Source organism: Streptomyces sp. NPDC001678 (assembly GCF_042892945.1).
GTDB lineage: Bacteria > Actinomycetota > Actinomycetes > Streptomycetales > Streptomycetaceae > Streptomyces.
The window spans coordinates 1-113572 of sequence record NZ_JBIAUP010000015.1; the positions used below are offsets into that span (position 1 = coordinate 1).

The following is a 113572-nucleotide window of genomic DNA, read 5'->3' on the forward strand; positions in this document are numbered from 1 at the left end:
CATCGTGATGACGGACGGGGTGTCAACATATCTGGCGTTGACTTTTGGCACGCTGTTGAGTTCTCAAGGAACGGACGCTTCCTTTGTACTCACCCTTTCGGGCTTTCCTCCGGGCTTCCCTTCGGTGTTTCCAACCTTACCAGATCCGTTTTCCGTTCCGTTCCCGGTTCGGATTCCTTTTCCGGCCCCCTGTTGGAGCGGGGTTTCTCGCTTTCGGCCTTTCGGCCTCCGGCGTGATCACTACTTTAGCGGATTTCCCCCGCGGCGCCTAATCGGCGCCCGTTCCGAATTTCGGCAGGCCGAAATTCTTCCCGTTCAGGGAGTCATGCAAGTAGTGGAGGTTGTCGCCCCGTCGTCCTCGCGGACCCCGTGGCAACTCGGAGAACTCTACACGACGTTCAGGGGTGCTTGCGCCGCCCCTTGGACGCCCGCCCCTTGGGTGCCCGGCCCGCCGGGTTGCCCGTGCGGGTCGTGCGGAGGCGCTCGTGGCGGACGCGGGCCCGGTCGTACTCGGCGCGGTGGAGCTTCTCGCCCGGGGCCTCCACGAGGGTGCGGCAGAAGTAGGCGAACAGGGTGCCCAGGAAGCCGATCATCATGATGCTCTGCATCGAGCGTTCGGCCGCCGCGTCCACCGGGGCCTCCGGGCGGCGGACGAACCGCTCCCATGTACGGCGGAAGGCGAGGGCGCTGCAGACGGCGAAGGCCACGACGACCATCGCGTTGATCAGGCCGCCCACCTTGGCGATGGCCAGGCCCTCGTATCCCAGGCGCAGGACGAAAGCGCCCGCTACTGCCGCCGCCAGGGAGCCCACGGCGACCCCGGCCCGGCGCAGTGCGTAGCCGCCGTCGTGCTCGACCCAGGTCGTACCGAAGAACCGGATCGGTTCGGGCTGGGGTCCGGTCGCCGTCTCGTGCTCACCGCTCATACGTCGATTATGGGCACGCCGTATGAACAGAGGACCGAACAGAGGACCCCGAACAGAGGACGGAGCCGTGTCCTCAGCCCGAGCAGGCGACCGCCACGTACCCGCTGCTACCCGTCTTCACGTACGCGTCGGACACGTACTGGCCCGGGGCGATGCAGTCCCAGACGTCCGTGGTGCCGCACGGGCCGGAGACGGTCTCGCCGCGGGTCTGGCAGCGGATGGAGACGCTGGAGCCCTGCGGGAGGGTCTTGACCAGTTCGCTGTCGGTGCTGGGGCCCCGGCGGACGTTGACCTGATGGCCAGGAGCGATCGGGTAGTACGCCATGCTGCTCTCCCCCGTGAGGTGAATGACATGCGCAGGCTAGCAACGCACGGCTGCGCCTCCCCGGTAGCCCCTGCGCCATCGATTAGGCTCCGCAAGCCGCCGAAAGCGGTCGAATCACACGGGTGACACGGGGGTGGGGCATGCCGCCGCTGCGCGGTACGGGGAGCGGTCCGGAAGCGGACGATCCGCAATACGCGGGTCGGTACCGGCTGGAAGGACGCCTCGGCTCGGGCGGCATGGGCGTGGTGCACCTGGCGCGCTCGCCGTCGGGGCTGCGCATCGCCGTCAAGGTGGTGCACGCCGAATACGCGGTGGACCCCGAGTTCAGGGCGCGGTTCCGGCAGGAGGTCGCGGCGGCGCGACGGGTGAGCGGTGCGTTCACCGCGTCCGTCGTGGACGCCGATCCCGGGGGTGAACGGCCCTGGATGGCCACCCTCTACATCCCCGGGCCCACACTGTCCGAGCAGGTGAAGCGGAACGGGCCGCTGAGCCCCGACGAGGTGCGGCGGCTGGCGGCCGGGCTCGCGGAGGCGCTGCGCGACATCCACCGGGCGGGCGTGGTGCACCGGGATCTCAAGCCCAGCAATGTGCTGCTCGCCGAGGACGGTCCGAAGGTGATCGACTTCGGGATCTCGCGCCCGTATGACAGCGAGCTGCGCACCGAGACCGGAAAGCTGATCGGTACGCCGCCCTTCATGGCTCCGGAGCAGTTCCAGCGGCCGCGTGAGGTGGGGCCGGCGGCGGATGTGTTCGCGTTGGCGTCGTTGCTGGTGCACGCGGCGACGGGGCGGGGGCCGTTCGAGTCGGAGAGTCCGTACATCGTCGCGTACCAGGTCGTGCACGACGAGCCCGATCTGACGGGCGTGCCGGACGATCTCGTACCGCTGATCCGGGCCTGTCTCGCGAAGGAGCCGGCGGACCGGCCGACGCCCGACGCGATCATGGCCATGCTGCCGACGCCTGAGCCCGGGCCGGTGACGACGTCGCCGGTGCCCGCGCGCGTACCCGGGCCCGTCCCGGGGGCCGGTTCCCTCCCCGTTTCACCTACCGCTTCACCCGTTTCCTCTCCTGACGGCGGCTCCCGCCCCCGGTCCCGTCGGCTGCTGTCGCTCCGCCGGGCCGCCGCTGCCGTCGTGGCCGCCGTCACGCTGATAGCGGGCGGTGCCTGGGTGATGGAGGAGGTGGAGGATCTCGGCAAGCAGCCGGCGCACAGCCGGCCCACTCCGGCGGGTTCCTCCTGGCGGCCGTGGGAGACGTCCGTACTGGCGGATCCCGCCGGGAACGGTGAGGTGCGGGCCGGGTTCTGTACGTTCGCGGACGGTGCCCTGTACTGCGCGGGGCGGGGCGTGCACGCGGCCCGTATAGACGCCGCGTCCGGCAAGGTCGCGTGGCGGCGGACGGCCCCGGGCGGCGACCGGTCCGGCCCCGGTGTGAGCGGGGCGCGTGCGCCGCGGGTGTCCGGTGGGCTGGTGCACGCGCTGTCGCCGGACAAGCGGGAGCTGTCCGCGCTCGACCCGGCCACGGGTGAGCCGCGCTGGACGCGCGATGTGTCCTCCTACGGCGGACGCGTTTATTACGCGGGCGACACCGTACTGCTGGTCGCCGGGGACGGTGTGATCACGGCGGTCGACGGGGCGACGAACCGGGAGCGGTGGCGGCATGCGCTGCCCGGTGGGATCAAGCCCGTCTTCTCCTCCTACGGGCGTGACGCCATCGGTGTCGCTCTCGCGCCCGACGGGCGGCACACGCAGGTCGTCGGCGTCGACCCGGTGCGCGGTACGACGCTGTGGCGGTGGACGGCGGACGGTGCGCTGACGGCCGTCGGCGGCGGGCCGAACGGAAGCGTTTATTTCAGCGAGGCCAACGAACGGACGCAGGTTTCCACCGTCGTCCGGTACGCCCCGGGGATCGGGCGGGAGCGGCGGATTCCGCTCCGTACGCCCCTGGACGCGACGAGCGTCATCGCCAAGGGCGACGTGGTGTACGTCCTGTCCTCGGACGGCGGGCTGACGGCGGTCGGCACGGCGGAGCTGCCCGGGCGGCCCGCGGGTGAGCTGTGGCGGATGGAGACGTCCGTCGCCAACGCGTCGGCGCTGGTCGCCGATGGGGACGGGCGCCGGCTGTACCTCTCCGCCGCCGACGGGCGGCTGCTGGCCGTGGACACCGGGCAGGGAACGCTGCTCGGGCAGACGTCGCCCCGGTTGGCGCGGGCGGGGCGCGGGGTTCTGGAGTTGCTTCCGGAGCCGGTGGTGGCGGACGGGAAGGTGTTCGGCGCGGCGCCGGACGGGACGGTGTTCGCGGTGAGCGAGCGGAACCCGGCGGGGTGGCGGTAAGGCGCCACCCCTTGCCCCTCTCCTGGCCCAGTCCCCCAGTCCTATCCCAGCTTGCTGACGTCCCGCACCGCGCCCTTGTCCGCGCTCGTCGCCATCGCCGCGTAGGCGCGCAGGGCCGCCGAGACCTTGCGTTCGCGGTTCTTCGGCGCGTACGTGCCGCCGAGGGCCTCGCGGCGGGCCGCCAGTTCGTCCTCCGGCACGAGGAGTTCGATCGAGCGGGACGGGATGTCGATGCGGATGCGGTCGCCGTCGTGGACGAGGGCGATCGTGCCGCCCGAGGCGGCCTCGGGCGAGGCGTGACCGATCGACAGCCCCGACGTACCGCCGGAGAAGCGGCCGTCCGTCACCAGGGCGCAGGCCTTGCCGAGGCCGCGGCCCTTGAGGAAGGACGTCGGGTAGAGCATCTCCTGCATGCCGGGGCCGCCGCGCGGGCCCTCGTAGCGGATGACGACGACGTCGCCCTCCTTCACCACCTTGGAGAGGATCTTGTCGACGGCCTCCTCCTGCGACTCGCAGACGACGGCCGGGCCCTCGAACGTCCAGACCGACTCGTCGACACCGGCGGTCTTCACCACGCAGCCGTCGACGGCCAGGTTGCCCCGGAGGACGGCCAGTCCGCCGTCCTTGGAGTACGCGTGCTCGACGGAGCGGATGCAGCCGCCGGCCGCGTCCACGTCGAGGGACTCCCAGCGCTCGGACTGCGAGAAGGCGGTCGCGGAGCGGACGCAGCCGGGGGCCGCGTGCCACATCTCGACGGCTTCGGCGGAGGGGGAGCCGCCGCGCACGTCCCAGGTCTTGAGCCAGTCGGCCAGCGACGCCGAGTGCACGGAGTGGACGTCCTCGTTGAGGAGGCCGCCGCGGTAGAGCTCGCCGAGGATGGCGGGAATGCCGCCGGCGCGGTGGACGTCCTCCATGTAGTACGTGCCGCCGGGGGCGACGTTCGGGGCGACCTTGGCCAGGCAGGGGACGCGGCGCGAGACGGCGTCGATGTCCTTGAGGTCGTAGTCGAGCCCGGCCTCCTGGGCGGCGGCGAGGAGGTGGAGGATCGTGTTGGTGGAGCCGCCCATGGCGATGTCGAGGGCCATGGCGTTCTCGAAGGCGGCGCGGGTGGCGATGTTGCGCGGCAGGACGGACTCGTCGCCCTGGCCGTAGTAGCGCTCGGTGATCTCCACGACCGTACGGCCGGCGTTCTCGTAGAGCGCCTTGCGGGCGGTGTGGGTGGCGAGCACGGAGCCGTTGCCCGGGAGGGAGAGGCCGATGGCCTCGGTGAGGCAGTTCATCGAGTTGGCGGTGAACATGCCGGAACACGAGCCGCAGGTCGGGCAGGCGTTCTCCTCGATGCGTAGGACGTCCTCGTCGGAGACGTTCTCGTTGACCGAGTCGACGATGGCGTTGATCAGGTCGAGCTTGCGGACCGTGCCGTCGACGAGCGTGGCCTGGCCGGCCTCCATGGGGCCGCCGGAGACGAAGACGACGGGGATGTTCAGGCGCAGCGCGGCCATGAGCATGCCCGGGGTGATCTTGTCGCAGTTGGAGATGCAGATCAGGGCGTCGGCGCAGTGTGCCTCGACCATGTACTCGACGGAGTCGGCGATCAGGTCGCGGGAGGGCAGCGAGTAGAGCATGCCCGCGTGGCCCATGGCGATGCCGTCGTCGACGGCGATGGTGTTGAACTCGCGCGGGATGCCGCCCGCCGCCTTGATCGCGTCGGAGACGATCCGGCCGACCGGCTGGAGGTGGGTGTGGCCGGGCACGAACTCCGTGAAGCTGTTCGCCACCGCGATGATCGGCTTGCCGAAGTCCTCGCGCGCTACGCCCGCGGCCCGCAGAAGGGCTCGGGCGCCCGCCATGTTGCGGCCGTGGGTGACAGTGCGGGACCTCAGCTCGGGCATCCTGCTCACTCCTTGTGTCTCGGACGTCCGAGCCTACGCCGCTCGTCCGCGAAGCGGACAGGGTTTCCGGGATGCGAGACGCCGTAGGGGTGCCGCAGGGGTCGTTCAGGCGGCGGCCGGGTCGCCCGTCAGATGGCGCTGGACCGCCGGGGCGACCATCGCCACGACCCGGTCGAGGTCCTCGGACGCCATCGGTTCGATCTTGATGACGTGGCGCAGCATGATCACGCCCACCAGGTGCGCCGCCGCCAGCTCGGAGCGCAGCTGTGCGTCGGGGGCCTTCAGTTCGGCGGCGATGCGGGACATCAGCCGGGTGTACACCAGGTTCCGGAAGACCACGGCGGCTGCCTCGTTGGCCACGGCCGACCGCAAGATCGCGAGCAGCGGCTCGCGGGTGACCGGGTCCTCCCACAGCCCGAGGACGAAGCGGGTCAGCCGCTCCCCCACGCTGTCCAGCGGGCCCTGGACGACGACCGCCTGGGCGTCGAGGGCGGGCGCGAAGGCCGTTTCGACGGAGGCGGCGAAGATCTGTTCCTTCGGGCCGAAGTAGTGGTGGACGAGCGCGGGGTCGACCCCGGCGCCCCTGGCTATGCCGCGGATGGACGCCTTGTCGTAGCCGCGCTCGGCGAATTCGGCGCGGGCGGCGGCGAGGATGCGCTCGCGCGCGCCGGGGCCGTCGCCCGCGTCCGTACGGGCGGGACGGCCGCGGCGGCGCGGGGCCGCCGGGGGCGGGGCCTGCTCCGGCGGTTTCGGGCCCTCGTCGGGCCGTTCCTCGCTCGTCACGGTCTCGGCACCCCCGTCGGAGAGCCCGTCGGGGAGCCCGCCGAGGAGCCCGTCGGGGAGGCGAGGTGGAGGCGGGTGTACGCCAGGGCCTCGGCCAGGTCCGCTTCCCGCTCGGCGGCGGACATGGCCCGGCGGGTGTTGACCTCGATCACGATGTGCCCGTCGAAACCGCTCGTCGCCAGGCGCTCCAGCACCTCGGCACAGGGCTGCTTGCCGCGGCCGGGGACGAGGTGCTCGTCCTTCGCGGAGCCGTTGCCGTCGGCGAGGTGGATGTGGGCGAGCCGGTCGCCCATCCGGTCGATCATCTCCAGGGCGTCCGTGCGGGCCGTCGACGTGTGCGACAGGTCGACCGTGAAGTGGCGGTAGTCGTCCTTGGTCACGTCCCAGTCGGGCGCGTAGGCGAGCATCTCGCGGTCGCGGTAGCGCCAGGGGTACATGTTCTCGACGGCGAACCGGACGTCGGTCTCGCCCGCCATGCGCCACAGTCCCTGGACGAAGTCCCGCGCGTAGGAGCGCTGCCAGCGGAACGGCGGGTGGACGACGACCGTGCTCGCGCCAAGCTTCTCCGCCGCCGCGCGGGCGCGCTGGAGCTTGACCCACGGGTCGGTCGACCAGACGCGCTGGGTGATCAGCAGACAGGGGGCGTGGACGGCCAGGATGGGCACCTGGTGGTAGTCGGACAGCCGACGCAACGCGTCGATGTCCTGGCTGACCGGGTCGGTCCACACCATGACCTCGACACCGTCGTAACCCAGCCGGCCGGCGATCTCGAAGGCCGTCGCCGTCGACTCGGGGTAGACCGATGCCGTGGACAGCGCGACCTTCGCATCCGGAATGCGCACCACTGGCTCTGTCACGAGGGACAGCGTATGCCCGCCCCTCCGGCGGCGGGCAGGTGGTTCCGTACGACGCGTACGTCGGGTACGTCACGGTGGGGCGGACCGGACCGCCCCACCGGGTGGTCCGCTCAGGTCGTGGGCAGGTGGTCCAGCCGGCGCAGGATCACGCCCTCGCGCAGCGCCCACGGGCAGATCTCGACCTCCTCCACCCCGAACAGCTCCAGCGCCGCCTCCGCCACGAGCGCGCCCGCGAGCAGCTGCCGCGCGCGCCCCTCGGAGACCCCGGGGAGCCTGGTGCGCTGACCGGAGTTCATCGTGGCCAGCTTGGGCACCCACTCCTCCAGCGCCTTCCGGCTGAGCGTGCGCTGGGTGTACAGCCCCTCGGTGGAGCGGGCCGCGCCCGCGATCCGGGCGAGCTGTTTGAAGGTCTTGGAGGTGGCGACGGCGTGGTCGGGCGGGCCGAGGCGGGCGAAGTCGCCGACGGTTCGGGCGATCTCGGTGCGCACGTGGCGGCGCAGCGCCCGTACGTCCGAGGAGTCGGGCGGGTCGCCGGGGAGCCAGCCCTTGGTGAGCCGGCCGGCGCCGAGGGGGAGGGACGCGGCCGCGTCGGGCTCCTCGTCGAGGCCGAAGGCGATCTCCAGGGAGCCGCCGCCGATGTCGAGGACAAGGAGTTTTCCGGACGACCAGCCGAACCAGCGGCGGGTGGCGAGGAAGGTGAGCCGGGCCTCCTCCGCGCCGGTGAGGACGGGCAGCGTGACGCCGGTCTCCCGCTGGACGCGGGTGAGGACGGCGTCGGCGTTGGAGGCCTCGCGGACGGCCGAGGTGGCGAACGGGAGCACTTCCTCGACGCCCTTGTCCTCGGCGGCCTGGAGCGCCTCGTGGATCACGCCGATGAGCCGCTCTATCCCGGCGTCGGTGATCGCGCCGGAGTCGTCCAGCAGTTCTGCGAGGCGCAGCTCGGTCTTGTGGGAGTGGGCGGGCAGCGGGCGGGCACCGGGGTGCGCGTCGACCACCAGCAGGTGGACCGTATTCGAACCCACATCGAGGACACCGAGTCTCATGGCCTGAACGCTACTGCGGTGGCCGAAGGCACTTAGGCTTGAGGGGTGGCGAAGACGAAGAAGGCCAAACCGGACAAAGAACGGGAAAGAGCCTCCAGCAAGCAGGTCAACGGCTCCGGGAGCTCCAAGAAGACGGGCAAGCTCGGGTCCAAAGTGATGAAGGCCGCCAAGGCGGCCCCGGTGCCCGACGAGGTCGGGCTCGACTTCGCCCGCGCCTGGGTCGAGTTCCCCGACCCGGCCGACGACGAACAGGTCTTCCGCTGCGACCTGACCTGGCTGACCTCCCGCTGGACGTGCGTCTTCGGCGACGGCTGCCAGGGCATCCGGGAAGGACGCGCCGCCGACGGCTGCTGCACGCTGGGCGCGCACTTCTCGGACGAGGAGGACGAGCAGCGGGTCGCCGAGCACGTGGCGCGGCTCACGCCGGACATCTGGCAGTTCCACGAGGTGGGTGCCGACTCCGGGTGGACCCAGCTCGATGAGGACGGGGAGCGGCAGACCCGGCGCTGGAAGGGCTCCTGCATCTTCCAGAACCGGCCCGGCTTCGCGGGTGGCGCGGGCTGCTCGCTGCACATCCTGGCGCTGCGGGAGGGCCGCGAGCCGCTGGAGACGAAGCCGGACGTGTGCTGGCAGCTGCCGGTGCGGCGTACGTACGACTGGATCGACCGGCCGGACGACACGCAGGTGCTCCAGGTGTCGATCGGCGAGTACGACCGGCGGGGCTGGGGTCCGGGCGGGCACGACCTCCACTGGTGGTGCACGTCAGCGCGGTCGGCGCACGTGGGTGCCGATCCGGTGTACGTGTCGTACCGGGCGGAGCTGGTGGAGCTGATGGGTGAGGAGGGGTACGCGCGGCTGGTGAAGCTGTGCGAGGAGCGGATGTCTTCGCTGCTGCCGATGGCTCCGCATCCGGCGGACAGCCACCCCTGACGGTGACCCTCCGGGCACGAACCGGTCAGTGCGTCGGCGGTGGCGTCGTGGGCGGGTAGGTCGGCTGGGTCGGCGTCGGGGTCGGGCGGGGGGTGCCGCAGCCTTCGATGGTGACGACCGTGCCGCCCGGGGCGATGGCCACGCGGGCGCTCCAGGGGCCCGTGGGCTCCCTGCCGTGGTCGACGAGCACCGTGACCGTCACGGACTGCCCCGGGCGCAGCACTCCCCCGGGCTGGCTCAGCCGTAGCCAGGGTGCCCCGGCGGACATGGACCAGCTGACCGGTTCGCCGCCGTCGGCGGTGAGCTTGATGATCGTGGCCGTGCCGCTGGGCTGTGCCTCGACCGTCAGCCGACCGGGTCCGGCGGGGCGGGCGGCCTGGGTGGGCCGCGGCGCGGCGGCGGCCGGGGGTGTGGGGCCGGCGGACCGCGTGGCCGGGGCGGGGCTGCCGTCCGGGCCGAGGACGGCCACGGAGACGTCCGGGAAGACCTCCGGGAAGCGGTGGCCGATGGGCCCCGGAGTGCCGTTGACGCGGCGGGTCGGGCCCGCCGGGGCGGTCGCCTCGTACGGATCCGCGTAGGCGCCCTCGTACATGCCCTCGTGGGGGCTGCCGCCCAGGCTGTCGGTCTCGGTGGCGGACACCGGGGCGGCGCCCGTGCCCTCGCCGAGCGGGGTGCCCCGGTAGGCGGCCCACAGGGCGAGGATGGGTGCGGCGACGACCGTGGCGACGACGGTGGTGGTCACGGCCCGGCTGCGCAGCCTGCTGCGGCGGGCGGCGCGGTCCTTGGGGGTGAGGGGGAAGCCGCCGCGGTCGAAGCGCGGGGCGGCGGCGCGCTGCGCGCTCGCGCGCCGGCGTGGGGGGCGCGCGTCCAGGACGCGGCGCATCGCGGCGTGCGCGGCGGCGCGGGGGGCGCGGAGGACGGGCAGGGCGGCGGCCGGGGACACGGCCGTACCGGGCCAGGGCTCGCCCGCGACGGCCCGCTCGGCGGTGCGGCGGCAGTCGGCGCACTCGTCGACGTGGCGGACGAGCTCGCGCCGGAGCGCGGCGCCCAGCAGCACTTCCCGGTCGCCCACGAAGCGGGTGACCACCGGGCAGCGGCCCGACTCGACGACGGCGAGCGCGGTGCGGGTGCGCTCGACCTCGCAGGCGGCGCTGGAGAGCAGGACGCGCGCCGCGTCGAGGTCCAGGCGGAGCACGGCGGCGACCTCGTGGGGGGCGAGGCCGTGGCGTACGGCCAGCTCCAGGGCCTCGCGCTGCTCGGCGGTGGTGCCGGCGGCCTCGGGCCAGGCGAGCAGGGCCAGTTCCGCGCGGGCGCCCGCGTCGGGGGCGGGCGGCGGGTCGCCGGGGCCGCGCTCGGCGAGCCTGCGCAGGCACGCCCAGCGGGCGAGGGCGTACAGCCAGGCGCGGTGCGCCTCCTGGGCGGCGGGCGCGCGGTCGGCGCGGCGCTCGGCGAGCGCCAGGGTCTCGCCGAGGGCGGCGACGGCGGACCCGTGGTCGCACAGGACGGACAGGCAGTAGGTGAACAGGCCGTCGAGGTGCGGGCTGTTCTCGGGGCCTTCCGCGAGGCTCTCCTCCTCGACAGCGTCGTCGGCGTACTCGATGTGCTCGATGTGCTCGGTGGTGCTCTCGACGACCTGGTGCCGGTCCGCGCGCGGCGCACTGCTGGGTGCGCGGTGCGCGCCGGTGGCATGCGTGGGGGGCTCGGGCCTGCTCGTCATCATCCCGGCGACGGTAGGCCGGTGCCGCGCCCTCGTCCGCCCTGCTCACAGAGGTTTAGCCCATACGGGTGACCCTCTCCCTCAAAGGGGGACAGGAGCCCTACATTCCGCCCCGATTGGCCGAGCTCGGGGCAGGGCGGTACGTACTGACGGGCGAACTCGCGGGCGAGCCGACGGGCCGACTCGCGGCCGCGCTGTCAGTGGCCACCGCTACCGTGTTCCGCATGGCTGCCCGTACCTCTCGCTCGTCCGCCAAGGACCGGCCCTCCTACCGCTGCACCGAGTGCGGCTGGACCACCGCCAAGTGGCTCGGCCGCTGCCCCGAGTGCCAGGCGTGGGGCACCGTCGAGGAGTTCGGCGGCGCGCCCGCCGTGCGGACGACCGCGCCCGGCAGGGTGACCACCGCCGCGCTGCCCATCGCCCAGGTCGACGGCCGCCAGGCCACCGCGCGCGGCACGGGCGTCCCCGAGCTGGACCGGGTGCTCGGCGGCGGTCTGGTGCCCGGCGCGGTGGTGCTGCTCGCGGGCGAGCCCGGCGTCGGCAAGTCGACCCTGCTGCTGGACGTGGCGGCGAAGGCGGCTTCCGAGGAGCACCGCACGCTCTATGTGACGGGCGAGGAGTCGGCGAGCCAGGTCCGGCTGCGCGCCGACCGCATCGGCGCCCTCTCCGACCACCTCTACCTCGCCGCCGAGACCGATCTGTCCGCCGTCCTCGGGCATCTCGACTCGGTCAAGCCGTCGCTGCTGATCCTGGACTCCGTCCAGACCGTGGCCTCCCCCGAGATCGACGGGGCGCCCGGTGGCATGGCCCAGGTCCGCGAGGTCGCCGGCGCCCTCATCCGGGCCTCCAAGGAGCGCGGCATGGCCACGCTCCTGGTCGGCCACGTCACCAAGGACGGCGCCATCGCGGGCCCCCGTCTGCTGGAGCACCTGGTCGACGTCGTCCTGCACTTCGAGGGTGACCGTCACGCGCGGCTGCGCCTGGTGCGCGGCGTGAAGAACCGCTACGGCGCCACGGACGAGGTCGGCTGCTTCGAGCTGCACGACGAGGGCATCATCGGCCTCGCCGACCCCAGCGGCCTCTTCCTCACCCGGCGTGCCGAGCCCGTGCCGGGCACCTGTCTGACGGTGACGCTCGAGGGTCGCCGCCCGCTGGTGGCCGAGGTGCAGGCGCTGACCGTCGACTCCCAGATCCCCTCCCCGCGCCGCACGACCTCGGGCCTGGAGACCTCGCGCGTGTCGATGATGCTCGCCGTGCTGGAGCAGCGCGGCCGCATCAGCGCCCTCGGCAAGCGCGACATCTACAGCGCCACGGTCGGCGGCGTGAAGCTCTCCGAGCCCGCCGCCGACCTGGCCGTGGCGCTCGCCCTGGCCAGCGCCGCCAGCGACACCCCCCTGCCGAAGAACCTGGTGGCCATCGGCGAGGTGGGCCTGGCGGGCGAGGTCCGAAGGGTCACGGGTGTGCAGCGGCGGCTGGCCGAGGCGGCCCGGCTGGGCTTCACCCACGCCCTCGTCCCCGCCGATCCGGGCAAGGTGCCCAGCGGGATGAAGGTGCTGGAGGTCTCGGACATAGGCGAGGCCCTCCGGGTGCTGCCCAAGCGCCCCCGCCGGGAGCCGGCCGGAGGGACGGGCCGGGAGGCGAGCCAGAGGACCACTCCCGAATAGGCTGGGCGCCAGTAGACTTTCCCTGGTCCCGCCCGCACGTACGCTCCGCCGCACACCAAAGCGCGCGACGCGCACGGCGTGCACGACGGCGCGTACGCGACAGCAGGGCGGCCCGCGGCACCGTTGACCTTGCGACCGGAGGAGTGCAGTGGCAGCCAACGACCGGGCATCGGGCCCCGGCAAGTCCGGAGGCGCCTCCGGTGGCTCCGGGGTCGACGGGCTGATGCGCACGCTGAGCGCCGTCGCGCCCGGCACGGCCCTGCGTGACGGCCTGGAGCGCGTTCTCCGCGGCAACACCGGCGGGCTCATCGTCCTCGGCATGGACAAGACCGTCGAGTCGATGTGCACCGGCGGATTCGTCCTCGACGTGGAGTTCACGGCCACCCGCCTGCGCGAGCTGTGCAAGCTGGACGGCGCGCTGATCATCGACAAGGACATCAGCAAGATCGTGCGGGCGGGCGTCCAGCTCTACCCCGACGCGTCGATCCCCACCGAGGAGACCGGCACCCGCCACCGCACCGCGCAGCGCGTCTCCATCCAGTCGGGCTTCCCCGTGGTCTCCGTCAGCCAGTCGATGCGGCTGATCGCCCTGTACGTGGGCGGAGAGCGCCGCGTCCTGGAGGAGTCCGGCGCGATCCTCTCCCGCGCCAACCAGGCGCTGGCCACCCTGGAGCGCTACAAGCTCCGCCTGGACGAGGTGGCCGGCACCCTGTCCGCCCTGGAGATCGAGGACCTGGTCACCGTCCGGGACGTCACCGCCGTCTCCCAGCGGCTGGAGATGGTCCGCCGCATCGCCACGGAGATCGCGGAGTACGTGGTCGAGCTCGGCACCGACGGCCGGCTGCTCTCCCTCCAGCTCGACGAGCTGATCGCGGGCGTCGAGCCCGAACGGGAGCTGGTCGTGCGGGACTATGTCCCCGAGCCGACCGCCAAGCGCACGCGTACGGTCCCCGAGGCCCTCTCCGAGCTGGACTCCCTCTCCCACGCCGAGCTCCTCGAACTGCCCATCGTCGCCCGCGCCCTGGGCTACAGCGGCTCCCCCGAGACGCTGGACTCCGCCGTCTCGCCGCGCGGCTACCGGCTGCTGGCGAAGGTGCCCCGGCTGCCGGGCGCCATCATCGAGCGGCTCGTGGACCACTTCGGCGGGCTCCAGAAGCTTCTCGCTGCCAGCGTGGACGACCTCCAGACGGTCGATGGTGTCGGCGAGGCGCGGGCGCGGTCGGTGCGCGAGGGGCTTTCGCGGCTGGCGGAGTCGTCGATCCTGGAGCGGTACGTCTAGGCTGCGCCGGGCTTTGCCGGGCAGCTGCGGGCCGCATGTGGCTGGTCGCGCTTCCCCGCGCCCCTTCGGGCGCGGGCCGTCCGCTCAGGCCTTCTCGAGGACGAACTCCGTGCGGTCGGTGACCCCGGCGACCTTCACCTCGACCCGGTAGGTCCCGGCCGCCGCGGCCGAGGCGCCGGAGGGCGTGGCGCACTGCGGGGCGCTGCGCCTGCGGTCCCACTCCACGGTGCGCTTGGTCTCGCCGGAGCCCGGCACCTCGAAGAGCACCGCGCCGGCGCCCCGGGGGCAGTCGCCGGAGTTCCAGACGTGCTCCTCGCCCTTGTCGTCGGTGATGACGAACATGGCGGCGGTCGGCCCGAAGTTCACCTTGCAGGCGCTGCCGCCGGAGTTCTTCACGACGAGTTCGAACTTGGGCTTCTCGTCCGGCCGGTAGGAGTCCTTGACGCTGCGCACGCTCAGCCGCACCGAACCCGGTGTGCAGTCGGGCAGGCTCGACCCGGCCGCCACCGGCTTGCTGTCGCCGGGCACGGTCACCGCCAGCCCGGGGCCACCGCCGAAGCCACCGCCCGCGCCGTTCGCGCCGCCCGCGCCACCGCCCGCCCCGGAACCGCCGCCGCTCCCGGCACGGTCGCCGGAGCCGCCGCCAGCACCGCCGGTGGATCCGCCGCCGCCCGAATCGCCACGCCCGCCCGGTCGTTGACCGATGTGCGGTCCCGATGGCGTCGGGCCGGGAGTGATCGTGGCGTCCGCCGTGGGCGCCTGGCCGTTCTTGGCTCCCTCGCTCTGATCGCCCTCGGAACCGCCGCCGTCACCGCCCATGGCGAGGAACCAGATGACGACGAGCACCAGAAGTCCGAGCATGCCAAGCGCAACTGCCCTCCGCCGCCAGTAGATGGAGGAAGGAAGCGGCCCGATCGGATTGCGCAGAGATCCCACGCGAAAACTCTACGAGAGATCGGCCGGGGGACCAGCCAGTACCCGCCGTAGGAGTGCCTGCTTTTCCCATCATCTGCCCGCAACCGGGGCCGTGGTGACGGTCCGCCCGGTCACCGGCACGGTCCGCGAGCGTTCGTACGGCTCGGCGGAGGGCCGGCCGGAAGGCTCGTCAGGAGGTCTGTTCCCACTCGGTCTTGTGCCCGAACCCCCGGCCGTTGTCGACCAGCCGCAGCCAGTCCGGGCGCAGCTCCCACAGCCCGGTGCGCTCCATCGCCTGCCGCAGCCGGTCGGTCCGCTCCACGTACGGGAAGCGCGTGCTGTACGCGTGCCAGGCGGCCTCGCGGTCGGCGCCCTCCAGGAGGCGGCAGGTGCCACGGCCCTGGACGCCGGTGAGCGAGGTCCAGTCCTGTCCGTCGCGCTGTGCGGTGAAGGCGACCCGGCCGTCGCCGGCGAGCAGGGCGCGGCCGTGACGGGTGGTGGTGGAGGTGACGAAGAGGAGCGTGGGAAGCGACGGAACGGACTCACCGGGCTCGACCGCGTAGGGCGCGGAGAGCGCGTACAGCACGGCGCACGCCTGCGGACCGTCCTCGTCCACGTAGGCCAGGGTCAGGGTCGTGTGCGCGTCGAGAGCTTCCCCGATCTCGGCGGGCGGCGAGTGCTGTGTGAACGGTGTGAGCGGACGTTCTGTCGGGTCGGTCATGGGATCAGCCTAGGAAGCACGGGGCCGGTCGGCGGTGGCGGCACTCACTCGATCGGGGCGGCCCGGGGCGCGCGTGGCCGACGCGGGCCCCAGCCGTTTCGCCGCTCCGCGCGGTCGTGCCAGGATCGGAAGTGCCATGACTGCGATGCCTGCCACCACGCCTCAGACGTCCACCCTGTTGCACGCCCCGGTGATCGACTGGTTCTCCGTGCACGCCCGTGATCTGCCCTGGCGCCGCCCGGAGGCCGGGCCGTGGGGGGTGATGGTCAGCGAGTTCATGCTCCAGCAGACCCCCGTGAGCCGGGTGCTGCCGGTGTACGAGCAGTGGCTGGCCCGCTGGCCGCGCCCGGCCGATCTGGCGGCCGAGCCGCCCGGCGAGGCGGTGCGCGCCTGGGGGCGGCTGGGCTATCCGCGCCGGGCGCTGCGGCTGCACGCCGCCGCCTCGGCGATCGCCGAGCGGCACGGCGGCGAGGTGCCGAGCGATCACGCGAAGCTGCTGGCGCTGCCGGGCGTCGGCGAGTACACGGCGGCGGCCGTGGCGTCCTTCGCCTACGGGCAGCGGCACGCGGTCCTCGACACCAACGTCCGCCGGGTCTTCGCGCGGGCGGTGACCGGCACCCAGTACCCGCCGAACGCCACGACCGCCGCCGAGCGCCGGCTCGCCCGCGCTCTGCTGCCCGAGGAGGAGCCGGTGGCCGCCCGCTGGGCCGCCGCCACGATGGAGCTGGGCGCGCTGGTCTGCACGGCCCGTACGCCCTCGTGCGACAGCTGCCCCATCGCTGCCGAGTGCGCGTGGCTGGCCGCCGGGTCGCCCGCCCACGACGGGCCGCCGCGCCGGGGCCAGACGTACGCGGGCACCGACCGGCAGGTGCGGGGCAAGCTGCTGGCGGTGCTGCGCGAGGCGATCGTGCCGGTGCCGCAGGCCGCGCTGGACGCGGTGTGGCACGAGCCGGTGCAGCGGGCGCGGGCGCTGGACGGGCTCGTGGCCGACGGACTGGTCGAGCCGCTGGCGGACGGTCGTTACCGGCTGCCGCTGACGTAACGGCCGCGCGCCACGTGTACGGCTGTGCGCACAGCCGTACACACAGCCGTCATACAGCGCTCACAAAGCCATCGTCGTGAGCCGCCTCCGCCTTGCTTCCGAAACGGACAGAGCCGGTCTTTCTTTGATCTATTCCTCCGGCTGTTACACAACCTATGGATAGCTGTGCCACAGCCGACGGGCTCTCGCACATCGCGTCGCAACAGCTCCTCCGTAGCGTCCTACCCGTGCTGGAGGACCACCAGCGTGGCGCGGGGAACGCGAGTGGATTGGAGGCTGCGGTTATGGCGGGCAGCAGCGGCAAGGTGCTGGACTTCGAGGAGTACGTGCGCAACCGTCAGGACGCCCTCCTGCGCAGTGCCCGGCGTCTCGTCCCGGACCCCATCGACGCGCAGGACCTGCTCCAGACCGCGCTCGTGCGCACCTACGGCCGCTGGGACGGGATAGCGGACAAGTCGCTGGCCGACGCCTACCTCCGCCGCGTCATGATCAACACTCGTACGGAGTGGTGGCGCGCCCGCAAGCTCGACGAGGTGCCCACCGAGCAGCTCCCCGACGCCAGCGTCGAGGACGGCACGGAGCAGCACGCCGACCGCGCGCTGCTGATGGACATCCTCGGGGTCCTCGCGCCCAAGCAGCGCAGCGTCGTCGTGCTGCGACACTGGGAGCAGATGAGCACCGAGGAGACCGCGGAGGCGCTCGGTATGTCGACCGGGACGGTCAAGAGCACGCTGCACCGCGCGCTGGCCCGGCTGCGTCAGGAGCTGGAGAGCCGGGACCTGGACTTCCACGCCCTCGAGCGCGTCGATCGGGGGCAGGAACGGTGCGCCGCCTGAAGCGCGCCGCCGGCTTCGGGCCGGCGATGATCACCGGTGGAGCGGTCACCGCGATGGCCGCTGCCGCCGGTCTTCTGCTTGCCGGCTGCGGGACGAGCAGTGACGGGGTGCGCAAGGAGGGGCCGGCGCAGAACCAGCCCGCCGCGAAGGCGGCCTCGCGTACGCCCGCGCCGACCGCGACCCCGGCCCAGAAGATCGACGCGATCAAGCTGATCAAGGCCGATCCCAAGGTCAGCGATCAGATCAAGAAGAACCTCAAGCCCTGCGTCAAGGACCAGTACCCCGTCGACGTCACCTACGGCCAGCTCACCGGGAGCGACCGTACCGATGTGGTGGTGAACGTGCTGACGTGCGGGGACTCCCTCGGCATCGGCTCGTATGTGTACCGTCCCAAGGGGGACTCGTACGAGAATGTGTTCACGGTCGAGCAGTCGCCCGTGTACGCGGACATCGACCGCCGGGATCTCACGATCACCAAGCAGGTCTACGGCCCGGGTGACGCGGTCTGCTGCCCCTCGGGGGTCGACGTCCTGACGTACCACTGGTCGGACGGCACGTTCCACGAGACCGGCCGTACCCACACCGACTACAACAAGGCCGGCAACACCGGCAAGGTGCCGAGCGAAGGATCGGAGGGCTGAGAGCGGCGTGGCCGATACGCATGTGCTTTTCGTCGAGGACGACGACGTCATCCGCGAGGCGACGCAGCTCGCGCTGGAGCGCGACGGCTTCATGGTCACGGCGGTGCCGGACGGCCTGCTGGGGCTGGAGAGCTTCCGGGCCAAGCAGCCGGACATCGCCCTGCTCGATGTGATGGTTCCGGGCCTGGACGGGGTCAGCCTGTGCCGCCGGATCCGTGACGAGTCCACCGTCCCCGTGATCATGCTGTCCGCGCGTGCCGACTCCATCGACGTCGTGCTGGGCCTGGAGGCCGGCGCCGACGACTATGTGACCAAGCCCTTCGACGGCGCCGTGCTCGTCGCCCGCATCCGGGCCGTGCTGCGCCGCTTCGGGCACGCCAGCGGCGCCGGGGGCAACTCCGCGACCGAGGAGCCCCAGGGCATCGAGGGCGGGGTGCTGCGCTTCGGCGATCTGGAGGTCGACACGGAGGGCATGGAGGTCCGCAAGGCGGGCACGCCCGTTGCCCTGACCCCCACCGAGATGCGGCTGCTGCTGGAGTTCTCGAGCTCGCCCGGCACGGTCCTCTCCCGCGACCGGCTGCTGGAGCGCGTGTGGGACTACGGCTGGGGCGGCGACACCCGGGTCGTGGACGTCCATGTGCAGCGACTGCGCGGCAAGATCGGCCAGGACCGCATCGAGACGGTCCGTGGCTTCGGCTACAAGCTCCGGGGCTGAGGCCCCGGTGATCGTCCCGGCCGGCTCGTTCGTGTCGGAGAGCCCGGTCGTGTCAGGGTGAAGTCGTGGTGAAGCTCGCTCTGCGCAGTGGCCTGCGCTGGAAGGTCAGTCTGGCCATCGCCTGCGTCGGCGCGCTCGTCGCCGTCGCGCTCAGTCTCGTCGTCCACAACGCGGCCCGTGTCTCCATGCTCAACAGCAGCCGCGACCAGATGGACGACCGGGTCCAGATCGCCCAGCGCTACTACGAGTCCACCGGCGGCAAACGGATGCTGCGCGCCCAGGTCAACGACCCGGCGCTGCCCAAGCAGCTGCGCGAGGCCGCCGAGCTCGGGCTGCGCGCCACCTACCTCCAGGACAACGGCTCCGGAGCACCCGAGGTGTGGGCCTCCACCCCGCTGCGCGACGGCAAGATCCTCTCGATCCACACCCGGTTCAAGGACCGCTACGACATCCTCAACGACCTCGACCGGGCCCTGATCATCGGCTCCGTCTCCGTCGTCCTCGGCGGCACCGCGCTGGGCATCCTCGTCGGCGGCCAGCTCTCCCGGCGGCTGCGCAAGGCCGCCACGGCCGCCCGTAAGCTCGCGGAGGGCGAGTCGGACATCCGGGTGCGCGACGCCATCGGCGGCCGGGTGCGCGACGAGACCGACGACCTCGCCCGGGCCGTCGACGGCATGGCCGAGGCGCTCCGCGACCGGCTGGAGGCCGAGCGCCGCGTCACCGCCGACATCGCCCATGAGCTGCGCACCCCGGTCACGGGGCTGCTCACCGCAGCGGAGCTGCTGCCGCCGGGCCGGCCCACCGAGCTCGTACGCGACCGGGCGCAGGCCATGCGCACACTGGTCGAGGACGTCCTGGAGGTCGCCCGGCTGGACGGCTTCGCCGAGCGGGCGGAGATGCAGGACATCGAGCTGGGCGAGTTCGTCCAGCGCCGGGTGCGGGCGGCGGCCCCGGAGGCCGAGGTGAGCGTCCTGCGGACGGCGTACGTCTCCACCGACCCGCGCCGCCTGGAGCGCATCCTGGGCAATCTGCTGGCCAACGCCGCCAAGCACGGCAAGGGCCCGGTCGAGGTCACGGTGGAGGGCCGGGTGCTGCGCGTGCGCGACCACGGCCCCGGCTTCCCGGAGGAGCTGCTGCGGGAGGGCCCGAGCCGCTTCCGTACGGGCAGCGAGGACCGCGCGGGCAAGGGCCACGGCCTGGGCCTGACCATCGCGGCCGGCCAGGCCAGGGTCCTCGGCGCCCGGCTGACCTTCCGCAACGCGGACCCGGTGGTCGAGGGCGGCAGCGGTGCGATCGCGGTGCTGTGGCTGCCGGAGTCGTCACCGACGAGTACGAGCAGCTTTCCGGTGATCAGCGTCTGATCGGCGCGTCTTCCGAGGCGTCGGTCAGAGCTCGCCGCCGCGCGCACCCATGAAGGCGACCGGGTCGACGGCGGAGCCGTAGTCCGGCGTCGTGCGGATCTCGAAGTGGAGATGGGGGCCGCTGGAGTTGCCGGTGGAGCCGGACAGGCCGATGTCCTGGCCGGTCATGACCTGCTGGCCCACGGAGACCCGCACCGAGGACATGTGGGCGTACTGCGAGTACTGGCCGTCCGCGTGCTTGATCACGACGGCGTTGCCGTACGCGGGGCCGTCGCCGCCACCGTTGGGGCCGGCCTTGACGACCGTACCGGCGTGGACGGCCTTCACGGACGTACCGGAGTCCACGACCAGGTCCTGGCCGCTGTGCTTGTTGGCCCACATGCTGCCGGCCTTACCGAACGGCTGGCCGATCTGATAGCCCTCGACGGGGTGCACCCAGGCGTTGGCGCGGCTGCGCGAGGCCTCGGCCTCCTTACGGGCGTCCTCGGCCCGCTTCCGGGCCTCGTCGGCGCGCTTGGCGGCCTCCTGCTTGTCCTGCTCGGCCGCCTTCAGCTGCGTCTCGGCCTGCGCGTGCAGCGCGCCGCTGAGCGACGCGGCGGACTCGAAGGCGGGGAGGACACCGACCGAGGCGGGCGCGTCGGCCGCGAGCGCGACCCCGGAACCGAGCGCGACCGACGCCCCGAGCCCGGCTGCCGCGAGAGCGGCGGTGCGGACGCGGATAACGGTCTTGCTCGAGTTACGGAAAGCGGTGCGCTTCGGCTTCGGCATACGGGAAAACCTCCGGAAAAAGAACAGGTCCCGGCCGTCGGACCGGGATCACCATTCCTTGGTAACCCGCGTCCGGTGGTGCTGACAAAGCGCGCTGCTACTAGCGCGGGTCGTAATACGGAAAATGATCTTGGAGGTGGTGGGCGAGCCTCTCCGGAGGTGAATCGGGCGTTTCCTCCCGCGAGGGTTTCCACTATCCGGCTTAGTGGCGGCGAAACGGCCTGTGGGTCTTGTCACCGCGCCGGGACTTACGGCCCTATGGATTCCGGGACCAAAGTCCCGGCGGTGACGGTACGCTCCGGGTCAGCGCACGCACACGGACCGTGCGGGCGGGAACGGGCGGGGGTATCACGGTGGGCTTCGACGACATCGAGCTGTCGGACGCGGTCCGGGCCATACGCGACGGCCTGACCGACGCGGCGGCGGCCGGGGCCGGGGAGGACCTGACCTTCGACGTGGGCGAGATCGCCATGGAGTTCACGGTCGAACTGCGACGGGACGTGAAGGGCCGGGGCGGCGTGAAGGCCTGGGTCGTCGACGCGGGCACGGACGCGTCCCGGGGCTCGACGCGGACCCACAAGGTCGCCTTCAAGCTGACCCCGAAGGACCGCCGCACGGGCGAGGGCTGGAAGGTCGGCAACGACAGGCCGGCGGGGCTTTCGGGGTTCGGGCTCGTGGACGAGCAGTGACCTTGCAGGTCCGGTCGGTCGAGGACCGGTTGGTGGCGGTGCTGGGCGCGCGGCAGGGCAGCGGGGTGCTGCTGACGTCTCGGCTGGTGCTGACGGCGGCGCATGTGCTCGGCCGCGACCCGTTCGCGACGGTCGCGGTGCCCGGCGAGCGCCGAGCAGCGCATTGCGAGATCGTCTGGTCCGGGGACCCCCGGCACTGCGATGCCGCTCTCCTGCACGCCGAACGCGACCTCGTACCGGCGAGCAGCCTGCCGCCGCTGCGCTGCGGCGCGCTCACCGGCCGCGAGGCCGTGCGCGGGTGTCAGGTGTTGGGCTTTCCGCAGGTCCAGCGGTTCAGGGGGGACCAGCTGGAGGCCGCACAGGTCCTGGGGACCCTCATGCCCGTGTCGGGCCGGCTGCGCGGCCGCTACGTGCTGCACAGCGACCACCATCCCCCGCGTGGCGACTCCCCGTGGGCGGGGTTGTCCGGCGGGCCCGTCTTCTCGGGGCCCGTACTCCTCGGCATAGCCGTCGAGGACCCTGCGGGCTGGGAGCACTCCACGATCGACACCCTTCCCTTCAGCACGCTGCGGGACAACGTCAGCTTCACCGTCGCCCTGGAACGGCACTGGCCCGACGCGCCCGTGCTGGAGGAGTTACGCAGTGCCGACCCGGCCGACCTCCGCCACGAGTCGCTGTACGCCAAGGCCGTCAAGGCCCGCTACAGCCGTATGGAGGTCTTCGGCCTCGACGACCTGGGCAGCAATGAGAACAGCTGGGACCTGGACACGGCGTATCTGAGCCTGGAGGCGCTGGCTCCGGGCGGCGCGAATCGTTCGGACAGCGCGTACCTCCGTCCTGAGCCTCAGCGGATCGAGGAACTGCTGGGCTCACGGCCACGTACCGTCCTGCGCGGCGAGGCCGGGGCGGGGAAGACCACGCTCGTGTGGTGGCTGGCCTCCCACGCCGCCTGCCGGACCCTGCCCGAGGAACTGGACGGCCTCAACGGCCTGATCCCCTTTGTGATCCCCATGCGCAGCCTCGCCGCGCGGGGCATCGCCACCCCCACCCCCGCCCTGCTGCCCACCATCGCCCAGCTGCAGGTGGACGAGGCGCCCAGCGGCTGGGCCGGCCGCGTTCTGGAGGCGGGGCGAGCCCTGCTCCTCGTCGACGGCCTGGACGAACTCCCGCAGACCGAGCGCGGCCTCGCCCGCAAGTGGCTCGCCGACCTGCTGCGGATGTACCCGGACACCCGTTGCCTGGTGACCGTACGGCCGCGCGCGGTCGGCAACGCCTGGCTGGAGTCCGAGGGCTTCGAAGAGCTGCAGCTCCTGCCCATGAGCAACGGCGACATCCAGTCCTTCGTGGCCGCCTGGCACAAGGCCGCCCGCCTGGAGTGCGACGGCTACGCCGATGGGCTGCGCGCCGAGAACGAACGCGCCCGCCTCACCGCCCTCGAACGCGACCTCGCCCAGGAGTTCCAGCGCAACGCGGGCCTGCGCGACCTGGCCCGTACGCCGCTGCTGTGCGCGGTGATCTGCGCCCTCCACCGGCGGCGTCAGGGCCTCCTCCCCCGCACCCGCTGGCACCTCTACGAGGCCGCGCTGGCCATGCTGCTGGGCAATCGCGACGCCCACCGCCGCATCGGCACCCCCGAGGGCATCGACCTCACGGTCGAGGACAGCCGGCAACTGCTCCAGCGCATCGCGGTGTGGCTGGTGCGCAACGGCCGGGCCGAGCTCTCGCGGGAGCAGGCGGCGCGGCAGCTCGAACACGCGATGAAGGGCTTGCGCAGGGTCCGTGAGCAGGGCTCGGCGGGGCAAGTCCTGACGCACCTCCTGAATCGGAGCGGGCTGCTGCAGGAACGCACCACGGATTCCCTCCAGTTCATCCACCGCACCTTCCAGGACTACCTGGCGGCCAAGGAGTTCCAGGACAGCGATTCCCTCGACGAACTGCTGGGGCATGCGGACGAAGAGCAATGGCAGGACGTGCTCCGGCTGGTCATCGGCCATTGCGGGCGTGGGGAGAGCAAGCGGGTCATCGCAGGGTTGATCGCGGCCGGTGACTCGGCGGACGGGCGGAAGGCTCAGTGGTCGCTGCGCACGCTGGCGGCGGAGTGCGCGATCAGCGCGGTGTACCTGGACGACGAACAGCACGAGGAGATCTGGGAAGGGGTCAAGGAGCTCGGGCCGCCGACTACGGAGCAGGAGGTGGAGCTCCTTTCCTCCCTCGGGCCGGATGTCCTCCCGGTGCTGCCAGGGCCCGAAAGGCTGGCCGCCGAACCGGCACAACACGTCGCGAGCGTGCTCGGCTCGCTCGGGGACGCGGCCCTGCCGCTCCTCAAGCGTTACGGACAGCACGAATCAGAGATGGTGCGGCGCCGGGTGACGGACGCGTGGGAAGGCAGCGAGGCTCGGGCTTTCGCGGAGCAGGTCCTCGCGAACATGCGGCTGGACGACATCCGGCTCGTCGTCTCCTCGGCGGAGGCGCTCGCCCAGATCCCGCTCCTCGGCCCCGTCGGCTCCATGTCCATTGCGGGCAGCCATACGGCGGACAGCATCGGCCGGTCCCTGGCCGGCCGTTCTTTGAGGTCCTTGAGCCTCGCCAATAATCCTGTCGCGGCCGATCTCGATTTCATCCGCGATCATCCGGAGATCCAGATCCTGAGGATTTCCGGCTGCCGGAGGCTGCGAGACATAGATGCCCTGTCGGGATCGAAACTTCAGCGCCTGACGCTGGACGCGACATTCCTTCCGATCACCGCACTGAATACCATCGCCACATTACCGGCGCTCAGCACCCTGGAGCTATTGGACCTGCCGCCCGAGAACGGGGGGAGAATTCCTCCGTTACCCCCGGGGATATCCGTTCTCGAAGTTTCCCAGCAAGGGGCCCGGGTGTGGTTGGACGGCATCGCGGCTCAGGGAAACCTCAGCGTCTTGCGCATCGGATCGCATCTCGCTTCCCCGGCAGAGCTCGGCGAGCTGACGGACCTGAGCCAGTTGCAGAGCCTCAGCCTCCGCGTCAAAACGTCCGCCGACCTCGCCGAGGTGGAACCGCTTCGCCAGGTGCGCTCACTCCGTCTTACGCTCACCGAGGACCTCAAAGTGGGCGCCGGACTGTTCCGGGTCTTCCCCGGCCTCAACGAACTGGCCCTCACGGGGGCCATCCCAGGCCGCATCGAACTGAACCTTTCCGGCTGGCCCGCATCACAGGGACCGCTGGAGGTGCGGACCAGAGAACTTCAAGAGCTGATAGTGACCGGCTCCGGGCACCCCGGCGACCCCTTCACCATCAGAACCCGCATGGATCGCTGACCCCTACTCCCCCACCGCCAGCTTCACCCCGAACCCCAGGATCGCCGCCCCCGTCACCCGGTCCATGAGCCGCCGCGCCGCCGGCTTCCGCAGCCAGTCCCGCAGCGCGCGGGCGAAGCCCACCAGCACCGCCGCCCACAGCACACCCAGCACCGCGTGCACGGACGTCAGCGCCAGCCCCATCAGGAAATGCGGTGCCGACGCCGGTATGAACTGCGGCAGCACCGCGACGTAGAAGACGCCCATCTTCGGGTTGAGCAGGTTGGTGACCAGCCCCTGCCGCCAGCCGGCGGCGAAGCCGCCCGGGGCGGCGGGCTCGGCGGGCTCCGTCGAGGCCGCCTCCGCCGTGGCACGGCCACGCGCCTCCCACAGCATCCGCGCGCCCATCCACAGCAGGTACGCCGCCCCCGCCCAGCGCAGCGTCTCGTAGGCGAGGCGGGAGGCCGCCAGGAGGGCCGTCACACCGGCCGAGCTGAGGGCGCCCCAGCACAGGGTGCCGGTCTGGATGCCGAGGACGACGCCCCAGGCGCGGCGCTGCTCGCCGCGGGCGGCGGTGCGGAGGATGAGGGCGGTGTCCAGGCCCGGGGTGATGGTGAGGAGCCCTACGACCAGGGCGAACGACCACAGTGCAGTGATGACCATGGAGTGCCAGCGTAATCAGCCGATGATCGGCAGACCATGCTTCGGCGCCCGCGATATCCGAAAACGGGTCGGCCCCGGGCCGTCTTCCGACGGTCCCGGGGCCGACCCACTGGTCGCTGTGCGACCCCTTACGCGTCCTTCGACAGGTTCGGGCCCGCGCCACCGGCGGCGGACTCGACCGGCGGGGTGTCGGGCAGGGCCGACTTCTCCTCGCCGCGGAAGGTGAACTTCTTCTCCTCACCCTCGCCCTCGATGCCGACGACCACGATGTGGCCGGGGCGCAGCTCGCCGAAGAGGATCTTCTCGGAGAGGATGTCCTCGATCTCGCGCTGGATGGTCCGGCGCAGCGGGCGGGCGCCCAGGATCGGGTCGTAGCCCTTCTTGGCCAGGAGCAGCTTGGCGTCCGCGCTGAGCTCGATGCCCATGTCGCGGTCCTTCAGCCGCTCGTCCACCTTGGCGATCATCAGGTCGACGATCTGGATGATGTCTTCCTCGGACAGCTGGTGGAAGACCACCGTGTCGTCGACACGGTTGAGGAACTCGGGCCGGAAGTGCTGCTTGAGCTCCTCGTTGACCTTGGCCTTCATCCGCTCGTAGCCGGTCTTGACGTCGCCCTGGGCAGCGAAGCCCAGGTTGAAGCCCTTGGAGATGTCCCGGGTGCCGAGGTTCGTCGTCATGATGATGACGGTGTTCTTGAAGTCGACCACTCGGCCCTGGGAGTCGGTCAGGCGACCGTCCTCCAGGATCTGCAGCAGCGAGTTGAAGATGTCCGGGTGGGCCTTCTCGACCTCGTCGAAGAGGACCACCGAGAACGGCTTGCGGCGGACCTTCTCCGTCAGCTGGCCGCCCTCTTCGTAGCCCACGTATCCGGGCGGGGAGCCGAAGAGACGCGAGACGGTGTGCTTCTCGCTGAACTCCGACATGTCGAGGGAGATCAGCGCGTCCTCGTCGCCGAAGAGGAATTCGGCGAGCGTCTTGGACAGCTCCGTCTTACCGACACCCGAGGGGCCGGCGAAGATGAACGATCCGCCGGGACGCTTCGGGTCCTTGAGGCCCGCGCGGGTGCGCCGGATGGCCTGGGAGAGCGCCTTGATGGCGTCCTTCTGGCCGATGACGCGCTTGTGGAGCTCGTCCTCCATGCGCAGCAGGCGGGAGGACTCCTCCTCCGTCAGCTTGAAGACCGGGATGCCGGTGGCGGTGGCGAGGACCTCGGCGATCAGCTCGCCGTCGACCTCGGCGACGACGTCCATGTCGCCGGCCTTCCACTCCTTCTCCCGCTTGGCCTTGGCGGCCAGCAGCTGCTTCTCCTTGTCGCGGAGGGAAGCGGCCTTCTCGAAGTCCTGCGAGTCGATCGCGGACTCCTTCTCGCGGCGCACGTCGGCGATCTTCTCGTCGAACTCGCGGAGGTCCGGCGGCGCGGTCATCCGGCGGATGCGCATCCGGGAGCCGGCCTCGTCGATCAGGTCGATGGCCTTGTCCGGCAGGAAGCGGTCCGAGATGTAGCGGTCGGCCAGGGTGGCGGCCTGGACCAGCGCCTCGTCGGTGATGGAGACGCGGTGGTGGGCCTCGTAGCGGTCGCGCAGACCCTTGAGGATCTCGATGGTGTGCGGCAGCGACGGCTCGGCGACCTGGATGGGCTGGAAGCGGCGCTCGAGGGCGGCGTCCTTCTCCAGGTGCTTGCGGTACTCGTCGAGCGTGGTGGCACCGATGGTCTGGAGCTCACCGCGGGCCAGCATCGGCTTGAGGATGCTGGCGGCGTCGATCGCGCCCTCGGCGGCGCCCGCACCGACGAGGGTGTGGAGCTCGTCGATGAACAGGATGATGTCGCCGCGGGTGCGGATCTCCTTGAGGACCTTCTTCAGGCGCTCCTCGAAGTCACCGCGGTAGCGGGAGCCGGCGACCAGGGCGCCGAGGTCGAGGGTGTAGAGGTGCTTGTCCTTGAGGGTCTCGGGCACCTCGCCCTTGACGATGGCCTGGGCCAGGCCCTCGACGACGGCGGTCTTGCCGACGCCGGGCTCGCCGATGAGGACCGGGTTGTTCTTGGTACGGCGGGACAGCACCTGCATGACCCGCTCGATCTCCTTCTCGCGCCCGATGACCGGGTCGAGCTTGGACTCGCGAGCGGCCTGCGTGAGATTGCGGCCGAACTGGTCCAGGACGAGCGAGGTCGAGGGGGTGCCCTCGGCCGGGCCGCCGGCGGTGGCGGCTTCCTTGCCCTGGTAGCCGGAGAGCAGCTGGATGACCTGCTGCCGCACCCGGTTCAGGTCGGCACCCAGCTTGACCAGGACCTGGGCGGCGACGCCCTCGCCCTCACGGATCAGGCCGAGCAGGATGTGCTCCGTGCCGATGTAGTTGTGGCCGAGCTGGAGGGCCTCGCGGAGCGACAGCTCCAGGACCTTCTTGGCACGGGGGGTGAAGGGGATGTGGCCGGACGGAGCCTGCTGGCCCTGCCCGATGATCTCCTCCACCTGCTGGCGGACCGCCTCGAGCGAAATCCCGAGGCTCTCCAGGGCCTTAGCGGCGACACCCTCACCCTCGTGGATCAGGCCCAGGAGGATGTGCTCGGTGCCGATGTAGTTGTGGTTGAGCATCCGGGCTTCTTCCTGAGCCAGGACGACAACCCGCCGCGCGCGGTCGGTGAACCTCTCGAACATCGTTAATCGCTCCTCAGAGCGGTCAGGCAGTTAGGGGTCGGTCCCCTCCCTGTCCTTCCGCATGCTAGTCCCGCTGGGCGGGACAGCTCATTCCAACTGCCGACACCCGTCCTTGGCCTCCTGCCCCGAACAGCCGACATCTGCTCCAACCTGATGGTGGGAGACGATGTTCCCGCAGGCCAGGCATATACGCCCACCATCAGTACGCCCACGGCGAACGCCCACCTGGGCCGACACGCCTGCCCCCGGTCCGGCCACCACCCCTGGTGGCGCGCTCCGGGGCCCGTCGCACCGCCTCTCCCCTCGGAGAATGTCTTACCCGCAAGCACTGACAGTCCATGCGGCGCACCCCCTGTGCATCCGCTACGGGCGAACACCCCCGCACCACCGGGCGCGCCTGTGCGCTCCGCCCGTGTTATACGCGGAGTGTTCAACCGTCCACAGCGCGTAACCTCTGGGGTCTTCCACAGTTGCACCGTTCATGACGGTAGTCCTCCCGCGCCCCTGCCGCCCCTCGGACGAATCGCTCCCGCCGGGAGCGCCTGGTCCGCGGGATCCGGGCACACGGCGCCGCTGGCGCCAGTGGTACGAGTGCGTGCTCGGCTGGCCGACGGGGCCGACCGCGGGCGGGCGGCCCGTGGAGCTGCTCACCGGGGTCCGGTTCGACGCCCTGGGGATGCCGGCGGACGCCGGTCGCGCGGTGCTCGGGCGGGTTCCCTCAACCGGCCCGGTCACCCTGGACCGGCGGAGCCGGACGATGTGGTTCCTGACCGCCGTGGGCACCGCCGACGAGCTGCCGGGGCTGCTCGGCTGGCTGGAGTGGGGCGGGGTGGCCCTGGAGCTGACCGCCCTGGGCACGGGCGGCCGGATCGTCGCTCCGGCTCCCGTCGGCGCCGGAGCCCGCCCGGATCCCGGCGGGGCCGGGGAGCGCGGCCGGCGCGGCCGCTCCGGCCGGGCCGGTCGGTGCGGCCCGTACGGCTCCCAGGAGGGCGCCGAGGCCGTCTGGGTGCGACCTCCCGAGCCGGGGTGCGAGGTGGAGCCGACGCTGCCGGTGGTCGGCGTGGCCGGCAGCGGTGGCGCCCCCGATCTCGTGCGGCTCGTGGGCGCGGCGGCCACGGAGTGCCATCGGGCCCGACTGCTGCGCGCCGAGGGGACGCGCAGGGATCAGCCGCCGGGGGATCGCCCGGGAGGAGCGGCGAAGGAGCCGGACGATCAGGCGTTGGCCTTCTCGTACGCCTCGCGGATCTCGGCCGGGACACGGCCGCGGTCGTTGACGCTGTAGCCGTTCTCCTTGGCCCAGGCGCGGATCTTCGCGGTGTCCGGGCTGCCGGCGGCGGCCGTGCGGACCTTGCCACGGGCCGCGGAAGCGCGACCGCCGGTGCGGCGGGCCGCCTTCACATAGTCCTGGAGCGCCTCACGCAGCTTGTCCGCGTTACCGGTCGTGAGGTCGATCTCGTAGGACTTGCCGTCGAGGGCGAACGTCACGGTCTCGTCGGCCTCGCCGCCGTCGAGGTCGTCGACAAGAAGGACCTGAACCTTCTGCGCCACGGGGGATTCCTTTCATCAGCGGAAAAGGATTACGGAGGAATAGCAAACCGCCTTTCCCGGAAAAACACAAACCCTCCGGGAAGGTTCAGCTGGCCTTCCCCGTGGGAACGATGGCTTCCGGGCGTCCGCGATAGGGGCGCGATTCGGACATAGGGACCGCGATCACAGATGCAGAAGCATCCGGCTGTTGCCAAGGGTGTTCGGCTTCACTCGTTCGAGACCCAGGAACTCGGCAACACCCTCGTCATAGGAACGCAGCAGCTCGCTGTAGACATCACCGTCCACCGGCGTCTCCCCGATCTCGACGAAGCCGTGCTTCGCGAAGAAGTCGACTTCGAAGGTGAGGCAGAAAATACGCCGCACCCCGAGCCAGCGCGCGGTCTGGAGCAGCTTGTCCAGTACCTGGTGGCCCACTCCGCCGCCCCGGACATCGGGGTCGACCGCGAGAGTGCGCACCTCCGCGAGGTCTTCCCACATCACGTGGAGAGCACCGCATCCGATGACGGTACCGTCCTCGTCCCGCTCGGCGACCCAGAACTCCTGGATGTCCTCGTAAAGCGTCACCGTCGCTTTGTCGAGCAGGATGCGGTCGCGTACGTAGGCGTTGATGAGCCGGCGGACGGCGGGCACATCGCTGGTGCGGGCCCTGCGGACGGTGACGACTTTAGTTAGAGCGGACATGACCGGACGCTATCGCCCCGGCGCTCCCGGGGTCTCGTCGGGCCCGTCGAGTTGCACGACCCGGATCGCGTCGCGGAGGGCTTCCCGTTGTTCGGCCGACATCATGCCGAAGAAGGCGACGAGAGCGGCGGCGGGGTTGTCGCTGAGCGACCAGGCTTCGTTCATCAGTGCGGCCGAGTAGGCGGCCCGGTTGGAGACCGCCTCATATCGATAGGCGCGGCCTTCGGCTTCCCTGCGGAGCCAGCCCTTCTGATACAGGTTGTCCATTACGGTCATCACGGTCGTGTACGCGATGGACCGTTCCTGCTGAAGGTCTTCCAGGACTTCTCTGACAGTGACCGGCCGGTTCCACTCCCACACGCGCGTCATCACGGCGTCTTCCAGTTCACCCAGGCGTCGAACCACACGCGAATAATAGTGGGAGATGTCGCGAATGCCGGTTTATCGGCGCGCTTCAGCGCGGCAATCCGGGCGGCGAAAAGGGCGTACGTCCCGGGGAATAGCCCCGGGACGTACGCCCCGCGCCCGTTCTGTACGTCGGTGCGTCCGCGTTCTGTACGTCGGTGCGTCCGTACGCGGCGTCCTCAGGCCCCGGCGGGCTTCGAGGACTGCTGGGCGGCGTCCACCCGGGCCAGTGCGGCGTCGACGATGGCGTCTTCCTTCGCCTTGTTCGCACCACCCTGACTCTTGACGATCGTCACGACCAGCGCGGTGAAGGCGATCGCCATCACCACGGGCGGGACCAGCGCGGCGACATAGTCCATGGCCGTCGGCTCCTTCTGGATCGGGGTTTCGCGCCGACTGCGCGACTCGTCCAGATTACGCATCCGCCTTTTCCCCCGGGCCGCCCGGGTGGCGGGCGGCCGGAACAGCGGCGGGCCGGCCGGGTCAGGCCGGGCGGCCCGCCGGGAGGCCGGACGCGGCTCCCGGCGGCGGGGTGGGTTTACGGCGAGGCGGGAACACCTCGCCGGGTGTGGGGATGGGGCGGTCGGGCCGCGGCGGCTTCGGCTGGGGCGCGGCGGGCGGCGGCGTGGGGGCGGGCTTGCCCGGGGGCGCGGGGGCGGGCTTCTCCGGGGGCGTGGCACCGGGCCGGGCGTCGGCCTCGGCGGCGTGCGGGGTGCGGCCGCCCGGGAGCGCGAGCAGGCGCGTACGTAGTGGGAGGGCGCACGAGGAGCGGGGGCGCCCCGGCCCCGGGCGGGCGCCGGGGACGCCCGGCGCGGCGGGGGTGGCCCGGACCGCGGGCCGGGTCCGTACGGCCTGCTCGGCGAGGTGCTCGCAGCGCCGCAGCAGGGCGCGGCGGTGACCGGCCTCGGTGCCGCCCACCGGGAGCGCGCACAGCGAGCGCAGGGCGGCGAGGTCCTCGGAGCCGGGCAGATAGCCGTCCGCGAGGGCGTCCCGGAGCAGCCGCGCGTAGCCGGGCGCGGCACCGGGCAGGGCGGCGCGGTAGCGGGCGAGCTCGGCCAGCAGGAAGGCGCGGAGCCGGCCGGCCTCGTGGTCGGCCTCGGTCATGGCTTCGGCGAGCCGGAGGCAGTCCCGGACCTCGGCGTCCCTTACGGGGCCCGGGCGGGTGGGAACGGAGTCGGGGCGGAGTGCGATGTCGAGGGCACGGCGCAGCACGCGCAGCTCGTCCGCGCTGAACGCCATGCCGCCGCGGGATCCATAGGGCGTGGGCATGGGCCGACTTTAAGTGCTAAGCGGACAAAATTCGCTTAGCTGGTTATTTCGGGCGTGGCACAACGGGTGAGGGCGGGCGGTCAGTACTCGCGGCGGCGGGCGGCGCCCAGGGCTATGGCACCGGCGGAGAGCGCGGTCCCGGAGGTGGTGGCGAGCAGCAGGGTCGCGGAGGCCACGCCGTCGTCCACGGGCCTCTGGCGGGGCGCGGTTCCGGGCGCGTTTCCGGTGATCTCGACGACGATCGGCACGCTGTCGTTGGCCGGATCCGGGTCGGGGGCGTTGTCGAGGTCGATGATCCGGACCCAGCCCTGCGCGCCCTCGACCTTCTTGTCGATACGGATCCGGAAGCGCAGCGTCTCGCGGTCGCCGGGGGCGAAGTCGCCGCCGATGGCGCAGAGGTAGTCGCGGGCGGCCGGGTCGTGCGGGGCGCAGCGGTGGCCGGCGTCGCCGCCGGGGGCGATGGTGGTCCCTTCGGGCGCGGTGACCTCGTAGGCCCGGCGGCTCGCGGCGGCCGGGCCGGGGCCGCCGTTGCGCACGCCGACCTCGACGTCGACCGTCTGACCCACGCGGCCCGCGACCGGGTGGGCGATGGCCTGGTAGTCGGCGGGCGGGGGCGACTGGCCGGCGGCGGCCGCGGTGCCGCCCGTCAGGGCGGCGAGGGTGAGGGCGGCTGCCGCCGCCGCTGTCCGACGCGCCGTTCGCTTCGCCTTCACGCGTGTCCGCCCGCCCTTGGTTCCGGTCCGTCTGCCTCCTGTCAGACCGTCAAGGGCGGTGGTTTGGTTGCATGCGCCGGCCCCACGACCACCGGCCCCGCGACCGCCGTCGCCGCGTCGGCCCCGGATCAGCCCCGCATCATGTTGCGCTCGTAGACCAGCCGCAGACCGATGAGCGTCAGCCACGGCTCGTGCTCGTCGATGACGGACGCCTCGCCCAGGACCAGGGGGGCCAGGCCGCCCGTGGCGATGACGGTGACGTCGTCGGGGTCGTCGGCCAGCTCGCGGGCCATCCGGCTGACGACGCCGTCGACCTGGCCGGCGAAGCCGTAGAGGATGCCGGACTGCATGGCCTCGACGGTGTTCTTGCCGATGACGCTGCGCGGACGGGCGATCTCGATCTTGCGGAGCTGGGCGCCGCGGACGCCCAGGGCCTCCGTGGAGATCTCGATGCCGGGGGCGATCACACCGCCGACGTACTCGCCGCGCGCGCTCACCGCGTCGAACGTCGTCGCCGTGCCGAAGTCGACGACGACGCACGGGCCGCCGTAGAGCTCGACGGCGGCGACCGCGTTGATGATGCGGTCCGCGCCGACCTCCTTGGGCTGGTCCATGAGGATCGGCACGCCGGTCTTCACGCCCGGCTCGACCAGGATGGCGGGGACGTCGCCGTAGTAGCGGCGGGTCACCTCGCGCATCTCGTGGAGCACGGAGGGCACGGTCGAGCAGATGCAGATGCCGTCGATGCCGTCGCCCAGTTCGTCGCCGAGCAGCGGATGGCGGCCCATCAGGCCCTGGAGCAGCACCGCCAGTTCGTCCGCGGTGCGGCGCGGGTCGGTGGAGATGCGCCAGTGCTCGACGATGTCCTCGCCGTCGAACAGGCCGAGGACGGTCTGGGTGTTGCCGACATCGATGGTGAGCAGCATCAGGAGGCCTCCTCGTGGAGGTCCAGGCCGATGTCCAGGATCGGGGAGGAGTGGGTCAGCGAGCCGACGGCCAGGTAGTCGACGCCGGTCTCGGCGTAGGCGCGGGCGTTGGCCAGGGTCAGCCGGCCGGAGGACTCCAGCTTGGCGCGGCCCGCGACGAGCGCGACGGCCTCGCGGGTCTGCTCGACGGTGAAGTTGTCCAGCATGACGAGGTCCGCGCCCTCGGCGAGGACCGGCGGGATCTGGTCGAGCCGGTCCACCTCGACCTCGATGTCCACCTCGGGGAACTCCTGGCGCACGGCCCGGAACGCCTCGGCGACACCGCCGGCGGCGATCACGTGGTTGTCCTTCACCAGCGCGGCGTCGGACAGCGACATGCGGTGGTTGACGCCGCCGCCGCAGCGGACCGCGTACTTCTCCAGCGCGCGCAGACCCACGGTGGTCTTGCGGGTGTCGCGGACGGCGGCGCCGGTGCCCTCCAGGGCGTCGGCCCAGGCGCGGGTGGCGGTGGCGATGCCGGAGAGGTGGCAGAGGATGTTGAGCATGCTGCGCTCGGCGGTCAGCAGATCCTGGGTGCGGGTGCGGATCGTCAGCAGCTTCTGGCCCGCCTCCACCCGGTCGCCGTCCTCGACGTGCCGCTCGACCTCGAACTCGTCGGTGCAGGCCACGGAGAGGATGGCCTCGGCGACGCGCAGACCGGCGACCGTGCCGGCCTCGCGGGCGGTGAAGTCACCGGAGGCGACGGCGTCCTCGGGGACGGTCGCGAAGGTGGTGATGTCCTTGCCGCCGTCGAGGTCCTCCTCGATGGCGAGGTGCGCGAGGTCCTCGACCTGGAGCGGGTCCAGCCCGGCCGCGACCAGCAGCCGTACGAGCTCGGGGTCGAGCCCGCACTCGAAGGCGTCCGCGTCGTACTCCCCGCCGGAGCAGCCGCAGGCGTCACCGCAGCCGCCGGTCGCCTCCGGCTCGGCGGCTTCCCGGCCGGAGCGGCCGATCTGGTGCAGGGGGGCGTCGTCGGTGGTGCTCACGCTGTTCTCCTTGGGGGCGGAGGCGGATACGGGGGCTACGGGCGGGAAGGCGGCCGACTCGGTGGCGGAGACCGCGAGGGTACGGTCCGGGCGCAGCGTCACCAGGAGGTGCCGGCGGGAGCGGTCGTCGTCACGGTCAGGGAAGTCCTCGCGCCAGTGGCAGCCGCGGGTCTCCTCACGGCGGAGGGCGGCGGCGACCAGGACCTGGGCGACGAGGAGGAGATTGGTCGTCTCCCAGGCCTCGGTGCCGGGGACGGGCTGTTTGTCGGCGGCTTCCTCGCGGATGCGGGTCAGCTGCGCTGCGGCTTGTTCCAGGCTCCGCTTTGAGCGGAGGACGCCCGCGCCCGCCGTCATGGCGCGCTGGATCTCGGTGCGGGCTTCCAGGGGGATCAGAAGCGTTTCCGGCTCTCCCGCCGTTGTGGGGGGTTCTCCCACCCGCCCACCCGTTGCTCCGAAAGCCGGGCCGTCGTGGGTTATGTCCGCCGCTATGCGTTCCGCGAAGACCAGGCCCTCCAGGAGGGAGTTGGACGCGAGCCGGTTCGCGCCGTGCACTCCGGTGCAGGCGACCTCGCCGCACGCGTACAGGCCCGGCACGGTCGTCCGGCCGCGCAGGTCCGTCCGTACGCCGCCGGACGCGTAGTGCGCGGCGGGCGAGACGGGGACGAGGTCCGTGACCGGGTCGATGCCGTGGGCCCGGCAGGCCGCCAGGATCGTGGGGAAGCGGCGCTCCCACTTCTCCCGGCCGAAGTGGCGGGCGTCCAGGTACATGTGCTCGGCGCCCGTCTCGCGCATGCGCCGCATGATGCCCTTGGCGACGATGTCGCGCGGGGCGAGCTCGGCCAGCTCGTGCGCGCCGAGCATGAAGCGGTCGCCGTCGGCGTCCACCAGGTGGGCGCCCTCGCCGCGGACGGCCTCCGAGACCAGCGGCTGCTGCCCCTCGGCGTCGGGGCCGAGCCACAGCACGGTCGGGTGGAACTGGACGAACTCCAGGTCGGAGACCTCGGCTCCGGCGCGCAGGGCGAGGGCGACGCCGTCGCCGGTGGAGACGGCGGGGTTGGTGGTGGCGGAGAAGACCTGGCCCATGCCGCCGGTGGCCAGGACGACGGCCCGGGCGCGGACGGCGCCGACGCCGTCGTGCTGGCCCTCGCCCATGACGTGGAGGGAGACGCCCGCCGCGTGGCCCTCGGCGTCCTTGAGGAGGTCGAGGACGAGGGCGTGCTCGATGGTCTTGATGCCCGCCGCGCGCACGGCGTCGACGAGGGCGCGGGAGATCTCGGCGCCGGTGGCGTCGCCTCCGGCGTGGGCGATGCGGTCGCGGTGGTGGCCGCCCTCGCGGGTCAGCAGGATCTCGCCGGTGCCCGCGTCGGTGTCGAAACGGGCGCCGGTGGCGATGAGGCGGCGCACGGCGTCGGGGCCCTCGGTGACCAGGGTCCGTACGGCCTCCTCCGCGCAGAGGCCCGCGCCGGCGACGAGGGTGTCGTCGAGGTGCTGCTCCGGGGTGTCGCCGTCGCCGAGGGCGGCCGCTATGCCGCCCTGGGCCCAGCGGGTGGAGCCGTCGTCGAGGCGCGCCTTGCTGACGACGGTGACGCGTCCGCCGGCCGCCGCGCAGCGCAGCGCGACGGTCAGGCCGGCCACGCCGGAGCCGACGACCACGACGTCGGCGTCGACGGACCAGCCGGGGCGGGGGGCGTGGAGTCGTATGCCGGTCATCGCGCCGCTCCGACGGTGAGGGGGATGTTGTCGATCAGACGGGTGGTGCCCACCTTGGCGGCGACGGCGAGGATGGCCTCGCCGCTGTAGTCGTCGGGGACCTCGGTGAAGTCGGAGGGGTCGACGAGCGCCAGGTAGTCGAGGCGGAGCGGGGGCTCCATGCGGGCCGCGCCGTCCAGGACCGCCATGGCGGAGCGCCGGACGGGGGCCGCTCCCTCGCCGGCCGAGGCGCCGGCGGTGAGCAGGGCGCGGGAGAGCTCCAGCGCCGTGGCCCGGTCGGCGTCGGAGAGGTAGCGGTTGCGGCTGGAGAGGGCGAGGTGGTCGTCCTCGCGGACCGTGGGCACGCCCACGATCTCCACGGGGAAGTTGAGGTCGCGCACCATGCGGCGGATCAGGGCGAGCTGCTGGGCGTCCTTCTGCCCGAACAGCGCGACGTCCGGCAGGGTGAGGTGGAGGAGCTTGCCGACGACGGTGAGGACGCCGTCGAAGTGGCCGGGGCGGCTGGCGCCTTCGAGGCGCTCTCCCATGGGGCCGGCGGTGATCCGGACCTGGGGCTCGCCGCCGGGGTAGACCTCGTCGGCGGACGGGGCGAAGACGTAGTCGGCGCCGGCCTTCCCGGCGATCGCGAGGTCGGCGTCGAGGGTGCGCGGGTAGCGGTCGAGGTCCTCGCCGGCGCCGAACTGGAGCGGGTTGACGAAGACGGTGACGACGACCTGGCCCGCCGGGCCCACCAGCCGGCGCGCCTCGCGGACGAGGGTGGCGTGACCGTCGTGGAGGGCGCCCATGGTCATGACGACCGCGCGGCGGCCGCCGCGCGGGAGGGAGTGCAGCTCCGCTGCGGTACGGACGAGCTGGGTGGTCACTGATTGCCTCCGTCCGCGAGGACGCCGAGCAGGTCCTCCGCAAGTTCCGGCTTGAGCAGGCCGTGCGCGAGGGCGCGGTCCGCGGTGGTGCGGGCCATCGCCAGATATCCGGCGACGGCTCCGGGAGCGTGGGCGCGCAGCTCGGCGACGTGGGCCGCGACCGTGCCGGCGTCGCCGCGGGCGACCGGGCCGGTGAGGGCGGCGTCGCCGCTGCGCAGGGCGTTGTCCAGAGCGGCGCCCAGGAGCGGGCCGAGCATCCGGGCGGGGTGCTCGACCCCGGCGGTGCGCAGCAGGTCCATGCTCTGGGCGACGAGGGTGACGAGGTGGTTGGCGCCGATGGCGAGGGCCGCGTGGTAGAGCGGGCGGGCGCTCTCCTCGATCCACTCGGGCTCGCCGCCCATCTCGATGACCAGCGCCTCGGCGGCCAGCCGCAGCTCCTGGGGGGCGGTGACGCCGAAGGAGCAGCCGGCCAGGCGCTGGACGTCCACCGGGGTGCCGGTGAAGGTCATCGCGGGGTGGAGGGCCAGCGGCAGGGCGCCGACGCGGGTCGCCGGGTCGAGGACGGCGGTGCCGTGTCGGCCGGAGGTGTGCACGAGGAGCTGGCCGGGGCGGACGGCGCCGGTCTCGGCGAGCCCGGCGACCAGGCCCGGCAGGGCGTCGTCGGGCACGGTCAGCAGGACCAGCTCGGCGTGGGCGAGCACATCGGCGGGCGCCATGACCGGCACGTGCGGCAGCATGGCCGCGGCGCGGCGCAGCGAGGCGTCGGAGACGCCCGACACGGCGACGGGACGGTGCCCGGCGAGCTGGAGGGACGCCGCCAGGGCGGGGCCGACCCGGCCGGCGCCGACCACGCCGACGGTGAGCCTGGCGGGGCGGTCCTGGGGGCTCGTGTGCTCGGGGGAGAGGTGTGCGTTCACGCGGCAGGAGGCCTTCCGTTCCAGTCCGCGGGGGTACCGGACGATTCCTTTGTCATGCTACGCGAGGCACGCGGGGCGGTCCCGGGGCCGTCCCCAGGCCTGTGGACAACGCCGGGCATGTGAATAACTCGGCCGCACGTTCGAGTGATCGGCGGGAGGAAGGCCGCCGATCGCCGATGGCCGGGCCTAGCCTGAAGACCTCAGACAGAGGAGGCACGCCGTGACCGCACCGCACGCCATGACCGCACTGGATGAACGGCCGCACATCGATGAGCGGACCAGGAGCGCCGCACGGGAGAGCGACGCGTAGATCACCGCCGCTGCGTCAGCGCTCGCACGGGCTCCCGCAGCCGTTCGCGACGCGGTCGGGGCGCTCCTGGAGCGGCTGGAGCGGCTGGGCGGAGGTGCTTCGGGCGGCTGACGGGTGTACGGGCGCCGGGGTGGCGGCTGCGGGTCGTACGGGGCGGGCGGGGCGGAAGGCCGTCGTCCAACGGGTCCGCCGGCTCCATCGCGCCCGGCGGGCGGCGACGCGCTCGTCGACGACGGCTCGGAAGGCCCACCAGGTGCGGAGTTCCCGGGCGGCCTGGCGGTCGCCGGTGCCGGGTGCGGGCGGCGGGGCCTCGCCCAGCCGGGCGGTGCGGTACAGGTCGAGCAGGTATTGCTGGTTCGCGCTCATGTCCTCCACCGTGCGGCCCGGCCCACCCGTTCGGCGCGTGAATTGACGAGGACCGTCAATCGGCGGCCCGACCTGCGAAAAGGAAGGCACGATGACCGCATGAGCGTGACGATCGACATCGCGGGCCTGCCGCCCGAGCGGCTGGTCTTCCGGGCCTCGCCCCTGGCCGAGCTGTGCACCGCCCTCCACGCCCTGGCCGAGCCCGGACACCACCCCGGGCTGCACGGCTGGACCACCGCGACGAACGCGGCGCTCAAGCCGGACCTCGCCGACCGGCTGTGCGAGGCGGACTTCCTGTGGAGCTCGACCTTCTCCGACATCTCCCACGCCTTCGCCGCCCTCCCGGACACCCACGGCCAGCCCGGCGCCACCCTCGCCGAGGACCTGGACATGATGGACCGGCTGGACGACGAGCTGTTCGTCGACGCCGCCCTCGAGATCTCCTGCAGCAGCAAATACACCCTGCGCGGCCCGTCGCCGCTGGTGAACGCGGAGATCCGGGAGCAGGCCCTGGAGCGCGCCACCGCGCGCGGCCCCCGCCAGCTGGAGTTCGCCAAGCGGCTGCTCCAGGACCCTCCGGCGGTCCGGGCCTGGCTGCGGCGGCTGTTCGAGGACTGCGCGGACGCTTTCTTCAACGACGTCTGGCAGCGGGTGCGCGTCCAGCTCGCCAACGACGCCCGCCACAAGACGGAGATCCTGCGGCGCAAGGGCCTAGCCGAAGCCCTCGCCGAGGTCTCCCCCGCCGTGACGCTCTCCCCCGACGGCTCCCGGATCGTCGTCGACAAGCTCACCAGCGGCCATACGACCGCGGTCGACCCGGCCGTCGGCGCGGGCGTCACCTTCGTCCCGTCGTCCCTCGGCTGGCCCCATCTATGGGTACTGCACGCCCCCGGCTGGCGGCCGGTGATCCACTACCCGGTGGCCGCCCCCGAGCTGCCCGGGCCGCAGTCCCTCGACCTGCTCACCCTCCGCCTGGAGGCGCTGGCGCACCCGATGCGGATCAGGATGTGCCGCTATCTGGCGCGGGCCGCGTTCACCACGGGCGAGCTGGCGGCCGCCCACAATGTCAGCCCGCCGGAGGTGTCACGGCACATAGCGGTGCTGAAGAAGGCCGGACTGATCACGACACGGCGGCGCGGCCGCTATGTGCTCCACCAGCTGGACCTGACCGTGGTCGCCCGGCTGGGGAGCGACTTCCTGGAGGGCGTGCTGCGGTAACGCTCCGCTGGGGTCGCGGTCATTCGGCTGCGGGCCGTCCGTGGCTGGTCGCGCCCACGGGGCGGAGCCGCATATCGACACCGCCCCGCGCCCCCTTCGGGGCGCACCCTCAGTGCGCGGGTCCTCCACCCGCCCGGACCAGGCCCGTCTCGTACGCCATCACCACCACCTGCACCCGGTCCCGCAGACCCAGCTTGGTGAGGATGCGGCCCACATGCGTCTTCACCGTCGCCTCCGACAGCACCAGCCGCGCCGCGATCTCGCCGTTGGACAGGCCCTGCGCCACCAGCAGCATCACCTCGCGCTCCCGGTCGGTGAGCCGGCTCACCTCCGCGCTGGTGGGCTCGGGGCCCGCGCTCGGCAGCATCGGGGTGAAGCGGTCCAGCAGCCGACGGGTGGTGCTGGGCGCGACCACCGCGTCACCGCTGTGCACCGCCCGGATCGCGCCCAGCAGCTCCGCGGGCGGCACGTCCTTGAGCATGAAGCCGCTCGCGCCCGCCTTCAGCGCCGAGAAGGCGTACTCGTCGAGGTCGAAGGTGGTGAGGATCAGCACCTTCGGCGGGTTCGCCCGCAGACAGATCCGGCGGGTGGCCTCCACACCGTCCATGTGCGGCATACGGACGTCCATCAGGATGACGTCCACCTCGGTGCCCTCCAGCGCCTTCAGCGCCTCCACGCCGTCCCCGGCCTCGGCGACGACCTCCATGTCCGGCTGGGCCGCCAGCACCATGCGGAAACCGGTACGAAGCAGAACCTGGTCGTCTACGAGGAGGACACGGATCGACATGCGGGGTCCCTTTCTGAGGCGTACTACGAATCAAACCTGATGGCCTGATGGTTTCAGCGGCGGTTTCAGCGGCCTGGTGGTTTCAGCGGCCGGACCTGGCGGGGAGCAGCACACTGATCCGGAAGCCGCCGCCCGGCCGCGGCCCCGCGTCCAGGGTGCCGCCCACCATTCCGACGCGCTCGCGCATACCGATCAGACCGTGCCCCATGCCGTCGGCGCCACCGTCCTCGTACAGCTCGTGCTGCGCGCCCCGGCCGTCGTCCTCGACCAGCAGCCCCAGGCCGTCGTCGAAATACGTCAGCCGGACGCTCGCGCCGACGTCCGGGCCGCCGTGCTTCCGGGTGTTGGTCAGCGCTTCCTGGACGATCCGGTAGGCCGTCAGCTCCACACCGCTCGGCAGCGGCCGCGGCGCGCCCTCGACGGTGAACTCCACCGGCAGCCCCGCGCCCCGCACCTGCTCGACGAGCTCGCCGATCTGTTCCACGTCCGGCTGCGGCACATACGTCTCACCGCTCTCCCCGCCCTCCTCGGTACGCAGCACGCCCAGCAGGCGGCGCATCTCGGTGAGGGCCGTGCGGCCGGTGCTGGCGATCGTCTCCAGGGCCTGCTTGGCCTGCTCCGGCGAGGCGTCCAGGACATAGGCGGCGCCGTCGGCCTGCACCACCATCACCGACACGTTGTGCGCGACGACGTCGTGGAGTTCACGGGCGATGCGCGCCCGCTCGGCGGTCACCGCCAGCTTCGCCTGCTGCTCGCGGTCCTTCTCCAGGCGCGTGGCACGCTCCTCCAGCTGCGCCCAGTACGCGCGGCGGGTGCGCATCGAGTCGCCGAGGACCCAGGCGAGGATGAACGGGACGCTGACGAACACCGCCCCCAGCACGGCGTTGCCCAGCCCGCTGTGCGGCGTGGGCCAGCGGACGGCGGCGATCGGGGACGCAAGGACCCCGCCGATCAGCGCGAACCGCGACGCCCAGCGCGTATTGCCGGACGACACCGTGTAGATGATCACCAGCATCGCGAAGTCCGAGACGTCCGGCTGGACGTCCAGGACGACCTGGGCCACCCCCGTCGCGGCCGCCAGCAGCAGCATCTTCTCCGGACAGCGGCGGCGCAGCGCGACCACCGTGCTGAGCGCCAGGGCCGCGACGATCTTGAGCGCCGTCCCGCCCCGCGTGCTCCCCTCGGCGCTGGACAGCAGGCTGAGCCCCAGCAGCAGGAAGGCCCAGAAGGTGTCCACACCGGTGGGGTGTCTGCGGAGGAAGTCGTAGAGGCGCTGCACGTCACCCAGCGTAGGCACGCCGAGTCGCCGCACGGGTCAGCCCGGCGATCGATCCGGTCGGTTTCCGTCTACTCCCCAAGGTGGAGGGCGGCTGTCCGGTGAGCCCGCTTAACGTGTGCGTATGGGAAGCGGAGCGAACGTGTCGAGCGGTGCGAGGACCTGGCGGGAGGCGACCGAGACGGCCCTCTACGGCCCCGAGGGCTTCTACCGGCGCCCCGAGGGCCCCGCGGGCCACTTCCGTACGTCCGTCCATGCCTCCCCCCTGTACGCCGGGGCCGTCGTGGAGCTGCTGCGCCGCGTCGACACGGCCCTGGGGCACCCGGCGGAGCTGGCGTTCGTCGACGTCGGGGCGGGGCGCGGCGAGCTGGTGGCCGGGGTGCTCGCCCGGTGCCCCGCGGAGCTCGCCGGCCGGCTGCGCCCGTACGCCGTGGAGCTCGCCGGCCGCCCGGAGGACCTCGACCCCCGGGTGAGCTGGCGGGACACCCCGCCCGAGGGGATCACGGGGCTGCTCTTCGCCAACGAGTGGCTCGACAACGTCCCGGTGGACGTCGCCGAGACGGACGGCGAGGGCACCCCGCGCCAGGTGCTCGTCCGCGACGACGGCGAGGAGCTGCTCGGCGACCCGGTCTCCGGCGAGGACGCCGACTGGCTGAAGCGCTGGTGGCCCCTGGAGGGCGCGCCGCCCGGCTCCCGCGCCGAGATCGGCCACCCGCGCGACGCCGCCTGGCGGCGGGCCGTCGCCACGCTGCGGTCCGGGCTGGCGGTGGCCGTCGACTACGCGCACGGGCGCGCCTCCCGCCCGCCCTACGGGACCCTGGCCGGCTTCCGCGAGGGACGCGAGGTGCGGCCCGTGCCGGACGGCTCCTGCGACATCACCGCACACGTCGCGCTGGACTCGGCCGCGCTGCCGGGCGGCTCGGCCGTCAGCCAGCGCGAGGCGCTGCGGGCCCTGGGCGTCAGCGGCGCCCGTCCGCCGCTCTCGCTCGCCTCGACCGACCCGGCCGCCTATGTACGGGCCCTCGGCGCGGCCGGCGAGGCGGCGGAGCTGACCGCCCCGGCGGGCCTGGGCGGCTTCGGCTGGCTGCTCCAGCCGGTGGGGCTCCGGCCGGAGGCGCTGGGAATCGGCCCGTCCGGCGATTCCTCCGGCGTTTGAGAAACTAACCCCATGACGGAGACGACAGTCGGGATCGGCGGCGCGGCGGAGAGCACCGACATGGTGCTCAACATCGGGCCCCAGCACCCGTCCACCCACGGTGTGCTGCGACTGCGCCTCGTCCTGGACGGCGAGCGGGTCCAAAGCGCCGAGCCGGTGATCGGCTATATGCACCGGGGCGCGGAGAAGCTGTTCGAGGCGCGCGACTACCGCCAGATCATCATGCTCGCCAACCGGCACGACTGGCTGTCGGCGTTCTCCAACGAGCTGGGCGTCGTCATGGCCGTCGAGCGGATGCTCGGCATGGAGGTCCCCGAGCGGGCGGTGTGGACACGCACGCTGCTGGCCGAGCTGAACCGGGTGCTCAACCATCTGATGTTCCTCGGCTCGTATCCGCTGGAGCTCGGCGGCATCACCCCGGTCTTCCACGCGTTCCGCGAGCGCGAGGAGCTCCAGACGGTCATGGAGGAGGTCTCCGGCGGCCGGATGCACTACATGTTCAACCGCGTCGGCGGCCTGAAGGAGGACCTGCCCGCGGGCTGGCTCGGCCGGGCCCGGCACGCGATCGCCGAGGTGCGCTCGCGGATGGACGTGTACGACCGGCTGGTGCTCGGCAACGAGATCTTCCGGGGCCGGACGCGCGGTGTCGGCGTCCTCACGCCGGAGGCCGTCCACGCGTACGGGGTGAGCGGGCCGATCGCCCGCGCCTCCGGTGTCGACTTCGACCTGCGGCGCGACGAGCCGTACCTCGCGTACGGCGAGCTGGGCGACGTCCTGAAGGTCGTCACCCGCGAGGAGGGCGACTGCCTGGCGCGCTTCGAGTGCCTGCTGGAGCAGACCCACAACTCGCTGGAGCTGGCCGACGCCTGCCTGGACCGGCTGGAAGGGCTGCCGCCCGGCCCGATCAACCAGCGGCTGCCCAAGGTCCTCAAGGCCCCGGAGGGCGCGACCTACGCCTGGACCGAGAACCCGCTGGGCCTCAACGGCTACTACCTCGTCTCCAAGGGCGACAAGACGCCCTGGCGGCTGAAGCTCCGGTCGGCCTCGTTCAACAACATCCAGGCCCTGACCGAGCTCCTGCCGGGGACGCTGGTCGCGGACATGGTGGCGATCCTGGGCTCGCTGTTCTTCGTCGTGGGCGACATCGACAAGTAGCCGGCGTAAGTACGTACAACGGGAGAAGGCCCGGGGCAGAGCCCCGGGCCTTCTCCCGGATGCTGCTACGAGATCGCGCTGCGCAGCTCGACGACGTCGATCTGCTCGGTGTCGTCGTGCGCGGTGAGGTCTATGACCTTGCCGTCCGCGTCCTTCTCCACCCCGGCCGCGTCGGCGAGGGCCTCCTCGCCGACGACGTCCGCGAGATCCTGCTCCTCCACGGCCTTCTTCTTGCCGGCGGCGGCGCCCTTGCCGGTGCCGGTGCCGAAGAAGTCGAAGCCGCCCGGCTGGCGGCGGGCCGCCGGCACGACCGTCCCTGCGGGGCGGGGCGCGGGTGCCTTGGCCGGCGCGGGCGCCTTGGCAAGCGGGGTGGTCTTGGCCGCGGGGAGTCGCTTGGGGGCCTGGGGCGCCGGGGCGGCCTTCGCCGGCGCGGGCTGCTTGGCGGCCTGGGGCGCCTCGGGGGCCTTGGCGGGCGCAGCCGGCGCGGCCTTGGCGGGCGTCTCCGCGGGCTTCGCCGCGGCGGGGGCCTTCACGGGCTGAGCGACCTTTTCGGGTGCGGGCCGGTGGTCCGGTTGTGCCCACCCGTCCCGCCCTGCGGGACGATTGCCCACAACCTCCCGGCCCAGGGACTGGAGCGCGTTCGCCGCCTTGCGGTACGCCTCCGCGTTCAGCGCGGCCGGCTTGTCAGCCGTCGGCTTCACGTCCTTCTCCAGCAGGCGGCGGCCCTCCAGCGCGCTGGCCCGGCCGGTCTCGGCGGCGGCGTAGCGGCGCAGCAGGTCGGCGTGCTCGGTGCGGAGGCGGGCGAGTTCGGCGCGCTTGGCGCGGAGCTTGGACTCCAGGCCGGTGCGCAGCAGACGGGTCTCCTCGAGCTCCGTCTCGAGCTCGGCCACGCGTTCCTCGGTCTTCCACTCCTCCCGCGTACGGGCGGCGGTGAGCTGGGCGACGCTCCTGCCCGCGGCGCGGTCCCAGCGGCGCATCATCACCGAGCCGACCACCGTGGCCGCGGCGGCGGCGACGGCGAGGCCGCGAATGACAGCGGTTTCACCCACCGCCAACGCACCCGCGGCGCAGACGACGGATGTCGCGGCGACCGTCAGCGGGGGAAGAAGCCGGTGGAGGGGGGCGGAATGGCGATGGCGTCCTCGTGGCATGGCCTGAAACTTACCGTGCGTCGTGGCGAACGTGTGAGCCCACCGCCAAACTCTTCCCTTGATCTTACTTCTCTCCTACGCCGTCACTTCGTCAGAAGCTTCTTCTCCTTGAGGTACTGAGCGGCGACATCGGCGGGCTTGAGCCGCTCGGCGTCGACCTTCTTGTTGAGTTCGGTGAGATCGGCGGTGGTCAGCACCTTGTTCAGCTTGCCGAGCACATCCGCGATCTTCTGCGAACCCGCCTTCTTGGCATTCACGACGGGCAGGATGTTGTCCGCGTTCTGAAGCTTCTTGTCGTCCTCCAGCAGGACGAGTCCGAACTGCGCGAGCGTGGCGTCCGTGGTGGTGGTCAGCAGCAGTTGGTCCTTGCCGTCCTTGACCGCCTGCTTGGCCTGGGTGCTGCCGACCTCCAGCGGGTCGATCCCGGCGACGTCTATGCCGTAGGTCTTCTCCAGGCCCGGCCGGCAGAAGGGCCGCTGGGAGCATTCGTCGCCCGCCGCGATCCGTACCTTCTCCTTCGACTTCCCAAGGTCGGAAAGCGTCTTGAGCTGGTGTTTCTCCGCGAACTCGCCGGTAACCGCAAAGGCGTTCTGGTCGACCGCGGGCCCGGCTTCCAGCACCTTCAGACCGCGCGGCTCGGCGAGTTTACGGAGGGCCTTGACCGTGGCTTCCGGGTCGCCCGACGCGACCTGCGGGGCGTCCTTCCCGTTCTGCTTCTTGTTCAGGAATTCGGTGAGCGTCGCGGCATACTCCGGGACCACATCGATCTGCCCCTTCTCCAGCGCCGGCTCATACAGCTCCCGGGCGTCGACGGTCTGGATGGACGTCGAATATCCGGCGTCCTTGAGCAGCCCCGCGTATATCTCCGCGAGCACCTTCGACTCGGTGAAGGACGCCGAGCCGACGACCAGCGAATCCTTGCCCGATCCGGTGGAGCTCCCGCCCTCCTTGGACTTCTCCAGGCTGTCGCCGCCGCACGCGGCGAGACCCGCCGTGAGGGCCGCGACGCCGGCCACCGCCAGCAGGGCGCGAGTGGTCCGCGCTCGACGCGGTGTCCTGGTCATACGAAACTCCATCCAGTCAGGCTTGAGCGTTCGTCATGCGGGGTTCGTCATGCGGGGTTCGTCATGCGGGGTTCGTCATGCCGTGCGGACGCGGCCCCGCAGGGGGTCGAGCCGCCGCTGGAGCAGGACGAAGGCGCCCTCCACCAGCAGCGCCAGCGCCGCCACCAGCACCGCCCCGGCCACCACCTGCGCGGTGTCCGTCAGCCGGAAGCCGGCCGTGATGACCCGGCCGAGGCCGCCGCCCCCGGGGAGCGCGGCCAGCGTCGTGGTGGCCACGACCTGGACGGCGGCGGACCGCACCCCGGTCACGATCAGCGGAAAGGCCAGGGGCAGCTCGACCCGGGCCATCACCTGACCACCGGTCATGCCCATGCCCCGCGCGGCCTCGACCATGTCCCGGTCCACACCGCGCATCCCCACATAGGCGTTGGTCAGCACCGGGGGTATCGCGAAGAGGACCAGCGCGATGATGGTGGGCCAGGAACCGTGCGTACCCAGCGGGCTCAGCAGCAACAGCACCAGCACCGCGAACGTCGGCACCGCGCGGCCCACGTTGGAGAGGTTGACCGCGAGGGCGCCCCCCTTGCCCAGATGACCGAGCAGCACCGCGACGGGCAGTGCGATGGCACACGCGATCAGCAGGCACGCGGTGGTCAGGAAGAGATGCTCCCCCAGCCGGTGCCACACACCGTCCGTGCCGGACCAGTGCGCACCCGTCGTCAGCCAGTCCCACGTCCGCCCGATGACGTCCATCAGACCATCACCGCCTCCTCGGCCGCGCGGCGGTTCACCGCACGGCGGCCGGTCCGCGCCCAGGGCGTGAGCAGCCGCTGGGCGAACAACAGCAGGAGATCGGCGGCGACGGCCAGCGCGACGCACAGCACCGACGCGGTGAGCACCTGCGCCTTGAAGTAGCTGCGCATCCCCTCGTAGATCAGATTGCCCAGCCCGCCGTAGCCGATGATCGCGCCCACCGTGGTGAGCGAGACGGTCGAGACCGTGGCGATCCGCAGACCGGCCATCAGCGCGGGGACCGCCAGGGGCAGTTCCACCCCGAAGAGCAGACGTATCGGCCCGTATCCCATGCCGCGCGCGGCCTCGCGGGCCTCCTCCGGCACGGCGGCGAGGCCGGCCAGGATGTTCCGCACGAGGATCGTCAGCGAATAGAGCACCAGGCCCGTCACCACGACGGCCGCCGACAGGCCGAACACCGGCACCAGCAGCGAGAACATGGCCAGCGAGGGCACGGTGTAGAGAACCGTGGTCGCGCCGAGCACCGGGCCCCGGAACGCCCGCCAGCGGCGCGCGAGCAGCGCCAGCGGGAAGGCGACGAGCAGGCCGATCGCCACGGAGACCAGCGTGATGCCGACGTGCTGGAGCGTGGCGTCCGTCAGCTCCTGGCCGCGTGTCCGCACATATTCGCCGCAGAACCAGTCGTTGGCGATCAGGCAGTTCTGACCCGCCATCCGTGCCTCACCTCCCCCTCGGCTTTCACGGTCGGTTACTGGCGACCCTAACCCGGAGCACTGACATTCGCCTCCGACAGTGGTCCAACGGCAACATTGTTCGAAGGACAGTACGGCGACAATGGGGAACCATGATCCGCTTCGAGCACGTCACCAAGCGCTACGCCGATGGCACGACCGCCGTGGACGACCTCTCCTTCGAGGTCGCGGAGGGCGAGCTGGTCACCCTCGTCGGACCGTCGGGCTGCGGCAAGACCACCACGATGAAGATGGTCAACCGGCTGATCGAGCCCACGAGCGGACGCATCCGGGTCGACGGCGAGGACATCGCCGGCGTGGACCCCGTCGAGCTGCGGCGCCGGATCGGCTATGTGATCCAGCAGGTCGGCCTCTTCCCCCACAAGACGGTCCTGGAGAACACCGCGACCGTGCCCCATCTGCTGGGCTGGCAGCGCAAGCGGGCCCGCGACCGGGCGGCCGAGCTCCTCGACCTCGTCGGGCTCGACCCGTCCGTCTACGGCGACCGCTACCCCGACCAGCTCTCCGGCGGCCAGCGCCAGCGCGTCGGGGTCGCCCGGGCGCTCGCCGCCGACCCGCCCGTCCTCCTGATGGACGAACCCTTCGGCGCGGTCGACCCGGTCGTGCGGGAACGGCTGCAGAGCGAGTTCCTGCGGCTTCAGTCGCAGGTGCGCAAGACGGTGCTCTTCGTGACGCACGACATCGAGGAGGCGGTCCGGCTCGGCGACCGCATCGCGGTCTACGGCCATGGAAAAATCGAACAGTTTGACGCCCCGGCAGTGGTGCTGGGCGCGCCCGCCACGCCGTACGTCGCCGACTTCGTGGGCGCGGACCGGGGCCTGAAGCGGCTGTCGGTGACGCCGATCGAGGCCGGCGACCTGGAGCAGCCGCCGGTGGTCCACCTCGACGACCGGCTGACCGACGCGCGGGCGCGGCTCGCGGCGGACGACGCGCGCTGGGCCGTCGTCCTGGACGACGCGGACCGGCTGCACGGCTGGGTCTCCGCCGACGCGATCGCCTCCGGCGAGGGGACGACACGGGTGCGGGAACGGGCGCGGCGCATGGACGCGTGGCTGCCGCTGGGGGCTTCGCTGAAGCAGGCGTTCAGCACGATGCTGCAGCATGACGCGGGGTGGATCGCCGTTCTGGACGGCGATGACGCGGACCACTTCCTGGGGGTCCTCACCCCTGCGCGGCTGCATGCCGCCTTGCGGCGGAGCATCGAGGCGGACGCGCGGGGGGCCTCGCGGAGCGAGGCCTTCGTCGAGACGGTTCCGGGGGCGTAGGAGCGTTTTCGGGTGCGGGCCGGTGGGCGGTTTGTGCCCACCCGTTCCGCCCTGCGGAACGCCTGCCCACAAACCGGCGTCAGCTGCTCTCTTCCTCGTCCTCCGGGAGTTTGCAGACGCGCTCCATGAAGAAGGCGGCAGCCATCACGCAGGCGCCCGCCAGGACGGACGCGCCCGCGTAGATCGCCTGGTCGCGGCGGGCGGGGACGTCGAGGCCGTCCATCAGGAGGAAGGCGCCCACTCCGCCGTACATGCCCGCGACCAGGGCCGCGACCAGGGCGCTGGCCTGGCCGAAGACCAGCGCCCGCGCGGCCAGCAGGGGGTCGACGCCCTTCGCGCCCGCCCGGCGCTCGCGCTGGGCGCGCAACCGGCCGCGCAGGGACAGGGCCGTGGCGAAGAGGACCACAGCGATGACGCCCAGCACGATGGGCGCCGCCACCGGCACGCTGGGCAGCGTGCCGAAGGAGTCCCACAGGCGGGCGGCGGCCCATGAGAGGACCCCGGCCACGGCGAAGAGGCCGGCCAGCACCCCGATCCGAAGTTGCTTCACCGAGCTGTCGCCCCTCTTCGTCATGCGGAAAAACTCTGTAGGCCCAACGGCTACTCGGGCAGCCGCAGTTCCAGGTCGGCACGCGGCGCCACGCCCTCACGGCCGATACCGGCCAGCAGCTCGCCCACCGCGCCACGGCCCGGTACCACGGCCTCGGGGTCCACGTCGTACCACGGGGCGAGCACGAAGGCACGCTCGTGGGCGCGCGGATGCGGCAGTGTCAGCACCGGGTCGTCGGAGACGACGTCCTGGTACGTGACGATGTCGACATCGAGCGTACGGGGGCCCCAGCGCTCGTCCCGCACGCGCTCGAAGGCCTCCTCGATCGCGTGGCCGCGCTCCAGCAGGGAGTCCGGCGGGAGGGTGGTCTTCACCAGCACCACCGCGTTGAAATACGTCGGCTGGGTGCCCGGCTCGACGCCCCAGGGCTCCGTCTCGTAGACCGGGGAGACGGCTTTGACGCGCAGACCGGGGGTGTCCTCCAGCGCGTCGATCGCGCCCTGGAGGGTCTCCAGGCGGTTGCCCAGATTGCTGCCGATGGAGATCACGGCGCGCTTGGGATTGCTCAGGGTCACATCGGCCGCGTCCACACGCTCCACCACGGAGGCGGGCACCGGCTGCACGGTCGGGTCGCTGCTGCTCATACTCGGCTCCGGGTGATAGTGATCGTCACGTCGTCGAAAGGAACGGTGATGGGGGCGTCCGGCTTGTGCACGACGACCTCGACCTCCCGCACCGCCTCGTGCTTGAGGCACTGCTGGGCGATCCGCTCGGCGAGGGTCTCGATGAGGTCGACCGGCTCGCCCTGGACGACGTCCACGACCTCCTCGGCCACGATGCCGTAGTGCACGGTCTTCGCGAGGTCGTCGTCGGCCGCGGCGGGCCGGGTGTCCAGGCTCAGCACCAGGTCCACGATGAAGGTCTGGCCCTCTTCGCGTTCCTTGGGGAACACCCCGTGGTGGCCGCGAGCCTTCAAGCCGCGCAGCGCGACACGATCCACACGAATCACTCCTGCTGGTTGTCGGTAAGGGCCCGCCTTCGACCAGGTAGCCCACCTTCGAATCTACCTGCGGACACCGACAGCGCCCGACCTCGGGTGCCGGGCGGTTCGCGCCGCGCTTACCCGAAGATCCGTGTGCTCAACCCCTACCCGGGTGCCGGGCAGCTCGAACGAGTGGCCACTTTTCCTCACACTGACGTGTGGCGCCGTGACGGCCGTCACGTACCCGAAGAGTCACGCGCCCGAAGCGTCACGCACCCGGCTCGGACGAGTCGTCCTCCTCCTCGTCCTCCCGCCCCGCGAGCACGGGCGAGCCGTGGTGGGACCACACCTTCCACCCGTCGCCCACCCGCCGGAAGACGTTGGTGGCCACGACGAGCTGGCCGACCAGCGGGCCGAGCTCTCCCTCGGTCTCCGAGGGGGCGCCGCTGAGGATGTTCTCCGTGCAGGTCACCAGGGCCGTGTCGCCGACGACCGCGATCTCCACATCGGTGAGGAAGAACTGGATGTAGTCCGTGCTCGCCATGATCAGGGCGTAGGAGCGCAGCACCTCGCTGCGGCCGCGGAGCACGGGCCAGCCGGGGTGGACGCAGGAGACCTCGGTACCGGAGTCGTCCAGCCAGAGCCGGTCCATGGCGGCCGTGTCGCCGCGCTCCATCGCCTCGTAGAGGGCGGTGTTCGCCAGCTCGACCTGCTCGGCGTCCGTACGGGCGGTGCTCACTCAAGCCCCCTCGGCGGCGCGGCGGACGGCGTCGGAAGAGATCCCCGCCCGTTCCACCGCCCGGATCACCCGGACGGCGTCGGCGCTGGCCCGTACCTCGTGGACCCGGACCGCCCAGGCGCCCTCGCGCGCGGCGAGCGCCGAGACGGCGGCCGTGGCGGCGTCCCGCTCGCGGGCCGGCGGCGGATCGCCGTCGGGGCCGGCCAGCACCCGGCCCAGGAAGCGCTTGCGGGAGGCGGCCACCAGCATCGGCAGCTCCAGCTCCCGGCGGAACCGGTCGAGCCCGGCGACCAGGGCGAGATCGTGCTCGGCGTGCTTGGCGAAGCCCAGGCCGGGGTCCACGACGATCCGGTTCGGCTCGATGCCGCCGTCGACCACCGCGTCCAGCCGCTGCCGCAGCTCGTCGACGACATCGCCGATCACATCGGGCCCGTAGACCGCGCGGCTGTTCATATCGGCGCTGAAGCCGCGCCAGTGCATCACCACGAACGGCACCCCGGCGGCGGCCACCACCGGCACCATCGCGGGGTCGGCGAGACCGCCGCTCACATCGTTGACCAGCACCGCGCCCGCCTCCACGGCGGCCTCGGCGACGGCGGCCCGCATGGTGTCCACCGAGACGACGACGCCCTCGCCCGCCAGCTCGCGGACCACCGGGACCACCCGGCGGAGCTCCTCCTCCTCGTCGATCCGCACCGCGCCCGGACGGGTGGACTCGCCGCCCACGTCGACCAGGTCGGCGCCGGCGGCGGTGAGCTCCAGGCCCCGCTTGACCGCCAGCGCGGTGTCGAACCAGTGACCGCCGTCGGAGAACGAGTCGGGGGTGACGTTCACCACGCCCATCACCGCACAGCGGTCCCACTCGGGCAGTCCGACCGGCCCGATACGGCCGCGCAACGTACTCATGGAACCAGCCTAGGGCGTGCGACAAGGCCGGTGAACGACGCGACCCCTCCCCGGCGGGAAGCCGGGGAGGGGTCGCGGGGCGCTGTCGGACCGTGTCACGCGGCGCGCGTGACCTCGCTCTGCTCGGGAGCCTCCTGCTCCGAGAGGAACTCCTCGGCCGGGGCCGGGCGGCGGCGCAGCAGGCGCGGCAGCTCCAGGAAGCCCTCCGCCTGCATCATCGCGAAGCCGATGCGGGGCAGGTCGCGGCTGTTCGGGAAGACGATGAAGCGGGGCTCCCAGCGGGGCCGGAACTTCTCGTTGAACTTGTACAGCGACTCGATCTGGAACCAGCGCGAGAGGAAGATCAGCACCGCGCGCTGGATCCGGACGACCGGGCCCGCGCCCAGCTTGCCGCCACGCTCCAGGGCGGAGCGGAAGAACGCGAAGTTCAGCGACAGGCGCTTGATCTTGAGCTCGGGGGCGGCCTGGAGGAAGGCCACGATCAGCAGCTCGTTCATGCCCGGGTCGGCGCTGCGGTCGCGGCGCATCAGCTCCAGCGAGCTGCCGTCCTTGCCCCACGGCACGTAGTGCTGCATGGCGCGCAGGTCGCCGAAGGGGAGGTCCTCGCCCTCCTCCGGGTCCTTGTGGGCGGTCGCGATGATCGCGTCCAGGTCCTTGGGGTCGCCGATGCGGCCCAGGGCCATGGAGAAGCCGCGCTCGTCCTCGGTGTCGCGCCAGGCGTTGGCGGCGCGCTGGACGGCGTCCAGCTCCTCGGGGGTCAGGTCGCCGACGCGGCGGGTCTTGGTGCTGTAGCCGTTGCGCTCGATGCGCTTGACCATCTGGCGGACGTTGCGCATGGAGCGGCCGGACAGGCTGAAGTCGGCGACGTCGACGATGGCCTCGTCGCCCATCTCCAGGGCGTCCAGACCGGTCTCACGGGTCCACACCTCACCACCGGTCTCGCTGCAGCCGGCGACGGCGGGGGTCCAGGAGTGGCGCTTGGCCAGCTCCATGAACTTCTCGATGGCGCCCGGCCAGGCCTCGACGTCACCGATGGGGTCGCCGCTGGCGAGCATCACACCGGAGACGACGCGGTACGAGACGGCGGCCTTGCCCGACGGGGAGAAGACGACGCTCTTGTCGCGGCGCAGGGCGAAGTGGCCGAGCGAGTCGCGCTCACCGTGCTTGGCGAGCAGCTCGCGCAGCCTGTCCTCGTCCTCCTCGGTGAGGAGGGGGGCCGGGTAGGCCGGGCGGAAGGCCAGGAAAGCGGTGGTGGCGACGGTCAGCAGACCGAGGGCGCCCAGCGAGTAGCCGACGGTGTAGTCGACGTGATCGGTGTAGCGGATCGAGCCCTCGAAGCCGAAGAGGCCCCAGAGGACGTGCTCGATCTGCTCCAGCACCGGCGGGTCGCCGATCATCTGGTTGGCGTGGGAGCCGACGATCACCCAGCCGAGGGCGAAGCTGACGCCGCCCATGAGGATCAGGTTGGCCAGCGCCTTCCAGCGGCTGCGGGAGTCCGGCAGCGCGGCGAAGGACTTCTTGTGCCGGAGCAGATAGACGAAGAGCAGCAGGGAGAGGACCGTACCCGGGATCGAGTGGCGGTAGACCAGCTGCGCGGCGGCACCGATGGGCAGCAGGACCACGGCGGCCAGCCAGGCCTGCTGTTTGGCGCGCTTGAGACCGTGGGCGATCATCAGCAGCAGGATGCCGACGATGATCGAGCCGGCGGCCGCCAGCTGGGTCACGGAGCCGGGCAGCACCTCGGAGAGGGCGTGCACCCTGCTCCACCGGAACCGGGGGATGACCCCGGCCGCGATGTCAGCGAGACCGATGAGGGCCCCGATCGTGCCCACGACGGCAGGCACGTTCTCGGGCTTGGGCCCTTTCACGAAACGCGCAAGCCCCGCGAGCCTCTTCGACCCCGAAGGAACCTCGTCGGACTTTTTGCCATCTACCCTGACAGACATCTCTTCCCGTCGTCCTGTCGAGTGGGCCTGCGCCATTCAGCGGCAGCACCCGGACAATGTGCGCCCTGTAGGACGACGGTTTCGGGGTTGAGGTTCCGTGGGGGGCCGAGCCCGGGAAGAAGTAACCATTCCGCGACCCGGCGCGCCGGGGCGCTCGGCAGAAAGCACCTCATGGGTCTCACCAGCATGGCAGTACTGATCATTGCCATCGTGGCTGCGGTCGTGCTGTTCGCATTGACCATTTGGCTCTGGCCCCGCCTGGGCAAGAAGGGCATCGGCTCCGTTCTGGCCCGCGTGGGCATGATGATCGCCACACAGCTGTCGCTGTTCGCGGCGATCGGCCTCTGGGCCAACCAGTCCTTCGGCTTCTACGGCTCCTGGGCCGACCTCTTCGGCCAGGTCAAGAACGAGGGCGTGGTCGTCGACCACAGCGCCGGGGCCAAGCGGGTGCAGGTGGTCAGCGCCCAGCAGGTCAAGGTGCCGCGCGGCAATGTGCCCCGGGTCGGCGGCAAGATCGAGAAGATCAACATCGTGGGCGTGGAGTCCAAGATCTCCAGCCCGGCGTACGTCTACCTGCCCCCGGAGTACTTCCAGCCGCAGTACGCCAACAAGACCTTTCCCGCCTCCGTCGCGCTGACCGGCTACCCGGGCACCGCCGAGGCGCTGATCCAGGGTCTGGACTACCCGGTGCGGGCGCACAAGCTGGCCAAGGACAAGAAGATGCAGCCCACCATCCTGGTGATGATGCGTCCCACCGTCGCCCCGCCCCGTGACACCGAGTGCATGGACATACCCGGCGGCCCGCAGACCGAGACGTTCTTCGCCAAGGATCTGCGCAAGGCCATATCGGAGCACTACCGCGTCGGCGACAAGGCCAAGAACTGGGGCATGATCGGCGACTCCACCGGCGGCTACTGCGCGCTGAAGATCGCGATGCGCCACCCCGACGCGTACAGCGCGGCCGCCTCGCTCTCCGGCTACTACAAGGCCCCGCAGGACCCGACGACCGGCTCCCTCTTCGGCGGCAGCAAGCAGCTGGAGAACGAGAACGATCTGCTGTGGCGTCTGAAGCACAAGGACCTGCCGCCCGTCTCGCTGCTGGTGACCACCAGCAAGAAGGGCGAGCACAACTACAAGGACACGATGAAGTTCATCGACATGGCGGCGAAGTCGCCCACGCGGGTCTCGTCGATCGTCCTGGACAGCGGTGGCCACAACTTCAACACGTGGCGGCGTGAGCTGAACCCGACGCTCAAGTGGATGGGCAGCCGGCTCAGCGCCTAACGGCATTTCCGGGTGCGTCGTCGACTGCGGGTCGTTCGTAGCTGATCGCGCAGTTCCCCGCGCCCCTGATGGGGCCCGTCCGTAGGCGGGCCCCTTTCTCGTATCCGGGGCTAGCGCGCCATGATCAGGCTCATCGCCTCGGCGCGCGTCGCGGGGTCGCGGAGCTGGCCGCGGACCGCCGAGGTCAGCGTCTTGGCGCCGGGCTTGCGGATGCCCCGCATGGACATGCACATGTGCTCGCACTCGATGACCACGACGACACCGCGCGGCTCCAGGATCTCCATCAGGGAGTCCGCGATCTGCGTGGTCAGGCGCTCCTGCACCTGCGGGCGGCGGGCGTAGACGTCCACCAGCCGGGCCAGCTTCGACAGCCCCGTGATCTTGCCGCTGGTCGAGGGGATGTAGCCGACGTGCGCCACACCGTGGAACGGGACGAGGTGGTGCTCGCAGGTGCTGTACACCTCGATGTCCCGGACCAGCACCATCTCGTCGTGCCCGAGGTCGAAGGTGGTGGTCAGCACGTCCTGCGGCTCCTGCCACAGGCCGGCGAATATCTCCTTGTACGCCCGGGCCACCCGGGCCGGGGTCTCCCGCAGGCCTTCGCGATCGGGGTCCTCACCGACCGCGATCAGCAGCTCGCGGACGGCGTTCTCGGCCCGCTTCTCGTCGAATTCGCCGATGGAGCCCTCGGCGTCCAGCGTCACCGGGTCGGTCATGGGCTTGCCTCGTTCTCTCGTACGTCGCGCCGTGTGCGGCCCCTGCGGAGCACCTCGGACCGCGCGCATATGCGCGATGCCGCGCCCCCAAGGCTAAAACCTGGGTGACGCGGCATCCATTCCGGGCCCTTCGCAGGCCCGGGGGGCTCAGCTCTCCGGAGTGGCGGGGCTGTCCTTGTGGAGCTCCACCGTGTCGACGGGGGCGGCCCCGTTGTTGGTGGGGGCGAGCTCCTTGGGGGTGAGCACCGGCGGGCGGGTGGAGGGCGTACGGCGCGAGGAGCCGGTCCACGCCGGGCGGGCCGGGCGCTTCACGACGTGCCGGAAGATCTCGGCGATCTCCTCCTTGTTCAGCGTCTCCCGCTCCAGGAGGGCCAGAACCAGGTTGTCGAGGATGTCGCGGTTCTCGACGAGGATCTCCCACGCCTCGTTGTGCGCGGTCTCGATGAGCTTCTTGACCTCTTCGTCGACCAGCCCGGCGACCTCTTCGGAGTAGTCCCGCTGGTGCGCCATCTCGCGGCCCAGGAAGGGCTCGGAGTTGTCGGAGCCGAACTTGATCGCGCCGAGGCGCTCGGTCATGCCGTACTGGGTGACCATCGCGCGGGCCGTGGCGGTGGCCTTCTCGATGTCGTTGGCCGCGCCCGTGGTCGGGTCGTGGAAGACGAGCTCCTCGGCCGCGCGGCCGCCCAGCATGTAGGCCAGCTGGTCGAGCATCTCGTTGCGCGTGGTGGAGTACTTGTCCTCGTCGGGCAGGACCATGGTGTAGCCGAGCGCGCGGCCCCGGGACAGGATCGTGATCTTGTGGACCGGGTCGGAGTTCGGGGAAGCCGCCGCGACCAGGGCGTGTCCGCCCTCGTGGTACGCGGTGATCTTCTTCTCCTTGTCGCTCATGATCCGGGTCCGCTTCTGCGGGCCGGCCACGACGCGGTCGATCGCCTCGTCCAGCATGTGGTTGTCGATCAGCTTGCGGTCGCTGCGGGCCGTCAGCAGGGCGGCCTCGTTCAGCACGTTCGACAGATCGGCACCGGTGAAGCCGGGGGTGCGGCGGGCGACGGCGGCCAGGTCGACGTCGGGCGCGACCGGCTTGCCCTTCTGGTGGACCTTGAGGATCTCCAGACGGCCCTGCATGTCCGGACGGTCGACGGCGATCTGCCGGTCGAAACGGCCCGGGCGCAGCAGCGCCGGGTCCAGGATGTCCGGGCGGTTGGTGGCGGCGATCAGGATGACGCCGCCCTTGACGTCGAAGCCGTCCATCTCGACGAGCAGCTGGTTGAGCGTCTGCTCGCGCTCGTCGTGACCACCGCCGAGACCGGCGCCGCGGTGGCGGCCCACCGCGTCGATCTCGTCGACGAAGACGATGGCCGGGGCGTTGGCCTTGGCCTGCTCGAAGAGGTCGCGGACGCGGGAGGCGCCCACACCGACGAACATCTCGACGAAGTCGGAGCCGGAGATCGAGTAGAACGGGACGCCCGCCTCGCCGGCGACGGCGCGCGCGAGGAGCGTCTTGCCCGTACCGGGCGGGCCGTAGAGCAGCACACCCTTGGGGATCTTGGCGCCGACGGCCTGGAACTTCGCGGGCTCCTGGAGGAACTCCTTGATCTCCTGGAGCTCCTCGACGGCCTCGTCGGAGCCGGCCACGTCGGCGAAGGTGGTCTTGGGGGTGTCCTTGGTGATCAGCTTGGCCTTGGACTTCCCGAAGTTCATCACCCGGGAGCCGCCGCCCTGCATCTGATTCATCAGGAACAGGAAGACCACGACGATCAGGACGAAGGGGAGCAGCGAGAGCAGCACCCCGACGAAGGGGTTCTGCTTCGACGTCGAGACGTTGTAGCCCTCGGGCAGCGTCTTCGGGTCGTCGTCATCGGCCTTGGCCTGGAGGTCCTTGGAGATCTCCACGCCCTGGTCGCCGATGTAGTTGGCCTGGACCTTGCTGGAGCCCTTGATCTTCTGGCCGTTGATCAGCTCGATCTTGATCTTGTTCTCGTCGCCGGTCGTCAGCTCGGCCGACTTCACCAGGTTCTTGTCGATCGCGTGCACGACCTGGCTGGTGTCCACCGACTTGTAGCCGCCGGACGAGCCGACGACCTGCATCAACACGACCACGGCGAGGACGGCCAGCACGATCCACATGACCGGCCCACGGAAGTAGCGCTTCACGTCCATCCATACGGGGCGCTCGGCGCCCCGTCCCTCCTGCCACAGTGAGGCACGGTCACCCCGGAATGAGGTGCCTGTGCATGCGGTGTCCTGCTCGACCTTTGAAAGGCTTGATTCGAAGCCTGAAAAGACTGACCTTCGGACGGTACCCCAGCATTGTCACCCGACGCCGCCGCGGACGGTCAACAAAACCGCCCTCGCATGCTCCAACGGCGGGAAACCGGGTTGGGTTCCCGGCGCCGGGGTACCGGCTCCATGACGGAGCGTGCTCAGCCGCCGTAGACGTGCGGTGCGAGCGTGCCCACGAAGGGCAGGTTGCGGTACTTCTCGGCGTAGTCGAGACCGTAGCCGACGACGAACTCGTTGGGGATGTCGAAGCCGACCCACTTCACGTCGATGGCCACCTTCGCCGCCTCCGGCTTGCGCAGCAGCGTCACGACATTGAGCGACTCCGGCTCGCGCGAGCCCAGGTTCGACAGCAGCCAGGACAGCGTCAGGCCGGAGTCGATGATGTCCTCGACGATCAGGACGTGCTTGCCCTTGATGTCGGTGTCCAGGTCCTTGAGGATGCGGACCACACCGGAGGACTGGGTGCCCGCGCCGTAGGAGGACACGGCCATCCAGTCCATGGTGAGGGGGGTGGACAGGGCGCGAGCCAGGTCCGCCATCACCATCACGGCGCCCTTGAGGACGCCGACGATGAGCAGGTCCTTGCCCGCGTATTCCGCGTCGATCTTCGCGGCCAGCTCGGCCAGCTTCGCGTCGATCTCTTCCTTGGTGATGAGCACCGACTTCAGATCGGTGCCCATGTCCTTCTCGTCCACCCGCGCCACTCTCGCTCGTTCACGACCTTGTCGGGCCCGCGAGACGCGCTCCGCCCCGCTCGCATCAGCCCTGCCGGAGGACCAGTCTGCCACCCTGCCTGCGAACCGCGACGCGCCCGGGGAGGTTGATGGCCCCCTGACCGCGCCAGCCGGTGATGAGCCGGTCCACTTCCTCCAGGTGCCGGGCGAAGAGCGAACCGGCGGGGGAGCCCGCCGCGATGGCCGCCCGGCGCAGCACCCGGCGGCGCACGGCGGGGGGCAGGGCGTAGAGCTTGGCCACCTCGAGATCGCCGGAGTCGTCGCGCACGGACGGCTCCACGGCGGCCGCCCAGGAGTCGAGGGCGTCGGCGTCGTCACGGGAGAGCTGGGCCGTCCGGGCGAGGGCCTCCACCACGCCCTTGCCGAGCGCCTTCTCCAGGACCGGCAGCGCCTCGTGCCGGACCCGGGAGCGGGTGTAGGCCGGGTCGACGTTGTGCGGGTCGTCCCAGACGGGCAGGGACTGGACCATGCAGGCCTTCCGGGCCGTCTGCCGGTCCAGGCCCAGGAAGGGCCGGCGGTAGCGGCCGCCGACGCCGGAGGCGGTGGCCATGCCGGACAGCGAGCGGATGCCGGAGCCCCGGGCGAGGCCCAGCAGCACCGTCTCGGCCTGGTCGTCACGGGTGTGCCCGAGCAGGATCGCGGCGGCGCCGTGGCGGTCGGCGACGGCGTCCAGCGCGGCGTAGCGGGCGTCGCGGGCGGCGGCCTCGGGGCCGCCCTCCCGGCCGACGTCGACCCGGACGGCCTCGACGGGGTCGAGGCCGAGGGCGGTCAGACGGCTGACGACCTCGGCGGCGCGGAGGTCGGAGCCCTGCTGGAGGCCGTGGTCGACGGTCACGCCACCGGCCCGGACCCCGAGGCGGGGGGCCTCGAAGGCGAGGGCGGACGCGAGCGCCATGGAGTCGGCGCCACCCGAGCAGGCCACCAGCACGAGCGGCGGCTCGCCGGCGCCCTGGGGCGAGGAGGGCGAGGAGGCGGCCGAGGAGGTGGTGGGGGCCAGGGTGAGGACGTCGTGGAGAACGTCGTGGAGAACGCGGCGGACCGCCAGGCGTATCGCCGCGACCGCGGGGTGTGGACCCATGTCCGTGTGTCCAATCGTTCCATGGGAGGGGGTGCCGGAGCCGGCGCCGGGGCCTTGCCGACTCCGAGTATCCGTCACGCTGTGTGCGTCGATGGTGACAGAGACGAGCCTTTACCCGAGCATCGCACGCCCACCCTTGGCACACGGTCCCTCGGAAGGGTGATTACGGGAGCGTTCGTCCGGTAGCAGGGCGTGACGGGGGTGTACGGAATCACCCGTCGGACCGTCCGTGCACCCGTGCGACCCAGTCCGCCGGTTTGGCGATCTCGGCCTTGGTCGGCAGCGTGTTCGGGGACGTCCAGACCCGGTTGAAGCCATCCATACCGACCTCGTCGACCACGGCGCGTACGAACCGCTCGCCATCACGGTACTGCCGCAGCTTGGCATCCAGGCCCAGCAGCTTGCGCAGCGCCGCGTCCAGGCGCCCGGCACCGGTGGCCCGCCGCTTCTGGAACTTCTCCCGGATCTCGGCCACGGTCGGTACGACCTGCGGCCCCACGCCGTCCATCACATAGTCCGCATGGCCCTCCAGCAACGACATCACGGCCGTCAGCCGGGCCAGGATCTCCCGCTGGGCGGGCGTCTGGACCAGCTCCACGATGCTGCGGCCGCCGGGCTCGTCCCCGTCCACCGGGGGCCGGCCGCCCGCCAGCGACTGGGCCGCCTCCCGGACCCGCTCCAGCAGCGTCGCCGGATCGACCTCCGTCTCCCCCAGGAACCCCTGGATCTCCCCCTCGATGTGGTCCCGCAGCCACGGCACCGCCGTGAACTGCGTCCGGTGCGTCTCCTCGTGGAGGCACACCCACAGCCGGAAGTCGTGCGGGGCCACGTCGAGCTCGCGCTCGATCTGGACGATGTTCGGCGCCACGAGCAGCAGCCGGCCACCACCGGCCGGGGAGCCCGGCAGGTCGCGCGTCACCGGCGCGAACGTCTCGTACTGGCCCAGCACCCGGGACGCCAGGAACGACAGCAGCATCCCCAGCTCCACGCCGGTCACCTTGCCGCCGACCGCGCCCAGCACCGCCCCCGCCGGGGCGTTCGCCCGCTTGTCCTGCATCTTCGCCAGCAGCGGGCCGATCAGGGCCCGGAAACCGGCGACGTTCGCCTTGACCCACCCCGCGCGGTCGACGACGAGGACGGGCGGCTGCGGACCGCCGCTCCCCTCGGGGTGCGTCATCCGGGTGAACGCCCGGACGTGCTCCTCCGACGCGATCGCGTGCCGGCGCAGCTCCGCGACCACGTCGCGCGCCTCGTCCCGGCTGACTTCGGGCCCCGGCCGTACGAGCCGGGTCGCGGTCGCCACCGCGAGCTTCCAGTCGACCATCTCCGTACCACCGACGCTCGTCATGCCTTCACGGTACGTGCTGCGCACAGCTTGGGTGGAGGGCTTTCCGCCGCCTTACGGGCGGGGGCTCGCGGCCGGTTCGGCACCGCCGGGCCGGCAGGTGGGGGTTGCGCGCCGTCGCGGCGGGAGTGGGCCCCGGTCCCGCCCTTTCTCCGTTTCCCGGGGCTACGCCCCGGACCCCGGCGGTGCCGAACCCGCCCCCGCCAAGGCGGACGCCGCGCGGTCCAGCGCCCGCTGCGCCGCGTCCGCGTCCGTCGTCCCCGAGGCGAGGAAGGCGAAGGCCAGCAGCCGTCCCCCGGGCGTGACGACGGTCCCCGCGAGCGTGTTCACCCCGGTCAGCGTGCCCGTCTTGGCGCGTACCAGCGCGCGGCCCGCCGCGTCGCGCGGGTAGCGGTCGCGCAGGGTGCCGCTGAAGCCCGCCACGGGCAGGCCCGTGAGGACCGGCCGCAGGGCCGGACGGCCGGGCTCCGCCGCCCGGGCCAAGAGCAGGGCGAGGAACTCCGCCGACGCGCGGTCCGCGCGGTCCAGACCGCTGCCGTCGGCGATGTGGACGGCCGGCATCGGCAGGCCCAGCGCCGCGAGCCGCTCCGTGACGGCCTGCGCCGCGCCCTCGAAGCTCGCCGGCTTGCCCGAGGCGAGCGCGGTCTGCCGCGCCAGCGCCTCCGCGATGTCGTTGTCGCTGTTGGTGAGCATGCGCTCCACCAGCGCGGACACCGGCGGGGACGCCACCGACGCCAGCCGGGCCGCCTTGCCGTCCGCGCGCCCCTCCCCCGGCTCGCCGTCGACCTCCACGCCCTTCTCCCGCAGCAGCGCCGCGAACTTCCGGGCCGCGTCCGCCGCCGGTTCGGCCGTACGGTCGGCCGGCCCCCGCTCGGAGTCGTCGAGGCGCCCCTCGTTGACCATCAGGGGGCTGACGGGGGCGATGTTGTCGTTGAGCCCGATCGTGTGGAGCACGGGGCCGGAGTAGCGCGATACGTCGTACGCGAGCTTCACCTTGCCGGTGGCACCGCGCGCCTTGAGCGCGCGGGCCGTGGCGTCGGCCAGGTCGCCGAGGCCGGCCGCGGTGAGCGTGGGATCGCCGCCGCCCACCAGGACGACGCCGTCACCGCCCGCGGCCACCACGGTCGTCTCGATACGGCGCTCCGGCCCCACCGCCGACAGCGCGGCGGCCGCCGTGGCCAGCTTGATCGTGGAGGCCGGGGTGTACGCGTCCGACTGCCCCACGCCGTACAGCCGCTCCCCGGTCGTGGCGTCGACGACCGCGGCCGCGGGGTGGTCGGAACCCAGCGCGGAATCCTTCAGCAGGGGCTCCAGCGCCTCCGCCAGGCCGTCGGCGGAGCGCTTCCCGGCCTTCGGGAGGGGCGCGAGCACGGCCGGGGCGGCGCCCGGCGCGCGTTCGCCGTCGGCGTGACGGGCGTCTTGGGGCCGTGCCGCGGCAGCGGCGAGGTCCCGTTCGGCCTTACGCTGACCCCCGTCCCAGGGCCCGGCGGCCGTCACCGCGCCGGTCGCCAGCGCCAGGCCGGCCACGGCGGACACCGCGGCGAACCGCACGGTTCGCCGTTGTTCGCGAGAGGCGTCCCGCCACCATCCGACCTGCCGGCGTCCGGCCTGCGGCACCACGGACCAGCCCCTTTCGCCACCACACTCCTGCGTGGGGGACACTTAATCACCAGACGTATGTGTTGATCAGAAGGAGCCACCCGTGGAGTTCGACGTCACCATCGAGATCCCGAAGGGTTCGCGGAACAAGTACGAGGTGGACCACGAGACCGGTCGCATCCGTCTGGACCGCCGACTCTTCACCTCGACCAGCTACCCGGCCGACTACGGCTTCGTCGAGAACACCCTCGGCGAGGACGGCGACCCGCTGGACGCGCTGGTTCTTCTCGACGAGCCGACCTTCCCCGGTTGCCTCATCAAGTGCCGCGCCATCGGCATGTTCCGCATGACGGACGAGGCCGGCGGCGACGACAAGCTGCTGTGCGTCCCGGCGAACGACCCGCGCGTCGAGCACCTCCGTGACATCCACCACGTCTCGGAGTTCGACCGCCTGGAGATCCAGCACTTCTTCGAGGTCTACAAGGACCTGGAGCCGGGCAAGTCCGTCGAGGGCGCGGACTGGGTCGGCCGCGCGGAGGCCGAGGCGGAGATCGAGGCGTCCTACAAGCGCCTCGAGGCGTCGGGTGGGGCCCACCACTGAGCACTGACGTGCACCTGGTGAACGGACCGGCCTGACGCCGGCTCGGCACCGCCGGACACCGCCGTGGTGGCTGATCGCCGCCGCGGCGGTTTTGGCGTACCCGGGGGCAAGCCCCCGCGGCGCTCAGCCCGCGCGGCGCAGCCCGGCGGTGCCGAAGCGAGGTCATGCGGCTGCGGGCCGTGCGTGGCTGGTCGCGCAGTTCCCCGCGCCCCTTCGGGGCGCTACCGGCTCAGAAGCCGCGCGTCCGCTTCGCCGCTCGGCGGACCGCCCCCTCGCCCGGGACCTTCAGGAACATCCGGGACATCTCGCTCCCCAGATTCACCCCGATGGCGATGGCCAGCGCCAGTGCCGCCGCCTTGGTGATCGAGGAGATGCCCGTGTTCATCTCGTTCTTCGCGAAGTTCAGCAGCGCGAAGTACGTGGCGCTACCCGGCAGCAGCGGGCCGATCGCCGCCGTCACGTACGGCAGCGCGGAGGTGTAGCGGTAGCGCGACAGCAGCTGGCCGAAGAGGCCGACGAGCCCGGCCGCGATCGCCGTGGCGGGCACCGGGTCCAGCCCCGCCGTGTCCGCGAGCGCCCCGTAGACCACCCACGCGACGCCGCCGTTGAGCGTGACCAGCAGCACGGTGTGACGTTCCTGCTGGAGCAGCAGCGCGAACGCGAACACCAGCAGCATCGCCGCCACGATCTGGATCACGGGCCGCTCCCGGTGGACCAGCGCCGCCTCCGGGTTCAGCGTCTTCCCGCCGACGTGCACGCCCCCGTAGAGCACGACCAGCACACCGCAGACGATGCCCGCGATGAGGTAGCCGACCTCCAGCAGCCGCGCCGCCGCCGTGATGTAGAAGCCCGTGAGCCCGTCCTGGACGCCCGCGACCAGCGCCCGTCCGGGGATCAGGGCGAACAGCCCACCCGTGATCACCGCCGACGCCTGGACGGGCGTACCGGTGGCGCTCAGCGCCACACCCATCGCCGCGGGCGGCATCGCCGCCGCCACGAACTGGTAGAACTCCGGCAGCCCCCGCCCCGACGCCAGCCACGCCAGCCGGTCGCCCAGCATCGCCCCGGCCGCCGCCGCCAGGAACACCACGAGCCCGCCGCCCACCAGCAGGCTGGCCGCACCCGCCAGCAGCCCGGAGGCGAGGGTGAGCGCCCAGCTGGGGTACGGGTGACGGTTGCGGCGTATCTCGGCGAGGCGCCCGTACGCCTCCTCCATCGACAGCCCCTGCGTGGTGATGTCGTGGACGAGCCGGAAGACCGCCGCCAGCCGGTTGTAGTCCGTGCCGCGCCGGCGCACCGTCCGGTTGGCGGTGACGGGGTCGTCGACGAGCGAGGGCTGATAGCTGACGGTCAGCAGGGTGAACGTGACGGTCGGCTCGCAGCGCGCCAGCCCGTACGCGTGCGCGACGCCGAACATCGCCGCCTCCACGTCCTCGGCGCCCTCACCGCCCGCGAGCAGCAGCTCGCCGATGCGCAGCGTCAGGTCGAGGATGCGCGGCACGGGCGGCCCCGGCTCCTCCGCGTGCTTCTCCGGCCGCTCGGGCACCGGCCGCTCCAGGACCGGCATCCGCAGCATCGTGCGCATCCGGTCCTGCCAGGGCGCCTCCTTGGTGAGGCTGACCTTGGGTATGCCGTACGGAGGGGTGTAGGCGGGGTACAACGGGGTGGCGCTCTCGGCAGGGCTCTTGCCCTTGCCGACGCCCTTGCCGACGCCCTTGACGACGCCCTTGGGGAGGGCGAACTCCGACGTGGGGTGGTCGTCCTCGGGCGGCGGGGCCGGCAGGGGGACGCCCAGGGGCGGGGTGAAGGCGCTGTGCGCTTCGTCGGACTGCGGCTTGCGGTCCTCGGTGCCCCGGTCGGGGTCACCGTCCGGCTTCGTCGTACCGCTACCGCTGCCCCGCTGGCGTTCCACCACCACGTACTCCTCGGTGCGTCCCTCCTGTTACCGCCAGGATGCATGCAGGGTGATGGGCCCGCGCACCGGGGGCGGGAAAAACGGAGCGACGAACTCCCTGACGGTTCCCTAATGTGCCGTTAACGACGGGAAGGTGCCACCCGGTCGGGTGGCACCTTCCTGTTGCTGCCTGACGACGCGCGTCAGCGCTGCGGGCGGTAGTTGTGCTCCTGGCCGTCGTCGTAGTCGCCGTGGCCTTGGCCGTTGCCGTAGCCGTATCCGTATCCGTAGGTGTTGTCGCCGTAGCCGCCCTGGGGGTGGGGCTGAGGCTGGCCCTGGCCCTGAGGGTAGGACTGGCCCTGGGCGTACGGCTGGCCCTGCTGGGGGTACGGCTGGGACTGAGGCTGAGGCTGGGACTGGGGGTACGCCTGGGCCTGTGGGTACGGCTGGGGCTGCTGCTGCGGGTACGGCTGGGGCTGGCCGTACCCGCCGCCGTAGCCACCCTGCGCCCCATAGCCGCCCTGCTGGCCGTAACCCCCCTGGCCGGCGTACGCGCCCTGGCCACCGTAGCCACCGGCCCCGGCGTAGCCGCCCTGGTTGTCGTAGCCCCCCTGGTTGCCATAGCCACCGCCCTGGCCACCGTGACCGCCCTGGTTCCCGTACCCGCCGCCGGGACCCCCCTGAGCCTGGCCGTGACCATGTCCCTGACCGTGGCCCTGGCCGTAACCGTCGTCACCGCGCTGCTCGCCCAGGCCGAACCCGCCCCAGTCCTCGTACTCGTCCGACGGCGCGGCCGGAGCCGCCGGGGCCGACGGGGCCGACTTCGCCTCCTCCGCTGCGGCAGCGGCCTCCTTCTTCGACTTGGACCGCGCACGCAGGAACTCGATGGCGATCGGCACGACCGAGATCAGCACGATCGCGACCAGCATCAGCTCGATGTTCTTGTGAACGAACTCGATCTTCCCGAGCGCCGCGCCCAGCAGCGTCACCCCGCCGCCCCACAGGGCGCCGCCGATGACGTTGAAGATGAGGAACGAGCGGTAGTTCATCCGGCTCACGCCGGCGATGATCGGCGTGAACGTCCGGATCACCGGCACGAAGCGGGCCAGGACCAGCGACTTCGGCCCGTGCTTCTCGAAGAATTCATGGGCCTTCTCGACGTTCTCCTGCTTGAAGAGCTTCGAGTCCGGCCGCTTGAAGAGCGTGGGACCGACCTTGCGGCCGAAGAGATAGCCGGCCTGGTCGCCGAGGACCGCCGCGAGGATCACCAGGGCGCACACCACCCACAGCGGATACTTCAGCGCGTTCGTCGTGACCAGCAGACCGGTCGTGAACAGCAGCGAGTCTCCTGGCAGGAAGAAGCCGATGAGCAGGCCCGACTCGGCGAAGACGATGGCCAGGACGCCCCACAGGCCGAATTGGCCGATCAGGTAGTCCGAGTCCAGCCACTGGGGGCCGAGCGCGAGAGTGGTGGGGGTCACTGTTGACGGTCTCCTGGGTGGAGGGCGCAGGCTCGTTGCGAGGCCCGGGCACAGGCGGGGGAGGCGGTGTGCCGCCCGAGGTTACCAACGCGCCCACGACGACCCCGGTTCCAGACGGCCCCCGGGCGCCCACCCCCGGGCGCGCACGCCCGCTCACGTGCCGTTACGTTCCGCGTGCACCTGAACAGCGCAACCCGGCCGCCCCGGCGTGCGTCCCGAACGACGAACGGCAAAACTGCACACGTATACGGAGGTGGATGCATGGGCATCGAGGAGTACGGCGGCGGTCAGCAGTCCCAGGACGTGCTGGTGGTCACCACGAACGACGTGCCCGGCTACCGGGTCGACCGTGTCATCGGCGAGGTCTTCGGCCTCACCGTGCGCTCCCGTCACATCGGCAGCCAGATCGGCGCCGGCCTGAAGTCCCTCGTCGGCGGTGAGCTCAAGGGGCTCACCAAGACCCTGGTCGAGACCCGCAACCAGGCCATGGAGCGACTGATCGAGCAGGCCCGCTCGCGCGGCGCCAACGCCGTGCTCATGTTCCGCTTCGATGTGACCGAGGCCGCCGACGTCGGCACCGAGGTCTGCGCCTACGGCACGGCCGTGGTGATCTCCCCGCACGCGTGATCACACGCGTGATCAGCTGCGGCGGATCGCGTTCGCGAGGATCGCGTCCCGCAGGAAGGCGGCCATGCCGGGCCTGATCGCCTCGTACGTCGCGGCGAACCGCTCGTCCGCGACGTACATCTCCGCGAGCCCGGCGTGGATCTCGTACGAGCAGTCGTAGAAGAACTCGCCGATCTGCCGCCGGTGCTCCTCCGCGAGCTCCATCGCCTCCGCCGACTCCGGCGCCGCGCCGGTCTCCATCAGCGCGGCGATCCGCGCGTTCAGCCCGTCGGCGGCGGCCTTGATCCGCAGCCAGTCCTCCTTCGTGTACGAGGCGGCCCGGCGCTGCGACTCCTTGTAAGGGTCGGTGCCGCCCCAGCGGCGTTCGGCCTCGGCCTCGTGTGCGTCGGGGTCGAAGTCTCCGAAGACCTCGAACTTCTCCTCGGGGGTGAGCCTGATGCCCATCTTTCGCGCCTCCATAGCGTGCTCCACGGCGGCGGCCATCCGCTGGAGCCGGTCGATCCGGCCGGTCAGCAGCTCGTGCTGCCGCCGCAGGTGCTCGGCCGGATCGGCGTCCGGGTCGTCCAGCAGCGCCGCCACCTCCTCGAGCGGAAACCCGAGCTCCCGGTAGAACAGGATCTGCTGCAACCTGTCGAGATCGTCATCCTCGTACTGCCGGTGCCCGGCGTGGCTGCGGCCGGACGGCAGGAGGCCGATCTCGTCGTAGTGGTGCAGCGTCCGTACGGTCACGCCGGCGAGGGCGGCGACCTGCCCTACGGAGTAGCTCATGGCTCCGCTCCTTTCGTTCCTTGCACGCTCCACGGTGAGGGCTCACGTGACGTGAGGTGCAAGTCGCGGGGCGCCGCGAGTCGGAGAAACGGTCCGTCGTCACCCTGACGGGTGGCACTACCTTCGGATATGGGGCATGTGCCCCCGAGCCCGCCCACGATTCGATTCATGGGAGCAGTGATGGCCGCAGAAGCCAGGTGTGAGCAGCCGGAGCGAGCCACGCCGGAGAACTGGATGTACCCGCCGGCGGACGGCTGGACGTACGACCAGGTGAAGGAGCTGGTCCTGCCGTGCGACTGGGAACTACTGGGCGGGAAGATCGTGGTTCGAGGGGTAAACAAGTGGTGGCACCAAGTGGTCCGGGACGAGCTGTACTACCGGCTCCGGGGCACCAAACCCGAATCGCTGATGATCAATAGCGAGCAGTGGGTCTTCTTCGACGAAAAGAACGTCCCGAAACCTGACATCGTTCTGTTCGACAAGAGCGGACTCGACGTCCGCACGCTGGACTGCATCCCCGTCGACCGAGTCGTTCTTGCGGTGGAAATCGTTTCTCCCGGCTCGCGCACTGAGGACCGCTTCTACAAGCCCGCCCTGTACGCCGGCGCAAAGATCGACCACTACTGGCGCATCGAGCGCGGCGAGGACGACCTACCTGTCGTTCACGAGTACCTGCGGCGTCAGGAGGAGGACCGCTACACCCCCAGGTCCGAGCGCCCCACACACACCGGCATCCTCAAGACCGACGTCCCCTTCCCCATCGAGATCGATCTCCGCAGCCTGATCGAGGTCTGAACAGCCCTGCGTCACCTTTCCGCCGTCGCGTAGAACTGGCGGGCCCAGTGGCGGAGTTCTCCGATGGGGCCGTCGCCGTGCTGAAGACGGGGGTGGGGGAGATAACGCTTGTTGTGCCAGATGGTGATGTCCTTGCGGACGTCGTGCGTGAGCCAGATGAGGCCGAAGCGGGCCAGGATGTCGGACGCGACGGCGATGGGTGGTTCGCGGAGGCGCCATGGGATCGCCCACGGCACCGTGATCGCACAGCCCACGAAGACGCGGAACTGCGTCCGCCAGGGCCCGGTCGGCGTCGGATTCACCCACATCCGCACCGACACCCCGAGCGCCGGGATCTCCGCCTCGGCCAGCACCAGCCCCAGCCCGAACTGCCGTACCGCGTAGTCCACGGGAACTATCCCGATGAGTGGCAGGCTGCGTCGGGCCCGTACCTTTGCCGTGCGGACCGGGCCGTCCGTTCTCTCGGTGACGAGCTCCTTCGTGTCCACGAAGCCGTGGATCGGGCCCAAGTGCCCGTAGTCGGAGATGTTTTCCGCCACTTCTTGGGGGTGGGTGTCGGCTTGCAGGGTGCGGTGCACCGGAGTACTGAACCCCGGTTTCGGCAGCTCCGGTAGCTGCCAGTCCGGCGGCGCGCCCGTCTCGTCGTACCAGACGCAGATCATGCCGTTGACCTCGCACACCGGCAGCAACGTCAGTGACAGCTCCGGCGGATGCGGCCCGTAGGGAGTGCGGCGGCACGTGCCGTCCGGGCCGTAGGCGAAGCGGTGAAAGGGGCAGACGAGGTATTCACCGTCCACCGTGCCGCCATGGCCCAGATGGGCCCCGAGGTGCGGGCAGTGCGCGCGGATGGCGCGCACCCGGCCGCCGCGGGTCCGGTAGAGGACGACGTCCTCCCCCGCCAGCCGACGCGTGGACACCGCGCCGGCCTTCAGCTCACGGGTCGAGCTCAAACAGAACCAGCCCCGTGGATAGGGCAGCGGGGCGGGCGGATTCGGGTTCCCCTCCACATCACCATGCTGCCGCCCGTCAAGGTGGCTCAAACAGGACTTTTGTGTATTTCAGTGGGATGTCGAGGCCTACGGCCGTTATCGGGGCCCGGGTGAGCCATGATGCGTAAGTTTCCTGCTCCCGAGGCCGAAACCACGCTGGCCTGGGATCGTCGTATGCGGTAGCGACGGGAGTACGGGAGGACGCATCCAATGACGTACACGCGCCCACGGCCCATGGCGTGGCAGTACTGCGGCGACCAGATCAAGCTCTGGCGGAACCTGGCCGGAGTCAGCCGCGAGACACTCGCCAAGGAGGCGGGATACGGCTGCGAGACGATCGCGTCGGTGGAGCAGGGGCGGCGGAGGCCCGCAGTGCATCTGCTGCGGATCGCCGATCAACTGTGCGGGGCGAACGGGCTGCTGCGGGCGGCGGAGAAGTACCTGGAGCCGGAGCAGCTTCCGGAGCGCAGTTACGACTACATGCTGTACGAGGCGGAGGCGATCGCCATCAGCTCGTACCAGCCCATGCGCATCCCCGGGCTGCTTCAGACGGAGGAGTACGCGCGAGAGCAGATCAGCAACTGCTGGCCACCGCTCGACGATGAAACCGTGGAGGTGCGTATCGCGAACCGGATGAAGCGCCAGGCTCTGCTGGACAAGCAAGAGCGAGTGTTCAGCTACGTGATCGGAGAACCCGCTCTCCGGCACCCGATCGCAAGCAGGGAAGAGCACCAGCGGCAGTTGCGCCATCTGCTGGCAGCGGGCGAGCGCCGCAACGTGACGATCCAGGCTCTTCGCTTCGATCGCGCCCCCATCGGCAACGAGGGTTCGCTGATCCTGCTGGAGACACCGGAGCACAAGCATTTCGCCTACGAGGAAGGGCAACTGACCTCCGCCTTGACCGCTGAGCCGGACAAGGTCAGCAAGGCAGCAAAGAGGCTGGCGCGCATCACTCAGCTGGCCATGAGCCCGGACGAATCAGCAAGCTTCATCAAGGAATTGGCAGACACGCAATGAAGTGGTTCAAGTCGAGTTTCAGCGGTGACGACGGCAGTGAATGCGTGGAGGTCGCCACCTCCCCGCACGCCGTCCACGTCCGGGACTCGAAGCTCGGGTCCGACGACAGCCCCCGAATATCCGTCCCCAGGGCCTCCTGGGGAACGTTCCTGCACCACCCGAGCTTCGGGACTCGGGATTCGAGCGCCATCTCTTAGGAATGGGAGGTGGGCACAACCCACCCACCCTCCCTGCCTGTTGCACACCCGGATGACTTTCCGCAACCGAGTCGCGACGTTGCGCGCTCGCCGTGTAGCGTGCGCAGCAACAAGCGACCCCCGCTGGTGCTACCAACACCGAACGGGGGTCTGACCAACAAGATCGAAGGACGTCGATCTCATGGCTATCGCCAACACTAGCGCCGACGCGCGCCCCTCCGCTCCCCCCATGGCCTCCCCCGGCTACGGAAAACGCTCCGCCCCCGGCCAGGCCCCGCGCGACCCGCACACCTTCGCCCATCTCCCCGCCCGCGAGGCGTACATCGCCTCCCACATCGACCGCCTCCCCGACGGCGCCGCGATGGACGCGAAGACGCTGGCCAAGGAGCTGCCCTACGGGCAGCAGGCCATCCGCACCGCCCTCAACAACCTCTCCGAGGCGGGCCATCTCCGCCGTATCCGCGAACCCGCCGGTGACGACACCACGCAGTGGGTCTTCCGCACGTATTTCTCTCGCACGGCACGCAGTGACGCGTGGTGGGAGCGCTGGCTGAACGAGGGCGACGAGCCGCAGCCCGACGCGAAGCCGCAGCGCTCCCCCGCCTACGTCGCCCTCGCCACCCTCGGCCTCACCGACGCCCGCCTCGCCCTCTCCGCGAAGGACTGCGCCGACCTCGAACCCCTCGCGGCGGAATGGCTGGCACGGGGCATCCCACCCGCCCAGCTCATCGCCACCCTCACCGCCGGCCTCCCGTCCCCCGTCCACTCCCCCGCCGCCATCACCCGAACGCGTCTCGCGGAGAAGATGCCGCCGGAGCCACCCCCGTCTCGGACACCAGGCCGCCGCATCATGGAGTGCACCTCCTGCCGTACCCCGGGCCGCCCGGAGGCCCTCTCCGGCGGACTCTGCCGCGTCTGCCGGGAAGGCGTGGACGTCCGGGAGCCGAGCCCGCAGGAGCAGGCGTACGTACGGGCCCGCGCGGACCGGGTGCGGGCGGGGATCAGGCGCGGGGGACGCGGCTGAGCGCCGCTCGGATGGTCTCGTCCACGGGGGCGACCGGGAAGCCCAGCTCCCGGAGCCAAGTAGCGACCTGGGTCAGGGGACGGCCCAGCCGGAGTGATTTCTGGAGCATGCGGTCGAGACCGTTGCCCTGGTCTATGTCCAGGTACCCGGTGAAATCGCCGAACTGGGCGATTCCGTCGCGTTCGTCCCGCTTGATCAGCCTGACGGCTTCGGTGAAGGTCAGCCCTTCCGGCAGGCTCTGTCGTCCTAGTTCGACACCGTACCCCTGGAGATACCAGACGACCTCACCCGGCTCGGTGCGCAATACCGCCGCCGCGCCCACGACGTGGGCGAAGGGGACCGGCTCGGCCGTGTTCAATCCCAACCACAGCGTCTCGTTCGACAAGAGCTCTTCGTCCAGACGCGTGGGCGCGGTGGGCAGCTTCAGGCGGATGTCGAACCCATAGGCCTTCAGTCGTTCGATCCGTTCACGAGGCGAACGATCGGTGGACTTCAGCAGATGGTCGTAGAAGATTCCTCTGCCCGGGCGCAGATTTCCCCGCATGTCGCTCAACAACTCGATGTCATCGGGGCAGGCATCGTCGGGAAACACCGACGGCATGGTGAAGCCCAAATAGGCGAGCTCCGCCAGCATCTGTGCCGGGCTGATGCCCAGCTTCGCGGCGTTCTGGAGCACCCGGCCCGGAGCCACAGGGTCCGCGAGGTCACGCCACGGCGCTTCTCCATTCGCCCCCTCGCTCAGCAAGGCCGTGATTCTGGAATCCGGACGGTCCGGCAGACCCGCCGCGTCGCATCTCAGCCCGTACGCGGCGAGCCTGTCGCACACTTCGGGGACCGTGATGCCGAGCACCCGGCTCGCCTTGGCGATGTGCCCCGGGGGTACGACCTGGTCGGGGTCGAGCCACCCCGTCGAGTCGCGTTCGGCTCCCGGGTCGTTGCGCACCAAGACGTCGTGATCGGCTGCCCTGGCGAGTGCCACGGCTGTGTCTCCGACGGGGACAGCCATACCTCTCCAGCGTTCGGCGGCCTCTTCGACCCCCGCACCCATGAGACGGGCCGTGTCCAGTAGTTCCTGCACCGTCACGTACCGGTCCTGAGCTCTCATGCCGAGCTCGGCGGAGCGCCGGGCAGCGGTTTCCCAGGAGGTGCCGAGGGCATCGGCGAATTCGACGCACTGTTCGAGGAATTGAATCCGCCACGACCTGCCGAGACCCCAGTGCCTCAAATCGCGCGTCGACCCCGGCTCGGTGAGCATCATGAGATCGGACGGCAGGGCCGGGCGTACGTTCCGCACACCCCGGAGTTCCGGGCACGCCTCCTCCAGCAGGGTCAGAGCCGCGTTGGGGCCATGAGCGGCAATCCGCCACAGCAGGACGTGGTCGGGAGCGTCGCCGAAGAGGTACAGCCACGGAAGGTCCCTCACCATGTCCCTCCGATCGTTCTCCCCGAAGGTCCCCAACGGAAGGAACTTCAGGTCGGCGGAGAGACACCCTGCCGTGCCCATGTCGATTCGGCACCCTCGGTACTCCAGCACCCGGCCGGCTGCGACGGCCGCAGCCGTGACGGTGTCGGCAAGTTGCACACTCGAAACGGCCAGGCGGCAGATCCACTCATAGGACGGCAGCGCTTCGTCACTCGCCAGCAGGGATTGCAGCGCCTGCCCGAGGATGCCCCGTAACGGCCCGGACACTTCGTCCAGAACCCGGGACCGGTCGACTGAAAGGCGCCCCGGAGCGTGTTCGCCGGAGAGGTTCACCACTACCCCGTCCAACCCGGAATCGCCGTTCATCGACAGCACACCCCGCCGGATCTCGGGCTGGACGACCAGCCCGTCCACGAGCAGCCCGCCCCCGTGCTCGCACCAGATCACCTGCACGCCGTCGGGAGCCTCCGCCCACTCGACCATCACCCCGTGGGCGTTCAGCCCGAAGCGCTCCCTGTCCGGTGCCTTTCTCGCATCCAGCCGACCGCGCTCCCACGTCTTGACCCGTTCGCCATGGCGAACCTCCGTCGGGAACTCCGCGATCCCCAGCACTCTTCCAAGCACGGAAACGCACGACCAGCGGCGATCGCCCCGCGCATCGCCATCCCGCAGATAGAGCCGAACCCGCGTCCCCGCCTCCTCTCCCCGTTCCTTCAACCGCTCGATACGGAACAGGTGCCCCGGCCCGTAAATGGACACCCGGAGCAGCGGCCCCAGTCGCCCCCGCGCACCCATACGGCACGTGGTAACCCGAATCTCATCGGCGAGCATGAAATAGCTCAGCACGCCGATACCGAAACGGCTGTTGGGGAACAACTCAACCGGGGGAACAGCCTCCGCCCACCCCGCCCGCTCCAGCTTGAAGTCCAGCTGATCCACGAATCGCGAGCCCGCCTGCGAAAAGACCCCGCGCAGTTCCGACTCCCCCATGCCGACACCGTTGTCCCGGCACTCGACGTACTCGCGGCCGCCCTCGTCCACACCCTGCTCGAACTCGATCCGGCCGTCGTACGCGTACGAGGCGTCCCCCGTCCGGTCCAGATACTCCGTCCGGGCCCGCCGGTAGCGGCAAGCGTCCAGCGCGTTCTGGTAGAGCTCACGGATGGCGAGGTCGCGGTCGCGGTAGAGCTGGACGCCCATGAGGAGGTCGCGGACGCGGCGCTCGTCGAGACGGAAGCTCGCCCAGCCGGTGAAGACGCCATCCGCCGGGGTCACCCCGTCCGCCGACAGGCGGGCCGGGAGGGCGGGCAGGGGCTGGGTGACACGTTCGCGGACGGTGCGGCGAACGGCCGCGAGGAGGCCGTCCGTACGGTCCGTGTAGGCGCGGAGGCCCTCGATGACGGCTTCGTGATGGCACTCGGCGTGGAGCACCGGGAGGTCGTGGGAGCCGCCCCAGCGGGACTTCTCCAGCGTGCGTCGCAACTGGTCGAGGTCCACGGGGTGGGGGATGCCCAGGTGCTCCACGACGATCTGCGGCAGGGCCGTGATCTCACGGCTCGCGCCGTGGGCCAGGGCCAGGAACAGGGCGAGTCGCTGGTCGCGGATGCGCTGGGGGCCACCGCCGCGTACGCCGACGGCGTCGTCGGCGGGGAGTTCGTCGAGGTATTCGCGGTTGCAGACGTCGGGGCCGCGGCGGAGGCCGTGGAGGAGCCGGCAGATCCGGCGGGGCTCCAGGGCCTCTCCCAGCGCGTCGGCCGGGGCGCCGACCGCCTCCCACAGCGTCCGGACCGTCGCCGCGTCCGAGAACTCTTCCCGCAGCGCCAGCCATCGGTGGAACAGCCACCAGCCGATGGATTCCGCTGCCGCTGCATGGGGGTGCTGGAGGGCTCGTTTGACGAGCAGGTCGTGCCCCTCGGCGAACACCTCGAACGACGCGCGCTCGTGGCCCGGCCCGGGGTGCCGGTCCAGGCGTGTCGGGTCGACCCGTGCTCGTAAGGCAGCCGCCAGTCGCAGGGTCTGCACGCGGTACACGAACGGCATCAGGACCAGCAGGGCCGCCTCCGCCGGGTAGAGGTCGAGCCGGCACTCGGGCCCCGGCTCTCCCAGCAACCACTCCACGCTCTCGGCGAAGCGCGGGACGACGCCGTCGTCCCGCCAAGGGTCGTCGGCGAGCTCGCGTTCCGCCTCGCCCCGGAGGCGGGCCAGGGCCGCGACGGTCTCGGCGACGCGCTCGCGGAAGAAGGACGCGTCGCGGTCGGGCGGTACATGGCGCCACGCCGTCGAACGGACGGCCAGGTCCACCCAGCCGTCCACGGCGGGGGCGGAGTGGCCAGAGGCCCCACCGATATGCATGTCCCGCATCATGAAGACGACTTCGGCCTTCGCATTGTGGAACTCGTTGTTCGTACCGCCCCGTTGCACTCGCTCCGCCCTCCCCACAACAGTGGGGATCCAGCGTAGAAGCAGGGGCGCCTCCGGCTGCGATACGCACAGACTCGACCAGGAATCTACACACTGCGGCGCGGTAACGGCCTTACCTCGTTAGGTATTTGGCAATAGTGGGCGCGCGGGCTCGACAGGCCAGATCGTCTGTAAAGTCTTCCGTGGCGCGCCGAGCGCGCCCCCCTACAACGAGGAATCGTCTGCACGTTGGGCCGGTCGAGGGCCCAATAACGGGTTCCTCCGGCGGCGGTCACCGGATATGGCCGCGTCGTATGAAGGGGGGCGCCAGTGGGGCGTCACCGGAGGATTCGTCCGTCGATCTGGAAGCGCATCGCGCGGAAGGTGAGGGGGTGGATGCCCGGTCGATGACCGAAGGCCGGACGGTGATCGGCAATCCTCACATGAGCTGAGGACTCCCGATCAACGCACCGTCTGCTTTCGGTTGGCCCTCGTCAAAGAGTGTCCGGCTCTATTGGCGGGGGCCGCTTCGCGTCCCACCGTACCGGCTCAACGCCCCCCGCGTACACCATCTCAGCGGACGATCCCCCTCCAGGGCTCGCCCTCCCCCGCCATCACGTACGTCCCCGCCTCCAGGCGGGCGATCAGGCCGCGCGCCCAGCGTTCCCGCGCCTCCGCGATGCCGCGCCAGAGGGTGCCGATCTCGGCGATGTGGCCCCAGTCCTCACCCTCGCCCGGGGTCCAGCGGCGGTCGATGTCGGCGCGCCATTCCTCCAGCGCGGCCACGCGCTGCCGGAGGAGGGCGATGGCCTCGGCGCGGGGGAGGTCGACGAGGAAGCCGACGCCCGCCGTCAGGACGTCGGTCTTCTGGTCGTGGGCGACGAGGGCCGCGCGCAGCAGGGTGAGGTACTCCGCCTCCCCCGCCTCCGTCAGCTCGTACTCCGTGCGCGGGGGGCCGCCCGCCTCGCTGGGGGCGGTGTCGTGGGCCACGAGGAGGCCTTGCTTGGCCATGGCCTTGAGCGCGTGGTAGATCGAGCCCGGCTGGGCGCTCGACCATTCCTGGGCGCCCCACGTCTCCAGGTCGCCGCGGACCTGGTAGCCGTGGGCGCGGCCGTGCTGCCGGACCGCGCCCAGGACCAGCAGCCGGATGGCCGACATCCTCGCCTCGACTTTCTCCCCCGCCCGATCGCCGCCCGATCGCTCTCGCGGCCCAGCCTAGGCGCTTCGCCGGAAGTGAGGTCCTACGGCTGCGGCCCGTCCGTGGCTGTTCGCGCAGTTCCCCGCGCCCCTTCGGGACGCGGCACCACACCGGACGTCGACAGGCCCGCTCAGGCGTCCTCGCCCTTCTCCATGGCCACCAGTTCGAACGACGTCTTCCCGTCGAGGGACTCACGGATGATGTCGGCGTGGCCGGCGTGCCGGGCGGTCTCCTCGATGAGGTGGAGCACCAGCCAGCGCATGGACACGCTCTCCTTGGGGAACCAGGGGGCCTCCGGCAGGGGGAAGGTGTCCTCCAGGTTCTTCACCGAACGGACGAAGCGTTCGGTCTCCGCCGCGACGGTCTCCCAGTGGGCGAGTCGCTCCTCGACCGTCTCACCGTCCAACAGCCGGAAGCTGTCCTTCCAGGTGGACTCGTCGCGGTGGACGACCGGGGGCAGGCCCTGGGCGTGCCGGACCCAGATCTGCTCGGCCTCCGCGACGTGCTTGACCAGGCCGGACAGGGACAGCTCGCTCGCGCTCGGCCGGGTGGCCGCCTGCTCCTCGGTGAGGCCGAGGAGCGCGCGGCGGATGCCGCCGCGCTGGGCCTCCAGGAAGGCCAGCAGGGTGTCGCGCTCGTCACCGGGGTTGCGCTCGCTCACGAGAGTGACCATGGGTCCGCCTTTCGTCCTCCGTTCGCTCCCGGGGGTCCCGGGGCGATGGGTTCACGGTAGGACCGATCTAGGACGGGCTATGTCCTAGATCCCACTCAGAACGGGAAGCTGCTTCGCCCGTGCTGGATCGAGATCCATTTCGTCGTCGTGAACGCGTCGACCATCGAGTCGCCGTTCAGCCGCCCCACGCCCGAGTGCTTCTCGCCGCCGAACGGCACGATCGCCTCGTCGTGCACGGTCGAGTCGTTGACGTGGATCATCCCGGTCTCGATCCGCTGGGCCACCCGGACGCCCCGCTCCACATCGCCCGTGTGCACGGCGCCGCTCAGCCCGTACGGCGTCGCGTTGGCGAGCCGTACCGCCTCGTCCTCGCCGTCGAAGGGGATGATCAGGGCGACGGGGCCGAAGATCTCCTGGGCCAGGATCGGGGAGTCGGCCGGCAGTCCCGTGAGGACGGAGGGGCCGACGAGGGTGCCGTCCGTCCGGCCGCGCAGGAGGGCGGTGGCGCCGTCCGCGACGGTCTGGTCCACCAGGCTGGTGATGGCCTCCGCCTGGCCCGAGTTGATGAGGGGGCCGATGTGCGTAGCCGGGTCGCCGGGGTCGCCGACCTTCAGGGTCCGTACCTTGGCGACGAACTTCTCGGTGAATTCACGCTCGACGGACCGGTCCACCAGCACACGGTTGGCGGCCATGCAGACCTGCCCCTGATGGATGAAACGGCTGAAAACAGCGGCGTCCACGGCGTAGTCGACGTCCGCGTCGTCGAGGACGATCAGGGCGCTGTTGCCGCCGAGTTCGAGGATGGTCCGCTTGAAGTGCGAGGCGGCGACGGTGGCGACATGGCGGCCGACCTTGTCGGAGCCGGTGAAGGAGATCACCTTGGGCACGGGGTGCTCGATGAGCGCGTCGCCGATCTCCGCTATGTCGGTGACGACGACGTTGAGGACGCCACCGGGGAGGCCCGCGTCCTCGAAGAGCTTGGCGACCAGGCCGCCGCCGCATATCGGCGTGTTCTGGTGGGGCTTGAGCACGACGGCGTTGCCGAGGGCCAGGGCCGGGGCCACGGATTTGATCGAGAGGAGGAAGGGGAAGTTGAAGGGGCTGATCACCCCGACGACCCCGACCGGGACGCGGTAGAGGCGGTTCTCGCGGGTGTCGTCCGGGGCGGGCAGGATCCGTCCCTCGGCGCGCAGCGCGAGCTGTATGGCCTCCCGTAAGAACTCTCTGGCCAGGTGGAGCTCGAAGGCGGCCTTGACGGCCGTGCCGCCGCACTCGGCGGTGATGGCGGCGGTCAGCTCGGGCTCGTTGTCGTCGATGACGCGCAGGGCCCGTTCGAAGACCAGACGGCGGCGGTACGGATTGACGGCCGCCCAGGAGGGCTGGGCGCGCTCGGCGGCACGATAGGCCTGGTCGATCTCGTCGACGCCGGCGACGGTGATCGAGGCGAGCTTCTCACCGTCGTACGGGTTGAAGTCGACGATGTCCCAGGAGCCGGTGCCGGCCCGCCATTCGCCGTCGATGTACTGGGCGCCCAGCGTGTCGAAACAGGAGCCGTAGGAGCCGTGTGTGTGCTGGGGGCCGTGCGTCCCGTGCGATCCGTTCGTGCCGTCGGACATGCGCCATCCCGTCTGCGAAATGCGGGGCGCCCGGGGCGCCCGTCATGAGGTGCGTCGAGTGCGTCGCTTGGGCGCACCGCTCTTCCATGCCGCTCCATGTCGCGTCCATGCCGCGCTACTGAGACGTCATCGTACTGATGTGTCACAGGAGTTGAAGATGCCGCGCAATCAGATCGCGGGTCTTCTCCGGGGAGAGGCTGTCCTCGTGGAGCCGGTCCATGACCCGGGTGTACTGGGCCACTTCCTCGGCCTTGTCGAGGTAGAGCGCGCTGGTCAGCTGCTCCAGGTAGACGACGTCGGAGAGGTCCGACTCGGGGAAGCGCAGCATCGTGAAGGCGCCGCTCTCGGCGGCGTGTCCGCCGTGGGCGAAGGGCATCACCTGGAGGGTCACGTTGGGCTGCTCGGAGATGTCGGCGAGGTGCTGGAGCTGATTGCGCATGACCGTTTCGCCACCGTACGGGCGGTGCAGGGCCGCCTCGTCGAGGACGGCGTGGAAGCGGGGCGCGCGCTCGGAGAACAGCAGCTTCTGGCGCTCCATGCGCAGCGAGACCCGGCGTTCGATCTCCGCCTCGTCGGCATGGGGCTGGCCCCGGACGACGACGGCGTGGGCGTAGCCCTCGGTCTGGAGCAGGCCGTGGACGAACTGGACCTCGTAGATCGAGATGTCGGAGGCGGCGCCCTCCAGCCCCACGTACGTCTGGAACCACCCGGGGAGCACATCGCTGTAGCTGTGCCACCATCCGGCGACATTGGCCTCGCGGGCGAGGCCCAGCAGGGCCTCGCGCTCGGAACCGTCCGTGACCCCGTAGAGGGTGAGCAGATCCTCCACATCCCGTGCCTTGAAGCTCACCCGGCCCAACTCCATACGGCTGATCTTCGACTCGGATGCTCGGATCGAATAGCCGGCCGCCTCGCGCGTGATGCCACGCGACTCGCGCAGCCGCCTGAGCTGCGAGCCCAGGAGTATGCGTCGCACCACGGAACCGCTCGACTCGCTCGTGGCCATCTCTGGGACCCTTCCTCTTCCGGTCCTGTTCCGGTCTGTCGTTTCCGCGCCTCTCTGAGGGCGACCCCCGCTACCCCCGGCGCCGAAGTCTGCCATCTTCAGGCTTCGTTGAGTGCATGTGCGGTTACGGAGACCAGCCACGGGCAGGAGCCCTACCGCAGGGGGCGTAGGGAGAATTGCACCCCAACCCCCCTGTGCGCCCCCAAATCCACCGCGTGCACGTGCATCTGCCCTTGCATCCGCCGGGCGCATTGGCAACCATGGAGCTCGCACACGTGCACGTCACGTCCTCGATTGCCAGGAGTGCCTCGGATGGGTACCGAAGGATCGACTGTGCTCTCCCCCTTATGGAGAGGGCTGCCCACGATCGACTCATCCGCAGCCTCCACCTCGGCTTCCTGTTCGCTTCCGCCCCACTTCGAAGCGGTCGGAAGTGCTCGGAAATTCACCCGGTCCACGCTCGACCGATGGGATCTGATCGGCCTCTTCGACGAGGTGGCGCTCGTCGTCAGCGAGCTGGTGACCAACTCGATGCGGTACGCGATACCGGCGGCGGCGCCGGTCGCCGCACCGGTGGCCGCCGGCCGGGCCCTCGGCGAGTACGAGACGCCCGTACGCCTCCATCTGATGCGCTGGACCTCGCGGCTCGTGTGCGCGGTACGCGATCCGAGCGAGACGGGGCCGGTCGTGGGCGAGGCCGCCGCCGGGGACGAGTGCGGGCGCGGGCTTTACCTGGTCGATTCGTTCAGCGACGCGTGGGGCTGGCACCCACTGGCGGGCGCGCTGCACGGCAAAGTCGTCTGGGCTCTGTTCCGGCTGCCACGCGACCGCGACTAGATCACGGGGTTAGTCGCGCAGCAGGTAGTCGAATTCGCCGTCCTTGACGCCCAGCACCATGGCTTCGATCTCGGCGGGTGTGTACACGAGCGCCGGACCGTCCGGGTGGCGGGAGTTGCGCACGGCGACCCCGCCACCCGGCAGCTTGGCGAACTCCACGCAGGAGCCCTGAGAGTTGGAGTACCCGCTCTTTCGCCATTCGACATCTTCGATGTCCGAGGCGGCCATGCCGTTGTACGCCTGGGGCACTGGACTCTCCCGGATCAATGGATCATTGCAGGGGACATCCTCATCCACAGAACACGGATTCGAGGATGGCAACTGCTCCGGATCATAGCCGCGTTCATGTGCCTCTGCATGAGCCGATGCACGTGCACTCAGGGTGTTCCCGCCACTACTTCACGACTTCTTCCCGGAAGATGAACGTCCGTCCGGGGAGGCTCCGGAATACGGGAGCAGGGCCATCTCCCGGGCATTCTTGATCGCCCTGGCGAGCTGCCGCTGCTGACGTACGGTGACCCGGGTCACCCGGCGGCTGCGGATCTTCCCCCGGTCCGAAATGAACTTCCGGAGGAGATCGGTGTCCTTGTAGTCGACGTAGGTGATGCCGGCGGCGTCGAGGGGATTCCGGCGAGGCTTGTCACGACGCCTGCCGAGGTGCTTGCGGTCGTCGGGGCGGCTGGCCATGGGGTCCTTTCGGAGGGCGGAAAAGGCGGGCTCGGACTCGGACTCGGGCTCGGACTCGGGCTCGGGCTCGGACTCGGACTCGACTCAGGAGACCGGGTCGAGCAGCTCGTCGAAAGCCGGGGGCAGCCGGCGCCACGCGTCCGGGCCGCCCGCGTACTCGGCGTCCGTGAGCAGGCACGACTCCAGCAGTGAGCGGAGCCCCTCGCCGTCGAGGCCGGGCGAGGTGAAGGTGAGGTACTGGGAGCGGTCGCCGTGCTCCGGGTGCCAGTCCAGTGCCGCGGCCACGCGGCGCTCGGCGGGCACCATCTCCCAGGCGGCGTCCGGCAGCGCGGCCAGCCAGGGCCCGGCGTTCTCGACGCACAGGGCGCCGCCCGCCGCGTCCCACGACAGCAGCGTGTCGGGCCGATCCGCCAGCCAGAACCTGCCCCGGCTGCGGGCCGCGGCGCAGGTCAGGTCCTCCAGGGCGGCGTAGAGCCGGCCGGGGTGGAACGGCCGGTCGCGCTGCCATACGAGCGTGGCCACCCCGTGGGCGTCGGCGGCCTGCGGCAGCAGCGCGCAGGCCGGGTGCAGACGTGCGGCGGCAGCGTTCACGTCGAACCCGGCGACGGCCGCGGCGGCCAGCTCCACGGATTCGGCCGGAATGCAGCGGGCGGTGGGGACGAGTTGGTGCAGCAGGGCGTGGTCGCTCTCGTCCGCCGCCTCGGCGCCGTGCGCCAGGGCGAGTACGGAGACGTACTCCAGCTGCCGGGCGAAGGTGTCGCCCACGGTGCGCCGATCGGTGGGGGCCGCGGCGATCCCGGCGTCGGCGAGGTCGTCGCCGTTGGCGAGCGTCGGCAGCACCAGGGCGGGGTCGACGGCCGTGAGCACGCCGGAGAGCCGGGTGTCCGGGCCGCCGTACGTGGCGACGACCTCCGCCATGTTCATGGGCTCGACGGAGTCCCACAGTTCGACGACGGCCAGGCGGTGGGCGCCGAGCCCGGCGAGGCGCTCCAGCTCGGGGATCAGGTCCTCGCGCAGGGCGCAGCAGGCGCAGTCGTTGACGAGCGGCGTCGCGTCGGCGTCGAGCATGCCGGAACGGTCGCGCACGGTCCGGCGGACGGTGCCGGTGGCGGCCGCCGTCGACAGGTCGTGGTGGAGCGCGACGGAGCCGGGGACGGTGCGCAGGAGGCTGTCGACGACGGCGCGGCGGGCGTCGGCGTGCATGCCGGCGACGAGGACGACGGGCAACTTCCGCATCACCGGCTGCCCTTGCGCTCGTGCTCGTGCTTGTCCTTGCGCTTGGGCTCGCGGTTGCCGTAGCGGCGCTCGAAGCGCTCCACGCGGCCGGCGGTGTCCAGGACGCGGGCGGTGCCCGTGTAGAAGGGGTGGCTCGCCGAGGAGATCTCCACGTCGATGACGGGGTAGGTGTTGCCGTCCTCCCACTCGATCGTCTTGTCAGTGGTGGTGCCGGCTGCGGTGGAGCGGGTGAGGAAGGCGAAGTTCGCGGCGCGGTCGCGGAAGACGACGGGGCCGTAGTGCGGGTGGATTCCGGGCTTCATGGCAGGTCAGCGCTCCTCTCGGTAGGTCACGTGGCGGCGGGCGACGGGGTCGTACTTGCGGAGTTCGAGGCGGTCGGGGTTGTTACGGCGGTTCTTGCGGGTGACGTAGGTGTGGCCGGTGCCGGCGGTGGAGCGGAGCTTGATGACGGGGCGTAGGTCGTTGCGGGTGCGGGGCATGGGGCTACTATACAGAAATGGTTTCCATTTTCATTAGGGCGTTCAGGAGGTCCCGGACATGTCCGCGCACTGCCAGCTGACCGGACGGAAGCCCGGCTTCGGCAACTCCGTCTCCCACTCCCACCGCCGCACGTCCCGCCGTTTCGACCCCAACGTCCAGCGCAAGCGGTACTGGCTCGCGAGCGAGGGGCGTTCCGTGCGGCTCACGCTCAGCGCGAAGGGGATCAAGACCGTGGACGCGATCGGCGTCGAGGCGGCCGTGGCCCGCATCCGGGCCCGGGGAGGGAAGGTCTGATGGCCAAGAAGAGCAAGATCGCGAAGAACGAGGCCCGGAAGATCGTCGTCGCGCGCTACGCGACACGGCGGGCGCTGCTGAAGGCGGTCATCCGCGATCCGCGGACGACGGCGGAGGCGCGGCAGGACGCGCAGCGCGAGCTGCAGCGCCAGCCGCGTGACGCGAGCGCGACGCGGGTGCGGAACCGGGACGCGGTGGACGGGCGGCCCCGGGGGTACCTCCGGGCGTTCGGGCTGTCGCGGGTCTCGCTGCGGGGGCATGCGCATGCGGGGTATTTGCCGGGGGTGCGGAAGGGGAGCTAAGCGCTCCGCTGGAAGTCCGTGACGTCATCTGCGGGTGCGTCGTGGCCGGTCGCGCAGTTCCCCGCGCCCCTTCGGGGCGCGGGCCTTGCGGGGCGGGGCCTTGCCGCGTAACCGGGGGCTGCGCCCCCGGCCCCCCTGGGGCCCGGGGCACCGGCTGAGGGCTGCGCCCCAGCCCCAGGCGGGGAGCCCGGCGGTGCCGTACCGGACGGGCGCGTCCGCTGCGTGCCCCCCGAAGGGCTACGGCGGCGGCAGCAGCAGGACTTCGTCCGCGTAGCACCAGGCCCACGTCTCGCCCGGTTCGAAGGAGCGGGCGATGTCGTGGCCGGCGTTTTCCCGCGCGTGGTTGGTCGCGTGGTGGTGGGGAGAGCTGTCACAGCAGCCGATGTGGCCGCAGGTAAGGCATTCGCGGAGGTGGACCCACGTCGCGCCGATGCGCAGGCAGTCCTCGCAGCCTTCCGTCGTGCTCGGGGTCACCGTGGGCGCGACCTGCGCCAGATGGGCGCAGGACCGGTCCGTCGGGCGGCCTTCGAGGTCCGCGGCGACCCGCCAGGAGAGCGGCTCGGTCATACCTTCGAGCGTAGGCCCCTCCGTGCCGGGGCGAAAGCCGAGGTCACGGGGATTGTCAGTGGGTGCTGGCAGACTCCTTCCCGTGAGCCGGGTGCGGACACGGGCTACGGGGGTGTCCGTATCCGCCCCCGCTCACCATCCGCTTCCCCGGGCTGCTCCCCCGGGCCGCTCTTTCGGGCGTCCGCATGCCCCCGTGCAGCCCATTTCAGCGGGCAGCGCGGCGTGCCGCCTTGCACGATGGCCGTGTTCCTCACATGCCTCACCCATCGCCTCATCTGTCGCCTCACCCCGTCGCCTCATCCGTCGCGCACCCCAGGGCAGGACCGTGATGACCCTCAGCCTCGAGCAGCTGTCCCGTTGCACCGTCGCCGTCGACCTCGGAGCCTCCAGGACCCGCGTCTACCTCAAGGACAACGGCCTGATCGTGGACGAGCCGAGCCTCGCCGCCGTCAATTCCCGGACGGGGTCGCTGATCGCGGTGGGCTCGCTGGCCGGGGGGATGGCCGGGCGGACGCCGGATCACATCAAGGTCGTACGGCCCATCTCCGGTGGCACGGTGGTCGACATCGACATGGCCCAGCGGATGCTGCGCTTCCTGGTCAACGACAAGATCCGCCGGGCCTGGCGGCGCAAGCCGATGCTGCGGGCCGCCGTCTGCCTGCCGCACGACGCCGAGCCGATCGCCCAGCGGGCGGCCGTCGAGGTGCTGAGCGCCCTGGGCTCCCGGCGCGTCGAGCTCGTCGACACGCTCATCGCCGCCGCCGTCGGCTGCGGGCTGCCCGTCGAGCAGCCGGAGGCCACGATGATCGTGGTGTGCGGCGCCGCCTCCACCCAGGTCGCCGTGCTCTCGCTCGGCTCCATCGTCGCCGCCGAGAAGGTGTCGATCGGCGGGGACGCCATCGACTACGCCGTCATCCAGCACCTGCGCAGCGTCCACGAGCTGATGCTGCCCTCCCAGGGCCTCCACCCGCTGCACCTCGCGCTCTACGACCCGGCGCGGATGGGCTGCGAGGCGGAGGTGCGCGGGCGCGACGTGGCCACGGGACTGTCGCGCACGGTGCTCGTGAACACCGCCCATGTCCGCGAGGCCATCCACTCCCCGCTCACGGCCGTGCTCGACGCGATCGGCCGGGTGCTGCGCGAGTGCCCGCCCGATCTGGTCGCCGACCTCGCCGAGCGCGGCATCATGCTCGCGGGCGGCAGCGCGCGTCTCCCCGGGCTGGACACGATGATCGAGCAGGCGACGGGCATGATGGTCCGTATCGCCGACAATCCCGATGTGTGTTCCGTCATCGGGCTGGGCGCGATGATCGAGGGAAAAATCAAGCCACTTCACCTCGACGCGGCGCACAACTGACCCCACGCCGGCCCCTTGGGAACTTCTTTACCCGTCTCAACAGTTCTGCCAGTGCATCCCCGTATTCACAAGGAGATTTACGCACATGGCGCTCTGGGACCGGCTCAAGGATTCGGCCACCACAATGCAGGGCCAGCTGCTGGCGAAGAAGAACGACCTCAAGAGCGGCGCATTCCGTGACGCGAGCATGGCAATGTGCGCCCTGGTGGCGGCCGCTGACGGTTCGATCGACGCCTCCGAGCGACAGCGCGTCGCCTCTCTGATCGCCACGAACGACGTTCTGCGGAACTTCCCCGTCGACGATCTCCAGGCCCGTTTCAACGACTACTGCCAGAAGCTGTCGACCGATTTCGAGTTCGGCAAGGTCAGCATTCTCCAGACCATCGGCAAGGTCCAGAAGAAGCCGACCGAGGCGCGTGCCGTCATTCAGATCGGCATTGTCATCGGCGGCGCCGACGGCGACTTCGACAAGACGGAGCAGGCCGTCGTCCGCGAGGTCTGCTTCGCGCTCGGGATCAACCCCGCGGAGTTCGACCTCTGAGGTTCGGCCTCTGAGGACAGCGGTCCTCTGTGGTGGGTACGGCTTCTGACGGGATTCCGTCAGAAGCCGTACCCACCGCCTTGCCCGGCTCCGCCCGCCCCCGCCACCGTGTACGGGTGGTGGTCGAGGGCTTCACCTACCTCCCTGTCGGCCGCGAGCTGATCGCGGTCGCCCGTCCCGAGGCCGCGCTGCGCGCCGGCCCCACGGGCGTACGGTCCCGCACAGGGGCCGACCTGTCCGCGCTCGACGCCTTCCTCGCCGACGAACGGCTCACCCTGGAGCCGCTCGCCCCCGCCCGTACGGCCGTCCCCGAGCTCGCCCTCTTCCACCGGGTGCGCGGCACCGAACGCCACCTCGACGAGCTCGCCGTCCGGCTCGGCACCCTGCCCGGCATCGAGACGGCGTACGTCAAACCGGGGGCGCTGCCCGCCGGCCGTGAGTCTGCGCCCGTGCCTGTGTCTGCGCCTGTACCGGCGCCTGCGCCTGCGCCTCGTACACCTGATCTCAGCCCCCGTCAGGGATATCTCGGTCCCGCCCCGGGCGGCGTGGACGCCCGCTGGGCCTGGAGCCGTCCGGGCGGCACGGGCGAGGGCGTGGGCGTCGTCGTGGTGGACGCCGCCTGGCAGCTCGGCCACGAGGGGCTCGGCCACAAGCTCACCGGCATCGTCGCGGGTCAGCCCCTGGACGATCCGGCCTGGCGCAACCACGGCACCCACACCCTGGGCGTCATCGGCGGCGACCGCACCGGCTCCGGCGTCACGGGCATCGCGCCCGGCGCCCTCACCGCCGCCGCGGCCTTCCCCGGCATCGGCACCGCCCGCGCCGTCCTCGCCGCGGCGGACCGGCTTCCACCGGGCGGGATCGTCCTGCTCCCGCTGCAGCGGCCCGGCCCCCGCCACGGCTGGGCCGCCCGCGACGACCAGCGCGGCTGCCTCCCCCTGGAGTGGTGGCCCGACGACCACGCGGCCGTCCGCCACGCGACGGCCAGGGGCGTGCTCGTCGTGGCCGCCGCCGGGAACGGCGGGGAGGGGCTGGACGACGCGCTGTACGAGGTGCGGCCGGACGGGTTTCCGGCGTGGTGGCGGAATCCGTTGCGCAGCGCTGAATCAGGGGCCGTGCTCGTGGGCGCCGGCGCCCCGCCGCCCGGCACCCACGGCCGGGACCACGGGCCCGATCGATCCCGGCTTCCCTTCTCGAACCATGGCGGGCGGGTGGACGCCCAGGGGTGGGGTCACGAAATCACCACCACGGGCGGCCGGTGGGACGGCCCCGGGGAGCTGCGGGGCGGCCCCGACGAGGCCCGCTGGTACACGGACGACTTCTGCGGCACGTCGGCCGCGGCGGCGGTGGTGGCAGGGGCACTGGCGTGCGTGCAGGGGTTGTTGCGGGGGGTGGGGAGGGAGCCGCTCACGCCCGGGGAGGCGCGGGGGTTGTTGCGGGCGACCGGGGGTGGACAGTGCGGGGCTTCGGCGCGGGGTGAACCGATCGGGAATCGGCCCGATGTGCGGGGGGTGGCGTTGGCGTTGGGGCTCGCGGCCGTGGGGGTGACTGGGGTGCCGGGAGTGCCGGGAGTGCCGGGGGCGCCGGTGGGGCGGTGCGGGTTGCGGTGACTTTGCCCCGGCCCCGCCCTTTCACCGTTTCCGAGCGGGGCCTGCGGCCCCCTCGCGCCCCCGCTTTCGGGGGCTCCGCCCCCGGACCCCCCGGTCCTCAAACGCCGGACGGGCTGAAATTGACCCCGGGCCTCGAACGCCGGGCGGGCTGAAATTGGCCCCAGGCCCTGTTACGCCGAAAGCGGCATCCTCACCGGCACCCGCTCGCGGTCCGACGTCCATGTGCCCAGGGCGATCTCGGCCGTGATGCCGGGGCCGAAGCCCGCGATGATGCCCCGGGCCGAATCGTCGGCGCCGCCGTCCTGGAACATCCGTTCAAGGGCGTCGAAGATGACGGCGCTGGCGATGTTGCCCCGCTCCGTGAGGGTCTCGCGGCTATAGCGAAACGTTTCTGGGGCCAGGCCGAGGTAGTGGCTGAGGTCGTCCAGGATGCGGGGGCCGCCCGCGTGGACGATGTAGAAGTCGAGCTGGGAGACGTCCCACTGGTGCGGCTCGGCCATGTCGCGCATGGCCGGCGCGAGCATGGCCATCGTGCCCGGGACCCGCTTGTCCAGGATGAAGTGGAATCCCGTGTCGCGCACCCCGTAGGAGATCCACTCCTCCGTGTCGGGCACCAGATGCGAGCCGTTCTGCTCGATCCGTACGCCCGTACCGCCCTCGCCGCGCACCACCGCACAGGCGATCGCGTCGCCGAAGAGGCCGTTGGAGAGCAGATTGCCGACGCCGAGGTCCGTGGGCTGGTAGAGCAGCGAGCAGAACTCGCAGGCCACGATCAGGACGTTCGCCTCCGGGTAGGCCCGGCAGAAGTCGTGCGCGCGGTTGATGGCGGCGCCGCCCGCCGCGCAGCCGAGCTGGGCGATGGGGAGCTGCCGGGTCTCGTTGCGGAAGTCCATGGTGTTGATGAGCCACGCGGTCATCGACGGCATCATGAAGCCCGTACAGGACACGTACACGATCAGGTCGATGTCACGCGCCGTCAGCTCGGCGTGGTCGAGCGCACTCCGTACGACGGCGGGGACACGGGCCTTGGCCTCGCGCTCGTAGCGGGCGTTCCGCACGGTGAAGCCGGGGTGCTTGAGCGTGTCCTCGATCGGCTGTACGAGGTGCCTGGTCTGCACACCCGTATTGCCGATCAGCCGGAGCGCCAGCTCCAGCTGGGGGTGGTCCGCGTGCAATGTGCGCGCGAGATCCAGGGTCTGCTCCCTTGTGATCACATGCTCGGGGACAGCGATGGCCGGTCTGCACAGTGTCGCCATGTCGGCCTCCCAGTCGCGTCGCTCTCTCGATGCCCAGGGCCGCCGAAATGGCGTGCCAGCCTATGTCCAGTGCATGCCGCATCGGGAAGCGCGCCACACATATGCTCTGAAAGTTCACCCGAAGAGCGGACTTATCTCCATAAACGGAACTTACGTTCATCGAACATACAGCGACTCCACAGGACCCGCACGGGCTGCACACAGCACACACGCCGCGACGGGCGGTCCGGTCGTACGTCCCGGACCGCCCGTCGCCAGTCCTCAGTCCTTGATCTCGCAGATGACCGCGCCCGACGACAGCGACGCGCCGACTTCCGCTGCCAGGTCCTTGACCGTGCCGGAGCGGTGGGCGTTGATTGGCTGTTCCATCTTCATGGCCTCCAGGACCACGACGAGGTCGCCCTCGTTGACCTGCTGGCCGTCTTCGACGGCGACCTTGACGATGGTGCCCTGCATCGGGGAGGTCAGCGAGTCGCCCGAGGCGGCCGCGCCCGCTTTCTTCGCCGCGCGGCGCTTGGGCCGCCCGCCGCCACCGGCGGCCGGGCCACCGCTGAAGCTCGCGCCGAGCGAGGACGGGAGCGTGACCTCCAGGCGCTTGCCGCCGACCTCGACCACGACCGTCTCACGGCCCTCCGGCACGTCCTCCTCGGCGCCGGCCGGTGCGGCGAACGGCTCTATCGTGTTGGCGAATTCGGTTTCGATCCAGCGGGTGTGGACGCGGAACGGGTCGCTGGTGAACGCCGGGTCGGTGACGACCGCATGGTGGAACGGGATGGCGGTGGCCATGCCCTCGACCCGGAACTCCGCCAGAGCACGGGCCGCCCGCTGAAGGGCCTGCTCACGCGACGCACCCGTCACGATCAGCTTCGCCAGCAACGAATCCCACGCCGGGCCGATCACCGAGCCCGACTCCACACCCGCGTCCAGGCGGACACCCGGACCTGTCGGCGGGGTGAAGGTGGTGACGGTGCCGGGAGCGGGCAGGAAGTTACGGCCCGGGTCCTCACCGTTGATCCGGAACTCGAACGAATGCCCCCGCACGACGGGGTCGCCGTACCCGAGTTCCTCACCATCCGCGATCCGGAACATCTCCCGGACCAGGTCGATGCCGGTGACCTCTTCGGTGACAGGGTGCTCGACCTGCAGACGCGTGTTGACCTCCAGGAAGGAGATCGTGCCGTCGTTGCCGACGAGGAACTCCACCGTTCCCGCGCCGACGTAGCCGGCTTCCTTCAAGATCGCCTTCGACGCCGCGTACAACTGCGCGTTCTGCTCGTCGGACAGGAACGGGGCGGGGGCTTCCTCGACGAGCTTCTGGTGCCGGCGCTGCAGCGAGCAGTCGCGCGTCGAGACGACCACGACATTGCCGTGCGCATCGGCCAGGCACTGCGTCTCGACGTGCCGGGGCTTGTCGAGGTAACGCTCGACGAAGCACTCGCCCCGCCCGAACGCCGCCACCGCCTCCCGCACCGCCGACTCGAACAGCTCCGGCACTTCCTCCAGCGTCCGGGCGACCTTCAGGCCACGGCCACCGCCACCGAACGCCGCCTTGATCGCGATCGGCAGACCATGCTCCCGGGCGAAAGCCACCACCTCCTCCGCCCCGGAGACCGGATCGGGAGTCCCTGCGACCAGGGGCGCGCCGGCGCGCTGGGCGATGTGCCGGGCCGCGACCTTGTCACCCAGATCCCGGATCGCCTGCGGCGGCGGGCCGATCCACGTCAGCCCCGCGTCCAGCACCGCCTGCGCGAACTCCGCGTTCTCGGAAAGGAACCCGTAACCGGGATGGACCGCGTCCGCGCCCGACTCCGCCGCCGCGGCCAGCACCTTGCCCATGTCCAGGTAACTGGTGGCCGGGGTCTCACCACCCAGCGCGTACGCCTCGTCGGCCGCCCGGACATGCAACGCGTCACGATCCGGATCGGCATAGACCGCCACACTCGCGATCCCCGCGTCCCGGCACGCACGAGCGACACGGACAGCGATTTCACCACGATTGGCGATAAGCACCTTGCGCACAACAACTCCTCGGCGCGGGCGGATCGGCCGGCCCGCTGGCAGCACTGGATTGGATGGGGACGGGGGACGGGGGGTCTACGTACGGGGGCGCAGCGGCAGGTGCATGTCGACCCTGGTGCCGTCGACGGGCGAGCTCTCGATCGTCAGCTTTCCGCCGATGTCCTCGACCCGCTGGGTCATCGACGCGATGCCCCGGGCCGGGCGGCCCGCGCCGGTGGTCACGCGCTCCGGGTCGAAGCCCCGGCCGTCGTCCTCGACGGCCGCGTGGACCCACCAGCGGGTGGTGCGGACGGAGACGGCGACGCGGCTCGCCCCGGCGTGCTCGAAGGTATTGCGCAGCGCCTCGCGGACGGCCAGGAACAGCGCGCGGCGGTGGGCGGTGGCGACGAGGTTCTCATTGCCGGTGATCTTCACGGTGACGTCGAGGCCGGGCGGCGCGGCCTCCGCCGCGAACCCCTCGATGGCCTCGCCGAGCGGCGGCAGCTCCGTCGCCGTGACCAACTCGCCCAGCATGTCCCGCAGATGATCCTCCGCCTCGTGGAGGAAGACCTGGGCGGCGGCGAGCCGGCCCGGGTCGTCCACGCCGGGGCCGCACTCGACGAGGAGGCGGCGGGCGGTGGCGAGGGCGCCGCCGATGTGGTCGTGGAGATCACGGGCGACCCGGCGGCGCTCCTGCCAGCGGCAATCCGTGTGCTCGTCGGGGGCGGCCGTGGGGGCGGCGCTGCCGGAGTCCTCGGTTCCGGTTTTGGTTCCGGTTTTGGTTCCGATTCCGGCTCCGGCTCCGGTTCTGGATGGTTTCGGCCTGGCGAGGCTCGTGACGGAGGAGGACGCTGCGGCGGGGGCTGTTACGGCGGCTCCCGTCCCCGCCGGAGTCGCTCCGGAGGGCGCGGGCCGGGGTGTACGGCCGCGCCGGGGCCGTGGCGGGGTGGTCGCGCGGGCCCGGGCCAGGCCCTCGTTGAGCGCCCGGGCGAAGTCCCGTCCGATGACCGATTCCCAGGCCTCGGGTTCCGTCCCCGTCGTCGCCGGTTCCGTCCCCGCCGCCGCGCCCGCCTCCGCTCCCCCGGTGATGACAGAGGTATCCATCACAACTCCTCGTACCTCGCGGGACGTCCGAGCCCCTCGGGGAACTCCCCCCTCGGGACTCCTCCCAGGTCGAGAAGCTAACCGGAGGGGTCCTACTGAGTGTTCACCGACGGGTAATCACGCGGGTAATCACCAGAGTCGCGGCACGGGTGTCAGGCGGTGACCGCCTCGTGGGCGCGGCCGCCCGGCAGCGGCGCGTGGGGCGGTCCCGTGCGGAGCCCGGCGCTCAGGTCGCGTACGACGAGGGCGCCGACGAGGAGGTCCCACATCCCCGTCAGCCGGGCGGCGAGGCGGTCGGGGTCCATGCCCCGGCAGGCGTCCGCCTCGGTGCCGGACAGCACGGCGGTGACCAGCCCCTCGGCGGAGTCGGCGGAGACGTCGGCGCGGATCACCCGCTGGCCGGCGCGGGCGTCGCGCAGCAGCCGCAGCCCGGTGCGGACGCACACCGCGTGGAAGTCGACGATCGCGGAGCCGTCCCGGCCGCGCTCCCGGCCGATCCGCAGGCTGGCCCGGACGATGGGCTCCTCGCAGATCCAGCGGGCCAGGATGTGGGTGACGTCGATCAGGGCCTGCATGGGCGAGCAACGGGCCAGCAATTGGTCGACGGTCTCTTCGAGCATCGCGCAGGCGGCCCGCTGGACCGCTTCCGCCAGATCGGTCTTGGAGGAGAAATGGAAATAGAGCGCGCCCGTGGTCACCTCGGCGCACCGGCTGATGTCGCTCAGCTTGGCGTCCGCGTATCCGCATGCGTCGATCTGCGCGGCGGCGGCTTCGAGCAACCTCCTGCGGGTCCGCCCGGATCTCTCCTGCATCGCCGTTCAGCTCCCCCTCCGGTCGATCCCCGGCCGGTTGCCTTCCGTATGCGCCGTGGATGCTCTGCGGGCCCACAGAATATGCCCTCATGGCCCTTGCGGAGTGCCTCGATATGCCTCGATCAGGGGTTCTCGTGCGCGTCTCGTGCCAGCCTCGAGCGACTCGGCGGAAAATGCCCCGGCACGGTCCGCAACGCACGCGAGGAGAAGACGCAGTGGGCAGTGATTGGTTCCGACGCTACGGCCAGGCTCCGCAGGACGGACCGCGCCTCGTCTGCTTCCCGCACGCCGGAGGGGCGGCCAGCGCCTTCGTGCCGCTGTCGCGCGCGCTGGCGCCGGCGGTCGACGTGGTGGCCGTGCAGTACCCGGGGCGGCAGGACCGCCACCAGGAGCCGCCGGTGGACGACATCACCCGGCTCGCCGACCGGCTGGCGGACGAGATGAGCGCGCTGGACGACCACCGTCCGTTCGCCTTCTTCGGGCACAGCATGGGCGCCGTGCTCGCCTACGAGACGGCGCGCCGGCTGGAGCAGCGGTCGGCCCCCGGGCCGGAGCGGCTGTTCCTCTCCGGGCGCGGCGCGCCGGCGGCGGCGCCCAGCCCCCACGACCAGGTGCGCACGGACGCGCACGTCCTCGCCGCCATCCGGCGGCTCGGCGGTACGACGGGCGGGGTTTTCCAGGACCCGGACCTGCTGGCCATGGTGATGCCGGCGCTGCGGGCCGACTACCGGGCCATCGGGGCGTACGCGTGGACGCCGGGGGCGCCGCTGAACGTGCCCTTCACCGTGCTGATCGGGGACAACGACCCGGTCGTGACGGTCGAGGAGGCCTCCGACTGGCGGGGTTTCTCGGCGGCGCGGACGGACCTGCGGGTGTTCTCCGGCGGTCACTTCTACCTCGACCACCACACGCGTGAGGTGGCGGATCTCGTGGCCGAGGCGCTCGGGGTCGACGCGCTGGTTCCGTAACCGGGCCGGCGGCCCTCGAACTCCCCGGCAATCGCCGGGGAGTTCAAAGTCCGGATAAAGAACGACCGATGACCGCGCCGCCGTATGGTCGGGCGCCATGAACGCTCAATCCCCTGGATCCACTGAATCCGCCGCGGCCCCCGAGCTCGAACTCGCGGAGCCTTTTCTCCTCGAGTGGCTCGCCTCCGTCGGTCTCGACGTCGAGTACGTCCGCGCCGAGGGAAACACCCTCTACTACCGGGACGCGGACGGCGGGGAAGTCCCCGTGGTCGACTACGCGGGCGGTTACGGCTCCCTGATGCTGGGGCACAACAACCCCGAAATAACCGCCCTCGCCAAATCGCTGCTCGACAGCGGGGTTCCGGTGCACGCGCAGTTCTCGCGGCACCCCTACGCCAATCAGGTGGCCGCGGCGCTCAACACCATTCTCCAGCGGGAACTCGGCACGACCGACGTCTATTCGGCGATCTTCGCCAATACGGGCGCCGAGGCCGTCGAGGCCGCCGTCAAGCACGCGGAGCTCGACCGCAGGATGCGGATGGACGAGCTGGCCGCCCCCGTCGCCGAGCACCTGGAGGCCGCGCGGGCGGCGCTCCTGGGGGGCGAGGCGTCGCTGTCCGGCGAGGCGCTGGGCGCGCTCGGGTTCAGCGCGACCGAGCGGGTGGACCTGGCGGCGTTCGAGGACCTGGCCGCGGAGATCGTCCGCCGGAATGAGGCCGTCCGGCAGCGTCCGCCGGTCTTTCTGACGCTGGAGGGCTCCTTCCACGGCAAGCTGATGGGCAGCGTCCAGCTGACCCACAACGAGGGCTACCGGGCGCCCTTCTCCGCGCTGGCCGCACAGGCGCGCTTCATCCCCCGGGACCGGCCGGAGGCGATCAAGGAGGTCGTCGAGGCGGAGCGCGCCGAGCTCTTCGACGTCGTGGTCGAGGGCGACGCCATCGCGGTCGTACGGCGCGAGGCGCCGGTGTTCTGCGCGTTCGTCCTGGAGCCGATCCAGGGCGAGGGCGGCATCAACGTCATCACGCGCGAGTTCGCGGCGGAGATCCAGCGGGTCACCGCCGAGATCGACTGCCCGGTGATCGTCGACGAGGTGCAGAGCGGGATGGGGCGCAGCGGCGCGTTCCTCGCGAGCTCCTTGGTGGGGCTGCGGGGTGACTACTACGCGCTGGCCAAGAGCCTGGGCGGCGGGATCGCCAAGGCGTCGGTGATGCTGGTCCGGCGTGACCGGTACCGCAAGGAGTTCGAGCTGGTGCACAGCTCGACCTTCGCGAAGGACGCGTTCTCCTGCTTCGTGGCGCTGAAGGTGCTGGAGCTGATGGAGGCGGAGGACGGACGCGTCTACCGGCTGGCCGCCGAGCGCGGGCAGGCCCTGCGGGCCATGTTCGAGTCCGTACGGGCGGACTTCCCGGAGATCGTCGCGGACATCCGGGGCGAGGGGCTGATGCTCGGGTTCGAGTTCCAGGACCAGTCGGAGGCGGCGTCGGCTCCCATCCGCGAGAACGCGGGGTTCTTCGGGTACGTGGCGGCCGGGTATCTGCTGCGGGAGCACCGGATCCGGACGTTCCCGACGGCCAGTGCGGTGCATACGCTGCGGTTCGAGCCGTCTGTCTATCTGAGTGACGCGGAGATCGCGCAGCTTGAGGGTGGGCTGCGGGATGTCTGCGAGATTCTGCGGCGCCAGGACGGGGAGCGGCTGGTGGGCGCTGCCGCGTAGTCGTTTCGGGGGCTCCGCCCCCGGGCCCCCGGTCCTCAAACGCCGGAGGGGCTGGAGAATCCAGCCCCTCCGGGTTCTCACACCGCCGCCGGCAGGCTCAGCGGTTTGCGGATGCGGCCGTAGAGGTGGCGGAGGGCTCCTGAGGGGGAGCCCGAGGCCAGGAGTCTGCGCATATAGCGGCGGCGGTCGTCCGGGCCCTCGCCGACGGCGGCGGCCTGTTCCGGCGCGATCATGACCTCCAGGAGGCGGTCGATGGCCGCGTCCGAGAGCGGGTCCAGGCCGAGGGTGCTGGTGTGCCGCTTGCCCGCGCCCCAGTCGGGGCGGCGCTGGAGCAGCTCCGGGCGGGCGGCGGCCACCACCAGCAGCGGTACGGCGCCCGCGGTCTCCACGAGGTCCTCGACGCAGTCCAGGAGGGCGTCATCGGCCCGGTGGAGGTCGTCGATGATCAGGACCAGGGGGCGTTCGGCGGCGAGTGCCACGACGAGGCGCCGCCAGGCGGCCAGGGCCTCGGCCGGGTCGGCGGATTCGTGGCCCGGGGTGACGAGCGGGGTGAGCGGCGGCAGCAGGCGGTCGGCCTCGCGCGGGTCGGCGGCCACGCGGCGGACGGTCGCGGCGAGCTGGGCGCGTGCCTCCCCGGCGGGCTGTCCGGGCAGGATGCCGCAGGCGGCGGCGAGGATCTCGCCCTGCACCGCGAGGGCGTCGTCCCCCGGGAAGGAGGGGGCGCGGCCCACCAGGAAGCGGGCGGGTTCGGGCTGGTCGGCGAAGGCGCGGGCGAACTCCGTCACGAAGCGGGTCTTGCCGATGCCCGGGTCGCCCAGGACGGTGACCAGGTGGGGCTTGGCCCGGTGCCGGGTGCGGCTCAGCAGGCCGCGCAGCAGGTCGAGTTCGCAGTCGCGGTCGACGATGGGGACGGTGTGCTCGCCGGGGTACTCGCGGCGGATGCCGCGTACCTCCCAGCCGGTGGCCGGGTCGCCGGCCGGGTCGACGGTGATGGCGGCCTCGGCGGCCTCGCGGGTGTTGGCGCAGACCCGGACCTCGCCGGCGGGCACCCGGTCCAGCAGCGACTGGCCGGTGTGCAGCAGGGTGCCGATGAGGGTGGGCGGGGTGCCGGGGTCGTCGGGGCGGTAGCGGACGATCGCCTCGCCGGTGACGACGGCGGCGCGGACGGCCGGATGCCGGCCGTGCCGGCCGGTGGCGTACGCGGCCGAGCCGAGGGCGTCGCGGACCGCGAGGCTCGCGTGGACGGCGCGTTCGGCGGCGTCCTTGCGGTCGCCGTCGCCGGAGCAGGCCCCGAACAGGGCGAGGGTGACGGGGCCGATGCTGGCCACGACGGTCCCGCCGAAGTGCTCGGCCTTCTCCTGGACGGCGCCGGCCACGGCCTCCAGGGCGGTGTCGGCGCTCTCGCTCCAGGTGCCGCCCGGGGTGTCCTCGGGGAGTTCGGTGGCGATCAGCGCGACGCTGACCTGGGTGCGCTCGGTGACGGTGGCCGCGGCCGCGGTCCGGCGCCCGTCGGGTGCCGCGACGGCCGTACGGGCGCGGTGCGCCGCGGCGGCGGGGGCCGGGTCGGGCACGGAGGCCAGCGGCGCTCCCCCGGAGCCGGGGCGGCGCTGGGCCGGGATCTCGGCGGTCTGCTCGCGCGCGGTCCGGCGGCCCAGCTGGTAGGGGGCGGCGCCCGGGGGCCGGCTCGGGGGCAGGGAGAGCGAGGTGTCGTGGGTGAGGATGGCGTGCTGGAGGTCGCGCAGCGAACGGCCGGGCTCCAGGCCGAGGTCCTCCACGAGGGTGGTGCGCACCTTGTCGTAGACGGCGAGGGCGTCGGCCTGCCGGCCGCAGCGGTACAGGGCGAGCATCAACTGCCCGCAGGAACGTTCCCGCAGGGACTCGGCGGCGACCATGGTCTCCAGTTCGCCGAGGACGGCCTGGTGGCGTCCGCAGGCGAGCTCGGCCTCGAAGAAGTCCTCCATGGCGTCGAGCCGGGCCTTCTCCACGGCGGCCAGCTCGGGCCAGGCGATACCGGTCTCCACCAGGTCGGCCAGGGCGGGGCCCTGCCAGAGGGTGAGGGCCTCGCGCAGCAGCGTCGCGGCGTCCTCGGGGGCGCCGGCGGAGAACTTGGCGCGGCCCGCCTCGACCTGGCGCTGGAAGCGGTGGAGGTCGACGTCGTCGGGGTCGACGCGCAGCACATAGCCGGGCGCCTGGGTCAGCAGGGCCGGGGCGCCCGCCCCGTCGTTCCCGGCCGTGCCGGCCGAGAGCACGCCGCGCAGCCCCCAGACCGCGTTCTGGAGGATCTTCCGGGCCGAGGTGGGCGCCTCGTCCACGGGCCACAGGGCCCGCAGCAGCTGGCTGGTGGCCACCACCCTGTTGGCCTGCAGCAGCAGAAACCCGAGCGTGGCGCGCTGTTTGATGCCGCCCAGCGCCACGGGGCGGTCGGCGTCAATGACTTCCAGAGGACCTAGCATTCGAAACCGCATCGCTCACCCAAGATCTTTTTGCATCGTTTTGCAAAGGTTGTCGCCGGTCGATTCAGAAGGCGGCTTGCCGTGGGCCATGCGGCGCGACGTTACGTCACGAAGGGTCAGACTCGGTGCTTTGTGCGGCTTTCCGTTCCCGCGCTCGTTCACCCACTGAAGTCGACGGGAAGGCTAGTGGCGGCCTCTAGAGGTTCTCTCGAGGTCCGTTCGAAGTCGCTTGTACCGGCTTTCACCCGGAGGGTGCCGGCATGCGCAGTTCGTGCTGCTCACCCCAGGCGGCGAGGGGCAGCAGGCTCTCGTGGAGGGTCAGGCCGAGCTCGGTGAGCGAGTACTGCACGGCCATGGGCGGGATGGACAGACAGACCTCGCGGTCGACGACGCCGTCCAGCTCCATCTCGCGCAGCTGCTGGCTGAGCACCTTCTCGCTGACGCCCGGCAGGGCGCGCCGCAGCTCGCCGAAACGGAGGGGCCGCCGGTGCAGTTCGGCGATGATCAGGGGCTTCCACTTGCCCCCGATGACCCCGAGGGCGGCCACCAGGCCACCGGTGAACGACTGACCGGACATGCGCAACTCCCCTACCCCGCCACGGCCGGACACGAGCATCCCCACGCTACCCCCATAGGCTCTTCACCTGAGCGACAGACCATACCGCATAATCGGTATGTTTTGCCCATGACGACAGGCCCCCGCCCCGGTGGGGGACCGGAGGCAGGGGCCGCGCCGGGGAGCGCCGTTCTCGGGGTGTCCGTACGGGCGCTTAGGCGACCAGGCCGCCCCGGGCCACCGGGCGGTCGATGGCCATCAGCCAGCGGCCGTCCTCGACCTTGACCAGGACGTCGGTGCAGACGCCCTCCAGGTGGAAGGGCTCACCCTCGGCGTTGACGCCGTCGATGGCGTAGTCGACACCGATCAGGGCCACGTCGCCGGCCGTGTAGGCGAAGGTCACCTTGGCCTCCAGCTTGGGCTTGGTGGCCAGGAACTCCTTGAAGAACTTCAGGCGGGCCTCGCCGGTGAGGGGCTCGCCGGAGAAGTTGGAGATGGAGTCCGCGCGGTAGAGGCTGTCGAAGAACTCGCCGTTACCGGAGTTGAAGACCTGGAGGAAGATCTCGTTCTGGGTCCAGGTGTCGTCGGTGAGGTCGGGCTTCTCGGGGTCGAAGGGCACGGTGAACGTCGTCATGGCGGGTTACGTCCTCTTTCTCAAGTGTTCCGGGCACCCGGGCACGGGTGGGGACGGCGGCCGCGAGCCGCCGACGGACGGCCTTACTCGGCCTGGCCGTACGGGTCGTCGATGGCGTAGCGCCAGTTGCCGTCCTCGCCCAGGCGCAGCACGTCGACGCCGATGCCCTTGAGGTGCTCGGGCTTGCCGTCCGCGTCGACGGTGTCGATGGTCCAGTCGACGATCAGCAGGGCGGTGTCGCCGGTGACGAAGGACTGCCGTACCTTGGCCACCATCTTCGGGCCGAGGGCCAGGAACTCCTTGACGCTGTCCTTGCGGGCCTGGCCGGTCAGCGGCTTGCCCGGCTCCCAGACGGCGACGGCCTCGTCCGTGTAGAAGGAGTTGACGGCGTCGGCGTCGCCTCGGTTGAAGGCCTCGACGTAGAGGTCGGTGTGCTTTTCGACTTCATTGGTGAGCTGCGCCATGGCGTGACTGCTCCCCGCTTTCTTTGAAGTATGGAGTCTTTGGGGTATGTGCCGGAATCCAAGCGGACCCTAGCCCGGCCTTCCCAACCCCTCACCCACCGAAGGGTAATGCGCCGCTCATCCCTTTCGACGGGGCGTCAATTACCGCGCCGTGACCGGCCGCTGAAGTGCCGCAGGACGCCAACTGCCTAGGATCGGTGCACGATTCATGTGTTGTAGCACGGTCCGCCCGGCGGAAATTCGAGCAGGTGGCGGGGCCGGGTCACGGCGTTCTCGAAATATTTATGGGCCGTTGAGGAATTCAGCTAGGAAAGGTCTGCCGGTCGCGATGACGAAGAAGCACACCCCCGATGGGGTCACGGCGCTCCGGGACGGATCCGAGGCCATCGCGGTCGTCGGCCTGTCCTGCCGGCTCCCGATGGCGGCGGGCCCGGCGGAGTTCTGGGAGCTGCTGAGCACCGGTACGAGCGCGATCACCGAGGTCCCCGAGGGACGGTGGGAGTCGGCGCTGGCGGGTGGGAGCGACGGGACCGCCCTGGGCGTCCGCCGGGCCGGGTTCCTGGACCGCGTCGACACCTTCGACGCCGCCTTCTTCGGCATCTCGCCCCGCGAGGCCGCCACCATGGACCCGCAGCAGCGCCTGGTCCTGGAGCTGGCCTGGGAGGCCCTGGAGGACGCCGGGATCGTCCCCGCCGAGCTGGAGGGCAGCCGCACGGCCGTCTTCGTCGGCACCCTGCGCGACGACTACTCCGCCCTGCTCTACCAGCACGGCGAGCAGGCCGTCACCCAGCACACCATGACCGGCGTCAACCGCGGTGTGATCGCCAACCGCGTCTCGTACTACCTGGGTCTGCGCGGCCCCAGCCTCACCGTCGACGCCGCCCAGTCCTCCTCGCTCGTGGCCGTCCACCTGGCCTGCGAGTCGCTGCGCTCCGGCGAGTCCGCGATGGCCATCGCCGCCGGTGTGAACCTCAACGTGCTCGCCGAGAACGCCGTCACCGAGGAGCGCTTCGGCGGCCTCTCCCCCGACGGCGTCACCTACACCTTCGACGCCCGCGCCAACGGCTTCGTGCGCGGCGAGGGCGGCGGCGTCGTCGTCCTCAAGCCGCTCGCCCGGGCGATCGCGGACGGCGACCACGTCTACGGTGTGATCCGCGGCAGCGCGGTCAACAACGACGGCACCACGCCGGGCCTGACCGTCCCCAGCCAGACCGCGCAGGAGCAGGTGCTGCGCGAGGCCTACCAGAAGGCGGGCGTCGACCCGCGCGCCGTGCAGTACGTGGAGCTCCACGGCACCGGCACCCCCGTCGGCGACCCCATCGAGGCGGCCGCCCTGGGCGCCGTGCTCGGCACCGCCCGCCAGGGCAAGCCGCTGCTGGTCGGCTCGGCCAAGACCAACGTGGGCCACCTGGAGGGCGCCGCCGGCATCGTCGGCCTGCTCAAGGCCCTGCTGGCGCTCGACCACCAGCGGCTGCCCGCGAGCCTCAACTTCGAGACGCCCAACCCGAAGATCCCCCTCGCCGAGCTGGGCCTGGCCGTCCAGCGCGAGCTGACCGCCTGGCCGCAGCCGGACGGCGAACTCGTCGCGGGCGTCTCCTCGTTCGGCATGGGCGGCACCAACGCCCACGTCGTCCTGACCTCCGGCCCGGCACCCGCCGCCCGCCCCGGGCCGGGCGACGCCCCGGTCGTCACCCCTTGGACGATCTCCGCGCGCGGCCCCGAGGCGCTCTCCGCGCAGGCCGCGCGGCTGGCCGCCGCCGTGCGCGGCGACGGGGCGGCCTCGCCTTCCGACATCGGCTGGTCGCTGATCTCCTCCCGGACCGTCTTCGACCACCGCGCCGTCGTCCTCGGCGAGGACCGGGACGCGCTGCTCGCGGGCCTGGACGCGCTGGCCTCGGGCGTCCCCGCGCAGGGGCTGGTCTCCGGCACCGTCCAGCCCGGCCTGCTCGGCGTCGTCTTCACCGGCCAGGGCGCGCAGCGCGCGGGCATGGGCGAGGAACTGGCCCGGGTCTTCCCGGTCTTCGCCGCCGCCTACGCCGAGGTGTGCGCCGCCCTCGACGCCCACCTGCCGCGCCCGCTGCGCGAGGTGATCGCGAGCGGCGAGGGCCTGGACGAGACCCGCTGGACGCAGCCCGCGCTGTTCGCCGTCGAGGTCGCCCTCTTCCGGCTCGTGGAGTCCTGGGGCGTGCGCCCCGACTACCTGGCGGGCCACTCCATCGGCGAGGTCGCCGCCGCGCACGTCGCGGGTGTGCTCTCGCTGGCCGACGCCGCCGCGCTGATCGCCGCGCGCGGCCGGCTGATGCAGGAACTGCCCGCCGGCGGTGCGATGATCGCCGTCCAGGCCACCGAGGACGAGGTGCTGCCGCTGCTCGCGGGCCGCGAGGAGACGGTGGCCATCGCCGCCGTCAACGGCCCGCGCTCAGTGGTGATCGCCGGTGCCGGGGACGTGGCCGAGGAGATCGCCGCGACCCTGCGCGAGCAGGGCCGCAAGACCAAGCGGCTCACCGTCAGCCACGCCTTCCACTCGCCGCTGATGGCCCCGATGCTGGAGGAGTTCCGCGCGGTCGTCGAGGGGCTGACCTTCCACGAGCCCCGGATCGCGGCCGTCTCCACCGTCACCGGCGAGGTCATCGCCGACGGCCTGTGGACGTCCCCGGACTACTGGGTGGAGCACGTCTCCCGCCCGGTGCGCTTCGCCGACGCCACCCGTGCCCTGGAGGACGCGGGCGTCACCACCTTCCTGGAGCTGGGCCCCGACGGGGTGTGCTCCGCGATGGTCGCCGACTCCCTGCGGGACGCCTCCGTCGCCGCCTCCGTGCCGGCGCTCCGCAGGGGCCGCAGCGAGCCCCAGACCCTGCTGGCCGCACTCGCCACGCTCTCCGTGCGCGGCGCCTCGGTCGACTGGGCCACCGCCTTCGAGGGCTCCGGCGCCGTACGGGTGCCCCTGCCCACGTACGCCTTCCAGCGCGAGCGGTACTGGCTGGACGGCGTGGGCCGCTCCGTCGCCGCGCTCGCCACCACCACCGCTCCGGAACGCGCTTCGCGCGCCCCCCGGGGCGAGCTCGGCGCCCGGCTCGCCGGGCTGTCCGAGGCCGAGCGCCGCCGCGCCGTGGCCGAGCTGGTCGGCGCGCACGTCGCCGCCGTCCTGGAGTACGGGCCGGGCCGCCGCGTCGAGTTCCGCTCGCCCTTCAAGGACCTGGGCCTCGACTCCCTGATGTCCGTGGAGCTGCGGACCGCCCTGGCGGAGGCCACCGGGCTGCGGCTGCCCAGCGGTCTGCTCTTCGACCACCCCACCCCCGAGGCCCTCGCCGCCCATCTGGAGGCCGAGCTCACCGGCGCCGCCGGGACGGACGAGGACCTGGCCGTGGCGGGCGACGACGGCGAGCCCATCGCCATCATCGGCATGGCCTGCCGCTACCCCGGCGGCGTCAGCTCCCCCGAGGACCTGTGGAAGCTCGTCGAGGGCGGCGTCGACGCCGTCTCCGGCTTCCCCACCGACCGCGGCTGGGACGAGGACCTCCACGACCTCGACCCGGGCGCCAACGGCAAGAGCTCCGTCCGCGAGGGCGGTTTCCTCCACGAGGCCGCGCTCTTCGACGCCGGCTTCTTCGGCATCTCCCCCCGCGAGGCCCTCGCCATGGACCCCCAGCAGCGGCTGCTGCTGGAGACCGCCTGGGAGGCCGTCGAGCGGGCCGGCCTGGACTCCGAGCGCCTCAAGGGCACCCGTACCGGCGTGTTCGTCGGCGCCACCGCCCTCGACTACGGCCCGCGGATGCACGACGCGCCCGAGAGCGTCGAGGGCCACCTGCTCACCGGCACCACCTCCAGCGTGATGTCCGGCCGCATCGCCTACCAGCTGGGCCTGGTCGGCCCCGCCGTCACCGTCGACACCGCCTGCTCCTCCTCGCTCGTCGCCCTTCACATGGCCGTGCGCTCGCTGCGCTCGGGCGAGTCGACGCTCGCCATCGCCGGTGGCGCGACGGTGATGTCCTCGCCGGGCATGTTCGTGGAGTTCTCCCGCCAGCGCGGCCTCGCCGCGAACGGCCGCTCCAAGTCCTTCGCCGAGGGCGCCGACGGCACCTCCTGGGCCGAGGGCGTGGGCCTGCTCCTCGTCGAGCGGCTCTCCGACGCCCGGAAGAACGGCCACAAGGTCCTCGCCGTCGTCCGGGGCACCGCCATCAACCAGGACGGCGCCTCCAACGGCCTCACCGCGCCCAACGGGCCGTCCCAGCAGCGCGTCATCCGCCAGGCCCTGGCCGACGCCCGCCTCGCCCCCGCCGACGTCGACGCCGTCGAGGCGCACGGCACCGGCACCAAGCTGGGCGACCCCATCGAGGCGGAGGCGCTGCTCGCCACCTACGGGCAGGCCGACCGGGCCGACCGCGAGGCACCGCTGTACCTGGGCTCGCTGAAGTCCAACATCGGCCACGCCCAGGCGGCGGCCGGCGTCGGCGGCCTGATCAAGATGGTTCAGGCCATCCGGCACGGGGTCCTCCCGAAGACCCTCCACGTGGACGAGCCCACCAGCCACGTCGACTGGACCGCCGGGGCCGTGGAGCTGCTGACCGAGCAGCGCGCCTGGCCCGACGCGGGCCGCCCGCGCCGCGCCGCGATCTCCTCCTTCGGCATCAGCGGCACCAACGCCCACGTCGTCATCGAGCAGGCCGACGAGGCGCCCCGCGCCCTCGGCGCCGGAGACCTCGCCGTACGCGCCCCCTGGGTGCTCACCGCCCGCGACGAGGCCGCCCTGCGCGAGCAGGCCGGCCGGCTGCGCGAGCTGGTGACCGACACCGGCGCCCACCCCGCCGACGTCGGCTTCTCGCTGGCCACCACCCGTACCGCCTTCGAGCGGCGGGCCGTGGTGACCGGCCGGACGAGCGAGGAGTTCCTCGCCGGGCTGGGCGCGCTCGCCCAGGGCGTGGACGCCGGGAACGTGGTGACCGGCAGCGCCGCCCGCGCGGGCCGCACCGCGTTCCTCTTCACCGGGCAGGGCGCCCAGCGCGTCGGCATGGGCCGTGAACTCCATGCCGGTCAGCCGGTGTTCGCCGCCGCCTTCGACGCGGTCGTCGCCGAGCTGGACAAGCACCTGGAGCGGCCGCTGGCCGGGCTCGTCCTCGCGGAGGAGGGCGGCGAGGACGCCGCGCTGCTGCACGAGACCCGCTACACCCAGCCCGCCCTCTTCGCGATCGAGGTCGCGCTGTTCCGGCTGCTGGAGCACCACGGGCTCGTCCCCGACCTGCTCGCCGGGCACTCCATCGGCGAACTCGCCGCCGCGCATGTCGCGGGCGTCCTGTCGCTGGAGGACGCCGCCGCGCTGGTCGCCGCGCGCGGCCGGCTGATGCAGTCCGCCCGCTCCGGCGGCGCGATGATCGCGATCCAGGCCACCGAGGCCGAGGTGCTGCCCACCCTCGCGGGCCACGAGGACGCCGTGTCCGTCGCCGCCGTCAACGGCCCCGACGCCGTGGTGATCTCCGGTGACGAGACCGTCGCCGAGGCCATCGCCGCCGAGTGGCGCGAGCGCGGCCACAAGACCCACCGGCTCACCGTCAGCCACGCCTTCCACTCGCCGCACATGGACGACGTGCTGGAGGAGTTCCGGGCCGTGGCCGCCGGGCTCACCTTCCACGAGCCTGCCCTGCCCATCGTCTCCACCGTCACCGGCCGCCCGGCCGGGCCGGGCGAGCTCGCCACGCCCGGCTACTGGGTGAACCAGATCCGGCAGGCCGTGCGCTTCGCGGACGCCGTACGGACGCTCGAGGAGCAGGGCGCCACCGTGTTCGTCGAGCTCGGCCCCGACGCCGTGCTGACGGCGCTGGCACGCAACTCCCTTTCCGGGGACGGCACGACGGCCGTCGCCCTGCTGCGCAAGGGCCGCCCCGAGGCCGAGACCCTCATCGCCGGGCTCGCCCAGGCGCACGCCGTCGGCGCTCCGCTGGACGCCGCGTCGTTCTTCCCCGGCGGCACGGCCACCGACCTGCCCACGTACGCCTTCCAGCGCGCCCACTACTGGCTCGCCGCCCGGCCCGCCGCCGACGCCCGCGGCCTCGGCCTGGACCTGGCGGGCCACCCGCTGCTGGCCACCGCCGTCGAACTCGCCGACCGCGAGGACCTGCTGCTCGCCGGGCGGCTCTCGCTGGCCACCCACCCGTGGCTGGCCGACCACGCCATCAACGGCACCGTGCTCGTCCCCGCCACGGCCTTCATCGAGCTGGCCGTCGCCGCGGGCGACCGGGCCGGCACGGGCCAGGTGGAGGAGCTCACCCTGCGTGCGCCCCTCGTCCTGCCCGGGCGCGGCGCGGTCCGCGTCCAGGTCGCCGTCGCGGCGGCCGAGGCGTCCGGCAGCCGCCCGTTCACCATCCACGCCCGCGCGGAGACTTCTGTGGGCGACGAGCCGCGGCCGTGGACCCTCCACGCCGCCGGCACCCTCGCCCCGGCCCCGCTGCCGGCCGCGCCCGCGGCGTCCTCGCTCGCCACGTGGCCGCCGGCCGGTGCGGTCGCCGAGCCGCTGACGGACGTCTACGAGCGGCTGGCCGCCCTCGGCTACGGCTACGGGCCCGTCTTCCAGGGCCTGGCGGCCGTCTGGCGCGCGGGTGACGACGTCTACGCGGAGGTCCGGCTGCCCGAGGGCACCGACCTCGACGGCTTCGCCCTCCACCCGGCGCTCTTCGACGCCGTCCTGCACCCGCTGGTGCTCGACGCCGCGAACCCGGCGGAGCCGGAGCAGATCCGGCTGCCGTTCGCGTGGAGCGACATCGCGCTGTACGCGGCCGGGGCGAATGCCCTGCGGGTGCGGATCTCGCCGGTGGGGACGGACACGGTCTCCATCGACCTGGCGGACGGCGCGGGTGGGGCTGTCGCCTCCGTCGGCGCCCTGACGCTGCGGCCGGTGGAGAAGGCGCGGCTCGCGCCGAAGGCTTCCGGGCCGGACGCGCTGTTCGTGGTGGAGTGGCCGAGCGTCGCCGCGGCCGACGGTTCCGCCGTCACGTGGGCCGAGACGGACGGGGAATCGCTGCCGACGGCCGAGGTCGTCGTCGCCCGCCCGGCGGACGCTCGGGGCGCGCTGCGCCTCGTGCGGGCGTTCCTGGCGGACGAGCGGCTGGAGGGGTCGCGGCTGGTGTTCGTCACGCGCGGCGCGATAGCCGTCGGCGAGGAGGACGTGACCGGCCTGTCCTCGGCCCCGGTCTGGGGCCTGGTGCGGGCGGCGCAGTCGGAGCACCCGGGTCGCTTCGTCCTGGTGGACGCGGACGCGGCGGACCACGCCCTGCTCGCTTCCGCAATCGCGACAGGCGAGCCCCAGCTCGCGCTGCGTGGCGGCGAACTGCGAGTGCCGCGCCTGGCACGAGCGGAGGCTGCCCCGGTCCCGCCCCTTCCCGTTTCCCGGGGGCTCCGCCCCCGGACCCCCGCTCCTCAAACGCCGGAGGGGCTGATTGATGCCCCGGTTGTGGGCAATCGTCCCGCTGGGCGGGACGGGTGGGCACAACCCGACCACCGGCCCGCAGGTGCACTCGACCCCGACGGCACCGTCCTGATCACCGGCGGCACCGGTGGACTCGGCGCCCTGTTCGCCCGCCACCTCGTGGAGAGCCACGGCATCCGCCACCTCCTCCTGAGCAGCCGCCGAGGAGCGGCGACCCCCGGCGCCAAGGAGCTGATCGCCGAGCTCAACTCCCTCGGCGCGGAAGTGACCGTCGCCGCCGCCGACGCCGCCGACCGCGACGCGGTCGCGAGACTCCTCGCGCAGGTCGACGACGCGCACCCGCTGACCGCCGTCGTCCACACCGCCGGTGTCCTCGACGACGCGACCGTCGCCGTCCTCACCGAGGAGCAGCTCGAGACCGTCATGCGTCCCAAGGTGGACGCCGCCTGGCACCTCCACGAGCTGACGCGCGAGGCGCCACTGGCCGCCTTCGTCCTCTTCTCCTCCGTCTCCGGCATCACCGGCACCGCCGGCCAGGCCAACTACGCCGCCGCCAACACCTACCTGGACGCCCTCGCCGCGCACCGCAAGGCCAACGGCCTGCCCGCGACCTCCCTCGCGTGGGGCCTGTGGGACGCCACCCACGGCATGGGCGGCACGCTCGGCGAGGCCGACCTGGCCCGCTGGACGCGCGCCGGTGTCTCGCCGCTCACCCCGGCGCAGGGCCTCGCCCTGTTCGACGCGGCCCTCGCGGGCGGCGAGCCCCTGTACGTGCCGGCCGCGCTGAACCTCGCGACGTTCGCGGCGGCGGACCAGCCCCCCGCGATGCTGCGCGGGCTCGTCCGTACCCGCGCCCCGCGCCGTACCGCCCGTGCGGCGGCCGGTGCCGGGCAGGACGGCGGGGACTGGGCGCAGTCGATCGCGGCGCTGCCCGAGGGCGAGCGCGCGGGCGCGGTGACCGAGCTCGTACGCGGCGTCGTCGCCTCCGTGCTCGGCCACGCGAACGCCACCACCGTCGACCCCGAACGGGCCTTCAAGGAGCTCGGTTTCGACTCCCTCTCCGGCGTGGAGCTGCGCAACCGGCTCAACAGCATCACCGCGCTGCGGCTGCCGACCACCGCCGTCTTCGACCACCCCTCGCCGGCCGCGCTCGCCGCGTTCCTGCTCTCCAAGGTGGGCGACAGCGGCACGAAGGCCGTGACGAAGGCCGTCCGTTCCGCCGCCTCCGCCGACGAGCCGATCGCCATCGTCGGCATGGCCTGCCGCTACCCCGGTGGCGTCACCTCCCCCGAGGGCCTGTGGCGGCTGGTGGCCGACGGCGTGGACGCCATCAGCGAGTTCCCCGTCAACCGCGGCTGGGACCTCGACACCCTCTACGACCCCGACCCGGAGAAGACCGGCAGCTCCTACGTCCGCCACGGCGGCTTCCTCCACGAGGCCGACCTGTTCGACCGGGAGTTCTTCGGGATCTCGCCGCGCGAGGCCACCGCGACCGACCCGCAGCACCGGCTGCTGCTGGAGACCGCCTGGGAGACCTTCGAGAGCGCCGGCATCGACCCGGCCGCCGTGCGCGGCACCAACACCGGTGTGTTCACCGGCGCCATGTACGACGACTACGCGTCCCGGCTGGCCGGCACCCCCGAGGAGTTCGAGGGCTTCCTGCTCGCGGGCAACCTCTCCAGCGTCGTCTCGGGCCGGCTGTCCTACACGTACGGGCTGGAGGGCCCGGCCGTGACCGTGGACACCGCCTGCTCGTCCTCGCTGGTCGCTCTCCACCTGGCGGCGAACGCGCTGCGCTCGGGCGAGTGCGACCTGGCGCTGGCGGGCGGCGTGACCGTGATGGCCGGACCGCACGTCTTCATCGAGTTCAGCCGGCAGCGCGGGCTCTCGCCCGACGGCCGCTCCAAGTCCTTCTCCGCCGACGCCGACGGCACCGGCTGGGCCGAGGGCGTGGGCCTCCTCCTCGTCGAGCGGCTCTCCGACGCCGAGCGCAACGGGCACCAGGTGCTCGCGGTGCTGCGCGGCTCCGCCGTCAACCAGGACGGCGCGTCCAACGGCCTGACCGCCCCCAACGGCCCGGCCCAGGAGCGCGTCATCCGCCAGGCCCTGGCCAACGCCGGCCTGGAGCCGTCCGACGTCGACGCCGTCGAGGCCCACGGCACCGGTACGACCCTGGGCGACCCCATCGAGGCACAGGCCCTCCTCGCCACCTACGGCCAGGACCGCCCCGAGGACCGCCCGCTCTACCTCGGCTCCCTGAAGTCCAACATCGGCCACTCGCAGGCCGCGGCGGGCGTCGGCGGCATCATCAAGATGATCCAGGCGATGGAGCACGGCACGCTGCCGCGCACCCTCCACGCCGACGAGCGCTCCCCGCACGTCGACTGGGAGTCCGGCGCCGTCGAGCTGCTCACCGAGGAGCGGGCCTGGCCCGAGGCGGGCCGTGCGCGCCGCGCCGCCGTCTCCTCCTTCGGCATCAGCGGCACCAACGCCCACGTCATCATCGAGCGGCCCGTCACCACCGAGGAGGCTGCGCCGGAGCGCCCGGCCGACGGCGGCGGCATCGTGCCGTGGCTGGTCTCCGGCCGCAGCGAGGAGGCCGTACGGGCCCAGGCCGAGCGGCTGCGCGCCCACCTCGGCGCCCGCCCCGGGCTGGAGCCGGCCGATGTCGGCTTCTCGCTGGCCACCACCCGTGCCCTCCACGAGCACCGGGCGGCCGTCGTCGGCGCCGGCCGGGACGAACTCCTCGCCGGGCTGGAGGCCTTGGCCAACGGTGAGTCCTCCCCCGCCGTCGTCCGGGCCACCGGCGGCCGGCGCGGGAAGACCGCGTTCCTCTTCACCGGGCAGGGCTCCCAGCGCCTGGGCATGGGCCGTGAGCTCCACGCGTCCTCGCCGGTCTTCGCGGCCGCCCTGGACGAGGTCTGCGCCCACCTCGACACCGAGCTGCCGCGTCCGCTGAAGGACGTGCTGTTCGCCGCCGAGGGCTCCCCGGACGCGGCCCTGCTGGACATGACGGTCTTCACGCAGGCGGCGCTGTTCGCCGTGGAGACCGCCCTGTTCCGGCTCGCCGCGCACCACGGGCTGACCCCCGACTACCTCCTCGGTCACTCCATCGGCGAGGTCACCGCGGCCCATCTGGCCGGGGTGCTCGACCTCGCGGACGCCTGCCACCTCGTCGCCGAGCGCGGCCGGCTGATGCAGGCCGCCCGCGACGGCGGCGCGATGGCCGCGATCCAGGCCACCGAGGACGACGTCCTCGCGACCCTCGACGCCTACGGTGACGGCGAGCGCGTGGCCGTCGCCGGCGTCAACGGCCCCCGCTCCACCGTGATCTCCGGGGACGAGGACGCCGTCGAGGAGCTGGTGGCCCTCTGGCGCGAGCGCGGCGCCAAGACCAAGCGGCTGTCCGTCAGCCATGCCTTCCACTCGCCGCACATGGCGGACGTGCTGGAGGAGTTCCGGGCCGTCGCGGCCGGGCTCACCTTCCACGCCCCGCGCATCCCGGTCGTCTCCAACGTCACCGGCACCCTCGCCACCACCGAGGAGCTGACCTCGCCCGACTACTGGGCCCGGCACATCCGCCAGGCCGTCCGCTTCCTGGACGGCGTGCGGTACCTGGAGGAGCAGGGCGTCACCGACTGGCTGGAGCTCGGCCCGGACGGGGTGCTCACCGCCCTCGTCCAGGAGAGCCTGACCGGCGAGGCCGCCTCGCTCACCCCGGCGCTGCGCCGGGGCCGCCCCGAGGACCGTACGGCCGCCGCGGCCTTCGCCCAGCTCATCGCGCGCGGCGTGCGCACCGACTGGCCGGCCGTCTTCCCCGGCGCCCGGCGGGTCCCGCTGCCCACCTACGCCTTCCGCCACCAGCGGTACTGGCTCGACGCCCCGGCCTCGGCCGGCGGCGGCGCGGCCGGGCTGGGCCTGGGCGCGGCGGACCACCCGCTGCTGGGCGCCGCCGTCCAGCTCGCCGAGCGCGACGAGTACGTCTTCACCGGCCGGGTCTCCCGCACCACCCACCCCTGGCTGGCCGACCACGCCGTCCTGGGTTCGGTGCTGCTGCCCGGCACGGGGCTGCTGGAGCTGGCGCTGCGCGCCGGCGAGCAGGCGGGCTGCGACTCGCTGGAGGAGCTGACCCTGGCCGCGCCGCTGGTGCTGCCCGAGCGCGGCGCCGTCCAGCTCCAGCTGGCCGTCGGCGCGGACGGCGGCCACGGCGTCCGGACCGTCGAGATCCACTCGCGGCCCGACGACGGCGACGCCGACCGGGCGTGGACCCTCCACGCCTCCGGCACCCTCACCACCGGCCGGGCCGCCCCGGCCGACCTGGTGGTCTGGCCGCCGGCCGGGGCCACCGAGGTGCCGCTGGACGGCGTCTACGACCGGCTCGCCGACCAGGGCTACGGCTACGGCCCGGCCTTCCAGGGCCTGCGCCGGGTCTGGCAGGGCGAGAACGAGCTGTACGCCGAGGTGGCCCTGGCGGAGGAACTGCGCGCCGACGCCGCCGCGTTCGCCCTCCACCCGGCGCTGCTGGACGCCGCGCTGCACCCGCTGCTGCCGGGCGTGGCCTCGGCGGACGGCCCCTCGTGGCTGCCGTTCTCCTGGTCCGGCGCGTCCGTCCACGCGACGGGTGCGACCGTGCTGCGGGTCCGTCTCTCGCTGGAGTCCCCGGAGCCCACCACGCTCCTGGCCTCCCTCACCGTCACCGACGGCGCGGGCCAGCCCGTGGCGACGGTGGAGTCCCTGACCCTCCGACCCCTGTCCAAGGAGGCCCTGCGCGCGGCGGGCAACGCCGCCAGGGACGGCCTCCTCAAGGTGACGTGGCAGCCCGTTGTGGGCAATCGTCCCGCAGGGCGATGGGGGCACCTCCCAGCGGTAGCTGGGGGAGGGTGGGCACAACTCCACGACGGCGCCGCACCGCTCACGACCGGCACCACGACGTACGCGGACCTCGCCGCCCTCACCGCGGCGCTGGACGAGGGCACGACCGCCCCGGCGGTCGTCCTCGCCCCGGTCGTCGCGGGCAGCGAAGGCGACACCGCCGAGGCGGCCCACGCGGCCCTCCAGGCCACCCTGGAGCT

The 113572-nt window shown here is 71.8% G+C and carries 96 protein-coding genes and 1 pseudogene (1 of these 97 cut by a window edge); 32 read left to right on the forward strand and 65 right to left on the reverse strand.

From position 1 onward, the window contains the following. Positions 1–398: 398 nt before the first annotated feature. Complete coding sequence (locus ACFYZR_RS26520) at positions 399–926, reverse strand: hypothetical protein (protein ID WP_391914501.1); 528 nt, start codon at positions 924–926, stop codon at positions 399–401. Between the two features lie 73 nt (positions 927–999). Beyond that, entirely contained in the window at positions 1000–1251 is a 252-nt protein-coding gene (locus tag ACFYZR_RS26525; RefSeq protein WP_391914503.1) for an SH3 domain-containing protein, read from the reverse strand. A gap of 140 nt (positions 1252–1391) precedes the next feature. On the opposite strand from ACFYZR_RS26525, the gene ACFYZR_RS26530 reads away from it, so the two are divergent. Beyond that, the gene (locus tag ACFYZR_RS26530; protein WP_391914749.1) at positions 1392–3584 is read left to right on the forward strand and encodes a PQQ-binding-like beta-propeller repeat protein; all 2193 of its coding nucleotides are present in this window, start codon (positions 1392–1394) and stop codon (positions 3582–3584) included. Between the two features lie 41 nt (positions 3585–3625). On the opposite strand, the gene ilvD is transcribed toward ACFYZR_RS26530, so the two are convergent. From ilvD to ACFYZR_RS26550, 4 genes are all read right to left on the reverse strand, one after another. Then, positions 3626–5476, reverse strand: a complete 1851-nt coding sequence (ilvD, locus tag ACFYZR_RS26535; protein WP_391914505.1) for a dihydroxy-acid dehydratase — start codon at positions 5474–5476, stop codon at positions 3626–3628. Between the two features lie 105 nt (positions 5477–5581). Continuing rightward, on the reverse strand, positions 5582–6259 hold the full coding sequence (locus ACFYZR_RS26540) for a TetR family transcriptional regulator (protein WP_391914507.1): 678 nt from the start codon (positions 6257–6259) through the stop codon (positions 5582–5584). After that, the gene (locus ACFYZR_RS26545; protein ID WP_391914509.1) at positions 6256–7116 is read right to left on the reverse strand and encodes a sugar phosphate isomerase/epimerase family protein; all 861 of its coding nucleotides are present in this window, start codon (positions 7114–7116) and stop codon (positions 6256–6258) included. The genes ACFYZR_RS26540 and ACFYZR_RS26545 overlap by 4 nt, the downstream gene beginning before the upstream one ends. A gap of 110 nt (positions 7117–7226) precedes the next feature. Continuing rightward, positions 7227–8159 carry a Ppx/GppA family phosphatase gene (locus tag ACFYZR_RS26550; RefSeq protein ID WP_391914510.1) on the reverse strand — a complete coding sequence of 311 codons (933 nt, stop codon included), beginning with the start codon at positions 8157–8159 and terminating at the stop codon, positions 7227–7229. A 156-nt stretch (positions 8160–8315) separates the two neighbouring features. On the opposite strand from ACFYZR_RS26550, the gene ACFYZR_RS26555 reads away from it, so the two are divergent. Beyond that, positions 8316–9089, forward strand: coding sequence for a hypothetical protein (locus ACFYZR_RS26555; RefSeq protein ID WP_391914751.1), 774 nt, complete (start codon positions 8316–8318; stop codon positions 9087–9089). Positions 9090–9114: 25 nt separating this feature from the next. Here the strand turns inward: ACFYZR_RS26555 and ACFYZR_RS26560 are convergent, their stop codons facing one another. Further along, positions 9115–10809 carry a sigma-70 family RNA polymerase sigma factor gene (locus tag ACFYZR_RS26560; RefSeq protein ID WP_391914512.1) on the reverse strand — a complete coding sequence of 565 codons (1695 nt, stop codon included), beginning with the start codon at positions 10807–10809 and terminating at the stop codon, positions 9115–9117. 221 nt (positions 10810–11030) lie between these two features. Between ACFYZR_RS26560 and radA the strand changes: the two genes are divergently transcribed. Further along, positions 11031–12470 (forward strand): DNA repair protein RadA, encoded by a 1440-nt coding sequence (gene radA / locus ACFYZR_RS26565; protein ID WP_391914514.1) that lies wholly within the window; start codon positions 11031–11033, stop codon positions 12468–12470. 148 nt (positions 12471–12618) lie between these two features. Further along, the gene (gene disA, locus ACFYZR_RS26570; protein ID WP_229354695.1) at positions 12619–13749 is read left to right on the forward strand and encodes a DNA integrity scanning diadenylate cyclase DisA; all 1131 of its coding nucleotides are present in this window, start codon (positions 12619–12621) and stop codon (positions 13747–13749) included. 84 nt (positions 13750–13833) lie between these two features. On the opposite strand, the gene ACFYZR_RS26575 is transcribed toward disA, so the two are convergent. Both ACFYZR_RS26575 and ACFYZR_RS26580 read right to left on the reverse strand, forming a co-directional pair. Continuing rightward, on the reverse strand, positions 13834–14610 hold the full coding sequence (locus tag ACFYZR_RS26575) for a hypothetical protein (protein ID WP_391914516.1): 777 nt from the start codon (positions 14608–14610) through the stop codon (positions 13834–13836). Positions 14611–14854: 244 nt separating this feature from the next. After that, positions 14855–15385, reverse strand: a complete 531-nt coding sequence (locus ACFYZR_RS26580) for a pyridoxamine 5'-phosphate oxidase (protein WP_391914518.1) — start codon at positions 15383–15385, stop codon at positions 14855–14857. 136 nt (positions 15386–15521) lie between these two features. Between ACFYZR_RS26580 and ACFYZR_RS26585 the strand changes: the two genes are divergently transcribed. From ACFYZR_RS26585 to cseC, 5 genes are all read left to right on the forward strand, one after another. Next, on the forward strand, positions 15522–16427 hold the full coding sequence (locus ACFYZR_RS26585; protein WP_391914520.1) for an A/G-specific adenine glycosylase: 906 nt from the start codon (positions 15522–15524) through the stop codon (positions 16425–16427). 284 nt (positions 16428–16711) lie between these two features. Further along, complete coding sequence (locus ACFYZR_RS26590; protein WP_126915368.1) at positions 16712–17263, forward strand: SigE family RNA polymerase sigma factor; 552 nt, start codon at positions 16712–16714, stop codon at positions 17261–17263. After that, on the forward strand, positions 17251–17904 hold the full coding sequence (locus ACFYZR_RS26595; RefSeq protein ID WP_391914522.1) for a hypothetical protein: 654 nt from the start codon (positions 17251–17253) through the stop codon (positions 17902–17904). The genes ACFYZR_RS26590 and ACFYZR_RS26595 overlap by 13 nt, the downstream gene beginning before the upstream one ends. A 7-nt stretch (positions 17905–17911) precedes the next feature. Further along, positions 17912–18619, forward strand: a complete 708-nt coding sequence (gene cseB / locus ACFYZR_RS26600) for a two-component system response regulator CseB (protein ID WP_391914524.1) — start codon at positions 17912–17914, stop codon at positions 18617–18619. A gap of 65 nt (positions 18620–18684) precedes the next feature. After that, complete coding sequence (gene cseC, locus ACFYZR_RS26605) at positions 18685–19980, forward strand: two-component system sensor histidine kinase CseC (protein WP_391914526.1); 1296 nt, start codon at positions 18685–18687, stop codon at positions 19978–19980. Positions 19981–20004: 24 nt separating this feature from the next. Here cseC and ACFYZR_RS26610 read toward each other — a convergent pair whose 3' ends face one another. Then, positions 20005–20748 (reverse strand): M23 family metallopeptidase, encoded by a 744-nt coding sequence (locus ACFYZR_RS26610; protein ID WP_391914528.1) that lies wholly within the window; start codon positions 20746–20748, stop codon positions 20005–20007. A gap of 353 nt (positions 20749–21101) precedes the next feature. On the opposite strand from ACFYZR_RS26610, the gene ACFYZR_RS26615 reads away from it, so the two are divergent. Both ACFYZR_RS26615 and ACFYZR_RS26620 read left to right on the forward strand, forming a co-directional pair. Beyond that, entirely contained in the window at positions 21102–21437 is a 336-nt protein-coding gene (locus ACFYZR_RS26615; protein ID WP_391914530.1) for a trypco2 family protein, read from the forward strand. Then, positions 21434–24736 carry an NACHT domain-containing protein gene (locus ACFYZR_RS26620; RefSeq protein ID WP_391914532.1) on the forward strand — a complete coding sequence of 1101 codons (3303 nt, stop codon included), beginning with the start codon at positions 21434–21436 and terminating at the stop codon, positions 24734–24736. The genes ACFYZR_RS26615 and ACFYZR_RS26620 overlap by 4 nt, the downstream gene beginning before the upstream one ends. A 3-nt stretch (positions 24737–24739) precedes the next feature. Here ACFYZR_RS26620 and ACFYZR_RS26625 read toward each other — a convergent pair whose 3' ends face one another. Both ACFYZR_RS26625 and ACFYZR_RS26630 read right to left on the reverse strand, forming a co-directional pair. Next, the gene (locus ACFYZR_RS26625) at positions 24740–25378 is read right to left on the reverse strand and encodes a LysE family translocator (protein WP_391914534.1); all 639 of its coding nucleotides are present in this window, start codon (positions 25376–25378) and stop codon (positions 24740–24742) included. A gap of 128 nt (positions 25379–25506) precedes the next feature. Then, positions 25507–28032: an ATP-dependent Clp protease ATP-binding subunit gene (locus ACFYZR_RS26630; protein WP_229357660.1), complete on the reverse strand. Its 2526-nt coding sequence runs from the start codon at positions 28030–28032 to the stop codon at positions 25507–25509. 481 nt (positions 28033–28513) lie between these two features. Here ACFYZR_RS26630 and ACFYZR_RS26635 point away from each other — a divergent pair, with 481 nt between their 5' ends. Further along, positions 28514–29314, forward strand: a complete 801-nt coding sequence (locus tag ACFYZR_RS26635) for an SCO3374 family protein (protein ID WP_391914537.1) — start codon at positions 28514–28516, stop codon at positions 29312–29314. Here ACFYZR_RS26635 and ACFYZR_RS26640 read toward each other — a convergent pair. The 12 genes and pseudogenes from ACFYZR_RS26640 to ACFYZR_RS26695 form a co-directional block, all read right to left on the reverse strand. After that, entirely contained in the window at positions 29245–29580 is a 336-nt protein-coding gene (locus ACFYZR_RS26640) for an Lsr2 family protein (protein WP_391914539.1), read from the reverse strand. The genes ACFYZR_RS26635 and ACFYZR_RS26640 overlap by 70 nt on opposite strands. A gap of 162 nt (positions 29581–29742) precedes the next feature. Then, complete coding sequence (locus ACFYZR_RS26645; RefSeq protein ID WP_071962335.1) at positions 29743–30261, reverse strand: amino-acid N-acetyltransferase; 519 nt, start codon at positions 30259–30261, stop codon at positions 29743–29745. Positions 30262–30270: 9 nt separating this feature from the next. Next, the gene (locus ACFYZR_RS26650; protein WP_126915359.1) at positions 30271–30666 is read right to left on the reverse strand and encodes a BlaI/MecI/CopY family transcriptional regulator; all 396 of its coding nucleotides are present in this window, start codon (positions 30664–30666) and stop codon (positions 30271–30273) included. 179 nt (positions 30667–30845) lie between these two features. Further along, positions 30846–31025: a hypothetical protein gene (locus tag ACFYZR_RS26655; protein ID WP_311614950.1), complete on the reverse strand. Its 180-nt coding sequence runs from the start codon at positions 31023–31025 to the stop codon at positions 30846–30848. 124 nt (positions 31026–31149) lie between these two features. Further along, positions 31150–31935, reverse strand: coding sequence for a hypothetical protein (locus tag ACFYZR_RS26660; protein WP_391914542.1), 786 nt, complete (start codon positions 31933–31935; stop codon positions 31150–31152). 80 nt (positions 31936–32015) lie between these two features. Beyond that, the gene (locus ACFYZR_RS26665; RefSeq protein ID WP_391914544.1) at positions 32016–32648 is read right to left on the reverse strand and encodes a hypothetical protein; all 633 of its coding nucleotides are present in this window, start codon (positions 32646–32648) and stop codon (positions 32016–32018) included. 128 nt (positions 32649–32776) lie between these two features. Next, a complete protein-coding gene (locus tag ACFYZR_RS26670; protein WP_391914546.1) occupies positions 32777–33574 on the reverse strand; it encodes a type III pantothenate kinase in 798 nt (265 codons plus the stop codon). Next, positions 33574–34701, reverse strand: coding sequence for a carboxylating nicotinate-nucleotide diphosphorylase (nadC, locus tag ACFYZR_RS26675; protein ID WP_391914754.1), 1128 nt, complete (start codon positions 34699–34701; stop codon positions 33574–33576). Before nadC ends, ACFYZR_RS26670 begins: the two co-directional genes overlap by 1 nt. After that, positions 34684–36309: pseudogene (locus ACFYZR_RS26680) on the reverse strand (L-aspartate oxidase); the annotation flags it as partial. The pseudogene ACFYZR_RS26680 and the gene nadC, both read right to left, overlap by 18 nt. Beyond that, the gene (panC, locus tag ACFYZR_RS26685; RefSeq protein WP_391914548.1) at positions 36306–37172 is read right to left on the reverse strand and encodes a pantoate--beta-alanine ligase; all 867 of its coding nucleotides are present in this window, start codon (positions 37170–37172) and stop codon (positions 36306–36308) included. The pseudogene ACFYZR_RS26680 and the gene panC, both read right to left, overlap by 4 nt. Further along, a complete protein-coding gene (locus ACFYZR_RS26690; protein ID WP_391914550.1) occupies positions 37169–38089 on the reverse strand; it encodes a Rossmann-like and DUF2520 domain-containing protein in 921 nt (306 codons plus the stop codon). Before ACFYZR_RS26690 ends, panC begins: the two co-directional genes overlap by 4 nt. Before the next feature lie 325 nt (positions 38090–38414). Then, positions 38415–38765, reverse strand: coding sequence for a hypothetical protein (locus tag ACFYZR_RS26695; protein WP_391914552.1), 351 nt, complete (start codon positions 38763–38765; stop codon positions 38415–38417). Positions 38766–38864: 99 nt separating this feature from the next. On the opposite strand from ACFYZR_RS26695, the gene ACFYZR_RS26700 reads away from it, so the two are divergent. Then, complete coding sequence (locus tag ACFYZR_RS26700) at positions 38865–39983, forward strand: DUF5937 family protein (protein ID WP_391914554.1); 1119 nt, start codon at positions 38865–38867, stop codon at positions 39981–39983. A 109-nt stretch (positions 39984–40092) separates the two neighbouring features. Here ACFYZR_RS26700 and ACFYZR_RS26705 read toward each other — a convergent pair whose 3' ends face one another. Together ACFYZR_RS26705 and ACFYZR_RS26710 are read right to left on the reverse strand one after the other, a co-directional pair. Further along, entirely contained in the window at positions 40093–40770 is a 678-nt protein-coding gene (locus tag ACFYZR_RS26705; RefSeq protein WP_391914556.1) for a response regulator, read from the reverse strand. Positions 40771–40852: 82 nt separating this feature from the next. Then, on the reverse strand, positions 40853–42049 hold the full coding sequence (locus ACFYZR_RS26710) for a sensor histidine kinase (protein ID WP_391914558.1): 1197 nt from the start codon (positions 42047–42049) through the stop codon (positions 40853–40855). A 121-nt stretch (positions 42050–42170) separates the two neighbouring features. On the opposite strand from ACFYZR_RS26710, the gene ACFYZR_RS26715 reads away from it, so the two are divergent. Both ACFYZR_RS26715 and ACFYZR_RS26720 read left to right on the forward strand, forming a co-directional pair. Then, the gene (locus ACFYZR_RS26715; protein WP_391914560.1) at positions 42171–43202 is read left to right on the forward strand and encodes an SAM-dependent methyltransferase; all 1032 of its coding nucleotides are present in this window, start codon (positions 42171–42173) and stop codon (positions 43200–43202) included. Positions 43203–43214: 12 nt separating this feature from the next. Continuing rightward, complete coding sequence (locus tag ACFYZR_RS26720) at positions 43215–44357, forward strand: NADH-quinone oxidoreductase subunit D (RefSeq protein WP_391914562.1); 1143 nt, start codon at positions 43215–43217, stop codon at positions 44355–44357. A 65-nt stretch (positions 44358–44422) separates the two neighbouring features. On the opposite strand, the gene ACFYZR_RS26725 is transcribed toward ACFYZR_RS26720, so the two are convergent. From ACFYZR_RS26725 to ACFYZR_RS26740, 4 genes are all read right to left on the reverse strand, one after another. Further along, positions 44423–45406, reverse strand: a complete 984-nt coding sequence (locus ACFYZR_RS26725; protein ID WP_391914564.1) for a hypothetical protein — start codon at positions 45404–45406, stop codon at positions 44423–44425. Between the two features lie 185 nt (positions 45407–45591). Beyond that, positions 45592–46572, reverse strand: coding sequence for an ABC transporter substrate-binding protein (locus ACFYZR_RS26730; protein WP_391914566.1), 981 nt, complete (start codon positions 46570–46572; stop codon positions 45592–45594). A gap of 75 nt (positions 46573–46647) precedes the next feature. Then, entirely contained in the window at positions 46648–47325 is a 678-nt protein-coding gene (locus ACFYZR_RS26735; protein WP_391914568.1) for an ABC transporter permease, read from the reverse strand. Continuing rightward, positions 47325–48038 carry an ABC transporter permease gene (locus ACFYZR_RS26740; RefSeq protein WP_391914570.1) on the reverse strand — a complete coding sequence of 238 codons (714 nt, stop codon included), beginning with the start codon at positions 48036–48038 and terminating at the stop codon, positions 47325–47327. Before ACFYZR_RS26740 ends, ACFYZR_RS26735 begins: the two co-directional genes overlap by 1 nt. Positions 48039–48169: 131 nt before the next feature. Between ACFYZR_RS26740 and ACFYZR_RS26745 the strand changes: the two genes are divergently transcribed. Continuing rightward, complete coding sequence (locus ACFYZR_RS26745) at positions 48170–49342, forward strand: ABC transporter ATP-binding protein (protein WP_391914572.1); 1173 nt, start codon at positions 48170–48172, stop codon at positions 49340–49342. Positions 49343–49421: 79 nt separating this feature from the next. Here the strand turns inward: ACFYZR_RS26745 and ACFYZR_RS26750 are convergent, their stop codons facing one another. The 6 genes from ACFYZR_RS26750 to ACFYZR_RS26775 all read right to left on the reverse strand — a co-directional run bounded on the left by ACFYZR_RS26750 (position 49422) and on the right by ACFYZR_RS26775 (position 54465). Continuing rightward, complete coding sequence (locus ACFYZR_RS26750) at positions 49422–49892, reverse strand: DUF3180 domain-containing protein (protein WP_391914756.1); 471 nt, start codon at positions 49890–49892, stop codon at positions 49422–49424. Positions 49893–49942: 50 nt separating this feature from the next. After that, positions 49943–50536 (reverse strand): 2-amino-4-hydroxy-6-hydroxymethyldihydropteridine diphosphokinase, encoded by a 594-nt coding sequence (gene folK / locus ACFYZR_RS26755; protein WP_391914574.1) that lies wholly within the window; start codon positions 50534–50536, stop codon positions 49943–49945. Continuing rightward, the gene (gene folB, locus ACFYZR_RS26760; protein WP_126915341.1) at positions 50533–50892 is read right to left on the reverse strand and encodes a dihydroneopterin aldolase; all 360 of its coding nucleotides are present in this window, start codon (positions 50890–50892) and stop codon (positions 50533–50535) included. The genes folK and folB overlap by 4 nt, the downstream gene beginning before the upstream one ends. Before the next feature lie 250 nt (positions 50893–51142). Next, entirely contained in the window at positions 51143–51613 is a 471-nt protein-coding gene (locus ACFYZR_RS26765; RefSeq protein WP_391914576.1) for a nuclear transport factor 2 family protein, read from the reverse strand. Then, on the reverse strand, positions 51614–52519 hold the full coding sequence (folP, locus tag ACFYZR_RS26770; protein WP_391914578.1) for a dihydropteroate synthase: 906 nt from the start codon (positions 52517–52519) through the stop codon (positions 51614–51616). Between the two features lie 95 nt (positions 52520–52614). After that, the gene (locus ACFYZR_RS26775) at positions 52615–54465 is read right to left on the reverse strand and encodes a phosphatidylglycerol lysyltransferase domain-containing protein (RefSeq protein ID WP_391914580.1); all 1851 of its coding nucleotides are present in this window, start codon (positions 54463–54465) and stop codon (positions 52615–52617) included. Positions 54466–54636: 171 nt separating this feature from the next. Between ACFYZR_RS26775 and ACFYZR_RS26780 the strand changes: the two genes are divergently transcribed. Then, a complete protein-coding gene (locus ACFYZR_RS26780) occupies positions 54637–55749 on the forward strand; it encodes an alpha/beta hydrolase (protein WP_391914582.1) in 1113 nt (370 codons plus the stop codon). A gap of 110 nt (positions 55750–55859) precedes the next feature. Here ACFYZR_RS26780 and folE read toward each other — a convergent pair whose 3' ends face one another. The 6 genes from folE to dacB all read right to left on the reverse strand — a co-directional run bounded on the left by folE (position 55860) and on the right by dacB (position 63456). Continuing rightward, entirely contained in the window at positions 55860–56465 is a 606-nt protein-coding gene (folE, locus tag ACFYZR_RS26785) for a GTP cyclohydrolase I FolE (RefSeq protein ID WP_311614908.1), read from the reverse strand. Between the two features lie 147 nt (positions 56466–56612). Continuing rightward, positions 56613–58625, reverse strand: a complete 2013-nt coding sequence (ftsH, locus tag ACFYZR_RS26790) for an ATP-dependent zinc metalloprotease FtsH (RefSeq protein WP_391914585.1) — start codon at positions 58623–58625, stop codon at positions 56613–56615. A 263-nt stretch (positions 58626–58888) separates the two neighbouring features. Next, a complete protein-coding gene (gene hpt, locus ACFYZR_RS26795) occupies positions 58889–59428 on the reverse strand; it encodes a hypoxanthine phosphoribosyltransferase (RefSeq protein ID WP_126918123.1) in 540 nt (179 codons plus the stop codon). Between the two features lie 79 nt (positions 59429–59507). Beyond that, positions 59508–60560 (reverse strand): tRNA lysidine(34) synthetase TilS, encoded by a 1053-nt coding sequence (tilS, locus tag ACFYZR_RS26800; RefSeq protein ID WP_391914587.1) that lies wholly within the window; start codon positions 60558–60560, stop codon positions 59508–59510. Between the two features lie 211 nt (positions 60561–60771). Next, positions 60772–61908 carry a zinc-dependent metalloprotease gene (locus ACFYZR_RS26805; protein ID WP_391914589.1) on the reverse strand — a complete coding sequence of 379 codons (1137 nt, stop codon included), beginning with the start codon at positions 61906–61908 and terminating at the stop codon, positions 60772–60774. A 162-nt stretch (positions 61909–62070) separates the two neighbouring features. After that, positions 62071–63456: a D-alanyl-D-alanine carboxypeptidase/D-alanyl-D-alanine-endopeptidase gene (dacB, locus tag ACFYZR_RS26810; protein WP_391914591.1), complete on the reverse strand. Its 1386-nt coding sequence runs from the start codon at positions 63454–63456 to the stop codon at positions 62071–62073. Between the two features lie 151 nt (positions 63457–63607). Between dacB and ACFYZR_RS26815 the strand changes: the two genes are divergently transcribed. After that, the gene (locus ACFYZR_RS26815) at positions 63608–64105 is read left to right on the forward strand and encodes an inorganic diphosphatase (protein WP_126915332.1); all 498 of its coding nucleotides are present in this window, start codon (positions 63608–63610) and stop codon (positions 64103–64105) included. A 229-nt stretch (positions 64106–64334) separates the two neighbouring features. Here ACFYZR_RS26815 and ACFYZR_RS26820 read toward each other — a convergent pair whose 3' ends face one another. Together ACFYZR_RS26820 and ACFYZR_RS26825 are read right to left on the reverse strand one after the other, a co-directional pair. Next, positions 64335–66017 (reverse strand): threonine/serine exporter ThrE family protein, encoded by a 1683-nt coding sequence (locus ACFYZR_RS26820; RefSeq protein ID WP_391914758.1) that lies wholly within the window; start codon positions 66015–66017, stop codon positions 64335–64337. Between the two features lie 185 nt (positions 66018–66202). Continuing rightward, positions 66203–67480 (reverse strand): DedA family protein, encoded by a 1278-nt coding sequence (locus tag ACFYZR_RS26825; protein WP_391914593.1) that lies wholly within the window; start codon positions 67478–67480, stop codon positions 66203–66205. A gap of 261 nt (positions 67481–67741) precedes the next feature. On the opposite strand from ACFYZR_RS26825, the gene ACFYZR_RS26830 reads away from it, so the two are divergent. Next, positions 67742–68107, forward strand: coding sequence for a YbjQ family protein (locus tag ACFYZR_RS26830; RefSeq protein WP_229353900.1), 366 nt, complete (start codon positions 67742–67744; stop codon positions 68105–68107). 12 nt (positions 68108–68119) lie between these two features. On the opposite strand, the gene ACFYZR_RS26835 is transcribed toward ACFYZR_RS26830, so the two are convergent. Beyond that, the gene (locus tag ACFYZR_RS26835; RefSeq protein WP_391914595.1) at positions 68120–68875 is read right to left on the reverse strand and encodes a MerR family transcriptional regulator; all 756 of its coding nucleotides are present in this window, start codon (positions 68873–68875) and stop codon (positions 68120–68122) included. A 168-nt stretch (positions 68876–69043) separates the two neighbouring features. Here ACFYZR_RS26835 and ACFYZR_RS26840 point away from each other — a divergent pair, with 168 nt between their 5' ends. Continuing rightward, positions 69044–69670 carry a Uma2 family endonuclease gene (locus tag ACFYZR_RS26840; RefSeq protein ID WP_391914597.1) on the forward strand — a complete coding sequence of 209 codons (627 nt, stop codon included), beginning with the start codon at positions 69044–69046 and terminating at the stop codon, positions 69668–69670. Between the two features lie 11 nt (positions 69671–69681). On the opposite strand, the gene ACFYZR_RS26845 is transcribed toward ACFYZR_RS26840, so the two are convergent. Next, positions 69682–70620 carry a Rieske 2Fe-2S domain-containing protein gene (locus ACFYZR_RS26845; protein WP_391914599.1) on the reverse strand — a complete coding sequence of 313 codons (939 nt, stop codon included), beginning with the start codon at positions 70618–70620 and terminating at the stop codon, positions 69682–69684. Positions 70621–70869: 249 nt separating this feature from the next. Between ACFYZR_RS26845 and ACFYZR_RS26850 the strand changes: the two genes are divergently transcribed. The 3 genes from ACFYZR_RS26850 to ACFYZR_RS26860 all read left to right on the forward strand — a co-directional run bounded on the left by ACFYZR_RS26850 (position 70870) and on the right by ACFYZR_RS26860 (position 72897). Continuing rightward, positions 70870–71676, forward strand: coding sequence for a helix-turn-helix domain-containing protein (locus ACFYZR_RS26850; protein ID WP_391914601.1), 807 nt, complete (start codon positions 70870–70872; stop codon positions 71674–71676). Continuing rightward, complete coding sequence (locus ACFYZR_RS26855; RefSeq protein WP_391914603.1) at positions 71673–71873, forward strand: DUF397 domain-containing protein; 201 nt, start codon at positions 71673–71675, stop codon at positions 71871–71873. Before ACFYZR_RS26850 ends, ACFYZR_RS26855 begins: the two co-directional genes overlap by 4 nt. 181 nt (positions 71874–72054) lie before the next feature. Continuing rightward, complete coding sequence (locus ACFYZR_RS26860; RefSeq protein ID WP_391914605.1) at positions 72055–72897, forward strand: hypothetical protein; 843 nt, start codon at positions 72055–72057, stop codon at positions 72895–72897. Here the strand turns inward: ACFYZR_RS26860 and ACFYZR_RS26865 are convergent. The 5 genes from ACFYZR_RS26865 to ACFYZR_RS26885 form a co-directional block, all read right to left on the reverse strand. After that, positions 72875–76672 carry an ATP-binding protein gene (locus tag ACFYZR_RS26865; RefSeq protein WP_391914607.1) on the reverse strand — a complete coding sequence of 1266 codons (3798 nt, stop codon included), beginning with the start codon at positions 76670–76672 and terminating at the stop codon, positions 72875–72877. The genes ACFYZR_RS26860 and ACFYZR_RS26865 overlap by 23 nt on opposite strands. A gap of 621 nt (positions 76673–77293) precedes the next feature. Then, complete coding sequence (locus ACFYZR_RS26870) at positions 77294–77878, reverse strand: PadR family transcriptional regulator (RefSeq protein ID WP_391914609.1); 585 nt, start codon at positions 77876–77878, stop codon at positions 77294–77296. A gap of 170 nt (positions 77879–78048) precedes the next feature. Beyond that, entirely contained in the window at positions 78049–78591 is a 543-nt protein-coding gene (locus ACFYZR_RS26875; RefSeq protein WP_391914611.1) for a DinB family protein, read from the reverse strand. A 95-nt stretch (positions 78592–78686) separates the two neighbouring features. Then, positions 78687–80207, reverse strand: coding sequence for an aldehyde dehydrogenase family protein (locus ACFYZR_RS26880; protein WP_391914612.1), 1521 nt, complete (start codon positions 80205–80207; stop codon positions 78687–78689). Positions 80208–80349: 142 nt separating this feature from the next. Then, entirely contained in the window at positions 80350–81213 is an 864-nt protein-coding gene (locus ACFYZR_RS26885) for a helix-turn-helix domain-containing protein (protein ID WP_391914614.1), read from the reverse strand. 312 nt (positions 81214–81525) lie between these two features. On the opposite strand from ACFYZR_RS26885, the gene ACFYZR_RS26890 reads away from it, so the two are divergent. Further along, the gene (locus tag ACFYZR_RS26890; RefSeq protein WP_391914616.1) at positions 81526–82050 is read left to right on the forward strand and encodes an ATP-binding protein; all 525 of its coding nucleotides are present in this window, start codon (positions 81526–81528) and stop codon (positions 82048–82050) included. 9 nt (positions 82051–82059) lie between these two features. Here ACFYZR_RS26890 and ACFYZR_RS26895 read toward each other — a convergent pair whose 3' ends face one another. The 5 genes from ACFYZR_RS26895 to rpmG form a co-directional block, all read right to left on the reverse strand. Continuing rightward, positions 82060–82299, reverse strand: coding sequence for a DUF397 domain-containing protein (locus ACFYZR_RS26895; protein ID WP_391914618.1), 240 nt, complete (start codon positions 82297–82299; stop codon positions 82060–82062). 150 nt (positions 82300–82449) lie between these two features. Next, a complete protein-coding gene (rpsR, locus tag ACFYZR_RS26900) occupies positions 82450–82737 on the reverse strand; it encodes a 30S ribosomal protein S18 (protein WP_391914620.1) in 288 nt (95 codons plus the stop codon). A gap of 84 nt (positions 82738–82821) precedes the next feature. Then, entirely contained in the window at positions 82822–83973 is a 1152-nt protein-coding gene (locus tag ACFYZR_RS26905) for a CobW family GTP-binding protein (protein WP_391914622.1), read from the reverse strand. Further along, positions 83973–84275 (reverse strand): type B 50S ribosomal protein L31, encoded by a 303-nt coding sequence (locus ACFYZR_RS26910; RefSeq protein ID WP_391914624.1) that lies wholly within the window; start codon positions 84273–84275, stop codon positions 83973–83975. Before ACFYZR_RS26910 ends, ACFYZR_RS26905 begins: the two co-directional genes overlap by 1 nt. 6 nt (positions 84276–84281) lie before the next feature. Then, positions 84282–84452 carry a 50S ribosomal protein L33 gene (gene rpmG / locus ACFYZR_RS26915; RefSeq protein WP_391914626.1) on the reverse strand — a complete coding sequence of 57 codons (171 nt, stop codon included), beginning with the start codon at positions 84450–84452 and terminating at the stop codon, positions 84282–84284. Positions 84453–84510: 58 nt separating this feature from the next. On the opposite strand from rpmG, the gene rpmB reads away from it, so the two are divergent. Together rpmB and rpsN are read left to right on the forward strand one after the other, a co-directional pair. Continuing rightward, positions 84511–84747, forward strand: coding sequence for a 50S ribosomal protein L28 (gene rpmB / locus ACFYZR_RS26920; RefSeq protein WP_311614862.1), 237 nt, complete (start codon positions 84511–84513; stop codon positions 84745–84747). Then, positions 84747–85049: a 30S ribosomal protein S14 gene (gene rpsN / locus ACFYZR_RS26925; RefSeq protein ID WP_391914629.1), complete on the forward strand. Its 303-nt coding sequence runs from the start codon at positions 84747–84749 to the stop codon at positions 85047–85049. The genes rpmB and rpsN overlap by 1 nt, the downstream gene beginning before the upstream one ends. 237 nt (positions 85050–85286) lie before the next feature. Here rpsN and ACFYZR_RS26930 read toward each other — a convergent pair whose 3' ends face one another. Continuing rightward, complete coding sequence (locus ACFYZR_RS26930) at positions 85287–85616, reverse strand: UBP-type zinc finger domain-containing protein (protein WP_391914631.1); 330 nt, start codon at positions 85614–85616, stop codon at positions 85287–85289. Between the two features lie 328 nt (positions 85617–85944). Here ACFYZR_RS26930 and ACFYZR_RS26935 point away from each other — a divergent pair, with 328 nt between their 5' ends. The 3 genes from ACFYZR_RS26935 (at position 85945) to ACFYZR_RS26945 (ending at position 89124) form a co-directional block, all read left to right on the forward strand. Beyond that, complete coding sequence (locus ACFYZR_RS26935) at positions 85945–86973, forward strand: rod shape-determining protein (protein WP_391914633.1); 1029 nt, start codon at positions 85945–85947, stop codon at positions 86971–86973. Between the two features lie 85 nt (positions 86974–87058). After that, positions 87059–87514 carry a tellurite resistance TerB family protein gene (locus tag ACFYZR_RS26940; RefSeq protein ID WP_391914635.1) on the forward strand — a complete coding sequence of 152 codons (456 nt, stop codon included), beginning with the start codon at positions 87059–87061 and terminating at the stop codon, positions 87512–87514. Between the two features lie 116 nt (positions 87515–87630). Next, the gene (locus ACFYZR_RS26945; RefSeq protein ID WP_391914637.1) at positions 87631–89124 is read left to right on the forward strand and encodes a S8 family serine peptidase; all 1494 of its coding nucleotides are present in this window, start codon (positions 87631–87633) and stop codon (positions 89122–89124) included. Between the two features lie 170 nt (positions 89125–89294). On the opposite strand, the gene ACFYZR_RS26950 is transcribed toward ACFYZR_RS26945, so the two are convergent. The 4 genes from ACFYZR_RS26950 to ACFYZR_RS26965 all read right to left on the reverse strand — a co-directional run bounded on the left by ACFYZR_RS26950 (position 89295) and on the right by ACFYZR_RS26965 (position 94294). Then, positions 89295–90380: a type III polyketide synthase gene (locus ACFYZR_RS26950; RefSeq protein ID WP_391914639.1), complete on the reverse strand. Its 1086-nt coding sequence runs from the start codon at positions 90378–90380 to the stop codon at positions 89295–89297. 261 nt (positions 90381–90641) lie between these two features. Further along, entirely contained in the window at positions 90642–92399 is a 1758-nt protein-coding gene (locus ACFYZR_RS26955; protein WP_391914760.1) for an acetyl/propionyl/methylcrotonyl-CoA carboxylase subunit alpha, read from the reverse strand. Positions 92400–92474: 75 nt separating this feature from the next. After that, on the reverse strand, positions 92475–93482 hold the full coding sequence (locus ACFYZR_RS26960; protein WP_391914641.1) for a sensor histidine kinase: 1008 nt from the start codon (positions 93480–93482) through the stop codon (positions 92475–92477). Between the two features lie 152 nt (positions 93483–93634). Next, entirely contained in the window at positions 93635–94294 is a 660-nt protein-coding gene (locus ACFYZR_RS26965) for a ScbR family autoregulator-binding transcription factor (protein ID WP_391914644.1), read from the reverse strand. Between the two features lie 215 nt (positions 94295–94509). On the opposite strand from ACFYZR_RS26965, the gene ACFYZR_RS26970 reads away from it, so the two are divergent. Together ACFYZR_RS26970 and ACFYZR_RS26975 are read left to right on the forward strand one after the other, a co-directional pair. Next, the gene (locus ACFYZR_RS26970) at positions 94510–95262 is read left to right on the forward strand and encodes a thioesterase II family protein (RefSeq protein WP_391914645.1); all 753 of its coding nucleotides are present in this window, start codon (positions 94510–94512) and stop codon (positions 95260–95262) included. Positions 95263–95359: 97 nt separating this feature from the next. Continuing rightward, a complete protein-coding gene (locus ACFYZR_RS26975) occupies positions 95360–96976 on the forward strand; it encodes an aspartate aminotransferase family protein (RefSeq protein ID WP_391914647.1) in 1617 nt (538 codons plus the stop codon). A 77-nt stretch (positions 96977–97053) separates the two neighbouring features. On the opposite strand, the gene ACFYZR_RS26980 is transcribed toward ACFYZR_RS26975, so the two are convergent. From ACFYZR_RS26980 to ACFYZR_RS26995, 4 genes are all read right to left on the reverse strand, one after another. Continuing rightward, a complete protein-coding gene (locus tag ACFYZR_RS26980) occupies positions 97054–99429 on the reverse strand; it encodes a BTAD domain-containing putative transcriptional regulator (RefSeq protein WP_391914649.1) in 2376 nt (791 codons plus the stop codon). Between the two features lie 241 nt (positions 99430–99670). Continuing rightward, positions 99671–100006, reverse strand: a complete 336-nt coding sequence (locus tag ACFYZR_RS26985; protein ID WP_391914651.1) for a winged helix-turn-helix transcriptional regulator — start codon at positions 100004–100006, stop codon at positions 99671–99673. Between the two features lie 193 nt (positions 100007–100199). Next, positions 100200–100619 carry a DUF4440 domain-containing protein gene (locus ACFYZR_RS26990; RefSeq protein WP_229357771.1) on the reverse strand — a complete coding sequence of 140 codons (420 nt, stop codon included), beginning with the start codon at positions 100617–100619 and terminating at the stop codon, positions 100200–100202. An 83-nt stretch (positions 100620–100702) separates the two neighbouring features. Then, a complete protein-coding gene (locus ACFYZR_RS26995) occupies positions 100703–101083 on the reverse strand; it encodes a YybH family protein (protein ID WP_391914653.1) in 381 nt (126 codons plus the stop codon). A gap of 328 nt (positions 101084–101411) precedes the next feature. Between ACFYZR_RS26995 and ACFYZR_RS27000 the strand changes: the two genes are divergently transcribed. After that, positions 101412–113572 carry the 5' portion of a type I polyketide synthase gene (locus ACFYZR_RS27000; protein WP_391914655.1) on the forward strand. It continues 1636 nt past the right edge of the window, so the window shows 12161 of its 13797 coding nt (coding positions 1–12161); the start codon lies at positions 101412–101414; its stop codon lies beyond the right edge, outside the window.

Excerpts from the sequence above, each read along its gene's own strand:
- ACFYZR_RS26950 (WP_391914639.1), bottom strand. The coding sequence starts at position 90,380 with ATGGCGACACTGTGCAGACCGGCCATCGCTGTCCCCGAGCATGTGATC.
- ACFYZR_RS26730 (WP_391914566.1), bottom strand. The coding sequence starts at position 46,572 with ATGACCAGGACACCGCGTCGAGCGCGGACCACTCGCGCCCTGCTGGCG.
- ACFYZR_RS26550 (WP_391914510.1), bottom strand. The coding sequence starts at position 8,159 with ATGAGACTCGGTGTCCTCGATGTGGGTTCGAATACGGTCCACCTGCTG.
- ACFYZR_RS26720 (WP_391914562.1), top strand. The coding sequence starts at position 43,215 with ATGACGGAGACGACAGTCGGGATCGGCGGCGCGGCGGAGAGCACCGAC.
- ACFYZR_RS26670 (WP_391914546.1), bottom strand. The coding sequence starts at position 33,574 with ATGCTGCTCACCATCGATGTCGGCAACACCCAGACCGTCCTCGGCCTG.
- ftsH (WP_391914585.1), bottom strand. The coding sequence starts at position 58,625 with ATGGACGTGAAGCGCTACTTCCGTGGGCCGGTCATGTGGATCGTGCTG.
- ACFYZR_RS26580 (WP_391914518.1), bottom strand. The coding sequence starts at position 15,385 with ATGACCGACCCGACAGAACGTCCGCTCACACCGTTCACACAGCACTCG.
- ACFYZR_RS26625 (WP_391914534.1), bottom strand. The coding sequence starts at position 25,378 with ATGGTCATCACTGCACTGTGGTCGTTCGCCCTGGTCGTAGGGCTCCTC.
- ACFYZR_RS26575 (WP_391914516.1), bottom strand. The coding sequence starts at position 14,610 with ATGCTCGGACTTCTGGTGCTCGTCGTCATCTGGTTCCTCGCCATGGGC.
- ACFYZR_RS26835 (WP_391914595.1), bottom strand. The coding sequence starts at position 68,875 with ATGAGCTACTCCGTAGGGCAGGTCGCCGCCCTCGCCGGCGTGACCGTA.
- ACFYZR_RS26630 (WP_229357660.1), bottom strand. The coding sequence starts at position 28,032 with ATGTTCGAGAGGTTCACCGACCGCGCGCGGCGGGTTGTCGTCCTGGCT.
- ACFYZR_RS26930 (WP_391914631.1), bottom strand. The coding sequence starts at position 85,616 with ATGACCGAGCCGCTCTCCTGGCGGGTCGCCGCGGACCTCGAAGGCCGC.
- ACFYZR_RS26985 (WP_391914651.1), bottom strand. The coding sequence starts at position 100,006 with ATGTCCGGTCAGTCGTTCACCGGTGGCCTGGTGGCCGCCCTCGGGGTC.
- ACFYZR_RS26560 (WP_391914512.1), bottom strand. The coding sequence starts at position 10,809 with ATGATGACGAGCAGGCCCGAGCCCCCCACGCATGCCACCGGCGCGCAC.
- tilS (WP_391914587.1), bottom strand. The coding sequence starts at position 60,560 with ATGGGTCCACACCCCGCGGTCGCGGCGATACGCCTGGCGGTCCGCCGC.
- ACFYZR_RS26660 (WP_391914542.1), bottom strand. The coding sequence starts at position 31,935 with ATGCCCACGCCCTATGGATCCCGCGGCGGCATGGCGTTCAGCGCGGAC.
- ACFYZR_RS26525 (WP_391914503.1), bottom strand. The coding sequence starts at position 1,251 with ATGGCGTACTACCCGATCGCTCCTGGCCATCAGGTCAACGTCCGCCGG.
- hpt (WP_126918123.1), bottom strand. The coding sequence starts at position 59,428 with ATGGGCACCGATCTGAAGTCGGTGCTCATCACCAAGGAAGAGATCGAC.
- ilvD (WP_391914505.1), bottom strand. The coding sequence starts at position 5,476 with ATGCCCGAGCTGAGGTCCCGCACTGTCACCCACGGCCGCAACATGGCG.
- ACFYZR_RS26585 (WP_391914520.1), top strand. The coding sequence starts at position 15,522 with ATGACTGCGATGCCTGCCACCACGCCTCAGACGTCCACCCTGTTGCAC.
- ACFYZR_RS26850 (WP_391914601.1), top strand. The coding sequence starts at position 70,870 with ATGACGTACACGCGCCCACGGCCCATGGCGTGGCAGTACTGCGGCGAC.
- ACFYZR_RS26910 (WP_391914624.1), bottom strand. The coding sequence starts at position 84,275 with ATGAAGCCCGGAATCCACCCGCACTACGGCCCCGTCGTCTTCCGCGAC.
- ACFYZR_RS26995 (WP_391914653.1), bottom strand. The coding sequence starts at position 101,083 with ATGGCGCAGCTCACCAATGAAGTCGAAAAGCACACCGACCTCTACGTC.
- ACFYZR_RS26635 (WP_391914537.1), top strand. The coding sequence starts at position 28,514 with ATGACGGTAGTCCTCCCGCGCCCCTGCCGCCCCTCGGACGAATCGCTC.
- ACFYZR_RS26865 (WP_391914607.1), bottom strand. The coding sequence starts at position 76,672 with ATGCATATCGGTGGGGCCTCTGGCCACTCCGCCCCCGCCGTGGACGGC.
- ACFYZR_RS26520 (WP_391914501.1), bottom strand. The coding sequence starts at position 926 with ATGAGCGGTGAGCACGAGACGGCGACCGGACCCCAGCCCGAACCGATC.
- ACFYZR_RS26555 (WP_391914751.1), top strand. The coding sequence starts at position 8,316 with ATGAAGGCCGCCAAGGCGGCCCCGGTGCCCGACGAGGTCGGGCTCGAC.
- ACFYZR_RS26805 (WP_391914589.1), bottom strand. The coding sequence starts at position 61,908 with ATGACGAGCGTCGGTGGTACGGAGATGGTCGACTGGAAGCTCGCGGTG.
- ACFYZR_RS26745 (WP_391914572.1), top strand. The coding sequence starts at position 48,170 with ATGATCCGCTTCGAGCACGTCACCAAGCGCTACGCCGATGGCACGACC.
- ACFYZR_RS26530 (WP_391914749.1), top strand. The coding sequence starts at position 1,392 with ATGCCGCCGCTGCGCGGTACGGGGAGCGGTCCGGAAGCGGACGATCCG.
- ACFYZR_RS26940 (WP_391914635.1), top strand. The coding sequence starts at position 87,059 with ATGGCGCTCTGGGACCGGCTCAAGGATTCGGCCACCACAATGCAGGGC.
- rpmG (WP_391914626.1), bottom strand. The coding sequence starts at position 84,452 with ATGCCCCGCACCCGCAACGACCTACGCCCCGTCATCAAGCTCCGCTCC.
- ACFYZR_RS26855 (WP_391914603.1), top strand. The coding sequence starts at position 71,673 with ATGAAGTGGTTCAAGTCGAGTTTCAGCGGTGACGACGGCAGTGAATGC.
- ACFYZR_RS26740 (WP_391914570.1), bottom strand. The coding sequence starts at position 48,038 with ATGGCGGGTCAGAACTGCCTGATCGCCAACGACTGGTTCTGCGGCGAA.
- ACFYZR_RS26935 (WP_391914633.1), top strand. The coding sequence starts at position 85,945 with ATGACCCTCAGCCTCGAGCAGCTGTCCCGTTGCACCGTCGCCGTCGAC.
- ACFYZR_RS26980 (WP_391914649.1), bottom strand. The coding sequence starts at position 99,429 with ATGCTAGGTCCTCTGGAAGTCATTGACGCCGACCGCCCCGTGGCGCTG.
- ACFYZR_RS26990 (WP_229357771.1), bottom strand. The coding sequence starts at position 100,619 with ATGACGACGTTCACCGTGCCCTTCGACCCCGAGAAGCCCGACCTCACC.
- radA (WP_391914514.1), top strand. The coding sequence starts at position 11,031 with ATGGCTGCCCGTACCTCTCGCTCGTCCGCCAAGGACCGGCCCTCCTAC.
- ACFYZR_RS26695 (WP_391914552.1), bottom strand. The coding sequence starts at position 38,765 with ATGAGCGCGAACCAGCAATACCTGCTCGACCTGTACCGCACCGCCCGG.
- ACFYZR_RS26880 (WP_391914612.1), bottom strand. The coding sequence starts at position 80,207 with ATGTCCGACGGCACGAACGGATCGCACGGGACGCACGGCCCCCAGCAC.
- ACFYZR_RS26655 (WP_311614950.1), bottom strand. The coding sequence starts at position 31,025 with ATGGACTATGTCGCCGCGCTGGTCCCGCCCGTGGTGATGGCGATCGCC.
- ACFYZR_RS26890 (WP_391914616.1), top strand. The coding sequence starts at position 81,526 with ATGGGTACCGAAGGATCGACTGTGCTCTCCCCCTTATGGAGAGGGCTG.
- ACFYZR_RS26830 (WP_229353900.1), top strand. The coding sequence starts at position 67,742 with ATGGGCATCGAGGAGTACGGCGGCGGTCAGCAGTCCCAGGACGTGCTG.
- folK (WP_391914574.1), bottom strand. The coding sequence starts at position 50,536 with ATGAGCAGCAGCGACCCGACCGTGCAGCCGGTGCCCGCCTCCGTGGTG.
- ACFYZR_RS26875 (WP_391914611.1), bottom strand. The coding sequence starts at position 78,591 with ATGGTCACTCTCGTGAGCGAGCGCAACCCCGGTGACGAGCGCGACACC.
- ACFYZR_RS26965 (WP_391914644.1), bottom strand. The coding sequence starts at position 94,294 with ATGCAGGAGAGATCCGGGCGGACCCGCAGGAGGTTGCTCGAAGCCGCC.
- ACFYZR_RS26840 (WP_391914597.1), top strand. The coding sequence starts at position 69,044 with ATGGGAGCAGTGATGGCCGCAGAAGCCAGGTGTGAGCAGCCGGAGCGA.
- ACFYZR_RS26780 (WP_391914582.1), top strand. The coding sequence starts at position 54,637 with ATGGGTCTCACCAGCATGGCAGTACTGATCATTGCCATCGTGGCTGCG.
- ACFYZR_RS26860 (WP_391914605.1), top strand. The coding sequence starts at position 72,055 with ATGGCTATCGCCAACACTAGCGCCGACGCGCGCCCCTCCGCTCCCCCC.
- folP (WP_391914578.1), bottom strand. The coding sequence starts at position 52,519 with ATGAGTACGTTGCGCGGCCGTATCGGGCCGGTCGGACTGCCCGAGTGG.
- ACFYZR_RS26870 (WP_391914609.1), bottom strand. The coding sequence starts at position 77,878 with ATGTCGGCCATCCGGCTGCTGGTCCTGGGCGCGGTCCGGCAGCACGGC.
- ACFYZR_RS26975 (WP_391914647.1), top strand. The coding sequence starts at position 95,360 with ATGAACGCTCAATCCCCTGGATCCACTGAATCCGCCGCGGCCCCCGAG.
- rpmB (WP_311614862.1), top strand. The coding sequence starts at position 84,511 with ATGTCCGCGCACTGCCAGCTGACCGGACGGAAGCCCGGCTTCGGCAAC.
- ACFYZR_RS26610 (WP_391914528.1), bottom strand. The coding sequence starts at position 20,748 with ATGCCGAAGCCGAAGCGCACCGCTTTCCGTAACTCGAGCAAGACCGTT.
- ACFYZR_RS26590 (WP_126915368.1), top strand. The coding sequence starts at position 16,712 with ATGGCGGGCAGCAGCGGCAAGGTGCTGGACTTCGAGGAGTACGTGCGC.
- ACFYZR_RS26715 (WP_391914560.1), top strand. The coding sequence starts at position 42,171 with ATGGGAAGCGGAGCGAACGTGTCGAGCGGTGCGAGGACCTGGCGGGAG.
- ACFYZR_RS26705 (WP_391914556.1), bottom strand. The coding sequence starts at position 40,770 with ATGTCGATCCGTGTCCTCCTCGTAGACGACCAGGTTCTGCTTCGTACC.
- ACFYZR_RS26885 (WP_391914614.1), bottom strand. The coding sequence starts at position 81,213 with ATGGCCACGAGCGAGTCGAGCGGTTCCGTGGTGCGACGCATACTCCTG.
- folE (WP_311614908.1), bottom strand. The coding sequence starts at position 56,465 with ATGACCGACCCGGTGACGCTGGACGCCGAGGGCTCCATCGGCGAATTC.
- ACFYZR_RS26960 (WP_391914641.1), bottom strand. The coding sequence starts at position 93,482 with ATGGATACCTCTGTCATCACCGGGGGAGCGGAGGCGGGCGCGGCGGCG.
- rpsN (WP_391914629.1), top strand. The coding sequence starts at position 84,747 with ATGGCCAAGAAGAGCAAGATCGCGAAGAACGAGGCCCGGAAGATCGTC.
- rpsR (WP_391914620.1), bottom strand. The coding sequence starts at position 82,737 with ATGGCCAGCCGCCCCGACGACCGCAAGCACCTCGGCAGGCGTCGTGAC.
- ACFYZR_RS26700 (WP_391914554.1), top strand. The coding sequence starts at position 38,865 with ATGAGCGTGACGATCGACATCGCGGGCCTGCCGCCCGAGCGGCTGGTC.
- ACFYZR_RS26735 (WP_391914568.1), bottom strand. The coding sequence starts at position 47,325 with ATGGACGTCATCGGGCGGACGTGGGACTGGCTGACGACGGGTGCGCAC.
- ACFYZR_RS26645 (WP_071962335.1), bottom strand. The coding sequence starts at position 30,261 with ATGTCCGCTCTAACTAAAGTCGTCACCGTCCGCAGGGCCCGCACCAGC.
- ACFYZR_RS26905 (WP_391914622.1), bottom strand. The coding sequence starts at position 83,973 with ATGCGGAAGTTGCCCGTCGTCCTCGTCGCCGGCATGCACGCCGACGCC.
- ACFYZR_RS26775 (WP_391914580.1), bottom strand. The coding sequence starts at position 54,465 with ATGTCTGTCAGGGTAGATGGCAAAAAGTCCGACGAGGTTCCTTCGGGG.